The sequence below is a fragment of the Psychrobacter sp. ASPA161_9 genome (assembly GCF_051970275.1).
In the GTDB taxonomy this organism is placed as follows: domain Bacteria; phylum Pseudomonadota; class Gammaproteobacteria; order Pseudomonadales; family Moraxellaceae; genus Psychrobacter.
The window spans coordinates 57672-173014 of the sequence record NZ_JBEFNI010000001.1 but is presented as its reverse complement, the minus strand read 5'-3'; the positions used below and the strand labels follow the sequence as shown (position 1 = coordinate 173014).

General features: G+C 41.3%; 89 protein-coding genes and 1 pseudogene (2 of these 90 cut by a window edge). 56 read left to right on the top strand and 34 right to left on the bottom strand.

Going from position 1 to position 115343, the window contains the following annotated elements; all coding sequences use genetic code 11:
- Positions 1 to 1439: the 5' portion of an NAD(P)/FAD-dependent oxidoreductase gene (locus ACTQ9S_RS00700; protein ID WP_440453668.1), read on the bottom strand. It extends 67 nt beyond the left edge of the window; 1439 of the gene's 1506 nt are visible here — the first part of the coding sequence; its start codon is at positions 1437 to 1439; its stop codon lies beyond the left edge, outside the window.
- 310 nt (positions 1440 to 1749) lie between these two features.
- Positions 1750 to 2058: pseudogene (locus ACTQ9S_RS00695) on the bottom strand (IS3 family transposase); the annotation flags it as partial.
- Positions 2059 to 2214: 156 nt separating this feature from the next.
- Here ACTQ9S_RS00695 and ACTQ9S_RS00690 point away from each other — a divergent pair.
- The 10 genes from ACTQ9S_RS00690 to ACTQ9S_RS00645 all read left to right on the top strand — a co-directional run bounded on the left by ACTQ9S_RS00690 (position 2215) and on the right by ACTQ9S_RS00645 (position 14299).
- On the top strand, positions 2215 to 2520 hold the full coding sequence (locus ACTQ9S_RS00690) for a helix-turn-helix domain-containing protein (RefSeq protein WP_440453265.1): 306 nt from the start codon (positions 2215 to 2217) through the stop codon (positions 2518 to 2520).
- An 18-nt stretch (positions 2521 to 2538) separates the two neighbouring features.
- Positions 2539 to 3804: a type II toxin-antitoxin system HipA family toxin gene (locus tag ACTQ9S_RS00685; protein ID WP_440453263.1), complete on the top strand. Its 1266-nt coding sequence runs from the start codon at positions 2539 to 2541 to the stop codon at positions 3802 to 3804.
- Between the two features lie 1359 nt (positions 3805 to 5163).
- Positions 5164 to 6156 (top strand): phosphotransferase family protein, encoded by a 993-nt coding sequence (locus ACTQ9S_RS00680; protein WP_440453261.1) that lies wholly within the window; start codon positions 5164 to 5166, stop codon positions 6154 to 6156.
- Positions 6153 to 6494: a hypothetical protein gene (locus tag ACTQ9S_RS00675; protein WP_350656371.1), complete on the top strand. Its 342-nt coding sequence runs from the start codon at positions 6153 to 6155 to the stop codon at positions 6492 to 6494. The genes ACTQ9S_RS00680 and ACTQ9S_RS00675 overlap by 4 nt, the downstream gene beginning before the upstream one ends.
- Positions 6487 to 7197 carry a histidine phosphatase family protein gene (locus ACTQ9S_RS00670; protein WP_440453259.1) on the top strand — a complete coding sequence of 237 codons (711 nt, stop codon included), beginning with the start codon at positions 6487 to 6489 and terminating at the stop codon, positions 7195 to 7197. Before ACTQ9S_RS00675 ends, ACTQ9S_RS00670 begins: the two co-directional genes overlap by 8 nt.
- A 4-nt stretch (positions 7198 to 7201) precedes the next feature.
- Positions 7202 to 8362, top strand: coding sequence for an acyl-CoA dehydrogenase family protein (locus tag ACTQ9S_RS00665; RefSeq protein WP_350656368.1), 1161 nt, complete (start codon positions 7202 to 7204; stop codon positions 8360 to 8362).
- 10 nt (positions 8363 to 8372) lie between these two features.
- On the top strand, positions 8373 to 9140 hold the full coding sequence (locus ACTQ9S_RS00660; protein WP_350656367.1) for an SDR family NAD(P)-dependent oxidoreductase: 768 nt from the start codon (positions 8373 to 8375) through the stop codon (positions 9138 to 9140).
- A 24-nt stretch (positions 9141 to 9164) separates the two neighbouring features.
- On the top strand, positions 9165 to 11069 hold the full coding sequence (locus tag ACTQ9S_RS00655) for a sigma 54-interacting transcriptional regulator (protein ID WP_440453257.1): 1905 nt from the start codon (positions 9165 to 9167) through the stop codon (positions 11067 to 11069).
- A gap of 112 nt (positions 11070 to 11181) precedes the next feature.
- The gene (locus ACTQ9S_RS00650; RefSeq protein WP_440453256.1) at positions 11182 to 12816 is read left to right on the top strand and encodes an AMP-binding protein; all 1635 of its coding nucleotides are present in this window, start codon (positions 11182 to 11184) and stop codon (positions 12814 to 12816) included.
- A 142-nt stretch (positions 12817 to 12958) separates the two neighbouring features.
- A complete protein-coding gene (locus ACTQ9S_RS00645; protein WP_350656364.1) occupies positions 12959 to 14299 on the top strand; it encodes a short-chain fatty acid transporter in 1341 nt (446 codons plus the stop codon).
- A 583-nt stretch (positions 14300 to 14882) separates the two neighbouring features.
- Here the strand turns inward: ACTQ9S_RS00645 and ACTQ9S_RS00640 are convergent.
- Positions 14883 to 16019, bottom strand: coding sequence for an SGNH/GDSL hydrolase family protein (locus tag ACTQ9S_RS00640; protein WP_440453254.1), 1137 nt, complete (start codon positions 16017 to 16019; stop codon positions 14883 to 14885).
- Positions 16020 to 16329: 310 nt separating this feature from the next.
- On the opposite strand from ACTQ9S_RS00640, the gene ACTQ9S_RS00635 reads away from it, so the two are divergent.
- The 4 genes from ACTQ9S_RS00635 to ACTQ9S_RS00620 all read left to right on the top strand — a co-directional run bounded on the left by ACTQ9S_RS00635 (position 16330) and on the right by ACTQ9S_RS00620 (position 21005).
- On the top strand, positions 16330 to 16986 hold the full coding sequence (locus ACTQ9S_RS00635) for a GntR family transcriptional regulator (RefSeq protein ID WP_440453253.1): 657 nt from the start codon (positions 16330 to 16332) through the stop codon (positions 16984 to 16986).
- Positions 16987 to 17053: 67 nt separating this feature from the next.
- Positions 17054 to 18202: a mandelate racemase/muconate lactonizing enzyme family protein gene (locus tag ACTQ9S_RS00630; protein ID WP_440453251.1), complete on the top strand. Its 1149-nt coding sequence runs from the start codon at positions 17054 to 17056 to the stop codon at positions 18200 to 18202.
- A 70-nt stretch (positions 18203 to 18272) separates the two neighbouring features.
- A complete protein-coding gene (locus ACTQ9S_RS00625; protein WP_440453249.1) occupies positions 18273 to 19388 on the top strand; it encodes a mandelate racemase/muconate lactonizing enzyme family protein in 1116 nt (371 codons plus the stop codon).
- A gap of 51 nt (positions 19389 to 19439) precedes the next feature.
- Positions 19440 to 21005 carry a BCCT family transporter gene (locus tag ACTQ9S_RS00620; protein WP_440453247.1) on the top strand — a complete coding sequence of 522 codons (1566 nt, stop codon included), beginning with the start codon at positions 19440 to 19442 and terminating at the stop codon, positions 21003 to 21005.
- Between the two features lie 193 nt (positions 21006 to 21198).
- Here ACTQ9S_RS00620 and ACTQ9S_RS00615 read toward each other — a convergent pair whose 3' ends face one another.
- Positions 21199 to 21969 (bottom strand): IclR family transcriptional regulator, encoded by a 771-nt coding sequence (locus ACTQ9S_RS00615; protein ID WP_440453246.1) that lies wholly within the window; start codon positions 21967 to 21969, stop codon positions 21199 to 21201.
- A gap of 240 nt (positions 21970 to 22209) precedes the next feature.
- Between ACTQ9S_RS00615 and ACTQ9S_RS00610 the strand changes: the two genes are divergently transcribed.
- The 5 genes from ACTQ9S_RS00610 to ACTQ9S_RS00590 all read left to right on the top strand — a co-directional run bounded on the left by ACTQ9S_RS00610 (position 22210) and on the right by ACTQ9S_RS00590 (position 29978).
- Positions 22210 to 23400, top strand: coding sequence for an iron-containing alcohol dehydrogenase (locus ACTQ9S_RS00610; RefSeq protein WP_440453244.1), 1191 nt, complete (start codon positions 22210 to 22212; stop codon positions 23398 to 23400).
- Positions 23401 to 23459: 59 nt separating this feature from the next.
- Positions 23460 to 24950 (top strand): CoA-acylating methylmalonate-semialdehyde dehydrogenase, encoded by a 1491-nt coding sequence (locus ACTQ9S_RS00605; protein WP_440453242.1) that lies wholly within the window; start codon positions 23460 to 23462, stop codon positions 24948 to 24950.
- Between the two features lie 341 nt (positions 24951 to 25291).
- Complete coding sequence (locus tag ACTQ9S_RS00600) at positions 25292 to 27421, top strand: acetate--CoA ligase family protein (RefSeq protein WP_440453240.1); 2130 nt, start codon at positions 25292 to 25294, stop codon at positions 27419 to 27421.
- 97 nt (positions 27422 to 27518) lie between these two features.
- Complete coding sequence (locus tag ACTQ9S_RS00595) at positions 27519 to 29129, top strand: BCCT family transporter (RefSeq protein ID WP_068327719.1); 1611 nt, start codon at positions 27519 to 27521, stop codon at positions 29127 to 29129.
- 39 nt (positions 29130 to 29168) lie between these two features.
- Positions 29169 to 29978: an enoyl-CoA hydratase/isomerase family protein gene (locus ACTQ9S_RS00590; protein ID WP_440453238.1), complete on the top strand. Its 810-nt coding sequence runs from the start codon at positions 29169 to 29171 to the stop codon at positions 29976 to 29978.
- 221 nt (positions 29979 to 30199) lie between these two features.
- Here the strand turns inward: ACTQ9S_RS00590 and ACTQ9S_RS00585 are convergent, their stop codons facing one another.
- Positions 30200 to 30796 carry a TetR/AcrR family transcriptional regulator gene (locus ACTQ9S_RS00585; protein WP_068035777.1) on the bottom strand — a complete coding sequence of 199 codons (597 nt, stop codon included), beginning with the start codon at positions 30794 to 30796 and terminating at the stop codon, positions 30200 to 30202.
- Positions 30797 to 31387: 591 nt separating this feature from the next.
- On the opposite strand from ACTQ9S_RS00585, the gene ACTQ9S_RS00580 reads away from it, so the two are divergent.
- From ACTQ9S_RS00580 to ACTQ9S_RS00555, 6 genes are all read left to right on the top strand, one after another.
- The gene (locus ACTQ9S_RS00580; RefSeq protein WP_440453236.1) at positions 31388 to 32179 is read left to right on the top strand and encodes an enoyl-CoA hydratase-related protein; all 792 of its coding nucleotides are present in this window, start codon (positions 31388 to 31390) and stop codon (positions 32177 to 32179) included.
- Between the two features lie 222 nt (positions 32180 to 32401).
- Positions 32402 to 33457, top strand: coding sequence for an enoyl-CoA hydratase/isomerase family protein (locus ACTQ9S_RS00575; protein WP_440453235.1), 1056 nt, complete (start codon positions 32402 to 32404; stop codon positions 33455 to 33457).
- A 645-nt stretch (positions 33458 to 34102) separates the two neighbouring features.
- Complete coding sequence (locus tag ACTQ9S_RS00570) at positions 34103 to 34834, top strand: spore coat protein U domain-containing protein (protein WP_440453233.1); 732 nt, start codon at positions 34103 to 34105, stop codon at positions 34832 to 34834.
- Between the two features lie 5 nt (positions 34835 to 34839).
- A complete protein-coding gene (locus ACTQ9S_RS00565; protein WP_440453231.1) occupies positions 34840 to 35601 on the top strand; it encodes a fimbrial biogenesis chaperone in 762 nt (253 codons plus the stop codon).
- Complete coding sequence (locus ACTQ9S_RS00560) at positions 35552 to 38026, top strand: fimbria/pilus outer membrane usher protein (protein ID WP_440453229.1); 2475 nt, start codon at positions 35552 to 35554, stop codon at positions 38024 to 38026. Before ACTQ9S_RS00565 ends, ACTQ9S_RS00560 begins: the two co-directional genes overlap by 50 nt.
- Positions 38026 to 39057 carry a Csu type fimbrial protein gene (locus tag ACTQ9S_RS00555; protein WP_440453227.1) on the top strand — a complete coding sequence of 344 codons (1032 nt, stop codon included), beginning with the start codon at positions 38026 to 38028 and terminating at the stop codon, positions 39055 to 39057. The genes ACTQ9S_RS00560 and ACTQ9S_RS00555 overlap by 1 nt, the downstream gene beginning before the upstream one ends.
- Positions 39058 to 39295: 238 nt before the next feature.
- On the opposite strand, the gene ACTQ9S_RS00550 is transcribed toward ACTQ9S_RS00555, so the two are convergent.
- Both ACTQ9S_RS00550 and ACTQ9S_RS00545 read right to left on the bottom strand, forming a co-directional pair.
- Positions 39296 to 40435, bottom strand: a complete 1140-nt coding sequence (locus ACTQ9S_RS00550; RefSeq protein WP_440453225.1) for a M14 family metallopeptidase — start codon at positions 40433 to 40435, stop codon at positions 39296 to 39298.
- Between the two features lie 213 nt (positions 40436 to 40648).
- Complete coding sequence (locus ACTQ9S_RS00545) at positions 40649 to 41095, bottom strand: PACE efflux transporter (protein WP_201564027.1); 447 nt, start codon at positions 41093 to 41095, stop codon at positions 40649 to 40651.
- Between the two features lie 100 nt (positions 41096 to 41195).
- Here ACTQ9S_RS00545 and ACTQ9S_RS00540 point away from each other — a divergent pair, with 100 nt between their 5' ends.
- The gene (locus tag ACTQ9S_RS00540; protein ID WP_440453223.1) at positions 41196 to 42080 is read left to right on the top strand and encodes a LysR family transcriptional regulator; all 885 of its coding nucleotides are present in this window, start codon (positions 41196 to 41198) and stop codon (positions 42078 to 42080) included.
- A 174-nt stretch (positions 42081 to 42254) separates the two neighbouring features.
- On the opposite strand, the gene ACTQ9S_RS00535 is transcribed toward ACTQ9S_RS00540, so the two are convergent.
- The 5 genes from ACTQ9S_RS00535 to ACTQ9S_RS00515 all read right to left on the bottom strand — a co-directional run bounded on the left by ACTQ9S_RS00535 (position 42255) and on the right by ACTQ9S_RS00515 (position 48116).
- Complete coding sequence (locus tag ACTQ9S_RS00535) at positions 42255 to 42989, bottom strand: HAD family hydrolase (RefSeq protein WP_440453222.1); 735 nt, start codon at positions 42987 to 42989, stop codon at positions 42255 to 42257.
- The gene (locus tag ACTQ9S_RS00530) at positions 42989 to 44131 is read right to left on the bottom strand and encodes a TIGR03364 family FAD-dependent oxidoreductase (RefSeq protein ID WP_440453220.1); all 1143 of its coding nucleotides are present in this window, start codon (positions 44129 to 44131) and stop codon (positions 42989 to 42991) included. Before ACTQ9S_RS00530 ends, ACTQ9S_RS00535 begins: the two co-directional genes overlap by 1 nt.
- Positions 44132 to 44225: 94 nt before the next feature.
- On the bottom strand, positions 44226 to 45218 hold the full coding sequence (locus tag ACTQ9S_RS00525; RefSeq protein WP_440453218.1) for an ABC transporter substrate-binding protein: 993 nt from the start codon (positions 45216 to 45218) through the stop codon (positions 44226 to 44228).
- A gap of 231 nt (positions 45219 to 45449) precedes the next feature.
- The gene (locus ACTQ9S_RS00520; RefSeq protein WP_440453216.1) at positions 45450 to 47132 is read right to left on the bottom strand and encodes an ABC transporter permease subunit; all 1683 of its coding nucleotides are present in this window, start codon (positions 47130 to 47132) and stop codon (positions 45450 to 45452) included.
- 96 nt (positions 47133 to 47228) lie between these two features.
- Positions 47229 to 48116 (bottom strand): ABC transporter ATP-binding protein, encoded by an 888-nt coding sequence (locus ACTQ9S_RS00515; RefSeq protein ID WP_440453214.1) that lies wholly within the window; start codon positions 48114 to 48116, stop codon positions 47229 to 47231.
- A gap of 322 nt (positions 48117 to 48438) precedes the next feature.
- Between ACTQ9S_RS00515 and ACTQ9S_RS00510 the strand changes: the two genes are divergently transcribed.
- The 3 genes from ACTQ9S_RS00510 to ACTQ9S_RS00500 all read left to right on the top strand — a co-directional run bounded on the left by ACTQ9S_RS00510 (position 48439) and on the right by ACTQ9S_RS00500 (position 52340).
- Complete coding sequence (locus tag ACTQ9S_RS00510) at positions 48439 to 50163, top strand: phosphoethanolamine transferase (protein WP_440453212.1); 1725 nt, start codon at positions 48439 to 48441, stop codon at positions 50161 to 50163.
- Between the two features lie 44 nt (positions 50164 to 50207).
- Positions 50208 to 50894 carry a response regulator transcription factor gene (locus tag ACTQ9S_RS00505; RefSeq protein WP_068035754.1) on the top strand — a complete coding sequence of 229 codons (687 nt, stop codon included), beginning with the start codon at positions 50208 to 50210 and terminating at the stop codon, positions 50892 to 50894.
- Between the two features lie 99 nt (positions 50895 to 50993).
- Positions 50994 to 52340 (top strand): sensor histidine kinase, encoded by a 1347-nt coding sequence (locus ACTQ9S_RS00500; RefSeq protein ID WP_440453210.1) that lies wholly within the window; start codon positions 50994 to 50996, stop codon positions 52338 to 52340.
- 37 nt (positions 52341 to 52377) lie between these two features.
- On the opposite strand, the gene ACTQ9S_RS00495 is transcribed toward ACTQ9S_RS00500, so the two are convergent.
- Both ACTQ9S_RS00495 and ACTQ9S_RS00490 read right to left on the bottom strand, forming a co-directional pair.
- Positions 52378 to 53061 (bottom strand): DUF1345 domain-containing protein, encoded by a 684-nt coding sequence (locus ACTQ9S_RS00495; RefSeq protein WP_440453208.1) that lies wholly within the window; start codon positions 53059 to 53061, stop codon positions 52378 to 52380.
- A gap of 84 nt (positions 53062 to 53145) precedes the next feature.
- Positions 53146 to 54126 carry a CorA family divalent cation transporter gene (locus ACTQ9S_RS00490; RefSeq protein ID WP_440453206.1) on the bottom strand — a complete coding sequence of 327 codons (981 nt, stop codon included), beginning with the start codon at positions 54124 to 54126 and terminating at the stop codon, positions 53146 to 53148.
- 374 nt (positions 54127 to 54500) lie between these two features.
- Between ACTQ9S_RS00490 and ACTQ9S_RS00485 the strand changes: the two genes are divergently transcribed.
- From ACTQ9S_RS00485 to ACTQ9S_RS00460, 6 genes are all read left to right on the top strand, one after another.
- Positions 54501 to 55097, top strand: a complete 597-nt coding sequence (locus ACTQ9S_RS00485) for a PepSY domain-containing protein (protein WP_440453204.1) — start codon at positions 54501 to 54503, stop codon at positions 55095 to 55097.
- 464 nt (positions 55098 to 55561) lie between these two features.
- Entirely contained in the window at positions 55562 to 55954 is a 393-nt protein-coding gene (locus ACTQ9S_RS00480; protein WP_227514149.1) for a diacylglycerol kinase, read from the top strand.
- Between the two features lie 47 nt (positions 55955 to 56001).
- Positions 56002 to 56769, top strand: a complete 768-nt coding sequence (locus ACTQ9S_RS00475) for a PAP2 family lipid A phosphatase (protein WP_440453202.1) — start codon at positions 56002 to 56004, stop codon at positions 56767 to 56769.
- Positions 56770 to 57064: 295 nt separating this feature from the next.
- Positions 57065 to 57724, top strand: a complete 660-nt coding sequence (locus tag ACTQ9S_RS00470; RefSeq protein ID WP_068327648.1) for a response regulator — start codon at positions 57065 to 57067, stop codon at positions 57722 to 57724.
- Positions 57725 to 57777: 53 nt separating this feature from the next.
- Entirely contained in the window at positions 57778 to 59436 is a 1659-nt protein-coding gene (locus ACTQ9S_RS00465; protein ID WP_440453200.1) for a sensor histidine kinase, read from the top strand.
- A gap of 139 nt (positions 59437 to 59575) precedes the next feature.
- On the top strand, positions 59576 to 60376 hold the full coding sequence (locus tag ACTQ9S_RS00460) for a COG4705 family protein (protein ID WP_440453198.1): 801 nt from the start codon (positions 59576 to 59578) through the stop codon (positions 60374 to 60376).
- Positions 60377 to 60565: 189 nt separating this feature from the next.
- Here ACTQ9S_RS00460 and ACTQ9S_RS00455 read toward each other — a convergent pair whose 3' ends face one another.
- From ACTQ9S_RS00455 to ACTQ9S_RS00430, 6 genes are all read right to left on the bottom strand, one after another.
- Complete coding sequence (locus tag ACTQ9S_RS00455) at positions 60566 to 61567, bottom strand: hypothetical protein (protein WP_440453197.1); 1002 nt, start codon at positions 61565 to 61567, stop codon at positions 60566 to 60568.
- A 156-nt stretch (positions 61568 to 61723) separates the two neighbouring features.
- A complete protein-coding gene (locus ACTQ9S_RS00450) occupies positions 61724 to 62194 on the bottom strand; it encodes an acyl-CoA thioesterase (protein WP_068035738.1) in 471 nt (156 codons plus the stop codon).
- Between the two features lie 109 nt (positions 62195 to 62303).
- Positions 62304 to 64028 (bottom strand): fatty acid--CoA ligase, encoded by a 1725-nt coding sequence (locus ACTQ9S_RS00445; protein ID WP_440453195.1) that lies wholly within the window; start codon positions 64026 to 64028, stop codon positions 62304 to 62306.
- A gap of 48 nt (positions 64029 to 64076) precedes the next feature.
- The gene (locus tag ACTQ9S_RS00440; protein WP_440453193.1) at positions 64077 to 65279 is read right to left on the bottom strand and encodes a 3-oxoadipyl-CoA thiolase; all 1203 of its coding nucleotides are present in this window, start codon (positions 65277 to 65279) and stop codon (positions 64077 to 64079) included.
- An 83-nt stretch (positions 65280 to 65362) separates the two neighbouring features.
- Entirely contained in the window at positions 65363 to 66976 is a 1614-nt protein-coding gene (locus tag ACTQ9S_RS00435) for a 3-hydroxyacyl-CoA dehydrogenase (protein ID WP_440453666.1), read from the bottom strand.
- Positions 66977 to 67081: 105 nt separating this feature from the next.
- On the bottom strand, positions 67082 to 67858 hold the full coding sequence (locus ACTQ9S_RS00430) for an enoyl-CoA hydratase (RefSeq protein ID WP_350656327.1): 777 nt from the start codon (positions 67856 to 67858) through the stop codon (positions 67082 to 67084).
- Positions 67859 to 68162: 304 nt separating this feature from the next.
- Here ACTQ9S_RS00430 and ACTQ9S_RS00425 point away from each other — a divergent pair, with 304 nt between their 5' ends.
- The 3 genes from ACTQ9S_RS00425 (at position 68163) to ACTQ9S_RS00415 (ending at position 71785) form a co-directional block, all read left to right on the top strand.
- Positions 68163 to 69317 (top strand): acyl-CoA dehydrogenase family protein, encoded by a 1155-nt coding sequence (locus ACTQ9S_RS00425; RefSeq protein ID WP_068035729.1) that lies wholly within the window; start codon positions 68163 to 68165, stop codon positions 69315 to 69317.
- Between the two features lie 147 nt (positions 69318 to 69464).
- The gene (locus ACTQ9S_RS00420) at positions 69465 to 70730 is read left to right on the top strand and encodes an MFS transporter (protein WP_068035728.1); all 1266 of its coding nucleotides are present in this window, start codon (positions 69465 to 69467) and stop codon (positions 70728 to 70730) included.
- 209 nt (positions 70731 to 70939) lie between these two features.
- The gene (locus ACTQ9S_RS00415) at positions 70940 to 71785 is read left to right on the top strand and encodes an IclR family transcriptional regulator (RefSeq protein ID WP_068035725.1); all 846 of its coding nucleotides are present in this window, start codon (positions 70940 to 70942) and stop codon (positions 71783 to 71785) included.
- 182 nt (positions 71786 to 71967) lie between these two features.
- Here the strand turns inward: ACTQ9S_RS00415 and ppc are convergent, their stop codons facing one another.
- From ppc to ACTQ9S_RS00360, 11 genes are all read right to left on the bottom strand, one after another.
- Entirely contained in the window at positions 71968 to 74748 is a 2781-nt protein-coding gene (ppc, locus tag ACTQ9S_RS00410; protein WP_440453191.1) for a phosphoenolpyruvate carboxylase, read from the bottom strand.
- A gap of 380 nt (positions 74749 to 75128) precedes the next feature.
- Positions 75129 to 76196, bottom strand: a complete 1068-nt coding sequence (locus tag ACTQ9S_RS00405) for a maleylacetate reductase (protein WP_440453189.1) — start codon at positions 76194 to 76196, stop codon at positions 75129 to 75131.
- Positions 76197 to 76357: 161 nt separating this feature from the next.
- Positions 76358 to 77281 (bottom strand): LysR family transcriptional regulator, encoded by a 924-nt coding sequence (locus tag ACTQ9S_RS00400; protein ID WP_440453187.1) that lies wholly within the window; start codon positions 77279 to 77281, stop codon positions 76358 to 76360.
- 181 nt (positions 77282 to 77462) lie between these two features.
- On the bottom strand, positions 77463 to 79115 hold the full coding sequence (locus ACTQ9S_RS00395) for a thiamine pyrophosphate-dependent enzyme (RefSeq protein WP_440453185.1): 1653 nt from the start codon (positions 79113 to 79115) through the stop codon (positions 77463 to 77465).
- Positions 79116 to 79179: 64 nt separating this feature from the next.
- On the bottom strand, positions 79180 to 80454 hold the full coding sequence (locus ACTQ9S_RS00390; RefSeq protein WP_068327615.1) for an NRAMP family divalent metal transporter: 1275 nt from the start codon (positions 80452 to 80454) through the stop codon (positions 79180 to 79182).
- A gap of 175 nt (positions 80455 to 80629) precedes the next feature.
- Positions 80630 to 82057: a sodium:solute symporter family protein gene (locus tag ACTQ9S_RS00385; RefSeq protein ID WP_068035714.1), complete on the bottom strand. Its 1428-nt coding sequence runs from the start codon at positions 82055 to 82057 to the stop codon at positions 80630 to 80632.
- Between the two features lie 87 nt (positions 82058 to 82144).
- A complete protein-coding gene (locus tag ACTQ9S_RS00380; protein ID WP_068327609.1) occupies positions 82145 to 83170 on the bottom strand; it encodes a histone deacetylase family protein in 1026 nt (341 codons plus the stop codon).
- A gap of 457 nt (positions 83171 to 83627) precedes the next feature.
- Positions 83628 to 84707, bottom strand: a complete 1080-nt coding sequence (locus ACTQ9S_RS00375; RefSeq protein WP_440453665.1) for a CaiB/BaiF CoA transferase family protein — start codon at positions 84705 to 84707, stop codon at positions 83628 to 83630.
- Between the two features lie 22 nt (positions 84708 to 84729).
- Positions 84730 to 86916: a 3-hydroxyacyl-CoA dehydrogenase NAD-binding domain-containing protein gene (locus tag ACTQ9S_RS00370; RefSeq protein ID WP_440453183.1), complete on the bottom strand. Its 2187-nt coding sequence runs from the start codon at positions 86914 to 86916 to the stop codon at positions 84730 to 84732.
- Positions 86917 to 86973: 57 nt separating this feature from the next.
- Positions 86974 to 88179: an acetyl-CoA C-acetyltransferase gene (locus tag ACTQ9S_RS00365; protein WP_264753654.1), complete on the bottom strand. Its 1206-nt coding sequence runs from the start codon at positions 88177 to 88179 to the stop codon at positions 86974 to 86976.
- 69 nt (positions 88180 to 88248) lie between these two features.
- Positions 88249 to 89400, bottom strand: coding sequence for an acyl-CoA dehydrogenase family protein (locus ACTQ9S_RS00360; protein WP_351118778.1), 1152 nt, complete (start codon positions 89398 to 89400; stop codon positions 88249 to 88251).
- 343 nt (positions 89401 to 89743) lie between these two features.
- Between ACTQ9S_RS00360 and ACTQ9S_RS00355 the strand changes: the two genes are divergently transcribed.
- Positions 89744 to 90400 carry a hypothetical protein gene (locus ACTQ9S_RS00355; protein ID WP_068327584.1) on the top strand — a complete coding sequence of 219 codons (657 nt, stop codon included), beginning with the start codon at positions 89744 to 89746 and terminating at the stop codon, positions 90398 to 90400.
- A 101-nt stretch (positions 90401 to 90501) separates the two neighbouring features.
- On the opposite strand, the gene ACTQ9S_RS00350 is transcribed toward ACTQ9S_RS00355, so the two are convergent.
- On the bottom strand, positions 90502 to 92175 hold the full coding sequence (locus tag ACTQ9S_RS00350) for a sensor histidine kinase (protein ID WP_440453181.1): 1674 nt from the start codon (positions 92173 to 92175) through the stop codon (positions 90502 to 90504).
- Positions 92176 to 92189: 14 nt separating this feature from the next.
- Positions 92190 to 92876 (bottom strand): response regulator transcription factor, encoded by a 687-nt coding sequence (locus tag ACTQ9S_RS00345; protein WP_068327579.1) that lies wholly within the window; start codon positions 92874 to 92876, stop codon positions 92190 to 92192.
- A gap of 272 nt (positions 92877 to 93148) precedes the next feature.
- Here ACTQ9S_RS00345 and ACTQ9S_RS00340 point away from each other — a divergent pair, with 272 nt between their 5' ends.
- From ACTQ9S_RS00340 to glcF, 5 genes are all read left to right on the top strand, one after another.
- Entirely contained in the window at positions 93149 to 93673 is a 525-nt protein-coding gene (locus ACTQ9S_RS00340) for a Spy/CpxP family protein refolding chaperone (protein WP_068327577.1), read from the top strand.
- A 426-nt stretch (positions 93674 to 94099) separates the two neighbouring features.
- Positions 94100 to 96028 (top strand): gamma-glutamyltransferase, encoded by a 1929-nt coding sequence (gene ggt, locus ACTQ9S_RS00335; RefSeq protein WP_440453663.1) that lies wholly within the window; start codon positions 94100 to 94102, stop codon positions 96026 to 96028.
- A gap of 52 nt (positions 96029 to 96080) precedes the next feature.
- Complete coding sequence (locus ACTQ9S_RS00330; RefSeq protein WP_068035695.1) at positions 96081 to 97562, top strand: FAD-linked oxidase C-terminal domain-containing protein; 1482 nt, start codon at positions 96081 to 96083, stop codon at positions 97560 to 97562.
- On the top strand, positions 97559 to 98617 hold the full coding sequence (glcE, locus tag ACTQ9S_RS00325) for a glycolate oxidase subunit GlcE (protein ID WP_440453179.1): 1059 nt from the start codon (positions 97559 to 97561) through the stop codon (positions 98615 to 98617). Before ACTQ9S_RS00330 ends, glcE begins: the two co-directional genes overlap by 4 nt.
- 12 nt (positions 98618 to 98629) lie before the next feature.
- Positions 98630 to 99841 (top strand): glycolate oxidase subunit GlcF, encoded by a 1212-nt coding sequence (gene glcF, locus ACTQ9S_RS00320; protein WP_440453177.1) that lies wholly within the window; start codon positions 98630 to 98632, stop codon positions 99839 to 99841.
- Between the two features lie 39 nt (positions 99842 to 99880).
- Here glcF and ACTQ9S_RS00315 read toward each other — a convergent pair whose 3' ends face one another.
- Complete coding sequence (locus ACTQ9S_RS00315) at positions 99881 to 100693, bottom strand: helix-turn-helix domain-containing protein (RefSeq protein ID WP_440453175.1); 813 nt, start codon at positions 100691 to 100693, stop codon at positions 99881 to 99883.
- Between the two features lie 447 nt (positions 100694 to 101140).
- On the opposite strand from ACTQ9S_RS00315, the gene ACTQ9S_RS00310 reads away from it, so the two are divergent.
- The 12 genes from ACTQ9S_RS00310 to ACTQ9S_RS00255 form a co-directional block, all read left to right on the top strand.
- Positions 101141 to 102175: a proline racemase family protein gene (locus ACTQ9S_RS00310; RefSeq protein ID WP_440453173.1), complete on the top strand. Its 1035-nt coding sequence runs from the start codon at positions 101141 to 101143 to the stop codon at positions 102173 to 102175.
- 113 nt (positions 102176 to 102288) lie between these two features.
- Entirely contained in the window at positions 102289 to 103536 is a 1248-nt protein-coding gene (locus ACTQ9S_RS00305) for an NAD(P)/FAD-dependent oxidoreductase (protein WP_068327561.1), read from the top strand.
- A 104-nt stretch (positions 103537 to 103640) separates the two neighbouring features.
- On the top strand, positions 103641 to 104507 hold the full coding sequence (gene dapA / locus ACTQ9S_RS00300) for a 4-hydroxy-tetrahydrodipicolinate synthase (protein ID WP_440453172.1): 867 nt from the start codon (positions 103641 to 103643) through the stop codon (positions 104505 to 104507).
- Positions 104508 to 104618: 111 nt separating this feature from the next.
- Positions 104619 to 106115: an aldehyde dehydrogenase gene (locus ACTQ9S_RS00295; RefSeq protein ID WP_440453170.1), complete on the top strand. Its 1497-nt coding sequence runs from the start codon at positions 104619 to 104621 to the stop codon at positions 106113 to 106115.
- Between the two features lie 89 nt (positions 106116 to 106204).
- The gene (locus ACTQ9S_RS00290; RefSeq protein WP_068035682.1) at positions 106205 to 107653 is read left to right on the top strand and encodes an alanine/glycine:cation symporter family protein; all 1449 of its coding nucleotides are present in this window, start codon (positions 106205 to 106207) and stop codon (positions 107651 to 107653) included.
- A gap of 306 nt (positions 107654 to 107959) precedes the next feature.
- Positions 107960 to 111673 carry a DNA polymerase III subunit alpha gene (gene dnaE, locus ACTQ9S_RS00285; protein ID WP_350656308.1) on the top strand — a complete coding sequence of 1238 codons (3714 nt, stop codon included), beginning with the start codon at positions 107960 to 107962 and terminating at the stop codon, positions 111671 to 111673.
- Between the two features lie 55 nt (positions 111674 to 111728).
- Positions 111729 to 112127 carry an Hpt domain-containing protein gene (locus ACTQ9S_RS00280; RefSeq protein ID WP_082787190.1) on the top strand — a complete coding sequence of 133 codons (399 nt, stop codon included), beginning with the start codon at positions 111729 to 111731 and terminating at the stop codon, positions 112125 to 112127.
- Positions 112127 to 112999, top strand: a complete 873-nt coding sequence (locus ACTQ9S_RS00275; RefSeq protein WP_350656307.1) for an RNA methyltransferase — start codon at positions 112127 to 112129, stop codon at positions 112997 to 112999. The genes ACTQ9S_RS00280 and ACTQ9S_RS00275 overlap by 1 nt, the downstream gene beginning before the upstream one ends.
- A gap of 101 nt (positions 113000 to 113100) precedes the next feature.
- Complete coding sequence (locus tag ACTQ9S_RS00270) at positions 113101 to 113544, top strand: YtoQ family protein (protein ID WP_350656306.1); 444 nt, start codon at positions 113101 to 113103, stop codon at positions 113542 to 113544.
- 150 nt (positions 113545 to 113694) lie between these two features.
- Entirely contained in the window at positions 113695 to 114591 is an 897-nt protein-coding gene (gene cysE, locus ACTQ9S_RS00265; protein WP_350656305.1) for a serine O-acetyltransferase, read from the top strand.
- 53 nt (positions 114592 to 114644) lie between these two features.
- On the top strand, positions 114645 to 115091 hold the full coding sequence (locus tag ACTQ9S_RS00260; protein ID WP_068035672.1) for a PACE efflux transporter: 447 nt from the start codon (positions 114645 to 114647) through the stop codon (positions 115089 to 115091).
- 199 nt (positions 115092 to 115290) lie between these two features.
- On the top strand, positions 115291 to 115343 hold the beginning of the coding sequence (locus ACTQ9S_RS00255; protein WP_350656303.1) for a glucose 1-dehydrogenase. The gene runs 682 nt beyond the window's last position; the window shows 53 of its 735 coding nt (coding positions 1-53); it begins with the start codon at positions 115291 to 115293; its stop codon lies off the right edge, out of view.

Sequence of the window (115343 nt, the reverse complement as noted above, 5' to 3'; positions counted from 1 at the left end):
AATATTCCACCTGCGTAGCCAGCACCTTCGCCTGCAGGGAATAAGCCTTTGGTATTAATGCTTTGGAATTCTTTATTGCGTTTAATACTTATTGGTGACGATGTTCTGGTTTCTACGCCAGTTAGTAAACCGTCGTCAGATGAAAATCCTTGGATTTTTTTATTAAACGCTGGAATGGCCTCACGTATGGCATCTACGGCAAAATCGGGTAGTGCTTTGCTTAAGTCGGTTAAGGTAATGCCCGGTGTGTAAGACGGGTTAACATCACCTAATTCTGAATTTGGTTTACCTTTTAAGAAGTCGCCAATGGTTTGCGCTGGTGCATTGTAGTCTTTGCCGCCTAATTCAAACGCTAAGGTTTCTAGTTGTCTTTGTAAGTCGATACCAGCAAGAGGGTGGTTTGGGTAATCTCGCTCTGGGTCGATGCCTACAACAATAGCACTATTGGCGTTACGTTCGTTTCTTGAATATTGGCTCATGCCGTTAGTGACAACACGGCCTTCTTCTGATGTTGCTGCCACTACTGTGCCGCCTGGACACATACAAAAGCTATAAACAGAACGACCATTTTTACAGTGATGAACCAGTTTGTAATCCGCAGCACCTAGTATTTCGTTTCCAGCATTGTCACCAAAGCGTGCTTGGTCTATGGTTGACTGTTTATGTTCAATCCTAAAGCCAATTGAGAAAGGTTTTGCTTCAATATACACGCCTTTTTCATGGATCATTTCAAAAGTGTCTCGGGCGCTATGACCAACAGCAAGAACAACATGGTTAGTTTTTAAGGTTTCGCCACTATTAAGTGTCACACCAGTTACTTTTGAGTCAGTTATATGCAAGTCATCTACGCGAGTAGCAAAACGGACTTCACCACCGAGTTCTATGATCTCGGCACGCATTTTTTCTACCATGCTGACTAACTTATAAGTACCTATGTGCGGTTTACTAACAAATAAAATTTCCTCTGGTGCGCCGGCTTTAACAAATTCTGTCATTACTTTACGGCCATAATGATTTGGATCTTTCACTTGGCTATATAATTTACCGTCGGAAAAGGTACCTGCTCCACCTTCACCGAATTGTACGTTTGATTCTGTGTTTAATTTACGCTGACGCCAAAAGCCAAAGGTGTCTTTGGTGCGTTGTCTTACTTCATTACCGCGTTCAATGATAATAGGTTTAAAACCCATTTGGGCAAGGGTGAGTCCTGCCAATAAACCACAAGGACCAAAACCAATAACAACAGGACGCTCAGTTAAATCCTCTGGCGCTTGGCCAACATAGTTATAACTTGTGTCTGGTGTTGCTTTAACATGGTTGTCTGACTCAAATTGAACCAGTAAATCATTGGTTAAATCCAAGTCGGTAAGTGTGATGTCTAGCGTATAAATTAATTGGATATTTCTTTTATTACGAGCATCATAACCACGTTTAAACATCACAAACGAAGCCATTTGCTCAGCAGAAATTTTAAGTTTTGTCATTATAGCAGTAGTTAGATCTTCAGGTGCATGATTTAATGGCAATTTAATTTCAGTTAAACGTATCATTGGTTACTCATAAACTAGTGTAGAAAACAGTCTCGCATTTTACTGGTACTGATACAAATAAGCGAATAAATATTTTACTTACGCAGGGTAAATTTACAGATTTGTATTGTAGTTTGAAAATGACCCCTGCCGTCAAATCCGTACAGTCAAACTTGGGAGATTTTAGTTACGCAGCCTGACGGTAAAAGTTAGACCACACTTATCTTGGTGACTTATAACCCAAACCCTTTTGAATCCTAGTCCCACTGCGAGCATAGCTCTTGTCTTGCGTCGCTGCAAAGCAGTGCTTTGCTAATCGCCCCTCATTGTACTCAAGCTCGATATATTGTGTAATCTCGTTGATCGCTGTAAACCTTTTTTTATAGTCTTGGTGATACATAAGCTCATTCCTCAACATGCCCCAGAAATTCTCTATTGGCGCATTGTCAAAGCAGTTGTTTTTGCCGCTCATTGAGCCGTTAAAATGATGTTGCTTGATGACGTGATACGCGTAGCTACAATACTGGGCTATGCTGAAGAAACCATATTGTCCTAACGCTATGGCCGCTCTTGAAGAAATCAAGTATTTTTCTCATAATCATTTATTTTAGAAAAACAAGCATTCATATTTGAATCGTTAAATGTTAAAATAGTGATTTAACACTCTTATATGATTGATTAAATTATGAATGTAAGGTTCGATTTTTATACTCCAAGTGAGATTGCCAAGACTTTAGGTGAACGCTTAAAAGCGCAGCGGTTGTCATTAAACTTAACTCAAGCAACTTTAGCTGAGAGGTCTGGAATCGGTGTCAGCACCGTAGCTCGTATTGAATCAGGGCAAGGCGGTACATTAGATAATATAATCAGGCTCGCTTTAGCCCTTGGTATGATCAATAGTTTTGCTGAATTATTCAATATGGCACCTACCAACATAGAAGATGTTATCGCTAAGCAAAATCCACGCTTGCGTGCCTCAAATAAAAGCTGACATAAGGTAGCCATTTTAATGTATCAACCGATATCAATTGTTAACATTTACTATCAAGGATTTGGAGCCAAACGTCTTATCGGCAAATTAACGATGGACGGACGACGCCCTGCCTTTGGCTATGATGCAGCGTGGCTGGCTGATGGACTGGAGCTGTCACCAATTGAGATGCCATTACGAGCAGCACCTTACTATGGTACTCATGCGTCGAGCCATTACCTATGTGGATTATTGTCAGACAGCTTACCTGATGGTTGGGGAATGTTGCTAATGGATAGGTTCTTTCGAAAAACAATGTCTCATGCTACGCCCATTAATGTCTTAGATCGCCTTGCGTATATTGGTAATTCAGCCATGGGAGCGCTGAATTTTGAGCCACAACAAGACCTATCAGGCGCCGATATCGACATTACTGATTTCACTTTAGCCAAACTAGCCGCTGCCAATCAAACCATTTTATCAGGTCAAGACAGTGACATATTAGCCGAGCTTATCGTTATTGGCGGCTCCCCCCAAGGCGCAAGACCAAAAGCACTTATCTTATATGATGAAGCAACTGAGTTTATTACTACTGACTTAACAAGCGAACATCCATCCGCAACGCCGTGGCTTATTAAGTTCCCTGCTCAGTCGGAGCATAAAAGCGTATGTTTACTAGAAGCGCTTTACGCTGATATGGCAAAAAAAGCAGGCCTTAACATGCCAGCGCATCATTATTTTGATATTGATGAAAAATATGCTGCATTCGGGGTTGAGCGTTTTGACCGCATGGGCAATCAGCGCGTCCATATTCATACACTTGCTGGCTTATTAGATATCGACTTTCGGATTCCATCATTGGATTATTTGCAGTATTTACGCTGTGTGCGTATGCTAACCCAGTCACAAGCTGCTGTAGAAGAGGGTTTTAGGCATGCGGTATTTAATGTCATTTTTAACAATAAAGACGATCATAGTAAGAACTTTTCTTTTATGATGGACGAGGCTGGCAGGTGGTCGTTATCGCCCGTTTATGATATCGCCTATAATTCAGGTATGAACGGTTATCATCAAATGGATGTAGCAGGTGAAGCTCGGCATCCTACTGCACTGCACCTACTTAAACTTGCCAAACTTGCTGATATTAAGCAGAATAAAGCAACTGCTATTATTGAGCAGGTAACAGCTGTGGCCAAAGGTTTTCTGAAGATTATTAACAACTACGATATTGAGAAAGAATTATCAAACCAAGTTATGCATGATGTAAAAGCCAATATTGATAGGATGGTAAATGGACAGGTCTAACAAAGTTGTTAAATATGTTGTTAAAATAATTAAGTAAATTTAAAAGACCTATATAAATAAGGAACTACAGGTAAATAGTCGTTGCGTGGTGGGCGCACTATCACATATACCAAAAAACCTTTGTATGCCACGCGCTACAAGGGTTTTTTGCTATATAGCAGCACTACACGGTTGTTGAATGTTCAAGAAAATTGCACTTTGTTGTTAAATTCTCTTAGGTTTTGTTGTTAAAACCTCTCTACGCCTTTAAGGCCAAGCCATAACGAAAAGAAAAGACTACCGACTAATCGATGTCATCATCTGCCACTAGACTAATCACATCGATTACAAGCTGACGCATTTGTATATGATGCGGTGAGTCTACGGTTATAAGCTTATCTAATACTAGCCCATCAGCTCATAGATAAGCTGCTTTGGCGCATTCTAATATATCTCTATAAACAGCATGGGATGAGCAACGCTAATAAATCTCGATAAACAAACCACCTCAAACCACGCTAATCGTTTAATGTCATAACTGCTCTCAGGCGTAATCAAGCATGGCTGACGATAATAATCATCTATTTGAATGTAAGTGCAGTCCACAACCCATAGCTGGTTAGGACAATGGGCGTAAAGTTGCGGTTTACTAGGTCATCAACCCGTAGCTGGTTGTCACAATTGTTAGTAGTAACCTTATTCTTACCTCGCCAACCACCTTGTAGATGGTGTTTATGCATAAGTCGCTCGAGGTCCAGCAAGCCACATGAATACCATCTGCTTGATCTTGCCACCAAACTTTACTGCCCTACTGCATACGCTTAATCTCGCTAATCTATCGTCAGTCCTAAATAAAATAAGTACAAATATTATAACGTGCGACTAGTATAAATTTTTCTTGCTATGCCTACGCAGACAGAGGCTGCGCAAAATCTCTCCCAGTCGCACTGTATTTATTTTATAGTGGATCGAGTATAAAAATCGTCATGCTGACTTCGTAATGAGCGCTTTTCTGGGTTGTCGCTTAAGCTTTAGCAAGCTAGTAAGTTGATAGACGAATCGGTATTAATCGACAGATGGATAGGGTCCCGTAATTATCTTTATAATCATCGATAAACTAAACCATTACTTGGGTGGACGGCTCGGCTCCATCTAGGCGAGGAAACCTGCATCCTTGCGTATTCAAGACTAAGCCATTAGATTTCAACTAATGGCTATTACTATGATAAATCAAGACTAAAAAATTTCATGTATGAATATCTTAATTTCAATTATGAAACATAGACAAAAACTAAGTAATTGATTTATATCAAGAAATACAATGGCATGTAATTTGCTTGATAGTAAATGATTAACAATAAATTTAATACAAGGATAGTTATGGATAATCAGCGAATCCATCAAGTAATAGAATTGCTTGAAAACCAACTCAACTTAACCGTGACAGACCGCTTAAAAGTCATAAAAATGAGCGGCGGCGCTATCCAAGAAAACTGGTTGATTCAAGATGACAACTTTGCACTGGTTTTACGAAAAAACTCAGAAGCCGGTGTTTCGGTCAGCTCTGGCCGTGAGCAAGAATATAAACTACTGTCACGGTTACACCAATTAGGTATTCAGGTTCCTAAACCAATCTACTTTGCACAAGCCCCCAATTTTTTGAATAGTGACTTTTTCATTATGCAGAAAATCAATGGGGTGGCTGAGGGCCATAAATTGGTTCGACTGGCTGATGCCAACACCCGAAAAAATATCACGCAAGATATTGGTAAGTCTTTGGCTTACATTCATCAAGTACCGTCTGATGATGAATTAACAGCATTTTTACCCAAACCCAATAAAGATGAGTATCTTACGGATAAAATTCAGTATTTTCGAGAGCAGCTAGACTTGCTGCAAGCGTCTCGCCCTGTTTTAGAATATGCCATTAATTGGATTGCCGATAATTTGCCTCGCATTGATGAGTTGGTACTGATACATGGAGATTTCCGTACGGGCAACATCATGATTGAAAACGACCATATTTCAGGCATTCTTGATTGGGAGTTCACCCAGTGGGGTGATCGCCGTGAAGACATTGGCTGGTTTACAGCCAAGTGCTGGCGTTTTGGTCAAGATAAAAATGTTGCTGGCGGCATCGGCTCTTATGAAGACTTTGCGCAAGCCTATACCGATGTCTGCGGTGTTGATATACCAGAATCTGACTTAAAGTTTTGGCATCTGTTGTCTCATGTCCGTTGGGCGATCATTGCCATACAACAGTCAAACCGTAATAATAATATGCAAACACCTTCTTTAGAATTGGCATTGACTGAGTTTATGGTGCCTGGCTTAGAGAAAAATATTTTAGATATTTTGGGAGACAATGCATGAAACAGCAAACGTTCATTGATTTAATTGAGACCAGTCAAGCCGTTATCAAAACGGAGCTGTTGCCGACAGCCAACAACAAATATGAATTATTGATGATTATGAAAAGCTTTGAGTTATTAAAAAGCTATATTTTGGAACAGGAAAACTATGCCTCAAACATTAATGAGATATTACAATCAGCATTTGATGCGCCAATAGCAGATAACCAAGAAGCCTTAGTACTATTGAGCCAAAATATTCGAGCAAGCAAGCAAGCCCCAAACATGCTTAATATTTTAGAATCACTCAATAACGAAGCGCTAAAAATCACCAACCCTAAGGTGGCGAAACATGGCTGATTTTTGGCTGCGTATTTTTTTGGTACGGCACGGGCATGTGGCTTATTTTGATAAAGAAAATAAACCGGTGAATCCAAAATATGCCTCATTATCGCCACAAGGTGTTGAACAAATCAGATTGCTGGCAGAAAGTATAAAAGACATCTCATTTGAAAATGTTTACTCATCTACCATGCCACGCTCTATACAAACAGCAGAAATATTAACCCAATATCAACCCTCAAAAGAAGTGATAGCGGTAGATACGATTAGAGAGATTAAATCGGGACGACTCAGAGATGTGCCAGCTGATAAGGCTCAAACAGAGTTAAAAGAAGCGTACCTACTACAAACTAATCAACTGCAGCATTTTTTACAAGGTGAAAATTGGGAGGCCTTCAGTCGTCGGGTGATTGAATGGTTTGAGCAGGTTATCGTGTCTGATTCTAGTCGCCAAAATATTTTGATATCGTCTCACGATGTGGTTAACCGAATCATTATTAACTGGATGTTTGATAACCACTTAGCAGACATTTATACCCAAGAACAAGATTATGGATGTTTAAACATTTTAGACATACACGTCAAAAATAACCGCATTTTTCGTAAACGTATCAAACTCCAAAATTTTACTATTTATAATCCGTTTAAAACAGAGTTGTTTAATAGTGCCATGGACGATGTTTATAACATGTATGTCAATAACAATGGATTTAAGGAATAAAAACATGATTACATTATCAGACGATTTGTTAGCGTTACAACAACAGGTGAAAGATTTCATCGCCCAAGAGATCATTCCTTTTGAGCTAGACCTTCGTCAAGACAGCCACGGCCCAAGTTCCGAGCTACGTGCCGACATGATTAACCGTGCCAGAGCAGCAACATTGCTCACCCCGCACGCCAGCGTCGAGATGGGCGGTTTGGGTTGGTCACATATGCAAAAAGCTATTGCGTTTGAACAAGCGGGTTATTCTGCGTTAGGCCCTATCGCTATGAATATTCACGCCCCAGACGAAGGCAATATTCATCTATTAGACCTAGTGGCCAATGACGCGCAAAAAGAGCGTTGGTTACGCAAAATGGTGAGCGGCGAGATTCGTTCTTGTTTTGCCATGACAGAACCTAGCCCAGGTGCAGGGTCAGACCCTTCGATGTTGCAAACCACGGCTGTATTAGAAGGCGATGAATATGTCATCAATGGTCGTAAATGGCTTATTACAGGTGCTGATGGTGCCGCATTGGCTATTATTATGGCAAAAATGGAGGATGGTAGTGCGTCCATGTTTTTGACAGATACTGACGTACCAGGATTTATTTTAGAAAGAAATATGAATGCCATGGATTCTTGTTTTGCAGGTGGTCACGGTATCTTAGTATTTGACAACCTTCGAATTCCGAAAGAAAACGTATTGGGTGAAATCGGTAAAGGCTTTAAGTATGCTCAAGTTCGATTGGCCCCTGCTCGCCTCACCCATTGCATGCGTTGGTTAGGACAAGCACAGCGCGCGCACGACATTGCCACACAATATGCCAGAGAGCGTCAGTCTTTTGGTAAGAGGTTGGGCGACCATCAAGGCGTTGGTTTTATGCTAGCAGACAATGAAATGGATTTATTGAGCACCAGATTGGCGATTCATTACTGCGCACAAGTGTTAGATGCAGGGCAGCGAGGCAACTACGAATCAAGTTTGGTCAAAGTCATCAGCTCTGAGGGCATTTGGCGAGTCATTGATAGAAGCGTTCAGATTCTAGGGGGCCAAGCCATGACAGATGAATCAATTGTTTGCAAAATCTTTAAAGATGCTCGCGGATTTAGAATCTATGATGGAGCAAACGAAGTCCATAGAATGAGTGTCGCCAGAAAACTATTAGGCAAAGAAGAATAAGGAGAGGACAATGAGTTTATTTAATGTTAACAACAAAACTGTACTTATTACAGGTGCTTCTGGCGGCTTAGGAAAACATATTACTACTTTGTTTGCCCAAAAAGGTGCAGATGTTATTATCTGTGCCAGAAGTGCTGACAAATTGCAGCATCTCAAAGAAAGCCTTGAACAAAGTCATAATATTAAGGTTCATAGCTTTATCTTGGACGTCAATGACCGCCATGCATTCAAACAGATGCTAAGCACATTAGTAGACCAAAACATCAAAATAGATGTGTTGATTAATAACGCCGGAGTCAGTGATACCAAAAGCTTTTTAAAATATAATGATGCCGACTGGGATAAAATTGTAAACACTAATTTAAAAGCCCCGTGGCAGTGCTCGCAAGAAATTGCTCAACATATGATTGATTCAGATAACAAAGGATCTATCATTAATATCACGTCTATTTTATCCGAATCAGTCAATTTAGGCGTTAGCCCATACTGTGCCTCTAAAGCTGGTTTGCGTCATTTGACAGAAGTCATGGCGGTTGAGCTGGCTCGATTTGGTATCAACGTCAATGCCATTGCGCCAGGCTACATGATTACTGATATTAACGAAGAATACCTAACCGGTGACTTAGGGCAACAGCTACTAAAACGTATTCCAAGCCGTAAATTTGTTGATTTTGAAGATTTAGATGGTGCGCTATTACTGCTTGCATCACAAGCAGGTAAAGGAATCACTGGCGTAGAGATTAAGGTAGATGGTGGGCACAGCTGTGCCCCTATATAATATGATTTTTTAAGGATATAAAGAATGCCCCAAAATAAGCCCATTAATATTTTATTTACTTATATTCACACCCCAAATATTAATGGAATTCGTTCTTTGGTCGAACAAGCAATATTAGAGATTGATTCACAAGATATCGGCTTTGTTGAATGTCATATTTCTGATGTTGAAGCCGTAGCGCAACAACTGACCGTCAATGGTTGCCAAATTATTTTATGTACAGGCGCAACGGCTAGTTATCTACAAGAAATACTGAGTATCGAGATTCAGGTCATCAGAACAGGTATGTTTGATGTTATTCAAGCTATCTCTAATTTGAAGCAATACAAACGTATTGCTTTACTTGGAAAATCGACCACTACAATTAGTCTCGAAGATTATTCAGAAATTTTTTTACTAGATATTAAACAGTTCACCTATGATTCTTATTTCGACGCTAAAAGAACTATTCAACTAATCAAGAATGAAAAATTTGATGCTGTTATTGGCTCACCTATCTCTGTAGAGCTGGCAATTAATGAAGGTCTAGTCGGACAATTGACTATGACGGTTGTATCGCTTAAAGATTTACTTACAAATGCCTTAAGAAGCCTAGACAAGATAAGAAGAGAACAGTCTACAATTATTCGCCTTACTGAAATATTTAATCATTTGAACGAAGGTGTTTGTTTCATTACCAAGAATAAAAAAATCTCTTTTATAAATACATCTATGGCTGAGTTACTTAAAAAATCGCCTGCTGACGTATTAAATAAGTCATCTGCAGATATCTTTGGTAATTTAGACTTAGATATGGGCCGCCATAATCCACGTCAACTACTTGATATTGGAAATGACCAATTGGCGGTTCATATTTTGGAGATGAACAATGACTATATTAATGGCTATATTTTAAGCGCCCAAGAACTCAATGCATTAGAATATTCTAGCAGCGAGTTTCGAAAAGTATCTTCTAGAAATTTTAATACCCGCTACCAATTTAACCAACTCTCTACTCGAAATGTTACCTTTAAAACCACTTTAACCTTAGCAAAAGCCTATGCCAAGACTGACAGTACCGTGCTAATCACAGGCGAGAGCGGAACAGGTAAAGAGGTTCTAGCACAAAGTATTCACAATTACAGCAAACGCAGCAAGGCACCATTTGTCGCTATCAACTGTGCCTCTTTCCCAGAAAGTTTATTAGAAAGTGAATTATTTGGTTATGAGGAAGGAGCCTTTACTGGTGCAAAGAAAAGCGGACGGATTGGGCTGATCGAATCTGCGCATAACGGCACGTTGTTTTTAGATGAAATTGGTGACATGCCTCTACATTTACAGACAAGGTTTTTAAGAGTACTACAGGAAAGACAAATCAATCGCTTAGGATCAACTGCTAGTCATCATCTTAATATTCGCATTATCGCCGCCACCCATGCTGATTTAGAATGTTTGGTAGCCAACGGTAATTTTAGAGCGGACTTATACTATCGACTAAATATCCTTCGATTATCAATACCACCTTTAAGAAACCGACCAGAAGACATATTGACGTTAGCAGACATCTTTCTAAAGAAGCATAAAAAATCGATTAAAGACTTGCCAGACACCCTACCACTATTATTGAAAAAATATAACTGGCCAGGGAATATTCGAGAGTTAGAAAACATTATAGAAAGGATACAGGTGCTTTTTTCTTTTGATGAAAGTAAAACCCAGCCGAATTTCTTATCTCTACATTTGCCAGAACTTTTTTCATCTACTCAAAAAGTAGACCATACTTCTGTGTTAAAAGAAGCCAAGATAAATCAAGAGTCGCTACTAATAGAGCAGACGCTCCAAGAGGTTGACGGCAATTTAGAATTGGCTGCCAAAAATTTAGGAATTAGCCGTACAACGCTATGGCGTAAAATGAAAGTAATGGATAGCTCCGTTTCATATTTGAAATAATTTTTCAAAACAGAAACTCATTAAAAAATTTAAGTTGTTGATATTTATAGTTAAAAAATTTGGCATTATATTTGCATCATCGTTATTAACCATCTTAATTAAGGACAAAGAGATGATCAATGGAATGATGATGCATTGTAATCTAAACATTACCTCTATCATGCAACACGCTTTGGCGCTTTATTCTGAGCAAAAAATCATGACTCTCAAATCAGATGGTATAACGACCCACGAGTATACCTATGAAGATGCCTTTGCGCGTGTTGCGCAGTTTGCCAATAGCTTAGATCGTCTCCATGTCAGTAAAGGGGCTACGATAGGTACTATTGCATGGAACAACTATCAGCATTTTGAACTTCATTATGCTATCCCTTGTTCAGAGCGCATTTATCACACTATCAACCCCAAACTACCCCATGAGCAATTACTGCAAATTATCATATCTGCACAAAACGAAGTCATTATTGTTGAGCAAGATTGCTTACATATTATTGAAGATCTTTATGAACATATTCAGCCCTTTCTTAAATACCTAATTGTACTCGGTGATGTAGATACAACATTAGAATCGCCTCTTGAATTTATGTTCTATGAGGAACTTCTTGCAATAGAATCTACAGATTATGATTGGCCAGATATTCCGGAACAAACTGCAAGTGGTCTTTGCTATACATCAGGTACGACAGGTGCTCCAAAGGGTGTGTTGTATTCACACCGTAGTACAGTTTTGCACGCGTTAACTTTAAGTATGGCTAATGTAGTGGGGTTAGACGAAAACAGCTGCATTATGCCACTTGTGCCTTTATATCACATCAGTGCTTGGGGTATGCCTTTCAATGCCGTGCTATGTGGTTCAAAAATCGTATGGCCCCACTCATTTGCTGGAAAGATTGAAAAAGTCTATAACCTGATTCAAACCCAAGCAGTAGATGTTTCTATGGCGGTACCCACTATTTGGACAGCGCTCAAAAACCATCTTCAAGAAAATAACATCACTGAAACTACCTTAAAACGAGCGATCTCGGGTGGTTCTGCGGCCTCTTATTCTTTAATTGAAAGTCTAAGCCGTTATGGCATAGCGCTTGAAAATGCGTGGGGTATGACTGAAACCAGCTCTATGGGTGCTTGTAATCGAATAGACAATCTAAAAAGCCTACCGAAGACGCAAATTCTAAAATGCGGCAGACCTATCTTTGGTATGCAAATGAGGCTGAAAGGCAAAAACAATGAACTTCTTCCTCATAACGGTATATCTGAAGGCTTATTAGAAATTAGAGGACATAACGTTGCCAAAAGCTATCACAACAATAATAGTGGCAACCAAACGACTGATAATACAACTAATAACACAAAGGTTTGGTTTGATACGGGGGATATAGCAACGATTGATGTACGTGGCTACATGAATATTACTGATCGTGCAAAAGACATGATTAAGACTGGTGGCGAATGGGTCAGTAGTGTTGAAATTGAAAATGCCATGCTGGGTCATGAGAAAGTTGCTGAAGCTGCAGTCATTGCTGCTAATCACCCAAAATGGGGAGAAAGACCTCTTTTAATCTTAGTGACGAAGCCTACAACGCATATCGAACATGTAGAAATAGAAACGTATTTAGCCCATAAGTTACATAAGTGGTCAATCCCCTCTGCGACTATTTTAATCAATGAAATGCCTTATACAGGCACAGGAAAAATTAGTAAAAAAACTTTAAGGGAAAAATATTACGATTATTTTATGGAAGACTGACAAAAACAGTATATCAAAAGGAGTTTGATATAAATGTAAGACAACCGATCAAAGAGATGTTGAATAGAACACTCGGCTTATCATTTAAATAAGTTCAGCTCTTTATATCAAGGTCGCTATCAATACTACAAGGATGTTTGCTATGTTAGCTATGCTAACCAATGCCAGTGTAAAACTGGTCAATCGTTATTTACCATCGTCGTTCGTTTTCTCAATTATTCTCACCATTATCGCGTTTGCAGCCGGTCTTATCTTAACGGGTCAAGATATTTTATCTATGGCAGGCCATTGGGGCAATGGCCTATGGTCATTACATGGTTTTGCCATGCAAATGGCATTAATTTTAATAACAGGCTATGCCCTCGCCAATGCTCCCTTCATTCAGCGTTTTTTGGACGCTATGGCTGACAAAGTACATTCGCCAAAAGCAGCCATTATCATAGTAACTCTAGTAGCTATGGCAGGCGCTTTGATTAACTGGGGTTTTGGCTTGGTCATTAGTGCTGTCTTTGCCAGATCGCTTGCCAAAAAAGTAACGAAAGTTGATTATCCATTATTGGTTGCCGCTGCTTATTCTGGATTTTTGGTTTGGCATTCAGGTCTATCTGGATCAATCCCATTAGCATTGAGTAGTGGTGGCGATACGCTAAAACAACTCTCAGGAAACGTACTGACAGAAGCCATTCCTCTAACGCAAACCATATTCGCTCCTTATAATTTAGCTATCTTGGTCACTTTGATTGTCGTTATACCCGTACTTAATAGCTTTATGCATCCCAAAAATCCAACGCTAGTCGATCCAAGTATTCTTAAAAGTAAGGTTTATCAAGCACCCGAACATGATACACCAGCCCAAAAACTGGATGACAGTCGTCTTATTGCTTTTGTCTTACTAGCACTTGCACTCATGTATTATGTGAATGAATTTACTAATAATGGCTTTAGCTTAGGATTTAATATCGTAATTGGCCTATTTTTGTTTATGGGGCTACTAGCACATGGTACCCTTGAGCGCTACTACTTGGCCGTAAACTCAGGCATCAGTAGTATCACTGGAATTGTACTACTTTACCCCTTCTACGGTGGCATTATGGGAATCATGACAGGGGCAAATCTCAATGGCATCTCTATTAGTACCGAGGTTACTGAGTTTTTTATTAATAATGCCTCAGCAGACAGTTTTCCTGTGTTTGCATTCTTAAGCGCTGGTATTGTCAATATTTTCGTGCCTTCAGGTGGTGGACAATTCGCTGTTCAAGGACCTGTCATGATACCGGCTGGCACAGCACTTGGAGTTAGTCCTAGCGTGACGGCTATGGCAATTGCGTGGGGCGATGCTTGGACGAATATGATACAACCATTTTGGGCGTTACCATTATTAGGTATTGCAGGGCTTGACGCACGTGCCATTATGGGATACTGCTTAATTGTATTGGCGGTGTCAGGTTTAATCATTATGGGCGGGCTTTGGTTGCTGGTTTAACAAAAGACCCTAGTTAGCTCACGCTTAAAATGACTACTTAAAATACCACACCATAAAAAGACACCGCATTAAATGTGATGTCTTTTTTATTTGTCATAATTTACTTGCTCAGCTTATGAGTCAGAGACTTATCTCTTAGACCGTCCACATTTATTTAAATGATATACAAATAGAATTTTCATTCCTTAAAACTAGAGGAAACTTTAATTGTTAAAGGCGAACAGAGAATATAGTGCTTATCTACTAACGCCTCTGAAAGAATTAAGATAATTAGTCGTTGCGTGGTGGGCGCACCATCACAGATAGCAAAAAACCCTTGTATGCCACGCGCTACAAGGGTTTTTTGCTATCTAGCAGCAGCACTACACGGTTGTTAAATATGTTATTAAATATTCAACAAGAGCATTCTTTGCTGTGACAACCTCTCTACTCCTTTAAGGCCAAATCTATTACCAAACAACTACCACCTAATCGAATTACACACCATGGCGATGGCAACAACTTATCTTTAATACAACGTCCAAATGGCTTATCGTTATCAGTCTAATAAAGATCTTAAACCTGAACAAAAGGCAATAAACGTTTACTGCGCCTTCATCGCCACAGGTTCTAGCAAGCTCAATGCCAAATCTGACATAATCTGGTGGCCACGCGGTGTTGGGTGGAACGAATCAGACCATAACCAGGTTTGTGCCGCGTCAGATGCCGCCAACGTAGACTGCGTGCAAAAGACACCTGAACTAGTCGGTTTGGTATTAATACACGCGGCTTTATTAACATTTTCCAAGCTATACTGAGTAGGATTAGCAATAGCGTCATTCATAGGTTTCCACATGTCCATATAAATCACGCCAGGTAGCTGGGCCACTCCATTTTTAAGGATCTGATTGAAGCGCTTAGTCCAGTTAGTAATCTGCTGAGCACTCACCGGCGTGGAACAGTCGGTAGCTTGGTACGCTGCGTTGAGATAGGTAGTGGCGAAAGGGGTATTGGTCCAGTCGGCTGCAGCGCCGACCAATACAAGAGGCGCACCGTTGGCCACAATATTCTTAATGTTGTCTACCTGAGCATTAGCGGCGGCGACAATCTGTTCGTTGGCAATAAGCAGTGTGGTGTTACCGCTACCGAGGCCATTGTCATTAGTACCGAAGCACAAAGCACTGAATTGAGCATATGTGTCGTTAGTACCGCCATCAATAATAACAAGCTCATTAGCTGTGAACTTGCCTTTAGCAGCAATGTAGTTTGCTATCTGCTGCTTCACCGGTGCGACGAGCTGATTGTTGCCAACACCGCTTTGACTGGGTAGCATCGCGACACGGGCGCCAGATTCGGCATAGCCATTACCGCCAATCACTGTGGCTGTACCGATCTCTGTCGTAGCACCAGAACTGGCGTCCTTATCCATTGTCAGGGAGCGGTTCGGTTTCAAACTCACATCAAAATACGTTGCAATGTTTTCGACCCAAATTTTTCCAGGATTGACCGTGGCTTTTCCTAGGTTAGCCGGATCGTTGGTAGCGCCTTGAAAAGTACCAACGTCGTTAAAGCTATCACCGAATACAGTAATAGACCGCACAGCCAAGCGATCTTTGTTGTTGTTGGACGCAGTGATAGATTGCATATTTAAATGATCATTGCTACTGATACAGCCACTTAAGCTGCCTGACAAAACAATCACCCCGCACACACTCCATATGCTGCTGTTAAACTTACTCATAGTTTCTTCCCTGTTTATGTGCTCTCAAAATGGAGTCATCACTAGAATAATATATCATCCGTTTCTCTTCCGCTAGTGCATGCTAACTTCTAACTTTGTTAGATTGACACACTACATCGCACCGCGGCGGCAACGTGCGCGCCCAGCTTGATACAAAGATCTATTAAATCAAATAACGCAGTTGCAGTTAAGGCTAAATTCAGTTTTACCCATAAAGAACCCTTTACAACTAAGATTACTTAGTATATTTTACTTAAATAGATTGTCGACAATCATACAATTAGACAATAATAACAAATAGGTGGTTTTTATGTCTAGTAAGTTTTCCAAAAGTTCTCTAAAGCATCAAATTGCAGAAGAAATTAAAAAAATGATTTTTGAAGGCAAGTTGGTACAAGGTGAAAAGATTACTGAAACTCAAGTCTCTGAAAGCTTGGGCGTTAGCCGCACCTCTGTAAGAGAAGCCGTGTTGTTACTTGAGTTAGAAGGCTTACTTGTTTCAGAGCCTTATAAAGACACGAAGGTGACGACTATCTCACAAGAAGAAGTTCTTGAGATTTTGATTCCTATGCGTCTTCAAATTGAGACCTTTTCATTGAAAAAAGGATTTTCAACTTGGGATGAGGATACAAAATCACAATTCAGAAGCATTCTAGAAGACATGAGAAAAGCTATCTTTTATGAAGATTTATCAACTTTCATTGAGCTGGATATTCAACTGCATGGGCTGATAGTACAGTCATCTGGATTAGAGAATGTCATTCGGATTTGGGAGAGTATTGTAAATAGAATCCGCCTTCATTTTTTATATCAAAACAGTCGATCTGGAACGTTGAAAAAATGGCTTACAGAACACGAAGACTTGGTAGATATTTTAGTGAATGGCAGCTCTCTAGATGAAGCAGTCGCTGCATTGAGAGGTCATATCGTAGACACAAATATTCCAGACGTTTATTTATTGGATTAAAGATCCGTTTGGTAATCAGGTGTGATAGAAATTTTATAGCTTAATGATAAAGAAAATAGGGATATTTATGAAACTTGAAATTGACAGTATCGAAGTGTTTGCCGTCACAGGGCCAGATACGAAGTATAAAACCTCCTCTCATTATTCAGATTTAGTCATCACGAATACCATTGTCAAAATACGGACAAAAGATGGTCATGAAGGATTTGGTGGGGCGATTTCTTGGACAGAGGGAGGTGTAGATAAAAGCCTTGCAGAGTCTATTCGTCATTTAATGCCATTTTTAATCGGGAAGTCAGCGCTGCAAAGAGAGGAGCTCCATGCTTTGATGGCAAGTCGCTGCGTACTCATGCAACCACAGGCACTCTCACCGGTTGATATCGCTTTATGGGACTTAGTATCTAAGTACGCAAAAATGCCACTTTATCAATTCCTTGGCGGCGCTAGAAGTAAGATTCTCTCATATGCCAGCACCCCTTTTCTACCAAGTATTCAAGATTATATTGAATACGTTCAAGAGCTAAAAGATGAAGGCTATAAATTCATCAAATTTCATACATGGTGCATATTCGATAAGGATATGGCTTTAGTGTCAGCGATCCATGATGTATTCAAAGACTCAGGTCTTAAGTTTATGCTGGATGTAGAGAGTGGTTATAACAGAGAAGAAGCTCTGAAAGCTGCCAAAATTTTAGAGGTGTACGACTATCTTTGGTTTGAAGCGCCGTTACCTGATACAGATCTAGACGGTTATAGAGAATTAAAATCTCGTGTTGATATCCCAATCATAGCTGCTGGAAATACCTTACTTCACCTTAATCAAATTGAGCAAGGTATTCAGAATAACTGTTGGTCTAGTGCACGTGTAGATGCAACGCTTGCTGGCGGAATAACGCAAACTCGAAAAATAATGGGCATTGCAGAAGCTAACTCAATGACAGTCGAACTACAGTCTTGGGGCTATACCTTGTCGCAAGCGGCTAATTTACATCTGATGCTAGCCTATAATAATAGTACCTATTTTGAGCAAGCAGTTCCCGTAGAGCCATTGGAATTTGGCGCACTAACTACGATTAGAACTGATAAAGAGGGCTATGTTCATGCGCCAGAAGGCGATGGGTTAGGTATCGAGATGGACTGGCCACTGATTGAACAGTCGAGCCATTTTAGATTGGCTCTAGACTCGACAGGGTGGACAGAGTTCACCTTAGAGTAGATGGGCTTTGTTATTAGCAAGGTATGCTATCAAAAGCCTCAGCAAAATACATGAGTAAGGATATTCACAGATGAAAATAGTAGATATAGAAGTCATCATGCTTCGAGTTCCACCCCTAGATCAAGTTTGCACGTGGGGTGAAGATGCATTTATTGTTCGAGTGATTACCGATAAGGGTCTCATTGGGCTTGGCGAAAGTGACACATCTCCGTTAGTAGCAAAGGCAGTCATCGAAGCGCCAAGCTCAAACCTATATTGTTCGGGGTTAAAGGCATTATTACTGGGTGAAAACCCTTTAGAAATACAAAAACTCTGGGACAAGATGTATTGGGCCTCTAACTACTTAGGTAGACGAGGCGCAGGTATTCATGCGATGAGTGCGATTGATATTGCATTGTGGGATATCGCTTCTCAATATTACCAAGTACCTATTCATACGTTATTAGGTGGCAAATATCGCGAAAAAATTCGCGCATACGGAACCTTTATACCTGTTGAAAATATTGACGACAATAAAGCAATCGCTAGAAAACTAAAAGAAAAAGGCTTTACTAGCTTGAAATTTGGCGGTGGGATATTAGGTGACAATCCTATTACTGATTATGAATTGGTTAAAGCGGTACGAGAAGAGTTAGGCGATGACTTTGAGTTGCAAATTGATCTAGCTTCTAAATGGGGAAATTATAGCCATTCAGCAGCTATGTTCAAAAAAATGGAGTCTTTAAACCTAAATTGGATCGAAGAGCCTGTGTTGGCTGATGATATGAAAAGCTACCTTAGGTTAGCAAAACTTGGGGTAACTAAGATTGCTGGTGGAGAATCATTGACCACACGGTACGAGTTCGATGATTTTATAAAACAAGCTCAACCAGACATTATCCAGCCTGATATCTCCCGTTGTGGTGGCATCAGTGAAATGCGCATTATCAATAATATTGCTGAAATGAGTGGCGTCAAAATGATTCCACATGGATTTAGTACAGGGATTCTATTGGCAGCTACAGTGCAATTCTTAGCAGCGACGAAGTATGGCGATATGATTGAGTACTCACAAAGCTCTAGCCCGTTATTCACGTCATTGGTTAAGAATGTAATTCCGTTAGAAGATGGTTATGTAAAGGTTCCAGATACCATCGGACTTGGTGTAGAGATTGATGAAACAATCTTAGAGCTGTATAGAATTTAAAACAATCAACTGGGTTATACCTAGAAAACCTGAAGGGAATTGGGTGTCATCATGAGTAGAAAAGTAGATAAGTTATTAATCTCGGTCAGTATTGCATTAGTCGTTATTGTCGTTGGCGCTTTATACCTTCAACCAGAACAATCACAGGTTGTTGCAAGCCTTATTTTTGGAAAGTTGACGACATGGTTTGGGTCAGTTGTGTTGCTATTTACTTTTTTAGGCGTCTTGCTGCTCACCTTTGTTGCAACCAGCAAGTATGGCAGAATTCGTTTAGGTAATGAGCAACCTGAGTATTCAAATTTCAAATGGGTCTCAATGATGATCGCTTGTGGGCTTGGCTCAGCGACTGTTTATTGGGCATTTATTGAGTGGGCTTATTACATTCAAACGCCAGGTCTTGGAATCGAAGCAAATTCTCAAAAAGCTTTTGAGATGTCATTACCCTATAATATGTTTCACTGGGGAGTTAGTGCATGGACACTTTATGCATTAGTTGGACTTCCCATTTGCTATCATCTATACGTTAGAAAAAATACTGGTCTCAGTTTAAGTGCAATTGTTAGCTCTATCACTGGGATTAAACAAAGTGGCGTTCTTGGCCGCATTATTGATGTCGTATTTATATTTATCTGCTTTGGTGGTTTAAGTATTACCCTAGGTGTTTCCGTGCCACTAGTTAACAATGTGTTAAGCAATGTACTGGGTATAGAACCAACATTTATGATGAATATCATATTAATACTAATAATCTCTGTTGTGTATTCATTAAGCTCTTATGTAGGTTTGCAAAAAGGTATGTCAAATATCGCAAATCTCACCACAAAGTTAGCGCTAGTCTTATGTGTAGGTATTTTAATACTAGGACCAACCACTTTTATCATTGCCAATACTACGAATTCGCTTGGTTTAATGATTCAGAACTTTGTACAAATGAGTTTATTTACAGATCCCATTGGTAAGTCAGGATTCCCCCAATCATGGACTATATTTTATTGGTTGTATTGGATAACTTATGCACCCTTCACCGGAATTTTTATTGCGAAGGTTTCAAAAGGTCGAACGCTTCGATCAGTAATTATTAACACTTTGGTTAGTGGTAGTGCAGGTTGTTTCTTATTCTTCGGTATCATTGGTAGTTTGACTATTGAGCGTCATTTAACAGGACTGGTTGATGTTGTAGGAATGCTAGGCGCAGGTCAGGACAATGCTGCCATTATCTCAGTACTGCAAACGCTACCGTTAAGTAGTGGATTTATGATTTTGTTTTGCGCAATCTCTGTTTTATTCCTTGCTACTACTTTGGATGGTGCAGCATTTACAATGGCTTCTACTGCAACGCCAAAACTACAAGAGAACGAAGAGCCACACCCAGTACATCGTCTTTTTTGGTGTGTGATGTTAGCCTTAGTACCACTCACAATGATTTTCATCGGAGCGAATTTAGATACGATAAAAACAAGTGCGATTATAACGGGCGTTCCTATTGTCTTTATTATGATGATAATGATTATTGGATGGGTGAAATGGATGGTTAAAGACTTTGGTGATGTACCATCTGACCAGATTCCTGAGGTATGTGCTTCTGGAGCTAAAGAGACTAAACGAGAAAAGTTGTAGAAAAACAGCAACTATCCCAAAGAGCAGTCAGCCTTTAAAGCTGCCTGCTCTTTTCTTTTTATTTCACATCATATTATACTTTTTAGCCATCACTACTCTACATAAAGAGCAAATGAAACGTATTTCATCTTAGTTAATAAAGAGTAACTTATAATTCTTCTTAACCTATCACCCTATTTTATCGTCAATAACTTTATCTATAGTCTTGATTGAAAATAACTGATAGCTCATCAGCAGCTTCCCGCATAAGAGGCACGTAGCTTAATAATTCTTCTAAAGTTTTTCTAACTGTCGGACCATGAGTAAACACGGTAGCAAATGCTTGCTGTTCATTGTTTGGAACCATTACAGCGCACGCTACCATACCTGGAATGAATTCTTCATTATCTATTCCAACTTGAGTATCACGTGTTTTTGCAATCGTTTGCATAAGCTGCTTTTTATTCGTTTGAGTATTGGTAGTGAGTGCGTGTATAGACATTTTCTCAATAATACGTTCACATTTTTCGTCCGATAACTGTGTAAGGAGTAATTTGCCACTGGCACTTGCCCAAGCCGGTACATGAGTTCCCACTGGTAAATATATTTGAAGTGGCCAGTCGGACAATACTCGATCCACATAAACCACGTCTAGATCTTGCAAGATTGCAATACCTACGGTCTCCCCTATTTGCGCCGAAAGCTGCTGCAATATTGCCAACCTTTCTGTCTTAAAATGACTATTCTGCCATAAGTCCATGGCCAGCTTATACGTCCGTTTCCCACACATTACTTTCCCTGGTAAATCTAATTGAACAAACCCAAGGCCCTGCAATTGATCTAATAATCGGTACATACTTGGTATAGGCACCTCTAGCGTTTCTGCTAGATCGCTAACACTCATCGGTCTTTGTGAGCTTGCTAAAACTTCTACTATCTGTAAAACGCGCTCAACGCTTGAACCCTTTTTTTTCGTATTACTCATCTCTTACCTTATATCTCTAGCTATGTAGCTGCGAATAAATTTATTCATTATAACGATAATATTTATGTCATTGCGTCTTGTTATTATAAAAACATTCTGATACATTTACATATCGATAAGATTTTTATCGTTATGTAAAATACCAATCAGACATAGTTAATATAGCGTAAGTAGTGCGTACTATAAATTTATTACCTATTTAGCTTCTATTTATAGTTATTAATACAAGGATGAGTAAATATGTCACACAGTATTCTTCTACCAAGAACAATGGAAATTGGCCGTGATGCTTGTCAAAATCTACCAGCAATATTAGATAGCTTAGGTATAAAAAAGCCACTTATCATTACTGACGATATGATGGTCAAACTAGGCTATGTAGATAATGTGCAAGCAATTTTAAAAGATGTGAATATTACTGCTGATGTATTCTCAGATACCGTGCCAGAACCTACTGAAAGCTCTATCGAGGCAGGTGTTTCTCAGGTAAAAGCGAAAGACTATGATGGACTGATTGCCTTAGGCGGCGGTAGCCCTATCGATAGTGCAAAAGCAATTTCGATTCTAGGAAAATTTGGTGGGGTGATTCGCGATTATAAGTTTCCTCGTCAAGTGAATGAAGCAGGCTTACCTATTGTTGCCATACCTACTACGGCAGGCACAGGGTCAGAGGTCACACGCTTTACAATCATTACCGATGAAGCTAATAACGAAAAGCTGTTATGTGTTGGTATGGGGTTTATGCCCGTAGCGGCAATTATTGATTACAGTCTGACTATCAGCGTACCGCCTCGTACGACAGCGGACACAGGTATCGATGCCATGACTCATGCTATTGAAGCGTATATCAGTCCTAAACGTAATGCCTATAGCGATCAGCAAGCATTAGCAGCCCTACGTTTAATCGGGCCAAACATACAAAAAGCTTATCATAATGGCAAAGATGAGACGGCACGTGAGGCAATGATGCTAGGTTCTACCTTAGCAGGTATTGCATTTTGCAACTCCTCAGTAGCCTTGGTGCATGGTATGAGCCGACCGATTGGTGCTTTTTTTCATGTACCTCATGGTTTATCAAATGCGATGTTGCTACCAACTATTACAGAGTTTGGCATATCGAGCGCGCCCGATCGTTATGCAGACTGCGCTCGTGCATTAGGCATTGTTGATTATAGTGAAACGGATGATCAAGCCAATATCAGTTTGGTTGACTACCTAAAAAGCCTAAATAATGAGCTTCAAGTCCCTACATTGGCACAATTTGGTGTTCAAAAAGCTGATTTTGATGAGCTAATAAACACTATGTGTGAACAAGCATTCGCATCAGGTTCGCCTAATAACAATCCTCGAATACCCAGCCTAGAAGAAATGATTCAGCTTTATACCTTGCTATGGAATGACAATAACGCAGCTGACGGTTCACCCAACTGAGACATTCGTCATTTAATTTTAACCTACTTATAATTCAAACGTTTAAAGGAAACAATATCATGCAAACTATCGGACATTTTATTAATGGCAATATGGTTAATGATGAGAACCAAACTCAACCTATTTACAATCCCTCTACTGGTGAGGTTAGCAAGCAGGTAGCTTTAGGTGGCACCAAAACTATCGGTGAGGCAGTGGCTGCTGCTAAAGCTGCTTTTCCAGCGTGGAGCAAAACGCCACCATTAAAACGCGCTCGAGTCATGTTCAAATTCAAAGAGTTGTTAGAGCAAAATGCTGATGAAATATGCAGACTGGTCGGCGAGGAGCATGGAAAAATTATCCATGATGCAGCTGGCGAGTTACAACGTGGCATTGAAAATGTCGAATATGCTTGCGGAGCACCAGAGCTGCTAAAAGGTGAACATAGTCGCAATGTTGGTACCGATATAGATTCTTGGAGTGAGTTTCATCCATTAGGAGTAGTCGCTGGTATCACCCCATTTAACTTTCCTGTAATGGTGCCACTATGGATGTTTCCTATGGCCATCGTTTGTGGTAATACTTTCATCTTAAAACCCTCTGAACGTGACCCCAGTGCCACACTTTTTATTGCAAAGCTTTTGCAAGAAGCAGGATTACCTGATGGTGTCATCAATGTGGTGAACGGTGGTAAAGAGGCAGTCGACGCAATTTTACATCATCCAGATGTCAAAGCTGTTAGCTTCGTAGGCTCCACCCCTATTGCTGAATATATCTATACGACAGCCGCAGCACAAGGTAAGCGTTGCCAAGCTTTAGGTGGTGCAAAAAATCATGCGATTGTAATGCCAGATGCTGACTTAGACAATGTAGTCACTTCATTATTAGGCGCAGCTTTTGGCTCATCGGGTGAACGCTGTATGGCTTTATCTGTTGCAGTTGCAGTCGGTGATGATACTGCTGACAAAATGATTGCTGCATTGCAGCCTGCAATACGAGAGCTAAAACTTGGCGTTCACTCAGATAAGAGTAACGACTTTGGCCCTGTCATTACTCAAGCTCATAAATCTAAGATTTTAGATTATATTAAGAGTGCGGCTGATCAAGGTGCAGACTTAGTCATTGATGGCTCTAATGCTGCACCAGAAGGCCATGAAAAAGGGTTTTTCGTTGGTCCTACTTTGATTGATCGCGTCACTAAAGAGATGCACAGTTATGAAGCAGAAATCTTTGGTCCTGTCTTACAAGTTATGCGTGTGCAAACCATGAGCGAGGCCGTACAGCTTATAAATGATCATGAATATGGTAATGGCACCTGCATTTATACCCGAGATGGTGAAGCTGCTCGTCATTTTATTGATAATATCCAAGTAGGCATGGTTGGCGTAAATATTCCGTTACCAGTACCCGTAGCATCTCAAAGCTTTGGAGGTTGGAAACGTTCATTATTCGGTGACTTAGCTATGTATGGACCAGATGGCGTAAGATTTTTTACTCGACGTAAAACGATTACTCAACGTTGGCCTAGTGCAGTGCTACGAGAAGAAAAGCAGTTTTCTATGCCCACCTAACAATCAAATTTAAATAAGATTAATTGTTAATCCTATGTAAGCAATATCTTCTTTATTATATAGAGCAAGTAATTATTTAAGATATTGCTTATAGTTTTGGCTAACAGTTTTAGATGTGATCACTATTTAAAAGACCTACCACGTAAACTATTGATATAGTTATTATTTTATGACGTTATAGATAGTTTAATGATAATGTAGGAATACAAATACTTGCTAATATTTTTTTATATTGACTGGTCAGATAATTAAGTATACGATGAAAATATAGGCTATTCTGATACTGATAATTTGAGTAAAAAATAAGCTGTTTTTAAGTAATTATTGAGAGAGGTATATGCATGAAAAAGGACAATCTGCAGATATTAACTAATGAAGCTCACACTGTAGCTATAGTTGGCGCTAATCATCGCTTTGCAACACGTGTACTTTTAGAAAACTTAAGCCAGATGGGATTCAAAGGAAGCGTTTATCTGGTAAATCCAAGATATGAAGATATTGATGGGACAAAATGCTACCCAACTCTTTTAGATATTGGAGAGTCGATTGATGTGGTGATCGGACTTGTCAATCCGAAACTAATGATTCAAGTCGCTAGTAACGCTAGCCAAATAAATGCTAAAGCTCTGGTAATTCCTGGAGGTGGCTATGGGGAAAGCGGCTTAGAGGGGCAAAAAATACAGAAAGCTATTCTTGAACATGCTTCAAGTTCAGGCATGCGAATAGTTGGACCCAATTGTATGGGTTATTTTAACATGCATAATCAGTTCACCCCATACATTGGTACTTTACATAGACCACTACGTCCTATAAAAAAAGGACCTGTTTCTATTATCTCTCAAAGCGGTTCAGTCAACGACGCCTTCATTGCCTCTAAACTTGGAATCAGCAAGATTTACTCAACAGGTAATGAAGCAGATGTTCAAATGCATGATTATTTGAGTTTACTAGCGGAAGATACTGACACCTCTGTCATTATTTTATATATAGAAGCGATACGCAATTACAAAGGTTTTTTAGAAGCATTGGACTTATGTGGCGTCAACAAAAAGCCTGTTGTTGCGATTAAAGTTGGCAGAACCGTAAAATCAGCAGCGGCTGCTAATGCACACTCAGGAGCATTAGCTGGAGACTATGTGATTGAGAAACTTGTTCTCGAAGAACATGGTGTGCTTTTTGTGGAAGATATTGATCAAGCAGTAGCAGTAGCGCAATTATTATCATATCCATACCTACCCACTCAAAACACAGTATCTGCAGTAACGGTATCAGGAGGACAAGCAGGAATATTGCTCGATTTAGCTGAAGACTATAGTGTTGATTTTCCTGATTTTTCAGATGCTACCAATCAAAAACTAAAGAGTGAGTTTACTGAATTAGGTGAAATGTCTAATCCTTTAGATATTTGGGATAAGAGTAGTAAAGATTTTTCTGAAGTATCAAATGTTTGTCTATCCACTTTAGTGAAGGATACTAATATTGGGATTGTAACCGTAGCAATAGATGCACCAATTGGCCAAGGTGACCATGAATTTGATTTCACCAGTACGCCTGCCAAAGATCTTGCTGCATTAAGAGAAAATTCTGACAAACCATTTTTATATTTTAGCCATATTCAAACAGAGTTTGATCCGAGAGTGCTCTCTATCTTAGAAGAGGCTGGCATTCCTGTCATACAAGGTAGTCGCAACGCACTGGTTGCTTGTCGAGCAATGTTTCAGTACAAAGAGTTTTTAGAAAAAACGAATCATACACCAATATATCCGGTAGAAGAGTCTGCAGCTCTTCAAGAGCTACATCTTCTTCATGATGATGAAGGGCGAGAATTATTAGAAAAAAATGGATTCTTATCTCCAAGAGAGAAAGTAGTGATGTCTCTTCAAGAAGGGATTGAATATGCAAATGAGATTGGGTATCCAATCGTTCTAAAAGCACAAGGATTGGCTCATAAAACCGATGTGGGAGGCGTTGCATTAAATATTAAAAATGACGCGAAATTAAAGAAAGCTTGGGCAAAAATGGAGCACCTTAACTCTCCGTTTTATCTGATTCAAGAGATGGTCACAGATGGTTTTGAAACCATTCTTGCTTACAGAACAGACGTAAACTATGGTCCAGTAGTTATATTTGGCTTAGGAGGTATTTATACCGAATTGTTCAATGAAGTTGTTTTAGCAGTGCCACCTATCTCCCATAAGAAAGCTGAGCAAATGGTTAGAAGTATACCTATGCTTTGGAAAAGTGTACAAGGTTTTAGAGGTACTACACCACTAGATTTACAAGCACTTACTGGCTCTATTGTACAGATGGGTAAAACTGCGATGGAGAACTATGAGGAAATTGTCGAGTTTGAGATAAACCCTTTATCTGTACGCGTTAAAGGTGTTGTTGCCCTAGATGTACTTGCATCGGCAAAAAATATCAATGTTGAAAATGCATCTGTTAAAAAATATGCTGAGCTAGCGAACTAATTATTTGTACACCGTCTATAGCCTGCTAATTAGTTCGTTTCACTGATAAAAGGTAAAGGACACATAGGATATTTAACTCTAAGGAAGGAGTATTAAATTGAAAGAGAATAAAATTGATTGGTTCATATTCGTATCCACATTTGTTTTGATTGTGGCTATCTGTCTTCCTTTGGTTCTATATCCAGAAAGAGGTAGTGAGATTGTCAGTCAAGCAAATGGATTTGTGACTTCAAACTTTGGAATGATGTTTTTGTGGGCTGGGACCGGAGGATTCGCCTTTTTAATCTATCTATTTTTTAGTAAACATGGAAAAATTAAATTCGGCACCAAAGATGAAAAGCCTGAGTTTTCAAACTTCAGTTGGGGTGCTATGGTTTTTTGTGCGGGTGTGGCTTCAGGATTGGTTTACTGGGGAACAATTGAGTGGGCTTATTATTATATGGCGCCACCTTACGGAATTGAACCAAAATCGATAGCAGCTGCTGAAATAGCGGCCGCATATGGTATTTTTCACTGGGGTCCCTCAGCTTGGGGATTCTTTGTCTTACCCGCTATACCTATTGCTTACTCCTATTATATTTTAAAAGTACCTATTTTGAGATTAAGTGAGATTTGCCGTATTGTGATAGGAAAACATGCAGACGGAGCCCTAGGAAAAGCGATTGATGTTATATTTATGTTTGGGATCTTGGGAGCTGCAGGTACTTCCTTGGGACTTGGTACACCGCTAGTAGCAGCGGGACTAAGCAGCCTAACAGGAATAGAAGCTTCAATGTCAATGACCATATTTGTACTCGTACTATGTACCGCTTTATTTACATGGAGTGCCTACTCGGGCCTAAAACGCGGTCTAAAATTGTTAAGCGATTTAGCAATTATCTGCTCTATTATACTTTTGAGCTACATTTTATTGGTCGGGCCAAGCGAGTTTATTTTAAAAATGGGCACCAATAGTATTGGCATGTTATTCAGTAATTTCGTGCGCTGGAATACATATACAGACCCAGTAAGTGGTTCAGGATTTGTAGAAAGTTGGACTGTCTTCTACTGGGCATGGTGGATTGTTTATACGCCATTCATGGGCTTATTCATTGCTAAAATCTCTAGAGGAAGAACTATTAGGCAAGTGATTTTGGGAGGAGTAGCTTGGGGTACGTTAGGTTGCACCGCTTATTTTTCAATATTAGGAAATTATGCAATGCATTTGGAATTAACTAATGTATTGTCAGTTACTGGATTACTAGAAGAAGTCGGTGCCCCTGCAACCATTATTCAAGTCATTGGCACCCTTCCCTTTGGGACCTTAGTAGTCGCTGTATTTAGTTTCATCGCCTTAATATTCTTAGCCACTACCTTTGACTCAGCAGCTTACATGATGGCTTCAGCAACAACACCAAATATTGGTATTAATGAAGAGCCTGCTAAATGGAATAGACTATTTTGGGCATTAACCTTATTTATCTTGCCTGGCACTTTAATGGTCTTAGGTGGGGATTTGAAGACTTTACAAACCGCTTCAATATTGACAGCGATACCTTTTATATTCGTAATCCTATTACTGGTCATCTCATTAATGAAGATGTTAAAAACAGAAGCACATCTCGATCCTCAATGGCAAGAAGGGCCTATTGACTTAGCTAGTATGAGTTTGCACAAAGAAAAGCAAAAAACAGCTGTTGAGATTAAAGAAGAAGTATATGAGCTATAGCAATTAATACTACACTCAAGATTTGAAAGGATGGAAAATATGCAAGAATATCAGACAGTTCTATATGAAGTTACTAATAATATTGCTACGATTTCTCTCAATCGTCCCAAAAAATTAAATGCAGTAACAGAACAAATGACCGCAGATATATGGGAAGCATTGGATCAAGCTGAAAAGGACTCGAATGTAAGAGTAGTGATACTTACAGGATCTGGGGGGAATTTCTCTGCAGGTGCAGATTTAAAAGAGTCTATGGATCTGCCTTCCCCCATTGGCGATGAGCCATCAGAAGTATACCGTGCACAATTAGAAACCTTTTTACGGGTAGGATTAAAATTATGGGATCTAAAAAAACCCGTAATTGCAGCAGTGGATGGTTACGCTTATGGCGTAGCAGCAGATTGGGTGTTTTCTGCCGATCTTGCTATCGCATCTGATAAAGCAAGTATTGGGGAACCAGAGATCCGCTTTGGTGCTGCTCCAGCCACCTTGATGATGCCGTGGATTGTAGGTTTGAGAAAAGCGAAAGAACTGCTTTATACGGGTGATTCTGTTGATGCAGAAGAAGCTTATCGTCTAGGTATTTTTAATAAAGTGGTGCCACAAGAGCAATTAATGGAAGAAGCGATAAAGATGGCTGAAAAAATGGTCAGTGTGCCTGCTTCAGCACTTAAAATAACAAAGATGACAATCAATAAAACGTACGAGATGATGAACTTGAAACAGTCACTTGACTATAATATTGAAACGGCGATTTCTATGTTTTTCTTAAGTCAAGAACAAGAGTTTGCAGAGGCAGGACGAATCATTCGTGAAGAAGGATTAAGCGCTTTTTTAAAAGGGAAATAAGTATCTAACGACCAAAATATAATAATAGGTAGTTTTATATGTAAAAGATAACAGGTAATAACTGTTATCTTTTACGTCTAGGTCGCATAACAACTGACCCCTATCGAACCATTTGGATAAACTTATAGAATAGTGATTAATTCACAAAATCTTAGTGAATTCTTTACGATTGAAATTTACATTGAGTAGAAAAAATTGTTAAAAAGGAGAAATTATATTTTCTAGGGAGCTTTATGGTTTAGATAAGTAATAATCGTCTCATAACAAGTTTCACGGTAATAAGCGTGCAGCGTTTCGTCATCGCGCATCAACCACTGTAAAAGACAACCATCAATCAAAGCACGAATCATATGGCTTCCAGCTACCGTATCTACATTTTTAAAAATCCCTTCTGATTTTCCTTTTTCAATAATTTCACTACCTAAGAACCAACAATTCTTATAGAAGTTATTGTTCACTTCACGAAAGCTCTCATTTTTTTTCGTTTGAGCCAAAAATTCGAGATAAACACTATAAAATATTTTGTTATCTTTAGGACTCTTAAACACAGTATCAACATACGCGCGCATCATATCGATAGCCGTCGTTTCTTTTTGGATAGCGACATACTCATTTTGGAAAATGCGATCGGTCATCCATTCAAGTAAATGATAGAAGACATCTTCCTTGTTTTTGAAATAATAGCTGATAACACCTTTACTAAAGTCAGTGTAATCTGCAATATCTTGAAGCGTAACTTCGCTAAACCCTTTATCATTGATTGCTCTAAGTGTTGCACGTAACACCTGTTTTCTTCTTTCTTCTGCTCTCTTAGTCACTAAATCCACCTACCAGTTGTTCCACTCCAAAATATTGCTTAATAGCTGCTTACTATTTCTCACTGAAAGCAAGATAGTTAAGTAAAATGCTAAAAAGGTCCTCTTTGAACGGTTATGACGCTATCGAAACCATTCAATCTCCCCTAAAATCATAGCATTAAAACACATTAATTAATAATGAAAGATTGGATGAAAACCGACTATGACCCGAGGGAAAGCATCTATTCCTTTTTTAAAAGTATAAAAATATCAGTAACTTCCATAGGTATTTCAGCTATTTCGTTGAGTTATCAATGTCATCATATCTTACACCATACATCTTAGCTAAATCAGCTACCACGTGATGAAAACCATTATTTCTGCAACTCATATATCATGACAAATGAAAAAATTATTCTATCCGGTCAGATTTTTATTGACGCTGAGAACTAAAGACATTACACTCATACTGTAAACAAATATTTTAATTAGAATATCTAATTTAGCTAAAGCTTTAATTTTATTAAGATAGGATAATTTGAGTTATATTCATAATTGATACTTGTCAATAGACACGCTATTAAAAATAATCTGAACGGAGTAGAAAGAGCAATGGAAACTAAAGAATTTTCTAACATAAATTTAAGTACAGAAAACGGAATTGGCTACATAACTATTGATAGCCCGCCTGCTAATACATTAAGTACTACAACAATCAGCGGATTATCTGAGTGTTTCAACTATGTGGAAGCAGATCAAAGTATCAAGGTAATTGTTATAACCGGTAAAGGGAAAATGTTCGTTGCTGGGGCAGATATAAAAGAGTTTACTGACGCCTTTCATGATGAAGAAAAAGGAAAGAAGTTATCCCAAGATGCACAAGCCGTTATGAATAGAATTGAGTCTTCTAAAAAACTCGTTATTGCATCAATTAATGGCGCTTGTTTAGGTGGAGGGTTAGAGCTTGCCATGAGCTGTCATTTACGGATTGCAGCCAATGAAGCTAAATTGGGTCAACCAGAGTTAAATTTAGGTTTGATACCTGGGTTCGGCGGGACTCAAAGACTTCCGCGTATAACAAATAAAGCAAAAGCATTAGAACTTATATTAACTGGACAGTTTTTAAGTGGAGAAGAGGCAGAAAAAATAGGTCTCGTTAATAAATCAGTGCCACTTACAGAATTAATGAATGAAACGAAAAAACTGGCTGAATCAATTGCTCTCAATAAAAGCTCAGAATCTATCAAAGCAACTATTACAGCTGTTAATGAAGGTATGGCAACAACCTTAGAAAAAGGTTTAGAAATAGAATCAGAACAATGGGCTCAATTATTTAAGACAGAAAACATGATCGAAGGCGTTAATGCTTTTATGGAAAAACGCAAACCTACTTTTAAAGATTAACTTTCATAGCATAATACATGAGAACAGCATGAATATAGTCATATTTTTTATTAAACGACTATATTCATGCTTATACTATCCTCTAATAATTTTATTAAATTTATTTTTTGGAACTTACTATCAAGCTGTTATTCATGATAGTTAACCGCAATCACTCATATTTTTATAAAAAACCCATAAACTTATATAATTTTAAATTACAAAATTTAGGAGTTCGTATCAATGGTTGTTACGTCAGAAGTAAAAAACGGTATTGGCTGGCTAAAAATAAATCGACCTGAAGTCCTAAACGCTATTAATACTGAAGTAGTTGAACTGTTAACGAATGCTTTAGAAAAATGGGAAAAAGACTCTAACGTAGTGTTTGTTTGTTTGTACGGTGAGGGTCAAAAAGGATTTTGTGCAGGAGGAGACATGCGAAAATTCTATGATTTGGAAGCTGAAGATGTCATACCTTATGCAGAGAAGTTCTTTTCAACAGAATACCGCCTAGATGCACTTATACATAACTATTCAAAACCTATTTTAGCCTATATGAATGGCATTGTTATGGGAGGTGGAGTCGGACTTTCCGTCGGAGCATCTCACCGAATCGTAACAGAAAAAACAAAATGGGCGATGCCTGAAATGAACATTGGATTTTTTCCCGATGTTGGAGCAAGCTTTTTTCTCAATCAACTACCGGGATATATAGGTCGTTATCTTGTATTGACCGCAAAGGTTATAAAAGCAAATGATGCTATCTATATTGGTACAGCTGATTACTATATAGAAAGCAGTGAGTGGGAAACTATACAAGAAAAATTACTAACTAAGGATTGGTCATCTGCATCAATTCTTAAAGATCTAGGTGAGTTAATTAGCACAAACGGTATAAGTTCATCAGATTTTTCAGAACTGAGAGTGAACCAAGAATTAATAAACCATCATTTCCAATACGATACAGTAGAAGAAATAGTAGAGTCCTTACGAAGTGATTCAATTAATGGTAATGAGTGGGTCACACAAGAATTAAATAACATTCTTTCAAAGTCGCCTACCTCATTAAAAGTTACATTGCAGCAATTAATAAATGGAAAAGATAAATCGCTTAACGAATGCCTTGATATGGAAAAGGACATGGCCATTCATTTCATGGATACAGCTGATTTTTATGAAGGTATTCGTGCCGTTTTAGTTGATAAAGATGGTTCTCCAAAATGGGCTCCGAGCGAACTAGAAGATCTAACTGAGTCGGATATTGAGCACTATTTTTCAACACCTGTCAAAACACTATAAATCTAAAATAAAAACAGATACTTGAGTATAAACTACCAAAATTTTCTCTAGGTTATTCAATTTTTTTATACGATGAGTGCTTTCAAATCTTTAAAAAAATTAGGAGGTATTAGGGTGTGTTATATACTCATAACTCTGTTTGAACTGCCCCGCTTTATCGGAGGTTGACTTGCTTGAGTCAGCCAGCCAAAACTGATATTTTTAAATTATGACCATTTCGTCTTTCATATTCAAAACATTAAACATAACCAACCGCACTATTTAAACGGATCTTATTAAAATAAAGAACCTTTAACCTCCGACTCTGTCATTCTCTCCGCGTAGTGAATAGATAAGTATTGAACTCCTTTATCATTTATCATTTCGATTACTCTCATTTTTGAACTTATTACATTCAACCGAGGCTTGTTGAATTGCATCTAACACCATTAAGTTTTGGTACATATAAAGGTGAGTCTATTGCGGACTTAGCTACCCATTCAGATGGTGCTAGGTATATTGATTTATGAATATTTATCCGATAGGATTTTGACGTATTAAATTAGATTTTTTACAGTAACTAACTGGTCAATAATATATGCATAAAATTGGATTTAATTGTGAGTGAATTTTTCTCACCAACATTTATATTAACTATGTAATAATATGGCAACAAATATTGACGATAGTCGTAGTCATTGTTACTTAAACAATCAGTTCGCCTCAGATAATTATCTCGTACCAGTGGGTTCTAAATTGCCAAAAAGGCGTGATTTCTGCTATCTAGCTCGGCAAGCACATCGTATTCAACTGATTACGGTGCATTCCATTACTGAAACCCTAAAAGATCTAAACCTTTGGAGATTTACCATGCAATTTAAAAAACACCTAATGACCGCTACGCTACTTACTGTTGGTGGTTTTACCGCTATGTCTAGTGCGAATGCTGCTGAGCCTAATCCTGCTGAGAGCAGTTTTACCACTAAACTTGAAGTTGAGTCTGTATGTACCATAAGCGCAGCTCCTTTAGCTGTCGACCTATTGAACATTCAAGCAGGTTTTGCGACTACAGCTATAACAGGAAGCACTGACCTCACTGTGAACTGCTCTAAAGGTGACGTTGCTACTATTAGCTTGATACCTTCATCAACCGCTAGCCTCGACGGTACTGGTACTCTGCTCGGAGGAGAAGGGACACTCGAAAAAGTTGCTTATAAGTTGACTTCCGTCTCAGCTGAAGGCGCTGCTTGGGGTTCTACTGGCAACACTGTCGCTACAGCAGCAGCAACTGATTACGCTACCGATATTGTCAATACTATATATCTCACAGTGACTGATGACGCCGACGTTACACCTGGTACTTATAACGATACCATTAACGTTTCTGTAGCCTACTAATATTGATGTTAAGTCTCTGGCTGCGCCGTGTTGCGAGACCGGCTATTATCTTTAGCTTGCTACTGTCTGGTAGTGGAGCAATGGCGAGTGGCCTACAGGTCTCTCCCATCTCCTTAAACTTACAAGCTAGAGAAAACGCCAGTGGCCTGACCCTTAGTAACTCGAGTGACGAAGCGATAAACGCGCAAGTGCGTGTTTATCAGTGGTCACAAGATGAAACAGGTGATCAGCTCACGCCCTCACGAGGATTATTGGCCAGTCCGCCAATGATTAAGCTCAATTCCAGTGACAAACAACTGGTCCGAATTATCCGTGCTAAGGCACCTCCGCAAGGAATGGAAGCGAGTTATCGGATTTTGGTTAATGAGCTGCCTAGCAAGTCTCCCGATCAAAAAGCTGGTTTGCAATTTGCAATAAGCTACTCTCTACCGGTATTTGTGCAGCCAGTGGGTACTGTCAAAACTAGCCCACAATTACAATGGCATTATAGTTTGCAACCAGATGGCGAGCAGATCACATTACGCGTCCACAATAGTGGCAATGGTCATGCCAAGTTAATTGGTTTGAGCGTTGTAGATACTGCGGGCACTAGCGTTAATATACACCAAGGTTTACTGGGTTATGTTTTACCAGATGCCACTATGAACTGGACACTGAAAATACCGCCTTCTACTCTCACATCAGGGACGATAGCCGGTAAATTCAAGGTAACGATCAATGGAACTGAGACGATACAAGACGTTACGCTGGACACTGCCGATCGCTAAAATAGCCTTATTGCAAACCTTAATGATACCTCTCAGCCATGCCTTCGAACCAAACGATATCATGGCTACCTCTACCAACCTTCCCAACGACAGTCTCGCACAGCTTGATTTAAACCGTAACAATCGTGACGAAAATGACCATCCAGACAAGCTTGATCTCTATTTAGAGGTTAAGCTTAACGGCGCAGACAAGGGCTTAGCGGCCTTCGAATACTATAATGACCAGTTATGGGCCAGTACCAACGTATTGCAGCAACTCGGCTTTATAGTGCCGCCCGATATCCTCGAACCAATACCGCTAAACACCCTACCCGATATCAAGATTGATTATGATGCACGTCAGCAAACGGTCAATATTATTGCACCGCTAAACATGCTCAACCTTGCCACCACCGTCGTTAATATCCGCAATAGTAAACGCCCGCAACCGACCGCCTCGCCTGGTTTTCTGTTAAATTACAACCTCTATGGCACGCAAACAGAGGACAACGCGACCAGCCTAAGTGCTTATACAGAACTGCGTGCGTTTAATGACCTCGGTGTATTAAGCTCCACTGCCCTCACGACTGGCAAGCGCTTTGCTGATAGAGATACTCATAGTAATGATTGGGACAGCCGCACGGTACGTTTGGATAGCAATTGGAGCAAATCATTCCCTGATAAGCTGCTCACTGTCAGCGCTGGCGATATACTTACAGGAGCACTGTCATGGACAAGGTCCACACGCTTAGGCGGATTGCAATTTGGCAGTAACTTTGACCTGCAGCCCTATATGACCACCACGCCTTTGCCGTCATTTTTTGGCTCCGCCACTCTGCCCTCAGCGGTAGAGCTGTATATTAATGGTCTCAAGCAATACAGCGGTGACGTACCTGCCGGTCCGTTTGAGCTTCATACAGCGCCTAGCTTCAGTGGTGCGGGCAATGCCCAACTCGTATTGACCGATGCATTAGGACAAAATACCACGCTTAATTTTTCACTTTATGATGCCCATCGTTTACTGCAACCAGGGCTGTCTGATTGGTCAGTAGAGCTTGGTGCCGTGCGCGAAAATTATGGTGTTAAATCTTTTGATTACGGCAGCGATATTGCGGGCTTTGGCACTTGGCGTTATGGGGTCAGTGATCGCTTTACTGCCGAAACCCATGCTGAAGTGACTGAAGGTCTTAGTAATGTTGGTATCGGTGGCACTTGGTTATTGGGTAGTAAAGGTGGTGTCTTATTTGCCTCGCTAGCGGGCAGCGACAGCCAAGGTGAAGGTGGATTGCAATACAGTGCAGACTACTCTTGGAATAACAGTCGCTTCCATATCGGTCTCAATGCCACTGGTACTCATGGTGACTACCGTGACGTCGCCACACGTTACGGAGATGCTCCCAACCGCCGAAGTGAACAACTCTCAACAGGTTATAGCACACAATCTCTGGGCAGTTTTAGTGTGAGTTATAACCAGATCGCTTTTGCGCAGCAAGAGACCTCACAGTTTGCCAGCGCCTCTTGGCGAAAGTCCTTTGGGCGACGGCTCAGCCTGAACGCTAACTACAATCATGATATCCATAACTCTGATAATAATAGTGTCTCTTTTGGCGCCTCGCTATCCTTAGATCGTAATATCTCGCTGAATAGTAGTGTGCAGAGCACCAACGATCGTCATGACTTGGTAACAGATATATCGCAATCAACACCAAGTGCGGGCGGCATAGGCTGGCGCGCGCAAGCAAGGCACAGTACAAGTAATAATAGTACGGGTAATAACAGCAGTACCGATGGCTTAGCCGAATTGAATTATCTTGGTCCATACGGACGACTAAAAACTGGTATCAGTAGTAACAACGATAACTATTCTACCTATGCTAGCGGTACAGGCGCGCTAGTTATGATGGGTGGAGGATTGTTTGCCGCACGGCAAATCAACAGTGGTTTTGCCGTGGTCTCCACTGATGGTATCGCCGATGTACCAGTGCTGCTACAAAACAGCCCCATCGGTACAACGAATAAACGGGGTCTATTATTGGTAACACCATTGAACGCTTATCAAGACAATAAGATAGCTATTGACCCTATGGATTTGCCCGCTGACCTGCGGATTGACAAGGTGAATATTGAAGCCACGCCGACTGACCGCGCAGGAGTATTAGTAAGCTTTGGTATCACACCGGTGCGCTCTGCCTCTGTTATCCTCACAGACAGCGATAACCAGCCACTACCGTTAGGCAGTCAAGTACAGTTACTTACGAACAAAAATGCACCTTCAGCAGTTATTGGATTTGATGGCGAAGTTTATTTGGATACCTTAGATGAGCACAATGTACTAAAAGTAATCATGCCCTCTAATGATAGTTGTACGGTCAGTTTTGTTTATTATAAACAGGGCGACGATATTCCACTAATCGGTCCTCTCATCTGTCAAAAGGTAGAAGAATAATGAAATTGTTAAAATGGAAATATAGCCTATTTTTGATAGTAGGTGCATGGTGGTTACCATCAGGGAATGCTTATGCCGTACCCAATGTTACTTGTGAAGCAGGTATGAATACAGCAGTGGGAAGTACCGGTAACGTGAACATTAGCGATGGTGTCACCCCCGCCAACGCCGATGACGCAAGAATTACTGCTACATTGAACTACAGATGCACTAATAGTGGCTCCGCAGGATATGTATCGGTCTGTCTTGCGGTAGATGGTGGCAACAATAACAGCACTTACCCTCCGCGTTACATGAAGAATGGGGCTGTCGATTCAAGCTTGGCTTTTACCATGACATTGCCAGGAAATACTATTTGGGGTACCCGCAATTCTAGTGGTTCTGAATTCAACTCAGGCTCACTCGCCATTGCTGAAAACTCATTTATCTCAGGCAACGTGGCTATTGATATCTCTCTGCTCTCAAACTATGACAACGCTCTCGCAACATCCGGAACCTACACCAACGATTTCAATGGCAGTCATACCGCATTAACGTTTAGGGCTAACGAAATCTCATCTGGCCTTGACTGCTCAACAGGTAATTTAGGAGTAGATCAATTCCCATTTACCGTTCAAGCGACCGTAATTCCAAGCTGTTTAGTTACCTCTACCACTGATGTCAATTTAGGTTCTCATTCTGCAAATAGAAACAATATCATGGGCAATAATTCTAGTGCGATTGGCGTGACCTGCACAAATAGCGCACCCTATACTATCGGCTTGATGCCCTCCAATAACAGTATAGATGGTGCTGGTGTCATGAGCGGTACTGGCGGCAATACCGATAAGATACCTTATCAACTGCGTTCAACTGATGGTGCAAGTGGAAATATATGGGGAAACACCGCCACCTCGAATAACGTAGGAAACGGCGTAGTAGGTACTGGCAATGGAACCTCTCAACTAAAGACTATCTATGTTACTGTCCCCAGTGCCGATTTTAAACCTGATAACTACTCCGACATCGTAAGCATTAACGTCAATTATTGATAGCAGCTCCTCCTTTGAGGATAATAAAACTTTGTTGTTTGAGATATTTAAACCTTATTCCTATGGTTATAGTGCTCATTAGATTAGAACGAAAAAATTGTGCTTGCCGATTACTATCGATAAGAATATTGAAAGAAAGCATATATTTTGCGAATATGGAGAAAAGGAAGTGCTACATATTCACCATAAAACCAACATAAGCTGGTCATTAGCTTTACACGTTGGTCTGAATCATTCACTAACGTAAATCATCAACGACAGCCAACATCGCAATTAACGATGCCTCTCCTAATTTAATAGAACGCTCTGGCGACCAGCCCATGTCTGCATCAGGTAGATTATCGTTATCTTTGAAAGGCATCTCTAAGGTATTGGCAAGGCAATCAAAACGTTCTGCCACCCAGTTAGTTGCGACAGTCATGTTTGCTGTACCTGGCGCATCAACGTCATAACCAAATTGTGACTGAAAATCAGCGCTGGCTAATTTCAACACGTCTGAAAATTTATCACGCAGACGTGCGAGGCGATCGTTATAACTTGGCGTCCCTTGAGAGCCGGCAAGAAACACATAAGGCAGCGCTTCATCGCCGTGCACATCATAAAACAGGTCAACGCCTGTCGCCTCCATTTTGTTAATCACATGGAACACTTCAGGGCTTTTTTCTAAGCTTGGATTTGACCATTCACGGTTCAAGTTAGTACCGACAGCGTTGGTACGCAGATGTCCGCGCACACTACCGTCGGGGTTCATATTCGGCACAATGTAGAAGTTCGCTTTCTCTAACAACAACCTAGCGGTGGCATTATCACTATCTAACAAGCTATGCATCAGACCCTCAACCAACCATTCAGCCATCGTCTCACCAGGATGCTGACGCGCAGTAATCCAAATATTTCGTTTATTCGCATCACTATTGCTATCGCCATTACTGATTTTTACTAAGGTTAAGTCACGCTTATCAAGCGTTTCACCTAGATGTTCTAGAGTCACTAATGGATGCGTTTGTACGGCGGCTAATAAATCTTGATGACGCTCATAACTGTAAGGGGCAAAATAAGCAATTTGAATGGTTTCACATTCTAAATCTGCCACGATGGTTAACTTACCATCTTTATAAGTGGTTGGCAGACGGAACCAATATTCCCGATCGTACGAAGCAACGGCTTGGTAATCCTGCCACCCTTTAACGTAGGACGCCTCCCCTGCATTGACAATATTGAGGACATATTGCTCACCAACCTGACCTGATAAACGAAAGTTAAACCATTGGAAAAACTCGCCACCAACGTCTGGACGAATAGCCAACTGGATATCCTTTTTATCGTCTAAATTAATAACGTCAATATTACCTGCATCGAAATTGGCAGTGATATGCATAACCTTTCCTTAATAAGTTTCTAAGAATCTCAAAATTAATTCTAAATACAGAAGTGTTTCATCGGCTTTAAAATACAGTAAAGCCTTTTAAACTATATATTTTATAGTCTAAAAGGCTTAATCACCGATTTTATCTAGGTGAAAAATTTAAATTTAGAGTCTATTCTAGCACCCATCAACATCAGATATAACTTGAAGTATTGTTAGCTCGACTTATATGGAAACCGCGCTATTTTTTACATATTTAAAATACTGTATTGGGAAAATCTTGTCATAAGCCCAGTTATAAGAGAAGGTATAAGCCAAATAAAATCCAACCAATGACGCATCCATAATAAAGGCTTGCCATAAACTAATGCCAAGATACCATGAGACCATGGGCAGATATAGAAGCAGCAGACCACCCTCAAATAGCAGTACATGAAGCACTCGAATCGCTGGGGTCTTAAATGTGCTGCGTTTAAACTTTACCATGCCTTTATCAAAGACTATATTGAAACCGTAGTTCCATATAGTCGCTATGATAGAACCTACAATGGCAATAACACCGATATCTTTGATATCAAAATCAAAAAAGAAGCTCATAATGGGAATGGATAGTATTAATGCAATTATTTCAAATCCAACAGCGTGACGTATACGATCTCTATGAGTTCGCATGATTAATCCTTATAGAATATACATTCATATTACTTAGTTGACTCTATTCTATCTGTTAAACTAATAGATCAAAGTTACTGTCTATAGGAAAAACCGATACATGAACTTTTCTTTAGAGCAACTACAAGCATTTGTGGCAACGGTAGAGACGGGCTCGTTTTCAGCAGCAGGACGGCGGCTTGGCAAAGCACAGTCATCGGTTAGTGCGGCGGTGGCAAATTTAGAAATCGACTTGGGCAACGTGTTATTTACTCGAAATAGTCGCTATCCTGAATTGACGGCGGAAGGTAAACGGCTGCTAGCTGAAGCGTATTTAATACTGGAGCGCTGCGAGCATTTCTTTGGGGTGGCCCAAAGCTTAAGTGAAGGTGTCGAAAGCCGCTTGGTGCTGGCAGTCGATGACCTTTATCCGTCAGAGTGGCTGGCGCGATTGCTCGATGAGTTTGATAACTTGTTTCCTACTGTGGAGTTAGAATTGCTGCTGCCCATTATGGAAGATGTCAGTCGTTTGATTTTAGAAAAGCGCGCGGATTTGGGCATTATGTGGAGCCAAGAGGATTTGCCATCGGCTATTAGTTTTCATACCTTAGGCTGGATTCCGCTTAAGATGGTTTGTGCGCCTGAGCATGAAATAGCAAACCGAGTGGTCAGCTGGGAGGACTTAAAAAGATATCGTCAGCTCATTGTTGCAACGCGCAGTGAGAGTAAAGAAAAATCACGCCTACGGGTTGCGGCCGATGTATGGTGGGTTGAGAGTCAGTGGGTGATTATTGAGCTGGTGCAACGTAACCTTGGTTGGGCGTTGGTGCCTGAGCATATTATCGTTGATGCGTTAAAGGATGGCTCTTTGGTGTCGCCAAAACTGGATTTTGATAAGCACAGTTGGCCCGTTGCGGTTGAGCTGATTTGGCACAAAGAAAAGCCGTTAGGTAAGGCTGGCACGTGGTTAAAACAGGCGGTTATTACTTTAGACCAGCAAGCATAATAGCCTTTCTTTATAGCTATCAATCAAGGGCTGATACCCTATCAATTATTCATTCGTTAAAATGGTGAAAAGCTCTCTTCGCTATTTTTACATAACGTAGAAGGCTTTTTTAGTTTTCTAGGTGACTCTGCCAGTATTAGGCTTTAAGAATAAGATTACTCTATAGATTGATTTTTAAATCAACTGAGCCAAATCAGTTAACTTATCCAATACTATATCTGGCGAGGACTTTTCAAGCTGCGCTTTGGTTTGCGCGCCGGTCAACACGCCTATACATAAGCCGCAATTGGCATTTTTCCCTTCTTCGATATCGATGCCACTATCCCCTGCTTTTAATACTTGCTGCGAATCCTCAATACCAAACTTATCCATCGCGAGCGTAATCATATCTGGCGCAGGGCGACCATTCACCACATCATCAGCTGTAATTAGTGCATCAATCTCACGACCTACTGACCACCCTAAAATAGTTAATATCTTATTGGCAGTCTTTGCGTCATAGCCCGTATTTAAAACCACTGTTCTACCACTGGCTTTTAGCTTACCAAAGAAAGCCAGCATGCCATCAAAGGTAGCCAAAGTATCTGCTGTATAAGCCTCTGCCAAACTGGTTTTAAAAATTGTAAACGCTACGTCGGTAAGTGGTTCAACCTCATCCTCAGCGATATCCAATTCATTCAGTATGTCATTGATCGCTTGACGTTTTTCCTTGCCAGCGCCAAATTCTAAGCAAATATCTAAATCAACTTCTTTATCCGCTTTATCGCCATCGCTAAGCGCTTGATTGATTGCATCACGTACCGTTTTATAAACGAGATTGTCTTCATTAACAGTCGTGCCCGCCATATCAAAAACGCATAGTTTGATATGATCGAATTGTTCTTTAATACTATTAATATCTGTACTCATTATTTTGACTCCAATACGAAATTAATTAACTCTTCACCAAATGCAAAGCCTGTCGATGCGCCAGTGCCGCTAGTGACAGAACCGACAACCACACCTTTTTCTGGTGAGGCTTTAAAAACCACGTCATCACCGCTGGGATAAACCCCTAACCAATGCTGTACGATATCGATCTCGCCAACATCCATGACTTGATGGAACTCGTTAATGATTAAATCATCAACTCGCACATCTCTAAATGGCAACTCCTTATCGCTATAATCATGGCTATCACCAATGATGAGAGAACCGTCAGCAGATTGCACTACAATCAGATGAACACCTGCTTTGCGCTCAGCTGACTGAATATTATCCAGCAATGAGATTAACCTTTGAGCTTCAGGTAATTGGGCAAATCCATCATAACGAGCAAAGCTTAAATCCGACATCACCGCAGCATTTAGCTTAAATGCTTTTTTTGGCATGACACGCATCATATTGAGCGTGCAAAGTTTGGCCTTAGCCTGCGCTAAAGTCTCTGGATATAAGCTATGCAAGTCTGTACCGGGACAGACCACACAATGCTCTGCTTGCAGCGTACCACGGCTGGTATGCACCATAGGCAACTCGATGAAGTGCACAGTGGTTTTATTATAAAAATCTACGCCATGCGCTCGACTTAGCCAATTCGCCAGTTTGCCAATGGCAGTTTTTGATTCGACTCTGAGCTCATGAGGACTATATAACACCTCCAAACCGTTTTTAAGATAAGCTGCGTTTTCTGTTATCTCAGCTTGCGTCAGCAATCGACAAGACGCGCCCATCTCTGTTTGTAAAAACGCCTCAGCCACGTCCATTGCTTCTGGGCGTTGAATGAGCATATGCAGACCGCTATGCTTCACCTCGATACCTGCTTTGGGAGCAATATCTGCCCAGATATTACGCGTATGCATGGCTCGCTGCCAATGCGCGCCACTTTGCTGCCCACTCACGGTGACAAAACCAAAGTTACGTACTGACGCATCTTTATTTTGTGACTCACGCTCAACCAGTGCCACACTCAGCCCTTTTTTAACCGCGGCATAAGCGCTGGCAAGACCGACAATGCCACCACCAACTATCACTACATCGTATTTTTTTTCAGACAATTTGCTTGTTAACTGCACTTTGATGTTCCTTAATTTTATTTACTTTTAAATGCTATTTTTTTAGGAAGCTTAGAACTTATATTTCAAATTTAGCTCGCACTGGTTGCAACGCTTATAGCTTTTGACCGTGGAAAAATGCCCTGTGCTTATCTAATAACTCAGCGGTAAGCGGCTCAGCATACGTTTTTACATTTTTGATTTTATTCTCAGATGCAACAGTTTCACCGTCATAGATGATATTTGGATATATTTCTAACAGTTGCGGTCGCGCATTTTTGACGATGATTTCAGCCATTTTCATCGCATTTTGATTGGTTTTATCGCCTTTATCGATGACAGCCACCGACTCACTCAGCGTATAGTTACCTTCGCTAGGATCGATGTAATCAATAGGCAATCCTTCTACTTTATTAACAACTGCTTGATGACGCATGCCAAAGCCAATAGGCACTTCACCTGCCATTACTTTCTTCAATGGACCTGACCCTGATAATTCTAAATTTGGTCCGGCGTTTTCGCGAATACGATTCATGATGGTTTGCCCTTCGGCACCCATGCCATAGGCAGCAGTGATGTCTTGAACAAATAACCAACCGGTCGATGAGCCACTTGGATCAACCATGGCAAGTTTATTTTTATAGATGGGTTTTGCCAAATCTTTGGCACTGGTTGGTCTAGGCAAATTTTGCGCGGCCATCTCTTTGGTGTTTAAAATAATCGCCCCAGTAAAACTTAAGATGGGTGCATAGTAACTAGGAACCGCTACTTGGGGATTGACCTCAAAGCTGACATCCTTAAACATCGAATGTTTTGCCTGCGCGCTCTCTAAATAAAACGAGCTCATGGTGACCAAATCTGCCTCTATGTTCTTACCTTCGGCCAATAAACGCCCGCCAAGCTCACCCGTACCAAAAGACTGAAATATATATTGCCCTTCATACCCTGCTTTATCTAATACTTCCTGAATAACCTCTACCGCTTCTTCGTCGGCATTGCTATAGATGATGACCTCCTCTGCGCTATTTCCCTCTGAAGAAGCTGAGCTACAGCCTGTCAAAATAATTCCGCACGTGAGACCTATCATTAACGTTTTAAATGAAAACATTTTTTATCCTATAGATTTTGTTGAGTTTTAATTATTAAAGTTCGTTTATATGTTCGATAGCGATTAGCTATTAATTGCTATAGTCGTTTCAATTTAAAAAGAACACAGTACTGCTGGGATGAATTTTTTGAAGCCTCTGGAGTGTAAAGCGCACAGCAAGCGAGAAAAATTTATACCAGCTGAACGCATTTTTCAACGTATCCCTTTTATTTTAAACCAGCTTAACCATACTTAAGTCGTCGTAGGCGCAATAAGCGTTTCGTCCGTTGCTTTCGGTGTCCCGTAGAGTCGTCTGCTATGTAAGTGACGAATGATGGCAAATAGTATCAAGGCGCAGATATTGGTCAGCAATATCATCAGCGATAAGATAAAAATCTCATCAAAGCGCGCAAAATGCTGTAACTCTACGATTTTGGTGGTGAGCACCATGGTTTTGGCACCAGAGATAAAGATAACCGCGCTAATCGTTACCATGGCACTGATAAAGTAGAACGAAGCGACTTCAATTAAGGTAAAAAATGAATTGGGAATCACAATGCGCCGCAGGGTCGTAAACCATGAATCACCCAATAAACTTGCCGTCGTCTCCCAGCCTAGATTCATTTTAGCCAGTGCGTTTTTACTCATTAGATAAGGGGTGGCGAAGTAGTGAATGATGTTGCTTATCACGATAATAAAAATAGTATTAGCGACAGCAGAGCCTGAAAAAATCATAAGATAGGCAATACCCACGACCATCCCTGGTACGGTGTTGGTGACCAAAGCTGAACTCTGGATACTGAATTTACCAATTCTGAATAAAGCTGAGCGCTCGCACAATAGTGCTGAAAAGTAAGTGATTAAGGTACCGAAGATAGCCGTCAATACCGCTACGATGAGTGAGTTTTTATAGACTCGCATTAGATTGGCAGATTCTAAAACCTTGCTGACGGTTTCCGTACTGAACTGCATTTGATAAGGCCATGTTTTTATCCACGGAATGATAAATATCACCGCAAAAACCATCAGTAAGCAAAACAAGATAACGCTCGATAATACGGCTAATACTCGGTCTTTGATTTTGGAAGAAGGCAAGTCGATATTTTCAACCGAATCGTAGCGGATATTAAAGCGCGCGACATACCAGAGTATGGCAATACTCAATACCGATGGAATGAGCATAAACAGTGCGACCACCGCCCCTTTTTCAAACGAAGGAGACGCACCTAATATTTGTGTATAAAGTTCAATGGCGATGACCTTATATTGCCCACCAATGGAAGCTGGGATACCAAAATCCGTAAAGGCCAAAAAGAAACATTGAATCATTGCCGCCGCAAAAGTACCAATCAACGGACGCATGACCGTCATATCGAACTGGCGCAGAGACGAATCGCCCATTAATTCTGAGACGATCACGAACTTTTTGTCTAAATATTGAAAGGTATTGTTGAGTAATAAAAAGGCGATGGGCAAGGTATAGATGGTATAGCCAAGCCACATTCCTTGAAAGCCGTATATATTTTCAAACAGCTGAAAGCCGAGTATTTGAGTCAATAAACCTTGCTTGCCAAAGGTATAAATAATGGCAAAGCCATAGGTCACTGTTGGCAATAACATGGGCAATAAGGCGGCAACTTTAATGACCTTTTTAAAGCCGTTCGGTAAGTTGGTCCAGTGCACAGTATAAGCTAAGATGAAAGCGAGCATGGTGGCGCTCAGAGCACTTACCGTCGCCACAAAAAAACTATTAAACATCACCTGTTTAAAGCTATCACTATTTGCGATACTTTTATAGTTATCTAAGCCAATGCCATCGCCGACATTGAATGATAACGCCAGCATTTTACCTAAGGGTACAAACAAAAAGGCGATGAATAAAATCGTCACAAATAGCCAAATGGCTTTTGCTTGGGGTGGGTTACTAAGCTTCATAAACGTCCAAAACAATCAAATGGTCAGGTTTTTACTGAATGACAGCTATAGTCAGTATTTCAGTTACCGATTCAGTCACTGTAAGCTTCTACAAGATTAGCCTTGTACAGTGTCTTTTGACTTTTTCTTATCATGGACAGTGATGGCTTTAGAATCAGCATGACGAGGGCTAATATCAGCCTCATACTGTCCATAGTTTTGGGTTTGAGTGTATTTACTTAGCGGATCAACTTCAGAGATACCGTCTGCAAATAAACTTAAGATATTGCGACGTTTGATATTGAGCTGGTTAAGAATGAAGTTGGTGACGAAATCATTGGCAGGGTTGTGTATGATTTCAGCGGGTTCAGCGAATTGCGCCACTTTGCCATCTGATAGCAGTAGGATGCGATCAGATAACGTCATCGCCTCTTCTGGGTCATGGGTGACAATTAAGGTAGTGAGCTGATAGCGCATGGCAATCTCACGAATGCGCTCTTTGACGGTTTCCTTAATTACCCCATCTAATGCAGATAAAGGCTCATCTAACAGTAGTATTTTGGGTTTCATGACTAGCGTACGCGCCAGCGCGACACGCTGTTTTTGACCACCTGATAATTGATGAATGCGCTTACTTAGATGCGCCTTAATATCGAGCAAATCGACCAGTTCATCGACTTCTTGTTGTGTACTCACACTAGGATTATTACGCAGACCGTATTCGATATTTTGTTTGACATTGAGATTAGGGAATAACGCATAATCCTGAAAGACAATATTAAAGCCTCTTTGTCTCATAGAGACACGGGTAATATCTTCCCCGTTATAGGCAATTCGACCACCATTGATATCAGTTAAACCTAGAATCATATGAAGTAAAGTGGTCTTACCGCAGCCGGATGGCCCTAAGATTGAAACTATCTCACCTTTGTTAATTTTAAGTGAAAGATCCTCAAATATAACCTTGTCATCATATCTCTTCGTAACCTGTCTTAGCTCTAACATATCAACTTCCCTAATTGCTTATAATTAACAATCTAATTATCCATCTTGGATAGGTCAGCAGTGTATCTGTCAGTTATGACATTTCGATGAAAAAATATGACAATACGAAGTCAGCTTGACGTAAGGTTAGACCTCCTCATGTGTAATAAACCTTTGTATGCCAAGCGATACAAAGGTTTATTGCTAACTAGCAGCACAGCACGAGATAATTTTAATCTAATACTCGTCATATTGTTAGCTTAGCTACCTTAACGTCTTCTTAACAGGCTAATTGCTATCGTAAAGAATTACGTTCCTTATAATTCTTTTGAGAAGCCTAGTTATGTCGATATCTCAAGCACTTAGCACTGATGATACTAAAGCTAATACTAAAAAAGGCTATATAAGTAAAATCTTTAATTACGAGATTAATCTTAATTATCTGATTATCATTGTTACCCTTTATTTAGTAGCCACCGCGAATATTGGTTTTTTTGCGCAAGTGCTAAGTATTTATCCTTTTAGCACAAATATTGGCTTTATAGTTTCTATCACAGGCTTACTGTTCGGCTTGATGTGGCTACTCTTTCAGTTATTGTGTTATCGAGCAATCGCCAAACCAGTCCTAATTGCTATGGTAATGATAGCTGCCGTGTGTAGTTATTTTACCGATGGGTATGGGACAATATTCGATAGTAGTATGCTGATCAATAGCTTGCAAACCGACCAAGCAGAAGCGATGGGACTAATGGCGCCAAGTTTTTTTATTCGTGTCGTTTTATTAGGCGTTATACCTGCTATTATTATTGCTAAAATTCGTATAAAGCGACTTCCTTTACGTCGAGCATTATGGCAACGAGCAGTTACTTTAATTCTTTCTATTGCCTTAATAGCAGTTTGTCTATTACCCTTTGGTGATCAATACGCCACTTTTTTTCGCCAGCATAAAGTGGTTCGTAGTTATACCAACCCCATTACTCCTATCTACTCTGTCATCAAACTGGGTACCGATTACGTCGATGAATTGCGCCGTCCTGATACCCTAATACTTCATGCGACAGATGCCAAACGTATAACACCCGTCACTAGCACTAGCACTAGCACTAGCACTAGCACTAGTAAAGTAAAACCCAAATTGATGGTATTTGTCGTCGGTGAAACGGTCCGCGCTGATCACATCGGCCTTAACGGCTATAAGCGCGATACTATGCCGCTACTGGCCAGCCAGCCAGATATTTATAGTTTCAAAAATGCAACCTCTTGCGGCACCTCTACCGCTTATTCCGTTCCTTGCATGTTCAGCTATGCTGATAGAAAGGATTATGATGCCAGTAGTGCGGATTATAATGAAAACGTGCTTGATACTCTTCATAAACAAGGCGTCAACATCGTTTGGCGAGACAACAACTCAAGCTCTAAAGGGGTTGCGGATAGAGTCACTTTTGAGGATTATAAAACGTCAGATGTTAATCCTAGTTGTGACGGCGAATGTCGTGACATTGGTATGCTAGACGGTTTTGATGCTTTAGTTAAGTCAGATACAGGGGTAACATCAGATGTACCTGCTAAAGATACTCTTATTTTATTGCATCAAATGGGCAATCATGGCCCTGCTTACTACCAACGTTACCCTAAAGAGTTTGAAGAGTATCAGCCGGTATGTATGACCAATGAGCTATCTAAGTGCGACGATCAGTCCGTCATCAATGGTTATGATAATGCCATTCGTTATACTGATTACTTCTTGAATAACGTTATCAATACGCTAAAAGCTTATGAGCAGGATTATGATGTGGTGATGGTATACATCAGCGATCATGGAGAAAGTTTGGGCGAAAATAATATCTACCTGCATGGTCTACCATATAGTATTGCACCAAATGCCCAAAAACAGGTGCCTGTGATTGTCTGGTCGCCTACTGGCAATGGTATGGATAAAAGCAGTCTCGCCAGCATGATTGATCAGCCGGTATCACACGACTTTATCACCCCTACTTTACTAGGCTTCTTCGGTATTACAACCAACGAGGTGGCAGCAGCACCAACCTTTTTTAAAACTGTTAATTAATCTTTTTAACCCAAGCAATGCTAGCATTCATGCACGAGACCTTTATGTACAAGATACTTATTATTGAAGACAATCCCGATATCGTGGCCAATATTTATGCTTTTTTTGAGCCAAAAGGCTTTGAGCTGGATAACGCTCATAACGGGATTAGTGGCTTAACGCTGGCCTCAAATAATTATTATGACGTTATTCTACTAGATGTGATGCTACCTGGTATGGATGGTACAAAACTGTGTAAAAAGCTGAGAGAAGAACTGCATAATAAAACCCCAGTATTGATGCTGACAGCTCGCGATACGATTTTGGATAAAGTTGCAGGCTTCGATAGTGGTGCCGATGATTATTTGGTTAAGCCCTTCTCACTCGTTGAATTAGAATCACGTATCAAAGCCCTCATACGTCGACATCAAGATGACCACTTTGGGCACAGTATAGAGATTGGCAAACTGTCTTTGAATACTGAGGAGCATACGATTAGCCGAGAAGGCCAATCATTAAAGCTCACACCAACAGGGTTTAAAATATTAAATACATTGATGTGCGCTGCACCTAGAGTCGTCAGCAAGAATGAATTAGAGGAAAAGGTATGGGGTGAGGATATTCCAAGTAGCGATGCATTGCGTACCCATATGCATAGTGTGCGTGCACAAGTCGATAAACCGTTTGCTAAAACCATGCTAATCACCGTACCCGGTGTTGGTTATCAGATTATTGACCCAGACAAGGTATAAAATCCGATAATAGGCTTTAGCTGCTTATTCTTATTATAAGTAGTATTTTTCGTAATTATTATCACTCTTCTTACTGTCTTTCCCTACGAAGTAAATGCCATGTTTAGTCTTGACTCTATCGTTAACAAGTTTCGAATATCATACTTTTTATTCGCAATATTGCTTTGCGCAACTTTCGTCAGTATTTTTATGTATGCTGAAGTCAGAATAGAGCAAGATTTGGTCAAAGCTCGCTTGCTACAACAGTTAGAGCTTAGTCGAGAAAAAGAGGGTGAGCAAACTATCTATGTCGCAGATCCAGGCATAAAAATTTATCGCTATGGCAATGCGCCTGAAAGTTTGAAAGCTATAGCGACCGAAACGGTGCAGGAAACTTCTGTCACGATAAATACGGAATCGGGTTCACATACAAGTAACCTTCATTTCTTTATCCATCAACAAGATAAACAGAAATATATTTTGACCTACTTAGAAGGCACCGAGATGGTGATGGGTAACTACCCTGTTTTGGCGATATTTGAACACTTAGAAGATATATTTGCCAATGCCTTAAGAGTCGCCGTTATTCTAAGTTTATTAATTGCCGCAATATTCTCTCAGTTGTCCTCTAGGCAAATTACTAAACCTTTATTAGACTTAAAAAAAGCAGTAGAAACCGATCATCAAAATTTAACCGAATTGACTCATTTGCCATCGGAGGTTGGCGTATTAGCGCGAGCCATTGATGAGAAAAACCATAAGCTTGAGCAGTATCTAAAGCGCGAGCAGTTGTTTACCGGTGATGTTAGCCATGAGCTGCGCACGCCATTAACGATTATCATGGGTGCGTCAGAAGTGTTGGCCTCACAATTAGCAAGCGACAGCCATTTGAACGAATTTACCAATCGCATTAGCAATACCGCCAAAGAAACCTCTGAGATTATCAGCGCTTTATTATTGCTCTCTCGTGCTCCTGAAAAACTAGACACACCGCAAACGTCTATCAACAATATTGCTTCAAATGAAGTAGAGCGCTTAAAGTACTTGCTGCGCTATAAGACGGTGACTTGCACAGTCGTGGCTGAACAAGAGTATTTCGCCTATGTACGACCTGAACTGCTAAAAATGGCACTGGGGAATCTAATAAAAAATGCCTTTCAATACACGGATGAGGGTGAAGTAGTTATTACGATTGATGATAAAAAAATAACCGTCACTGATACAGGTCTGGGTATTCCTGAAGCTTTGATGCCCCTGCTTTATGAGAGATTTGAACGTCTAGAGCAACCGCATAATGATACGCAGTTGGATACAGAGGTATTGTCAACAGGATATTCTAGTTATAAGGTTGAAGGCACAGGATTGGGTCTTAGCATCGTGCAGCGCATCATGGCGCACATGGGCTGGCAACTTACCCATCAAGCCAATGATTCAGGCGGCAGTACCTTTAGTATTTATTATACATAACGTCTACTAAGAGACTGCCTTTAAAAGTCCTAATGTATTACAAGTAAGTAGCAATGATGTTAATCAGTAAGGCAATAATGACTAAATTAAAGACAAAGGCGATGATACTGTGAAGAGTAGCCAGATTCCGACCTATTTTAGAGGTAAAGGCAATATCAGCGGTCTGACCTGAAGTACCGATAGCAACTGCACAATAAAAAAAATCTTCAAAACTGACGTCAATTGGTGTCCTCCGATCAGCGTTAGTCTCCATCATTGTTTCAGGGAAAGCTAAGGGTAAAATATGACCTTTTTGCGCCTCAGAAAAATATAAATAGGCATACTGCATGGCAAAAATTATTTGAATCATCAGCCAAGTAATGAATATCGTCCCAATAGTCAGACTAATACTTAGAGCAAACATAAGGTCTTGATAGTTCTTACCAATTTGAGTTTGTTTAGCGATGGCATAAACGCAAATGAAACTTGAAACTATAATCAAGCTTAAAATCGAAAACTTGCTTTGCTTAGCACTATTTAAGTGCTCGTGCATCGTATCTTTTCGTAGCATGATTATGATAGTGCTCAGAAAAACAAGAATGGCGCAGTCCCATCCTATAATAAAGCTGGTACTAAAAGACAACGACCAAATACTGGTTGCTGATATCCCAACGATAAGCCCCATCAACAGACTACCTAGCAAACGCCAATGACTAAGAAACGTATCTGATGATAGTGCCATAATTTTAATCATACCTTATCAATGAGGATTCAGATTATACAACTATACTGAGTGGTATTAACTTACATCATCAATAGGAATGTTTCAAAACCATTTTCTATTCTTAAAATACATAATAATGCTCACTGTTATCGTTACCATCAAACTAAGCAGAATAAAATAACCATAGTGCCACTTTAGCTCAGGTATGTACTCAAAATTCATGCCGTAAACGCCTACCAAAAATGTTAATGGTATAAATACCACTGACACCAAAGTCAAGGTACGCATGATTTCATTCAAACGATGTCCCTGAATTGAGAATATTAGGTTGATTTTACTGTCAAGCTCAAACAACTCAAAATCAATTTCATCAATTAAATTGTTTGCTTGCTCTTTGAGCTCTATGAAATATTTGCTTTCCATAGCGATAATGTTAATTGTCTCTAGTTTTACAATCGTATTACGCAAGCTTAGCGTCGCTTTCTTAAAATTTAACATGCGACGTTTTTGCTCCTCAACCTTTTCAGTAAAATAAGGAGTTGGATTAATATTCGTCACCTTTATAGAGTCACTGTCAGCATTCAATAATTTTTCAAACGTCTCCTCATAGTTTGCTATCAGTGATTCAATCAAAAGAAAGATTAAGTAATCGACTCTTTTGCTTCGTACTTGCCCTTTACCTTGAATCAAGCGATCACGAATCCACTGAAAATGGTCGCCAATATTCTCTTGCAAACTCCATAACATATTTGACGATACAACAAAAATCAGTTGTTCATTATCTAAATTTTTATCATCAGTTTTCAATACTTTTAAAGCGATGAACAATACGTTATCCAGCTCGATAACCTTGTTGGCATGGTCATCATCTTGGAGTAATTTAATTAAAAAGTCATCAAACTGATTTTGGATGACAATTTGTCTCATCTCGTCTAATTCGCTCAGCCCATAGGTATTGAGCCAAAAAACCTCGTCACCCTGTGTCTCAAAGTTCAACTTGGTAATGTCATCACAAGGTAGTTTTGATACTCGTGAGGATGAATACGCGATGAGTGTCGTGTTTTGTAAGAATTTTTCTGACATCACTTCCCCCTATAGAAACACCTTTGATCAAAAGCTTAACAAGGTTGCTATTCAAGCCAAAAATGAGAGTGGTTAAATATTTGATATTTGATATTTGATATTTTATATTCAATGACTTCTTTATTCCAAAATACGCTACAACAATGATTAAGTTAACAGATAGATTCCCTTTCGAGTGTAGCTAATACTATTTAGATAGTGATTTAACTCAGATAAGTAAGCAATGTTTATTATATTCACTCGCTAATTAAACCCTTAATTCCCGCTAAGTTTCTCCTATGTCGTTTCTCGTATTATAGATTCATACCCACAAGGTAGCTGACAAAACCGTTAACGGTGTGTCAGAAATTGACTTAATAAAAAGGATGAATCTTATGAAAAACTTATCAACGCTAACTAAATCAATGATTGTCGCCCTTACTATTGCAGGTGTAGGTGCAACCGCTATAGCCGCCCCTGCCGCCAATACTAAAGCGGTAACTGAGTCAAGTGAAGCTATCAGCGCCATGCAAAGTAAAATCAGCCTATCGCAGGCAATTGAGATAGCCAAACAAAATGCCAAAGGTGATCTGGTTAGTGCAGAGTTTGATTATGACGACGATGATGATAATGGCAACGGTGCTGCAACTAGTGAATACGAAGTTGAATTCATCTCTAATGGTACCTCTTACGAGGTCAAGATCGATGCCAATACTGGTAAAGTCATTGAGACTGAGCAAGAAAAACTAGATAAAGAAGATATGGCTGAATACAGTGCTATGAAGCAGGCCAAAGTTACGCTCGCTAGTGCCATGCAAAAAGCAGCACAAAGTGTGAATGGTAAAGTAATTAGTGCTGAGTTCGAGCTAGAAAAAGGTCAATCTGTTTACGACGTTGAAGTCGTCAAAGGCAATCAGATATATGATGTGAGCATAGATGCCAATACTGGTAAGGTGTTAAGTAGTCAAGTTGACGTGGAGGATGATGACTAAAGAACGAGCCAAAAGAATGAGTTTCAAATTTAGCTATTATCCTATCTTAACGTTTTCTTAACAGCGCTAAGCCCATACTAAGATTTAAGTGCTAACCAGTGACCTTCTCCTAGCTGGGATCATTAGAAAAATAATTATATCGATGATTGCACTTACATTATATTTTAACTTCAACGTTAGTAGGCAGCAGTAGCCGATACCATAATAGAACAAGGTGTCAGCTACTGCTTTTTGCTATGTATAAAAACAGATATTAGTTTTACCTTAACGCTTTCTTAACCCCTTCTGTCATATACTCAAAGTCTGCTGATTTTACTAAGTATTTAACATGCTTCTTAAAACCTGCTACATACCCGAATATTAATGACTATTAAGCAATCAATATGAATCATATCGAACCCCTTACTCTCGACAACGACCACACAAACTCCCATTCTGACAACCAAAAAACACCTGATACTTTAATGGTAGCGGATAACTTTGCAAATAATGTTAAGGGTAAAAAAGGTCTGGCTCGTATTTTAAAAGCCACGGGGTATTCTATAGATGGTTTTAAAGCGGCTTATCAGTTCGAGGCGGCATTCAGGCAGGTTTTTTGGCTTAATCTAATATTGTTCATGGTCATTATATTTATGCCTTTTGGCATCAGTATCAAAATGATGCTTGTGATCGCTTCCTTCTTATCCCTTATCGTTGAGCTCATTAATACTGGTATTGAAGCGAGTGTCGATCATACTTCGATGGAGCAACATCCATTAGCTAAAATAGCGAAAGATGTCGGTTCTGCTGCACAGTTTTTGGCGTTATTAATGTTATTTGTTTTATGGATAATGGCGTTATTAAGCCTTTTACATTGAACAACACTTAAGCTTTTACAACCTAATAAATTGAGTAGGGTGTCTTGATGACTTTAGAAAATAACTCAGCTAATTGGATGTGGCTTAAGCTTTTGTGCTTAACTGTCATTGCGAGTCTAACTTTTGAGCATAGTCGGTTTGATGTTGGTATTAGTAAGCTTTTTTATACCAATGGGCAATGGTTTCTAGAAAAAGGCGCTCAGCCTTACGCTTTTATCTTTTATGATGGACCTAAAGCACTTTTGATCCTAGTGGCAATGTATTTGATAACCGTGTTAATGATCAAATACAGACAACCTTCGAATACTGCTTCTACCATTAACCGTAGTAAGCTCGATAGATTTATTATTCCTTTATCAGTTCGTGAAATAGGTTACTTACTTATTATTTTGATTGCAGTGCCAAGCTCTATTGCACTATTAAAAGGTGTCACCCATGTTAGTTGCCCCAATCACTTAACATTATTTAATGGTGATCTTCCTTATCTTAATCTCTGGCAAAATATAGTCGCCCAAACGCCAGCCAAATGCTTCCCAGCGGCACATGCTAGCGCAGGTTTTTCCTTATATGGATTAGCATTTTTACCCACTTTGCATAAGTATCGCTATAAAATACTTGCAATAGTTACTGCCTTAGGATGGACAATGGGAATGTACAAGATGCTGTTTGGGGATCATTTCTTTAGTCATACACTAGTATCGATGTTACTCTCACTAACGATAGCTTGTGCGCTTGCCAGCGTATTTTTTAAAAGCGCAGCTATTATCAAAGAACGTAATCTTATTTTAAACAGTACAGTAGACTCAGTTAAATAGCTATTAGCACTAACCTACCTAATGCTTCTGCCCTATAAATTATAGGGTCTTTTTTTGCCAGTGAATTTGAACTTCTAATCAAATGCTTAATCTGCGCTAAGCTTCTCCTATATCTTATTTTGTATGATGGACTCATATCGAAACGGCTGACAACCGTTTTTGCGAAATTGAAATTGCCAAGGGCACACAGAACTATGGTTTAATTATAGATAGCATGACAGGTCAAGTTATCAGTAGTCAGTTAGACGACGATGACTAAAATAGCGGCATTGAACCACATCTATAAGGATATCCCATGCGAGTATTGGTAGTCGAAGATGACTTGATGATTGGCGAGAGTCTGAGTGAAGCCTTGCAAGATGAGGCTTATACAGTTGATTGGGTCAAAGACGGTCGTCAAGCCATACTGACATTAAGGGTGCAACCTTATGACATCATCTTATTAGATTTAGGCTTACCAGAGGTTGATGGCATGGGCGTGTTGACTGCTATTCGCGATGCCAAGATTGAAACACCAGTGTTGATACTCACCGCGCGTGATCAATTAAAAGACAGAATTGCAGGATTAGACTCAGGGGCTGATGATTATGTCGTCAAGCCTTTTGAGTTAGGAGAAGTCTTTGCACGCATGAGAGTGCTTATTCGCCGAGCTCAAGGCAAGGCTGACAATCAAGTGACGGTTGGTAATCTCAGTCTAGATACCGCGCACAAACGAGTCATGATGGATGGCAATCCTATCGATTTAACCGCAAAAGAGTATATGCTCATCATTACCTTTATGTTGTCACCTGAAAAAGTCATGTCCAAAAGTGAACTTGAGGATTCGTTATATGGTTGGGGCGGTGAAGTTGAGAGTAACGCCATTGAGTTTTTGATTCATAGCTTACGCAAAAAGGTCGGGCAAGATAGAATCAAGAATGTTCGTGGGCTTGGGTGGTACATCAGCAATGCCTAACTTTAAATGAATAACTCAAAAACCCTAGCTATCACCTATAAAAGTTAAATGCTATGCCTAAATTCCGTAAACTCTTTAACTCACTACAGTTCCAACTTATCTTTTGGTCTGTTTTGTCATTATTGCTATTGGCAATAGTCGCTGGTGGTTATGGATTTTGGTACAGCTATAACGAGATAAATGACTTTCAAGATGATAACTTAAAAAATACTGCGGCATTGTTAGAGCAGTCGCTTAATATTAGTGGTTTAAATAATAATGCTGCTTATTCATACAGTGACGAGCATGCCCGCAGCAACATTCACTTTGATACCGATGACGATGATGGTGCTATCACCGTTGATATAGTCATACTCTCTGCCTCACTCGATAACGGTAACGGTAACGGTAACGGGGTAGAAGATTATCAGAACGATCAAAGTGATGACGAGCATGATTACTCAGAACCTATACCGATGGCATTATTAACTAATATTCCAATAGGAATAAGTGATCAAGACATTGATGACCATACTTGGCGAACTTATAGAAGTAATGTCAAGATTGAGTCTTTGAATACTAATGAAAAAGTAGCCCTAATCTTACGCCAACAAACGGATCTACAAGACGATTTAGCCAAAGCCAGTGCCTTACAGTCTTTTTTACCCCTTATTATCGGTATAGCATTATTACTGCTTTTACTCCCTTTTATCATGTGGCGAATGATGAAACCTGTGCGCCAATTACACTATGAGATAAGCGCACGTAATGAGAATGACCTAAGTCCTTTATCGATTGGTAGACTGCCCTCTGAATTGCTGCCACTAGCAGCATCTTTAAATAGACTATTGGCTTTAGTAAAAATTAGTATTGAACGTCAGCAACGCTTTATCGCTGATGCTGCCCATGAACTGCGCTCGCCGCTCACTGCTATCTCATTACAGCTACAACGACTACAGCGTATTAGTAATGACACCGTTATGTCAGAAGGTCTTGATAAACTGGCTATTCGCTTGAAACGCAATCAAAGTTTGGTTGAGCAGTTATTAACGCTCGCTAGAGCTGGCAATATCAATACAGCGCTCGATTCTGAAGAAACACCAACCAGCGTTAACTTCATTATCGAACAAGTCATTGGCTTACTCATTCCCATTGCTGATAATAAAAGCATCGAGCTGACCGTTGACTTGCAACCTAATAGCAAAGTAGATATAGATGAGACTTCGTTATTAATGCTCATCAAAAACCTGATTCAAAACGCCATTATTTATACACCAGATAATGGTCAAGTCATGGTTAAACTCTATCAACTTAAGCAAAACCCAGGCAGTTTGGATAAATCGGCTTTAAATGCTCAGTACAATTTTGGCTCACATGTGATTCACTCTGGAAAATTAAATAATTTATCCAAAACCTTAAGTGGCAGATTGGTGTTGCAGATAATAGATTCAGGCGCAGGTATTCATCCTAGTGATTATGAGAATGTTTTTGAGCCCTTTGTAAGGCTTAATCAAGTACCAAGTACAGCTGATCAATTCAGCGATAATATAAGCGCATCAAGATCAGATAGTGCCAGCAAGAAATCACAAGAAATAGCAGGCACTGGACTAGGCCTCTCTATCGTCAAGTCAATTTGCGAGCAGGCAGGTATAGATGTCTTTATGAACGACTCCACTTCGGCAACTTCAAGTCAGAATAGTAATCGAGGGCTTTGTATGACGCTGGTTTTCTAAATCAATAATTTGAACTTTTCATGGAAGCTTTCCAGATCTAAATAGTTGTATCTTGACACTTTCTTAACACCTCTATTGATAGTTTAGTAATGTCTACAACAGGACACTAAATTTGCTTATCGATAGAGTGAATCCATCCATGAATACAACCTTAAAAGCTCAATACTCATCCAGCGTTTCAGATAACGATCCAGTATTAAATGCTTTATCCAAAGTTCCAGAGGTTACCTTACTTTTTTGGATAATCAAAGTTGCTGCTACGACACTTGGTGAGACAGCAGGCGACGCCTTATCAATGTCGCTCAACCTAGGCTACATCGTCAGTACTGGTATATTCGCTGTCCTATTTGGCATAGCGGTTGCCACCCAAATTAAAGCGAACTCGTTTAATAAATGGTTATATTGGACGACGATTATCGCGACAACGACTTTAGGAACAACGATAGCAGATTATGTGACGAGATCATTAGGAATTGGCTACGCTGGCGGCTCAGCGTTACTAGTCGCTCTACTTATAATGTGTTTAGTTATATGGCAAAAAACGATGGGAAGCATTGCCGTCGACAGTATTAGTAAACCCAAAGCGGAGGTGTTTTACTGGACGACTATTATGTTTTCGCAGACGCTTGGTACCGCATTAGGCGACTGGGTCGCAGATACAAAAGGCATGGGCTACACAACGAGTGCTATCATCTTTGGCTCTTTATTGGTGCTTATTGCTTTGATGCATTTTGGCACTAAAATATCAAAAACGCTTTTATTTTGGAGTGCCTTCGTTTTGACTCGCCCTTTAGGAGCGGTATTAGGTGACTTCTTAGATAAGCCTATTGATCATGGTGGTCTTGCATTGAGTCGCTTTGGCGCTTCCGCAGCACTATTAGGCTTTATCATTGTCTGTTTATTAGTGTTTAAACAGCGGGCTAGTACTAAAGCGCATTGATAAATGTAAGTCTATTTAATTGCAATTTACCAGTACTGAACTATATGAGCCGTAATTCAATAAAAGCCTTTAATTTACTTTCACAACTTACCAACCAAATAGAATCAGTTAAGAGCTATCCTAGATTATTTTACCTATCTAGAATAGCTTCATAAATTATACTGTCAATTCTAAACTTAACTATTCAGCTTAGAATTCGTATTTGGCCATTATTTCAACTTGCTGACCTTTTCTCACTTCTAAAGTGGTCTTATCGCTTCGATCTCTCCACTCAATACCAATATCCAGATCTGGTAAATACTCATAGACAAGGTTGATGCTTTTTACGTTCACAGAGGTATCTACCTCATCATCTACGTTAATCTCACCATAACGCATGTTACTCATCAGTTTCTCTGTAAACTTATGCCTATACCCTACAGTGAAGCCAGTTTGCGACACAAGCTTACCGTCTTCGGCATCACAATCTAAATCGCTAGTCGCACCAAGGACTCTTCCAACACATACTGTGGAATAAACGCCCATCCCTTTACCGTTATATACGCTCGCATGTAGCGAATCATTACCCAGATTTAGTTTACCAGCCAAAGAGACACCGACGCCTATATCCGAATCTTCTCCATTTTTAGCCTCACGAGCAGTAACAGCCAAGTTATAGCTAAGATCAGATATATTATCCTTATAGCTAACAACCATATCCGGCAAATTAGCTTCTTCATCAACAGGTTCTTGAGCCGTAAAACGAAGCCCTTTATGAACGTAATGCACAGTCAAATCTGGACGAATATAAGCGCCACCACCAGAGATGGTGCCCAAACCCGTGCCCCGAAAGTCAAGCTGATCAGTCAAAAGTGGGTAGACCGCTAAGAACTGACCATTCCATGTCTTACCTACGGTCAAATCATCGACTTGAGCATAAGCATGACGAAGCCGCAAGTCTGAACCGCCATTCGCGGCATTGCCATAAAAATCCCCTTCAATAAAACCCGTTAATTTTTTATCATTTACGTTCTTCGTGGTTTTAAGATTAATCCGAGATTGTCGTCCACTTCCTTTGAACTCAGACTCCCCTTCATCTGGAGAATAAAATATACCCTCCGCTTTAACATACCCACCGATACTTAAAGTAGTATCTCCATTGGTGACAAGATCTATTGCTTGTGCCTGTACACATGCCCCCAGAACCGCCAAACCAAAAGACAACTTTTTTATATAAAGCATGATCTATACATTCCTTGTGTTAATTTAAAATCCATTTAAATCCCTTTGAATTTCTATTGCTACCGTATTTTTTAATCTTATAAATACCAGCACCATCTCCTTATATAAAGAAACTTGCCTCCTAATTTAGTTAAAACTTTCAAAAGCAGTAATCGCGGCTTTTTTTGACTCATCGATATTTTTCTTTTGTCCACTGGCTTTATCAAGATATACCAGTACTGATTCACCGCTAGCGACGATAGTATTCATAGCCGTACTATAATAGGTATATTCATGAATCACGCTGGCATTACCAATTTTCTTAACTCGAACCCCAATCCATAAGGTATCGGGATAAGTCACTGGTTTGAAATATTGACAGGATGACGCTGCCATGACTGAAAAAGTCTTTTCATTGAATAGATTTAATTGACTGTTATAGTAAATACGAGCGTTTTGGGCATAAGTGTAATAGACCACATTATTGACATGACCAAAAGAATCCATATCGCCCCATTCTACTTGTTGAGAATAGATAACCGCAAAACCATGCATGGGATGGTGTTTGTCTTTATTCAGCGTCTCTTGCATTTCCGGTAATATAGCTAAAGCCTTCATAGTTTTCTCCTCTAGTAATGCCAATTAACACAGGTATTATTAATAAACGTTAAAATCATCAGTAAGCTCAAATGATTGTTTTTCGCAATCATCAATAGAATTTTTTGGATTAAATTAATTTTTCTGCGTACATCATGCGCATCTTTTTCTTATCGAGTTTACCCACACTGGTTTTTGGCATTTCTACTAAGAATTTTATTTCACTTGGCACGCCATACTTTGGTAAATAGCCTTTTTCAACCGCTTGATGACCTAACGCTAAAATAGCGTCCGCTTTGATATCGACATGCTCAGGTTTCAAGACTACCAATGCTAAAGGACGCTCGCCCCATTTTTCATCCGCTACTCCAATGACGGCCACTTCAGCAACGCTCGGATGAAAGGATAAAATATTTTCGACTTCAAGTGAGGATACCCATTCGCCACCTGATTTGATGACGTCTTTGAGTCTATCGGTAATCTTTAGCGTGCCATCAGGGGCAATACAGGCAATGTCTTGGGTATGCATCCAACCACCGCGCCATAACTCATTGCCAGCATCTAAATTCTTAAAATAGCTTTGGGTCAGCCAAGGCGCTCGCACAACCAGCTCCCCTGTCGACTCACCATCCATTGGTAAAGCTTTGCCGTTTGCATCCCAAATCTCCATCGATACCAGCATAATTGGTGAGCCAGAAAGACAACGATAATTGATCTCTTCTGTCGTTGTCATCGCATTTGTCTGATCACCGAATGCCATTCTGGCGAGTACAGGACATGACTCTGACATCCCAAACCCCGAGATAAACTCTATTCCACTTTCAAGAGCGGCTTCAGCTAGGCCTTCGTTTAATTTGGAACCCCCTACTGATAACTTAAGGCCTTTAAACTTGCGACCTCGGGTGGCCATCTCTTTAATTAACATTTGTAAAATGGTTGGGACACCATGTGACAGCGTGACTTTATGGCGTTCAATTAAATCAACCAATACTTTGGATACATATCGGCCTGGATACACTTGTTTTAGCCCTATCATGGTTGCCCCATACGGCCAACACCATGCATGCACATGGAATAATGGCGTCATCGGCATGTAGACATCATTGTAGCGAGCACCTTGACCTTCGGCACTGAGTGCAGATGCAAGGGTACTCGATAGCGTCTGTAATACGATCTGTCGATGGGTAAAAAAGACGCCTTTTGGGTCTCCCGTCGTGCCACTGGTATAAAATGTGGTGGCGATGGTATTTTCATCGAAATCTGGAAAATCAAACTCATCACTGGCCGCAGCTAGCATGGCTTCATATTCACCTTCGACATAATCTGGCATGCTAACTTGCTTAGCTTTTATATTATCTTCACTATACTCAGCATCATCAAAACCAGTACCTTCGAAACCAGCATCATCAAGCCAGATAATTTTCTCAATAGAAGGGGCTTCATGACGGTAATTTTTCGCCATTGGCTCAAATTCAGCATTTAATAACAAGGCTTTAGGCTTAGCATGATTGATGGTATACAGCACTTTATCTTCAGCCAAGCGTACATTGACCGTTTGCAAAATCATGCCAGACATCGGCACGGCAAAATACGCTTCAAGGTAACGATGACTATCCCAATCCATGACCGCAACTACATCGCCCGCTTGCAACTCCATATTTTTAAGTACGTTTGCCAAGCGATTAACCCGCTTAAAAAATTCAGCATACGTATAAGTGACCTTATCGGCATAACTAATGGTTTGCTGAGTAGAGGCAACTTTTGCACGGTTTAGCAGCTGTTTGATAATCAAAGGAAAACCGTACGCTTCTTCGGCTTGTTGGTAATCTTCATGTTGGTTGAGTATGGTAGTCATTATTGTCGTCCTTGATAATAAAATATTATGGCGAGAGTATTAATAGAGTTAGACTCGTTCAATCACCATGGCAAGCCCTTGCCCGATACCAATGCACAAACTAACTACCGCGTATTTTTCGCCCGTACGCTGTAGCTCGCGCGCCGTACTCAACGCAAGTCTTGCGCCTGATGCGCCAAGCGGATGTCCGACGGCAATCGCCCCGCCATTGGGGTTGACGCGTTTATCATCAAAATCTATATCCAAACCCTTAAGGCAACCCAGAACCTGCGAGGCAAATGCTTCATTAATCTCAATGATGGACATATCATCAAGGGACAAATTGGCACGTTTCAATGCCAGTTTAATCGCCTCAACAGGGCCTACGCCCATAATATTTGGCTCAACACCCATCGCACCAGATGAGAGAATCTTAGCAATAGGCTTAAAGCCTAACTTTTCTTCTGCTTGCTTTGAGCCAATAATTAGCGCAGCCGCTCCATCGTTAATACCCGATGCGTTCCCTGCCGTAACTACGCCATTCTCATTTAACGGTTTCAGTTTTTGCAGTGCTTCCACAGTAGAGCTGGCGCGAGGATGCTCATCTTTTGCTATCGCTTTTTCAGGTAATTTTTTACCTTGCGATACCATAATTGGCGTTATTTCATCATCGAAGAACCCAGCTTGTTTGGCGGCTTGGTATTTAGCTTGCGAGGCTGCTGCGAATTTATCCGCTGCTTCGCGAGTAATTCCATACTTGCGGGCGACGTTATCGCCCGTTTGCGGCATGCTATCGCTACCAAATTCTTTAGTCAAAAGAGGATTGGGAAACCGGCTGCCAATAGTCGTATCAAATACTTTAAATTCACGACTAAAAGGCTGCTCGGTCTTAGCAAAGACAAATGGTGCACGGGTCATTGACTCAACCCCACCTGCTAAAAATATGTCACCCTCGTTACAAGTGATACTACGAGCAGCATCGATGACGGTAGACAGCCCTGAGGCACATAGACGGTTGACGGTTTGTCCGGGCGTTTTGACATCTAGTCCTGCTAGCAATGCAGCATTACGAGCGATGTTGCGTGAGTCCTCACCGGCCTGATTAGTGTTACCGATCAGTACTTCATCAAAGATATCGTTAGGTAATTGGTGCTTTTCGACCAGAGTCTTCATCACTGTGGCGATTAAGTCATCAGGACGCACGGTTGCTAATGCTCCACCATGGCGACCAAAAGGGCTTCTTAACCCGTCATAAATATAGGCATCTAACATAACTGTTCCTTGTTGTGTTTTGAGAATTTGCATTATTGAAATATAAAGTTTATTAAATTGATCTAGCTCTTAGCATCAGCAATCTAGCGTTGACAATTACTCTGTTGAGTAAATAATGAGATACCTAACTTGGCACGGCGCTGTAACCATGGGCTTGGACGGTAACGCGGATCGCCCGTTAACCCATAAATACGCTCTAAGATAAGTAAGATACGCTCGGCACCAAGCTCGTCCCCCCATGAGATAGGACCATACGGATAGCCCAATCCAAGCTTGACGGCATTGTCGATATCCTTTGGTGTGGCAATACCTTGCATCGCAATATCACAACCTAAGTTAATCACCATAGCAACGACTCGCTGCGCCACAAAGCCTGTGCTTTCGGTAATTAGCGTGGCATCGACAGCAACATTTGAGTCCTCATCCGAGCTTGTAACAAACTTATTATTTCTACCAAATAGAGCATAAGCTTGCGTGACAAAGTTATCTTGGGTGACGATACTTGGCATCAACGTACGATGCTTGGATAAGTCAGTCAGCATATCGATGGCAACCGCTTGTTTAGGATTAACCTGATAGCGAATAGCCGCATTGGTTGTATCGTCACCATAGATTGCCAGCAATATTAAGCTGTCAGAGTTTGGCTTATCGTTATCGTCGATAGTAATGTCGTTAGCGTTTAGATACTCAACCAGCTGTTGTTTATCTTCTGCCAAATCTGCCCCAATCCAAACTGTTAGGTTTGAGGTATCAGACCCTGTTTTAGAAAATTTAGCTTTAGAACCTGATGCTTCAGGCGATGATTGTTGCGACGTACCCACTGTTGATTTTTGACCGTCTTTATAGTGATAAAATCCTTCACCCACTTTACGACCAAGCTTTTTACCCGTTAGCATTTGACGGGTTAAAGGATGGGGGCGATAGCGAGGCTCAAAGTAATATTGGTTATAAATCGATTCCATAACTGGATGCGACACATCGATGCCAGTGAGATCAAGCAGCTCAAATGGTCCCATCCGAAAGCCAGCCCCTTCCCGTAAAATACGATCGATATCCTCAAAACTAGCGATCCCCTCGCCTAGTATTTTTAAGGCTTCTGTGCCATAAGCTCTGCCACCATGATTGACAATAAACCCTGGAGTATCTTTTGCAACGACCCCTAAATGCCCCATGCGTTTGGCTAAATCCGTAAGCGTCTCAACCACTGAAGATTTAGTAGAGATACTCGGAATCACTTCAACGATTTTCATTAATGGCACGGGATTAAAAAAATGAAATCCTGCCACGCGCTCTGGGTACTCACAATCGGAGGCAATCGCGGTCACCGCTAGCGATGAAGTGTTAGTTGCTAAAATTGTCTCGGCTGTCACGATGCTTTCTAACTGTTTAAAAAGCTGTTGTTTTATTTCTAAATTCTCAATAATGGCTTCAACAACGACATCTACATTGGCAATTTTGGCTATATCTTCAATCACGGTTAGATTCGATAAAGTAGACTGTAGCTGCTCATCGGTAAATTTGCCTTTAGCCGATAGTTTTTCGAGTGTCGCTTGAAGGGATTGACGACCCTGCTCAGCAGCTCCTGCTTTGGCATCAAATAACAGCACTTGAATGCCCGCTTGAGCAGCGATTTGGGCAATACCCATGCCCATAATACCGGTGCCAATAATGGCCAATGAGTTAACAGTCATAATAATCCTTTATATGGTCTTGTTAATTTATATGCTTTTGTTGAATAGTCTCGTTTTCAAACTATAGTTGCTTTTTCTCTCTATGCTTTGAAAAGTCTATGCTTTGACAAGCTACTGACCTTTATAATTCGCGTCACGTTTTTCCAAAAAGGCTTTCGCGCCTTCTTTTTGATCTTCGGTATCAAACAAAATCTGAAAGGCTTTACGCTCCAAAGCCAATGCGCCTTGCAATGGCATATCTACCCCGAGATTAGCGACTTCTTTTATTTGGGTTAAAGCAATAGGCGAGTAACCTGCTAGTTGTTCAGCGATTTCAATAGCACGCTTAATAGTCGCCTCATCTTCGACCACTTCAGAGACCAGCCCCATTTGATCAGCTGCATCTGCACTTATCATATCGCCCGTTAATATCAGCTTCATGGCTTTATGTTTACCAATCACACGAAATAGCCGCTGCGTGCCCCCTGCTCCAGGCATTAATCCGATTTTGATTTCTGGTTGTCCAAACTTAGCAGACTTGCCAGCGACGATGATGTCGGCATGCATAGCGAGCTCACAGCCGCCGCCAAGCGCATAGCCATTGACCGCTGCAATAATCGGCTTGCGACAATTGGTGATGGCATCCCAATAACGCTCGCTATTACGTAGATAGATATCAACCGTTTTTGCGGTTAAGAAATCATTGATATCAGCACCAGCCGCGAACACCTTATCGCCACCAGTCAACACAATAGCTTTGGTCTTTGGGTCATCGTTTAATTTAATGAAAATCTCTGCCATTTTTTCGCGTAGTTCAGTGTTTAAAGCATTGCGAACTTTGGGACGATTCAGTCTTATTACACTAACGCCATTTTCTAATGTTTCACAAATAATGATTTGATCTTCCATGATGCTGTCCTTTAAATAATGTCGTTAGATAAAATAGCGCAATCTTTAAAATATATTAATAATTAATACCGCATAGCGATATTTAAGACCAATATATACTGTTTATTTTCCTTTGTGAAGGGTGAAATTCAGTTAAATTTAAAAATAAACGAACTTATTGAACTATGATTTCTTAATAAATACCGCATTGCGGTTATTTAAACCAAAAGTGTTGTAATTTAATAAACTATCAATTATGCTATTTGTTCAAGGCAATTATGAAGCCGCTATCAATCTAAGTATTAATCAAACAAGGAAGAATCACATGATCAGAGATAGGGAAACTCTTAACCAAATCACCGAAACTATCCGCCAATTTGTTAGCAACCAATTAATACCAATGGAACATTGGGTAGCAGAAAACGATCGTCTTCCAGACGATATAATTAATCAAATGCGTGAGTTAGGGCTGTTTGGACTTACTATTCCCGAAGCTTACGGCGGGCTTGGCGTTACTATGGAAGAAGAGGTCACACTGGCATTTGAACTAGGGCGCACATCTCCTGCGTTTCGCTCACTAATCGGGACAAATAATGGTATTGGCTCATCTGGTCTAGTCATTGATGGTACCGAAGAGCAAAAACAAAAATACCTACCAAGGCTCGCCAGTGGTGAAATTATCGGCTCATTTTGTTTGACCGAACCAGAATCAGGTTCAGATGCTGCCTCATTAAGAACCACTGCTATTAAAGATGGCGATACTTATGTTATCAACGGTACTAAACGCTATATTACCAATGCCCCTGAAGCCGGCATATTTACTGTGATGGCACGTACTGATCCACAAAATAAAAGATCGGGTGGTATTTCAGCCTTCATCGTTGAGAGCGATACCCCTGGTATTACTTTGGGTAAAATTGATAAAAAAATGGGCCAAAAAGGCGCGCATACCTGTGATGTTATCTTTGATAATTGCGTAGTGCCTGCTGATGCGTTGATTGGTGGTGTAGAAGGTGTAGGTTTTAAAACCGCTATGAAAGTCCTAGATAAAGGACGTCTACATATTGCTGCAGCGAGTACAGGCGCAGCAAGTCGAATGTTAGATGATGCCTTACACTATGCCGTTGAGCGTAAGCAGTTTGGTCAACCGATAGCCAATTTTCAACTTATTCAAGCCATGCTCGCTGATTCAAAAGCAGAGATTTATGCGGCTAAATCTATGGTGCTAGATGCCTCACGTCTGCGCGATGAAGGTAAAAATGTCGTTACTGAATCATCATGTGCCAAGATGTTTGCGACCGAAATGTGCGGCCGAGTTGCTGATAGAGCCGTGCAAATTCATGGCGGTGCGGGCTATATTGCGGATTATGGCATTGAACGTTTTTATCGTGATGTGCGCTTATATCGTTTGTATGAAGGCACTACTCAAATCCAGCAAATTATTATCGCCCGCAATATGATCAAAGAAGTTAGCGAGTAGTTGTCGTTTATTCGCTTACTGGTTATTTGATTACTAAAGAATATTTACATTCTCAAAGCGTATTGAGGTATTTGCTAGGACGCAGATACCTAAGTCACGTCACCATGACTATAGTCTTTCATTCTCACAACAATAAGGATATAAATTGTGAAAAGTGCCGCTATAACTTCAGATTCAAGCTTAAGCTCTGTCCAGAAGCAACCTTGGAAATTGGCCTTCTTCTTTTGTTTTTTAGTTCTATTATGTGATGGAGCTGATATTGGTATTCTCGCCTTTACACTCTCAAGTCTAAAGCTAGAGTTTGGGTTGACCAATGTACAAGCTGGTGCTTTAGGCAGTTGGTCATTGTTTGGCATGGCAATCGGTGGATTTTTCGGCGGTTGGGCCTGTGATCGTTTTGGACGAGTACGTGTTATCGTGATTGCGACAGCGCTCTTCTCCGTGCTATCTGGTTTTAGTGGATTTGTGCAGAGCTATGAGCAGTTTATAGCATTACGGTTTACCGCTTGTTTGGGTCTTGGTAGTTTATATATTGCCACTAATACTTTAATGTCTGAAATGGTACCTACCAAACATAGAACGACTGTGCTTGCGATGTTGATGACAGGTTTTACTTTAGGGTCTTTAGTGATCACTAGCGTTTCTGCTTGGATTATTCCTAGTTATGGTTGGCGCACACTATACCTGTTGACGTTTTTACCTATTATTCTATCGATAGCAATGTACTTTCTTATACCTGAACCAAATTCTTGGAAAGAGGCACGTGCACTGAAACTCAGTGGCGCGAAAAACTCGCTGCAAAAACCTGAAAATCCTTATAAAGCAATATTTGAAAATCCAAAACATCGCATCATGTTCATTTTATGGTCAATGAGTTCAGGACTTTTACTGTTTGGTTATTTCGGGGTAAGCAACTGGCTACCTTCTTATCTAGAAACTGAACTGGGTATTAAGTTTAAAGAGATGGCTCTATATATGGCGGGTACCTATTTGACCATGATGTTTGCTAAAGTAGTGGCAGGTCTAGTGGCTGATAGAATTGGTCGTAAAATAGTATTTGCCTTCGGTACGATGGGCACCGCACTGTTTATTCCAATATTGGTCTATATGCATACTCCAGAAAACATCGGTTGGTTAATGATAACCTTTGGTTTCTTATATGGTATCCCTTATGCAATCAATGCCACCTATTTAACCGAAAGCTTCCCTACCGCTATTCGAGGTACTGCTATTGGCGGCGCATTCAATATCGGACGCCTTGGTTCAGTTATTGCACCTGTCGCTATTGGTTATATGGCCATGCAAAACTCTATCGGGGCGGGTTTATTACTTATGGCAGGCGCGTACTTCTTATGTGGCCTTATTCCAACTTTGTTCATCAAAGAGCAACAGTATGACCCACAAAAGGCGTAATATTATTCAATATATATACCGCACAGCGAAATAGCTTATAATAGCTGTGTTAAGAATTTCACTACACTTTTAACTGTACCTTTAAGATAGTCTTATTAAAGGTGCAGACTACTATTAGCGTACTGCTTTTTTGTTTTTTTATAAAACACCCTAAGTAGTGTATTCTTTATAATGTTCACATTAACTTAATCGAGACTAATAAACCTTGTATGACTACTAATACCCTTGCTGACGAAAACTCTAATGAATCAACACATATTGAGCTATTAGAGCCAATTAGTGACATGAGAGATAAAAACGACAGGCAGTTTGTCACGGCTTTGGCCCGAGGATTAGAGCTGCTACGTTGTTTTACCCCGCAACGTCCTTATCTCGGCAATCAAGACCTAAGTCAATTGACGGGGCTCCCTAAAGGGACGATTACGCGTCTTACTTATACCTTAGTCAAATTAGGATATTTAAAGCAATCGACCAACAGTAGTAAATATCAGCTTTCTGCGGGTGTGTTAGGGTTTGGCTATACGATGATGGCGAATATCTCTATCAACAATTTAGTCACACCGTACATGGAGGAGTTAGCGGATTATGCCAATAGTGCAGTTGCTATGGCAACCCGTGATCGTCTGATGATGGTGTATCTAAATGTAGTGCAAGGGTCTGGCACGACTACCATGCGACGCAATGTAGGCTCATACCTACCCATTCATTTAAGTTCCATGGGACGAGCTTGCTTAGCCAGTATGCCACCTGCTGAGCAAGAATTCATCCTTGATGCCATTCGTAGTAAGTTCAAAGATGATTGGTTAAAGATTAGGCGAGGACTGGATAAAGCCTTTAAAGATTATGAGGATTATGGATATTGTTTTTCGATTAGCGAATGGCAAAAAGATGTCAATGCCGTCGCCACTGCAATGATGCACCCTACTGAGGGCTTACTGACTTTTAATTGTGGCGCGCCAAGTTTTGTTCTTAGCCGTACTAAATTAGAAGAAGACATCGCTCCTCGGTTGCTGCATATGAAGAATAATATCGAGGGCAACATTTATATAAGCTAAAGCGTTTTCTAATTAGCTCAAACAATCTTAAAAATTCAGAAAAACCGCTTACGAATTTATTGAACAAAATTTTAAAACATAAAAAAGCCCTTCAAGCCTTAATATATTATAGCTTGAAGGGCTTTTTGATTATTCCTGTATCGCTTTACTATGTTTAATCAACCAATATGCTGCTCTAGCCATTAACCCGTGTTGCGTAGACCTGCGGCCAAGGCATTGATACTACGGATTAACGGATCTTCAACGTCAAGCTCATCATGATCGACGACGCCTGTAACGTCTTTTTGTCTGGCACGTTTTAACAGCTCGATTTGTATATAGTTAATCGGATCTAAATAAGCGTTTCGCCACTGTAGTGAGGCGGCAAGGTTTTGCTGATTAGATAACAAAGACGTTTGATTAAGCAAAGAATTTAGGCCTGAATAGGTCAAATCGTGCTCATCGATGACCGCTTTCATAATCTGTTCACGCAAAGCCTCATCTTCACATAACTGACTATAGGCATGAGCGATATTCATCTCAGACTTGGTAAAAGCCATCTCGATATTGCTGATAAATACGCTAAAAAATGGCCAATGCTTATTCATCTCCCTCATTAATTCTTCGTCTTCTTTGACGCTGTGTAGAGCACTGCCAACGCCATACCAAGCAGGTAAGGTAAAACGCGCCAATGACCAACCAAATACCCAAGGAATGGCCCGTAAAGTCGTTTTGCTTGGCAAGCCTTTTTTGCGATGCGCTGGACGTGAGCCAATATTTAATAAAGAGATTTCTTGCACAGGGGTCACCTGTGAGTAGAACTGATAGAACCCTTCAGTATTATCAGTCAGTTCACGATAACGCTGCTCACCTGCATCTGCCAAACGTGCAAAGAGCGCTTCATAATCTGGCAGCTCAGCGGGCTGCACAACGAATCTGGTAGAGCAGGCTTTCAGGGTACCCGTAATACCCATGGTCAGCTCGAATACAGCGGTATCGGTATTGGCGTATTTGGCATAGAGTACTTCGCCTTGTTCAGTTACTTTAATCTGACCATGTAGTGTACCTGCTGGTTGCGCTGCGATCGCGTTATGTGTTGATCCGCCACCACGACTCACTGACCCACCACGCCCATGGAACAAGCGCGTTTTGATACCGTATTCCTCAGCGATACGGTTGATGGTTTGCTGCGCACTATAAAGCTGCCATGCAGAGGTAATGATGCCGCCATCTTTTGATGAATCTGAATAGCCTAGCATGATTTCTTGGGTGTTATCTGAGTGTTGGAGCAGTCCTCGATAGAGTGGATTATCCAACACAGCAGGTAATATCTTGTCAATATTTTTAAGGTCTTCGATCGTCTCAAACAACGGCGCAACTGGTAAGTCAGCAGACAGTTGACCTGCATCATCAACCCTGCACAAGCCTGCAAACCGCATTAATAGCAATACTTCTAATAATTGACTGGCGTTGTTGGTCATCGAAATAACATAACTGCCAAAGGTCTCTTGCCCAACCAGCTTACGTAATGTCGCCACAGAGTTCATCAATGCCAATTGTTCACGTGTTTTATCAGTCAAGTTATCGGTATAGATGAGCGGTGTACCAGGCTTTTCAAGCAAACGAGTGAGCCATTCTTGGCGCTCACTTTCACCCAGCATTTGATAATCCGGCAAATTAGAGGCACTGGCAAAAATATCGGCAATCACCTCACTATGATAAGACGACTCTTGACGAATATCGAGCGCAGCTAAATGAAAGCCGCAAGTTTTTACCAGACGAATCATATCGAGTAATAACCCTTCTGCATGGGCAGTGTCATGGCCATTCACACTCTGACGAATGATGCGTAAATCTTCTAACAGCTCTTCTGGGTCGGCGTAGGCATCTTTTTTAGCGTCACTATCACTGCCCTTACTTTGAATAAGGCGATTAGTAGCGTTAACTTTAGTAAGAATTAAGGAGAGTAATCTACGATAAGGCTCATTGCGATAATCATCAAGATTATAATCAAAGACTCGTCTGTCGAGTTCATCGTAACTTTTGATTTTGGCATAGACCTCAGCTGAGACTGTCACAATCGTATCACTATGAATGAGCTGGCGACGCAGTTTTTTGAGCAGTACTTGATAGTGACGCAGCACAGTATCAGCATGCATCAATACAGCAAGCTCTGTGGTCTCAAAAGTCACGAATGGATTGCCATCTCTGTCACCACCGATCCAAGAGCCAAAGCTCATAAACGCCGGCAATGGGTAGTCTGCTAGCTCTGGATAGATATCGATAATGGCCTTTTTAATATTACGATAAACCTTGGGGATTGCATTAAACAAACTGGCATTAAAATAGTGGAGACCATTATTTATCTCGTCATAAACCAAAGGCTTACGTGTACGTACCTCATCAGATGACCATAACAAATCAATCGTTTGCGCCGTTTGTTCTTTCGCTTGCTCGTAGGCAAAACTGTCTTCATTAAGATTATTTAAGGCATCGCTATGAGTAAATAAACTTTGCAAGATATTCATCGTCGTGCGGCGACGAGCTTCAGTAGGGTGTGCGGTAAATACAGGAATAAATTTGAGTTGATCAATCAGCTCTTGCATTTGAGCAGGTTCAATATTGCGTTCACGACACTCAAGCAGCGTACGACGAAACGACCCTTCCCAGCTGTGCTCCGATTGCATACGCAAGGCTTGGCGCTGCTCACGTAAGTAATTTTCTTCACTTAAATTTGCTAAGAAAAAGTAGATAGAAAAGCCACGTATGACGTTTTTTAAGGTTTGATTATCTAAAGAGGCAATGAAGTCAATAAGCTCCTGCTTCTGTGCTTCATTAGGCTCGCGGCGTTGTTGGATAAAACCTTTACGCAGTGTTTCGATGGTATGTACTGTCTGTTCACCAGACTGGCGAGAAATCGCAGCCCCTAAGAATGAACCCAATAAGCTCATGCGTTCACGTAATACGTTGTTATCTATCATCATCCTTAACCTTCTCATAGAATTAATTGGCAAAATAGTCACACTGCTTTGAGGGTAATCTTTCTGCAGTTTTCTGTCATAACAGTTTATCGTCGTTAAAAATCACAATTTTAATTTTTTAACCTATTGTTATTTACTGTCATAAACCAACCACTTTCATTATTTTAGCAGCTCAAGCAATTTACCACATTAATCATAGCAAAACTATCGAACCTTAATGATATACAAAAGGCTCTAGGCTAGCAGGACTAACCTAACGGACTATCTCCATAAAATGCAACAGCCAGTTAAGTCAATATAATTTTGAGAAATCATTCAATGCTTTTGCATGGATATTGACAGCATTAGAACAGCGCTTTTAAATGACAACTCTTACGCAACTCCTAAGCAGGAGACAGTCCTTGATACGCTTTATTTAACAAATCTTTTAATTCCTCATAGTCATAATCACGAGGATTATAGTAAGGACTATCACAAATAATTTGCGCTACTTCAGCTGGCCCCTTTTCGGGTAAGCCAATGTCTTTTAATGCCAACGGAATCCCTAAAGATTGATTTAAACGATAGATTTCTAAACCGACCTCTTCACGGCTACTAACACTTAAAGCCTCTGCCAATCGATCCATGGCTTCAATATCAGCATTACGGTTGTAATGCACCGAATACGCAAGCGTAATAGCATGGGCTTCAGCATGGGGAAGATTGTATGTGCCACCCAAGGTATGGCAAATCTTATGATGAATGGCCATACCAACCGAACCTAGACAAACCCCTGCTAACCAAGCGCCATAGGTTGCCCTCTGACGTGCTGAAATATTCGTCAAGTCCTTTACAATTACAGGCAAAGCAGACTTTAATGCTTTGATAGATTCAATCGCCATGAGACTGACGATTGGGTTTTTATCCTCAGCATATAGCGCTTCTACCGCATGTGCCATGGCATTCATACCTGAACAAGCTGAGATTTGCGCAGGCAAGGTTAGATTTAGCTCTGGATCATAAATCACTACTTTGGGTAGGATGTGAATGTCCTTACCAGTGGTTTTTAGATTGTTTTCAGTGATGCCATAAATAGTCGTCATCTCGCTACCTGCATAGGTAGTTGGTATGGCGACTATCGGCAAATGCGTCTTTAAAGCAATGGCTTTGGCAAGCCCAATCGTAGAGCCACCGCCTAAAGCCAGACAACAATCAATATCGTTTGATTGGACGAATGCTACCGCCTTGTCCGCGACTTCTACCAGAACATGCATCACAGCGTGCGGATACACGCCTACTGAAATCTCTTGTAATTGCTGCGATAACTTCTGACCCGCTTCTTTTTGACCAGGTGTCGTAATTACCAAAACTTTATGATAACCATGCTGTATCAAAATATCTTTGGCTTCAGCTGATTTACCGTTCCCAAAATGAACGTCGAGCGGTAAAGCTTGGTAATGAAAATCTTTCATAATATCATCCTGATTTAGAAAACAACTCTCACTGAAAATACGCTGGAATATCATTAGTATGAAGTATCAATCTTCTTACTTTCAATGTCTTATCAAAACCTCGACCATTTTTTTAAACATGATTGATGTATTTAAGAATAGCAATTAGCTTAAAGCTACGTCTAAAGAGAGATATCAAACGCTACGATTTCTTCAATAAATTTTGCTTCAAGAAGGGATAAAGGACGATGTTCATGCCAGAAAATATATACAGGAACATCGGCAATACCTTCCTTAGGTGGCAAACGTCTAAGTTTAGACTCCAGATGAGTAGCCGCAATAAATTGATCAGGCAAAGCGCCAATACCATATCCTGTATAAATCAGACGCACTGCCTCATCTAGATTATTAGTATAGGCACTAATACGTCCTGTTAGATCATGACTCTCTTTAAACACAGTGATTGGTGAGAGAACATCACCGATATCTTCACTATTAAAAGCAATAAAATCTTCTTTTAATAAACTATCAAAGCTCAATTCTTTTTCTAAAAAAAAAGGATGATGGTAGCCACAGTATAGATAATAGCGTTGATTGAATAGTAGTTCTTTATTGAGGTTCTCAGGAATACGTCTAGCCAAACAAATACCAATAGCAGGAGTTTTTTGGTTTAAGTTATTCAATATATCCATACTAGATTTGACAGTTAAATCTAACGTAATATTGGGATACTTTTTTTTGAAATACACTAAAAACTGATTATATTTTGGATTGTGTATGCGACTGACTACCAATAGTTTGACCACACCTTCTAAAAGATGGGAGTTACTGCCTCTCATTGCCTCAATAGAGGTAATCTCTATAAACATCGTCTGAGCAATTTGGAGGCAGTAACGACCAATAGGTGTCAACTCTAGAGGCTTTGTATTGCGAATAACAAGCTGGCTTTCAAGCTGTTCTTCAAGTTTTTTGAGATTTTGACTAACAGCTGACTGGGTAATGTTTAATCGATCAGCAGCAGCACTAATACTTCCCTCTTCATATATGATAATCAACACGTGAAGTAGCGCCCAATTTAGACTATCTGCTAATTTTTTCTGCATCATGACCTTTTGAAGCCTATATGAGTAATCGAATGATTTAAAAGCTGGCTATCTATATCTAGATAGCCAGCTTTTAATTATGACGTCTAAATCATAATACAATATAAGCTAATAGATAGTGAGAATAATCCCAGTATGTTCTAAAAAACTCCCGTTTTTTTACTAGAAGCACCCTACATTAAACTTAGGGCATAAGCTCCTCAGGGTCAGTAAGCACATGCAGTAACACTGTTTTTTTATCCTTTAGGACTACTCGCATTGCTTCATCTACACTGGACTTAATATTTCTATTATTATCGATTCGTATACCATGTGCACCAAAGGCATTTGCTAATGCAGCAAAGTCAGGGTTTTGTAGCTGCGTACCCGATACTCTATCAGGGTAATGTGCTTCTTGATGCTGGCGAATAGTGCCAAACTGCTGATTGTCCATGAGGATAATTAAAACAGGTGCGTTATAGCGTATGGAGGTTGATAACTCTGCTTCATTCATCATGAATTCACCATCTCCAGTTACTACGACTGACAGACGATCTGGTGACTCTAACGCCGCGACAATACCTGCTGGCAAGCTATAACCCATCGCACCGTTTCTAGTACTAAGCTGACTTGGAAAGGTATGAGTGGGTAAATAACGCTGAGCCCATAAACAATGATTGCCCGCCCCAAAACTATACACAGCATCCTTCGGTAAGAGCTTAGTAAGCTCTCGGATAACTTTTGTCATATTGGCATAAGACTGAGAAGTATCATCTTGCTCAGCTTTTACCTCTGGAAATGCACAATCTTTTCTTTGCTGCTCATGGCAATAATTAAACCAGTCTTTACGAGAATCTGATCCTCCTATCTCCAACTTACTAATAGCTTCAACGAAGCTAATGGGACTAGCGACAATATGTTCAGTAACTGACCCACTATGACCGCGTAAACTGGTATCTAGATTGACAATATAATTAGGCTTATCAAAAGACTGTCGTAGACGATACCCATCACTTGCAACGTCGCCCAACACTGTACCTATCGTGAGCAATATATCAGCATTTTCAATTAATGCTGCACAGTCATCGGAACGTCCATAACCTAGGTAGCCTGCATGTGCTGGAGAGTCAAAAGCAACTCGGTCTGAGGCGCGCCAATCATGAATAACAGGCAGATGATTATCTTCTGCAAACTTGGTTAGTTGCTTGGATGCATCAGAAGACCAATTCTGACCTCCAGCAAAAATCAATGGCTGCGAAGCCTTTGACAAAGCATCTCTAATAATATCAAGCTTGTCAGCAGCGATACAGCCCTCAGCTACCGGTATCACCGGATGCATCTGACCATGGAACTCCTGCTGGATAATATCTTCAGGTAATCCCACGACAACAGGACCAGGCCGTCCTTCTAATGCTGCATGAAAAGCCTTAGCCACAATTTCAGACGCCCTTGATACTTCGTCTAATATAAAGACACGCTTGCATTGACTGGAGAACCACTGATTAGGGTCAAATTCTTGGAAAGACTCCCGACCCCTATCAGCTACAGGGATGAGACCAACGAATAATATAAGAGGAACGCCATCCTGCCATGCAGTATGAATACCGGTATAGGCTTGCGCCGCACCCGGCCCACGTGTCACCATAGCAATACCTGGCTGACCGGTAAACTTGCCATGAGCATCTGCCATATAGGTACAGGCAGCTTCGTGACGACAGACGACCGTCTGGATATCAGCATCATATAATCCATCTAATACTGAAAGGTAACTCTCACCTGGAACAACATACGTTCGACTGACTCCGTGCAATTGCAGGCTATCTACGATTGCTTGACCACCATGAATGATGTTACTCATTTTAATCTCCTTAATATTATTTTCTTTGAGAATCAGGTAAGAACACTATTTATTTGCTCAAATATCAAATAGTAAAAAGTCCTAATAAATTAGCGATAAATAGCAAAGCAATTCCTGTTAAGAATATTAATCCCAAGATTGCCCATACGTTCATTAGCGTGGATAATTTTTTATGATCTTTAATCAATACATAGTTCAACCCGCCGACAATGGGTGCTGCAATAAAGGCAGCTATCATTGCAAATTTAAGCATTGAGCCCAGTTGACCAGTAAAGAAGATGATGATGATCAATCCTCCAACAATAGCGTAGGTTGTCCAAAAAAATATCTGTTTATTGGTAATCTCTTTATTACCTTTAAAAAGTCGTAAACATTCAGAATTTGCGCGCGCTGTTCCATCTGCGCTGGTGAGTGTAGTACCGAACATACACATGAATGCCACGAAAGCGACGAGGAATCTTGACCATTCACCGATAGTAGCTGTGTACATATTGATTAATTGACCAATGTAATCACTACCTGCCGTTTGAATCTCTTGACCAGAGCCGTATTGAACAAATACACCCAATGCCAAAAATACCAGTGCTAGAATAGTAGAGACGCTATAACCTACGTTGAAATCAATAAGCCCTTGGCGATGCGTCGTATTTTCGGCTTTAATTTTTGCCGATATCCACATCGAGTTAATAGCAGAAAACTCCATTGGCGCAGGCATCCAACCCATCAGTGCAACAAGAAATCCTAAAGTCGCTAAATCCCAAGGTGACGTTGCTACAAAATCTGCTGTCATCACGGTAGGTTTTCCAGCAGCGACAATAACGGCTATTAAAGATCCAAACGTTAGCGCAATGATAATCCACTTATTAACGCTATCTAGCAGCTTGTAATGTCCTGCGACCAGAAATACCCAAGAGATGCCCATGACAATGACAGATAGCGTAATAGTCGATAGCCCAAGGCTGTCAGGCAACATAAATCCTAAAATAGCAGCACAAAGCAAGGCAACAGCACCCGTGCCTACTACTGATGCAAACATAGATAAAAATAGATAAACACCCAAGTAAACTTTTGATTTTTTATAGTAACCAGCAATTAAAGACTCACCGGTACCATAGACATAATCGGTACCAAAGCGAAAAAATGGATATTTTAATAGGTTAGTTATGATTATGAGACCTGCAAGCTGCCAACCATAAGTTGCTCCAGCTTGAGTAGAGGATATTAAATGCGAGCCGCCAATAGCTGCCGATGCCAATAAAATACCAGGACCAAGCGTACGCCAGCTAAAATTTTTCTGCACATCGCTATTATTTAGAATAGAAGTTAATTGTTTAGACATAGAAACCTCACATTAATAATAGAAAATTTAATCTGACTATTAGTCGCACTCATTACTTTGGAATAAATGTCGCCATAAGCGAGCACGAGCACTTTTAGAATCGAAATCCTCATACCAAACATCCTTGTTGTTTTTAATTGAACAAAACTTAGCCAACTTCACTCAATTAAAAGATCTAAATCTCACTACTTGAATCGCTTGTTGCTAATGACACAAAAACAACTAGTAGCATCGAAACTGGCAGACCTACAAATACAGGATGTAAACCAAATGGATGACCAAGCACTTGCCAAATGACAGCTACAATTAAACCGACCCACATTGCGGTTGTACCGCCCAATCGAGTGGCTTTTTTCCAGAATAAACCAGCAACAACTGGTGCTAATAAGCTTGACACTAACATAGCAGCACCTGTCACAAATAAACTAACCAATTGAGGGATATAAAGGGCAAGTAGAAGTGAGAGGACAGAAACTGCTATGACAGATACACGACTGTATTTTAATAACCGCTTATCAAGATCAGGTGTCTCTTTTAGCCTTGGTCTAATAATATCGTTTGCAATTGAAGAAGCGCCTGCCATAAAGAACGAATCTGCTGTTGAAATAACCGTTGCGAGCAGGGCAATAATCATTACTACAACCATTGGGAAACTAAATACATCACTAATTACTGCGTAGTAAGTCAAGTTTGAATCAATTTCTCCCAAATTGAGTCCAAAGCGAGCCATAACGCCAATGGCAATAATCATAAAAGCGGTTACAGCACCTAAGATAATAGCAATCCAATACCCAGTTCTAGCTGTTTTAGCGCTTCCAGCAGCCCAGAACCTTTGCCATAAATCCTGTCTAACCATTTGGTAAGCACCAATAGTCAACAGATAAACGAACACCTCAGAAGGTGGAATACCCATGATATTCAAAAAATCAGGTTGATCAGACGCTGCTACATTAAGTTGCACTGCCTCTAAACCACCAGAAGCTATAATAACGACGACAAATAGAATAAAGATGCCGATTGTCTGTATCGTGCCATGAAATGCATCTTGCCAAATGACTGATTTCATACCACCAAAATAGGTCTTCAATGTCAGCATCACCCAACTGATTAAAATACCCGTGGTTATATCAAGACCCATAGTTAAATTGATGATAGTAGCAATAGCTACGAACTGTAATCCTGTTATTGCGCTATAAGCAACCATGGTACTGGCTACCGTAGGAATTCTAGCACCTTCGCCAAATCTTAAGACCGTAAAATCCGCAATAGTGACCATTTCATACTTTTCACCAAGCGCACGAATTCTCTTTAAGAAGAACCCAAGCATTACCACACCGGCAAGGAAAATCGAAAAATTTAACCACTGCTGACCCATTCCAAATAAAAAACCATTTTCCATAAATCCTAAAAGAGTAGCACCACCAACCGCAGTACCTACGAAGGTTAGTATAAGTGGGAATAGGGATACCGACCTTCCTGCAACGTTAAAATCATCGTAGGTTTTAATGCTCTTTTTATTGATATAAAGTGATACACCAAATAAGAAAAAGAAATATATAACAATTAAAAAGCCTAAAATTAAACGTTCCTGCGAATCATACATAGTTAACTCTCCCTGTATTTTCATACATCTTGCTTGTTGAAGTCCTTTCAACAGAGGTTTCTTATTTACTTATTAATCGCTACTTTCTTATTCAGTGAATCCAGATAAAAATGCCTGTAGGTTCTCATTAAGCTTTTCTATACAGTAACCGCCTTCTACTAAGACAATGACTGGTTTGCTTAATGCTTTGAGCTTTTGCGCCAAAGTTTTAAAACCCTGCGTACTGACTTCACATTTAGCTTGAGGGTCATCTTTATAAACATCGAATCCTAAGACATGGACGATCACGTCAGGATTGAACAATTTTAAAGATGCTATTGATTTATCGACTTGATCAAAAAACCCATCTTCATCCGTACCATGAGGCATGGGAAAATTAATGTTATACCCATATCCCTCTCCTTCACCTCTTTCATGCTCATGACCTGCAACTACTGGATAGAAATTAATAGGACTGCCGTGTACTGAGGTATAGAGCACATCTTTACGGTTATAAAATATTTCTTGAATACCCTGACCATGATGCATGTCAGTATCTATGATGGCTATTTTTTGGTATTTTTGACGGAGGTGCTCAGCGATAATTGCCGCATTGTTTAGATAGCAAAAGCCACCAGCGGCACTTTTGCGCGCATGATGACCTGCAGGTCTAGTGATACAGACTTGGATAGCGTTTTGACTTGTCGCATCGTCCAATAATGAATCTGCAGCATTAAGCGCCGTTTGGGCAGACCAGTAGATTGATGTCCATGAATGCTTACCAATAGGTGCGCTGCCATCAGCTTGATATTTAGCTGCTTTAGCTAAGATTCCAAGACCAGGATTATTTGGGATATAAACGGTCGTTTGAACCTCCTCTCCCATCTCCTCATCTACCGCCATCCATTCATCATGTCCATGCTTCAAAAACTCGACGTAATCAAAGGCATGTACAGCCAATATTGGATCAATACCTATATCTTTGGCAGTGATAACTTCTAATCCCATCGCTTCTGGCGCTTTTAGTAACTCCGTTAAACGCTCAGGCTTTTCTTGTGGTTCACGCATTTGTCCACGAGAAAAATATGTTTTTGGATGATGGAGCATTTGGTTTTCATGGCTATATATTTTCATTCTAAACAGTCCCTTGTTATAAATAATTTCTATATAAATAATAGTTATCGGCCCATTAATACCAGCTAATAGGTGTTTTTATATTAAAAATACTAATGATAAATAAATAGACAGTTGAAAAAATATCAACTATCTATTCTTAGACCAGTCATCTCCGGCAGTCATTCAATATATGGCGCTACATAATTGCAGTCAAACGATATAAAATAATACTATGTATAAGTACAGCTAATACCCATAGATATATTGTTATAAATATAAGACTATACGGAAAAAAACAGAGATATTCTGAAAGTTTAAATAACACTATTTATATTTGGACTATCAAGAGCTAATTGTGCTTACTAGAAATTAAAGAGATGACATAAAAGTTTATTAAAGATGCGAAAAAGCCCCTTATCGGGGCCTTTTTATGATTAACTCTTTGCTACAGGATGTAAATGACGTTTAATTGAGTCTATACACTAGCAATAACCTGCCATGCTGCTATTGCTTGATGCTTATCTTGATGCGCAAACAGAGGATGGCTTTGAGCTTCTGCTAGATTAAGTACAGGGGTTACGCAAGCATCAACCTCTGCGAATACTTTTTGCCAATGCGCAATTGATTGACTGGCAAATTTCTCTGTCATTGCCTGCTCAGCTTTTTTACTTTCAACTGTATTAGGCATTGATCCACGCTGCCAATGAGCATCAACGTATTCAGATAAGTCTAAGGTCTCGCATAATAATCGCCAGAACTTAAACTCTAATGAACCGACTGCCATATGGCGACCGTCTTGCGTTTTATACAAGCGATAGCATGGCAACATGCCACCTAAAAAGTCCTGATGTGGCTCTGGGCGTTGTCCATTTATGTTTTCCATCATATCAGCCGTTGCTTTTGGCATGACCAGATGATGATACAAGCTGTGCGTCATACTCACGGCAATGTGTCGACCTCGCCCTGTATTCTTAGCAGCAAATACTGCTGTCAGTAAGGCAATCACTGCGGTATCACTACCGCCAGCCAAATCTGCAAATTGCATATTGGGCATGGCTTGGTCACCTGAGGCTGTTTTGAGTTGATCAAGGGTGCCGCTCATTGCCATAAAGTTGATATCATGACCAGCCTTTGCTGCCCAAGCTTTAGCTGATGCATCAAGCGCCTCTGGAATACCATAGCCTGTGATAGAAACCATCACCAGTTTTGGATTGATAGCATGTAAAGTAGCGGCATCTAAACCCATTCCAACAAGGACCTCAGGGCGAAAGCTATCAAGCATCACGTCCGCATCTTTGATGTGTGCTTTTATTGCTTCGATGCCTGCTTCACTACGAAAATCCACCTTTTCACAATATTTGCCATGGTTTAAAGCCTTAAACAACTCACCAAACGCACGTCCTGGGTCGCCATTCTCTGGTTCAATCTTGATAATTTCTGCACCAAGATCGGCGAGTAAGCGCGTCGCGAATGGACCAGGGAGATTACGCGTGAGATCGACAACCTTGAGCCCGTTTAGACAGTCAGCCATCATGTCTTTCGCAATATTTGATATCGAACTGTTCGGTCTTGAATCATCAGTCATCTGAAAATACCTCGCCTTTTTTTGCCATCTCAATCAGAATCTGTGCAGGCTCAAAACGCGTGCCAAACTTAGCTGCCAGCTCATGACTACGCTTAACAAACTTTTCTACACCTGTCGCATTGATAAACTGGAGCGTACCCCCTTGGTGTGGGGCGAAACCCCAACCAAAGATTGACCCTACATTACCTTCAGCAACAGAGCGCAAGACATTTTCTTTGTAACAACGAGCCGATTCGTTGACTTGGATATAGAGCAGTCGATCTATCAGCTCTTGCATGTCTGGCTGCTCATCAATGGGTGGAAACAGTTCAGTAAGTTTTGGCCATAATCTCTTATCGCCTTTACCTTCATCATTTTGCGAATAATCATAAAAGCCTTTGTCGACCTTTTTACCTAAGCGTTCGTGGTCTTTTGCAATCACATTAAGCACTGCAGCAGATGGATGACTGACCCATTCTTTGCCCTCGCTGAGCGTATCTTTTTTGGATTGCTCCATGATATGCATAGATAAATCAAGCGACACTTCATCTTGCAGCGCGAGCGGCGGCATTGGCATACCAGCTTTGAGACCTGCCACTTCAATTCGACGTGGATGCACGCCCTCACCTAACATCGCAATACCTTCTGACACATACGTACCAAATACGCGCGAGGTATAAAAGCCGCGACTGTCGTTGACGACGATAGGCGTTTTGCCAATTTGTAAAACGAAATCAAAGGCTTTTGCTAAGGTTTCATCATCAGTCTGCTCGCCCATGATAATCTCAACCAAAGGCATCTTATCGACTGGTGAGAAAAAGTGCAGCCCGATGAATTGAGAAGGACGTTTACTTGCAGTGGCTAAGCTCGTAATAGGAATGGTCGACGTATTAGAAGCATAAACGACCGTTTCAGCAATGACGGCTTCTGCTTGTTCGGTACACTTGGCTTTGATATCGCGATTTTCAAATACCGCTTCGATGACCAAATCACAACTTGCAATATCATCATAGGAAGTGGTGGTTTGAATTTTACTTAATAACGCTTCTTTTTTGGTATCGTTTGAGCGTCCGCGATTAATGGCTTTATCAAGTAGCTTTTCTGAATATTGTTTACCTCTATTGGCATTTTCAATACTGGTGTCTAATAGCACCACATTGATGCCCGCTTTGGCGGCAACATATGCAATCCCAGCACCCATCATGCCTGCGCCAAGTACCGCAACCTTATTTACTTTTTGACGATCAAAGCCGTTAGGACGCGATTGTCCTTTTTTAATCTGATTGAGCTGCGTCCACATAGAAGTGATTAAATTGTTGGATTCAGGCGAGAGTACACAAGCAGCAAAGTAGCTCGATTCGACCTCAAGGGCAGCATCGATATCAAGTAAGCTACCTTCAAATACGCAAGACATGATATGGGTGATGGCAGGATAATTGCCGTGTGATTTTTGATACGCCATTGCTGGGGCAACAGATAGCATTTGCGCGTTCTTTGGATTATTCGCATTGCCACCAGGAATGCTAAAGCCTTTTTTGTCCCACGGTTGCTGCGCATCAGGATTGGCCTTAATCCACGCTTTAGCTTGGTTTAATATGTCGTCTGTGTCACTGGCTATCGCATCAATAAACCCACTCTCTTTGCCAGCGTTAGCACTGACAATTTTACCTTGGGTCATCATCTCAAGCGACTTTTGCATACCGAGTAGGCGCATCAGACGCTGAGTACCACCGCCACCGGGTAGCAAGCCTAATTTCACCTCGGGCAGTCCAAGTTTGGTTTTAGCTGAATCAATAGCGAGTCGGTAATGACAGCCCAAAGCAACCTCTAGGCCGCCACCAAGCGCTGAACCTGTCATTGCTGCAACGACCGGCTTGCCAGATTTCTCAAGCTTACGTAGGCTTGCCTTGAGCGACTCAACCAATTCAAACGCTTGCTCGTGGGTTTGAATACTCGCAAGCTGATCAATATCAGCGCCAACGATAAAAGACTCTTTACCTGACGTTAAGATAAGCCCTTTAGCCGTCTCATCGTTTGTAAAAGCATCGACCAATATCGCAAATGATTGATTAAAAGTATCATCAATCACATTCATCTTACGGTCAGTTTGGTTGATAGTGACTGTTACGATATTGTCAACGTCACGCTCAGCAGAAAAATCTGCCAACTCATTAATCGTTTGGGTGCAATCCATGCTCATTACTATTCCTTTTTTATAATTTCAAACTTATTATTTAATCATCGTCTTACAGATAGCTTATACACGCTCAATAATAGTGGCGATGCCCATACCGCCGCCGACACATAAGGTAATCATTGCCGTTTTTAGGTCACGGCGCTCTAATTCCTCAAGCACAGTGGTGAGTAACATGGCTCCGGTAGCTCCTAGCGGATGACCCATGGCAATAGCGCCACCATTGACGTTAACTTTATCCAATGAGACACCCAAATCTTTCGCTGTCTTCATCGGTATCGCGGCGAACGCTTCATTGATTTCCCATAGATCAATATCGGCTGCCGTCATACCGGCTTTTTTGAGCGCTTTTTGGCAAGCAGGTGTCGGTCCGGTCAGCATAATAGAGGGCTCAGAGCCGATAACCGACGCCATAATGACTTTCGCACGCGGACGCAATCCTGCTTTTTTACCCGCAGCCTCGCTTCCTAAAAGGCAAAGCGCAGAGCCATCAACGATACCAGAGGAATTACCAGCATGATGCACATGATTGATACGCTCAATACTGGTATATTTGTCTAGCAAGACGCTATCAAAGCCCATAGCACCAAGCGATGCAAATGAAGGTTTGAGCCCTGCTAAGGTATCGACCGTAGTATCGGGACGGATGGTTTCATCTTTATCTAATAATAACCGACCATTCAAATCATGCACAGGTATCACTGCATTATCATAGTAACCAGCAGCCCATGCGTTAGCAGCACGGTTATGCGACTCAGTAGCAAAGGCATCAACATCTGTACGACTAAAACCTTCAAGTGTTGCAATGGTATCGGCACCAACGCCTTGCGGGGCAAAGCCAGTCACAGAATTTACCCGCGGATCCATAAACCAAGCGCCACCATCTGCGCCCATTTTTACACGGCTCATTGATTCCACACCGCCTGCAACGACCATATCCTCCATACCTGACATGATTTTACTCGCTGCCAAGTTAATTGATTCAAGGCCAGAGGCGCAAAAACGCGACAATGTCACGCCAGCGACAGTTTCATGCCAGCCCGCATCAAGCACCGCAATGCGGGCAATATCTGCGCCCTGTTCACCGATTGGGGTCACACAGCCGAGCACGACATCGTCGACCAAGCTAGTGTCTAAATCATTGCGCTGTTGCATGGCATTAAGTAAGGTGCGTACCAGCCAAATGGGGGTCGCTTGATTTAAGCTGCCACCTGCTTTGCCTTTACCGCGAGGGGTACGAATGGCGTCGTAAATATAAGCCGTCTGAATCATGCTATATCCTTATAGTCTTAATGAAATGGTCTTAATGGAATTTTCAATTATTTATAAACGAGTCGCTTACATAAAGCGTGACGCCAGCTCTTTCATAATCTCATTGGTACCGCCATAGATTTTCTGTACCCGCGCATCAGCGTATAAACGTGCAATCGGATATTCCATCATATAGCCATAACCACCAAATAACTGGACGCACTCATCCATCACGATGCATTGTTTTTCGGTCACCCAATATTTGATTAAAGCAGCATGTTGCACCGTGAGCTCATTTTCGACCAATGCTTCAATAGCAGCATCACATAGTGCGCTTGAGGCAATATAATGCGTGTTGCATTCTGCTAGCTTAAAGCGGGTATTTTGAAAGCTCCAAACAGGTTTGCCAAAAGCGGTGCGCTCTTTGGTATAGTCAATGGTCAAGTCCAGTGCTAATTTCATCGCCCCAATTGCTGCCAGTGCTACAATCAAACGCTCTTGCGGTAATTCTTGCATTAATTGCGCAAAACCTAACCCTTCAACCGTACCCAACAAATTGGCTTGCGGCACGCGCATGTTATTAAAAAATAACTCAGAAGTATCTTGTGATGCCATACCAAGTTTTTTGAGCTTTTTGCCACGCTCAAATCTCGGAGCATTATCGGTTTCGACAATTATAAGCGATACACCTTTAGCGCCAAGAGATCGGTCAGTTTTGCAGGCAACAATGATTAAATTACCCAGTTGACCGTTAGTGATAAAGGTCTTTGAACCATTGATAATATAATCATCGCCTTCTTTGACTGCGTAGGTTTTGATGTTTTGCAAATCTGAGCCTGTGCCCGGCTCAGTCATAGCAATCGCGCCGATTAACTCACCCGTTGCCATTTTGGGTAGCCACTTTTGCTTTTGCTCTTCAGTCCCATGATGCAAAATATAAGGGGCGACTATGCCTGAATGCAAAAAGCCACCGAAGCCCGCTTGATTGGCTTCAGATTGCGCATAAATCAGCGCCGCTTCATGGCGAAAATCACCACCTGCCCCGCCATATTCTTCTGGCATTGAAGCACACAAAAAACCCATCTCGCCCGCTTCTAACCAAGCCTCACGATCGAGCATACCGTTTTCACGCCACTTCTCATCATGGGCCTCCCAATCTTTAAATACTTTGAGCGCACTCTCGTGCAGCATTTCGATCTCTTCATCCATCCATTTTGGCTTAAAGCATGCAATAGTCATTGATCCATCCTTGGTCTTTGGTTACTAGGTAGTTTGATTATTCACTATACTTGTTTATACAATGACTGCCAAACCAAAGCTCATGAACTACTAGGTCATTAACTTTGCTAATTACTAGTCCGTATCGTTAATTGCAAGTGCTGTTATTGTGTTTTTAATCATTGCCTTAATCCGTTCTCTAACGCCATAATTACGCAAAAACCCCGTATTGGGGCTTTTTTATGGTTATAGCATTCAGATAATAAGTTGACTATAATTGCGTTAAGCTTACAGAGTTGGCTTAAAACGCATCATTGATGGTTATACTAAGTCAGCTAATGCTCTCGAAATTTAGGTATAAGTTATGAAGAAAACGTTATTAATATCCAGCTTAATCGCTACTATCTCTATACCTGTCCATGCAGCAGATTATCAAAGCTTTATTGCGCCAAGCTCCTTAGGTAAAAGCATAAACACCCTAAATAAGAAATATAACTTGGGATTAAAAAAGCAAAGTTTAGGCAGTTATAGCAATCAACAATCTGCGGATTGCAGCCTTCATGTAGAAACAAATAAGAAGAATCAGATTAACCGAATTAGAATAATAGATAATGAGGCCTGCAAATATACGACTAAGTCCAATGTGAATTATAATAGTCAAACAACCAAAACACAGGATTTACTCAGTCAAGTCGATATCAAAGATGTGCAGTTTGTTCCAGGATGTTTTAACTGTCCATCACGGCTAGAGATAACTGATAATCTCGTCATCAATCGTGAAAAAGACAGCTACTATACGGAGTTTGAAATACAGGGCTACAATAAAAAGTACTTAAACTATATCGCCAAAAATCTTTTTGGTGATTTCTCAGATGAAAATTATTATTCCATCATGGATCTTCTTGAATCGAGAGCTGCTGAGGATCCTAGCCTTTACGATCGCAACGAATTCAAACTACAAGCGATTGAAGCTTACAATTTGCAAGACAAGCCACAGAGCTATACGATTGCACTTAAATAGCTTTTTTGAAATAGCTTATCTAAAACGACCATTCAATTAAATGGCCATAAGTTCTGCTGATAAGACAATTTCTATTGATGTGCAGGTAACTGCTGTGCAAATCACGCGGAATAGGCAGGCAACACAATCTGCACCACCAACCCTTGAATACCATCTTGGCGATTATAGACACTTATCTGACCCTTGTGCGCTGTCACCACTGCATGGACGATCGCCAATCCTAATCCATAACCACCAGTTTCACGATGGCGGGCAGAATCGAGCCGTACAAATGGCTGAAAAATGCGCTCCAAATCTTCATTCGCAACGCCGCCACCCTCGTCTATTATGCTGACTTGAATAGCAGGTCTTTTACCATCTATCTCCACTTCCTTAATCTCGGCAATAACCATTGAATCAGCTGCAGTATGCATAAACGCATTACGAATGATATTCTCAAGTGCACTGTGTAGCTGTTCTTGGTTACCTAGTACTGTCCAAGGAGTTTCTGGAGAGGTAGCTGATAAAGGCATGACTAATGAAGAATCTGTCAATAATGAATCATCCGGCTGCCATTGCCAGTGTACGTTTTTCTGTTGAAACTCAAAGCAGACATCTTGCCCAATCTCACTGATAATTTCGGAAATATCAACCTCTTCATTTTCTAAATTGTCGATCGTATATTGCTGCATTTGTAGAGATTGAATATGAATGATTTGCTCAATCAGCTCATTCATCCGCGCAGATTCTTTATCAATACGATCAAGATAACGATTGGCATTCGGCGCAAAGTCTCGCGTCAGCTCAGTTGCAACGTCAAGCCGTGCCAATGGCGAGCGCAGCTCATGTGAGATATCACTGAGCATCTGCTTGCGTGCCAGCTCACTCTCAGCCAGTCGTGTTGATAGCTTGGCTACGTCTTTCGCGAGTAAACCAAGCTCATCATCTCCCATTTTGGATAGATTTGGATTAGCCTGATAATCGCCGTCAATCATACGGTGCACTGTGTTTTGTACACGGCGAATACGCTGGGTCAGTGTACGACTCAGCCAAATACAAACTAAGACGCTAAAGAGGATAATCAGTAATAAACGTATCGGAAAATTACCGCGTTGCAGCGCTACAACGTCGGCAAAACGCAGATGCGGACGCAATTGTACAATGACTGCCTGCTCATCTGGTAAGACGATCGTCACGTCAGCCAACTCAGGACGACTATCGGGATTAGCTATATTCGCGCGATTCGGTATCATCGGTGACAGGATATTATCTAAAAGTGATGGCTCATTATCAAATATTCTATCGTCGTTGCTACCAGGCATTTCATTATCAGACATTTTATTATCAGGCTTAGGCATTGACTGCATTGGTGGCATTGACGAAGGCCTCATTGTCTGCCTTTCATTTGGCATCCGTTCCTGCCTATGTTCCTGTCTACGCTCATCTCTATCACGATAACGCGGAAATATAATAGCGCCTTGCTCGTCATAGACTCTAATTTGATTCATAAGCCATCGGTCTTCACGATACATTTGCCTAACGGTAGTTAAATCACCCATTTGTAACGCTTCAACCATCTCTTGACGCTTAATTAATAAACTATCAATTTGTACATCCATGCGAGCATTCAGCGCTTTTTCGACCAGCCAGTGCTCCACCACGATAGATAAAATAGAGGTGATCAGAATCGTTAATAACAGGCTCAGAAACAGACGCCAAAACAGCGTGATTCGCACTTTGAATTTAGACGCTTGATTAAGAGTTTTATTGTTAATAGCTTTCTTGGCAGGTTTCATCGATGAGTCCGTCATTACAGCACCAGCTGATAGCCTTTACCACGGATAGCTTTGATAGGCTCATCGTGGAAAGGTTGGAGTTTTTTGCGTAGGCGCGAGACATGTACATCAAGGCTACGATCGAACGGCTGCAGTTCACGCTGCAACACATGCTCTGATAGCCAAGCCTTACTTACCACTTCGCCTTTTTGTTTGAGTAGCGCGACTAACAAATCAAATTCTGTCCCCGTCACTTGTAGCTCTACACCATCTATCTTACAAATTCGCTGATTTTGATCCAGATGCAAACGACTCTCTGGTAGCGGAGTATGCTCTGATGCCGCCGCATTAGTGCGCTTGATAACGGCATTGATGCGTGCCAGTAACTCACGCGGATTGCAGGGTTTAGTAATGTAATCATCAGCGCCAAGCTCAAGCCCAATAATACGATCGATCTCTTCACCTTTTGCCGTCAACATAATGACTGGAATATCACTAATATTCGGCAATTGACGTAGCACACTAAGCCCATCTATTTTTGGCATCATAATATCGAGCACCAGCAAATCATAAGCAGAAGTATCATTAGATGCGGTTTTAAGTTTCTGGATGACTGCCTCACCATCGTGAACGCAATCGCATTGAATACCATGATTGTGCAAGTATTCTTGTAATAACTGGGTCAACTCTTCGTCATCATCACCTAGCAATATATTTGGCACATCTATCTCCTTGAGCCTTAATAGCGTTATCACCCATATTATCAGGCATGTGCTTATCAATACGCTATAAACGTTACCTTTCTTAATACTTCATAAATGTTCGCAACCTTTAACTGTCGTAAGATAGCGCATATCAACAGCAAGTATTGCTTTTATACAGCGTACTTATAGATTGGCTGACAGTACCTATCTATAACGCTCTAAACATCATGCTTGCAAGATAAAAATTTAATGTTCATTTAACCAAACCGAATTAAATACAGGATATTTTTATGAAAAAATTATTAATGGGCTCAGTACTAGCAATGTCTAGCGTATTTGCAGTTACAGCTTGTACAAGTGTCAACGCAACCACTGATACAGCACCAACGACCAGCAAAATGCAGCATAAAGATGGTATGAAAAAAGGCGGCATGAGAGGCCCAATGTCGCAGCTAGATTTGACCGCCACACAGCAGGCACAAATCAAAGCCATCATGCAAGAAAAGCACGGCGATCGTGAAGCTGAACGTACAAAAAATAAAGCAGAACGTGCGCAAATGCATCAACAAATGCAAGCATTAACCAATGCGAGCACCTTAAATAATGCAGCTGTCAATCGTTTGGCTGATCAACAAGCGGCTAAAGCAAAGCAGCGTTTTATTGAACGCGTTCAAACTCAACATGCCATCTCACAGGTCTTAACTGCTGAACAGCGTGCCAAGATGGAACAACTCAAGTCAGAAAAACAAGAAAAAGGTCGTCAGCATTCACAAAACCGTAAAGGACATGACAAACAGCAAAGCCAAGGCATGTAAAAGATATGTACATGTAAGAGAGATCTGAGTTGTCATTAATAGAGAGATTTGTATTAATATTTAATGTCTCATAAAACTTGGTATAAAAATATAAAAAAGCGCATCGTATGAACGGTGCGCTTTTTAGTTCTCCACATTTACGTTCAAATCAATCTGATATTTTAATTAACTTTAAAAATTCTTTCTGTAAGAATGGTACGGAAATATAGCCATTTTTAGCCCATTAGAGGTTAACTCGTTCAGACTGAGGACACGTCCTAGTAATATCAAAAAATAAAAGTTGATAAACAGCTTTGCGCTCGCTGCTATATTCGTTACTATCTAACTATATAATCGTTCTCTTTAGTACTTCAGTATGATTTCCTACCCACTCGTAAAAAGGACTTTGCGATGCCAAAACTATCTTCTCAATCTTGTAACGATGTTATGCGCGCTCAAAACCCTCAAAATAAAACATTAGTAAAAACAACACTAAAGTCTGCTATGTTGCTGATTAGCAGTACGTTGTTGTTGTCCGTATCTGCTCACGCACTTGAACCCGTTTCCCCAACTGATGCCAATTCGATAAATAACACCTCAATCAATACCAGTGCGATTAATCTAGCAATTATGGCTGATAATCCTACCGTATTGTCTGAAACCAAGCGCATTACACGAGCGAAAACCAATGCGCTTACATTAACGACTACCAATGCCAAAGTCGATGAGGCCATCTATTCTGAAGATGCTATCCATCATCCGGTCTGGGCGAAGAATGGCATGGTCGCCACTCAAGAAGCGCTCGCCTCCAATATTGGCTTAAAGATTCTAAAAGACGGCGGCAATGCCGTTGATGCTGGGGTCGCTGTTGGCTTTGCCTTAGCAGTTACCTTACCTCGCGCTGGGAATATCGGCGGTGGCGGTTTTATGATGATTTATGATGCCAAGCAAGGCAAAACAGTGGCACTTGATTACCGTGAAAAAGCGCCGAGTAGCGCATCTCGTGATATGTATCTCGATGCTGAGGGTAACGCGGTCAGTGACTTATCCCGTTATCACGGCTTAGCCATTGGGGTGCCGGGAACAGTGGCAGGACTGTTAAAAGCATTAGAAGATCATGGCACGATGAGTCGCGGGCAAGTAATGGCGCCCGCAATAGCATTAGCAGAAGATGGTATAGAAGTTACCGCTGGCTTGTCTGAGTCGCTCACCGCATTAACCGATCGCCTGCAAAAATGGCCAAGCACCAAGAAGATATTCTTTAAACCTGACGGTAGCGCTTATCAACCTGGTGAACGCCTAAAACAGCCGGAACTGGCTCGCTCGCTAAAATTAATTGCTGCACAAGGTGCTGATGGCTTTTATAAAGGTGAGACCGCGACTAAATTAGTCAAAGCCGTTAATGACGCTGGCGGTAGCATGAGCTTGCAGGATTTAGCCAATTACGAAGCCATCGCTCGCGAGCCAGTCAAAGGAGACTACCGTGGTTATGAGATTGTCTCTATGCCGCCGCCTTCTTCTGGTGGTATTCATATCGTGCAGATTTTAAACATCTTAGAAGGCTATCCGCTCAAAGACTACGGACAAAACAGTGCGCAAACCATCCATCTGATGGCTGAGGCCATGCAATTGGCCTATGCAGATCGTGCTGAGTATCTGGGAGATTCGGACTTTATTGATGTGCCGACCAGCGGCTTAACCTCTCAAGCGTATGCAAATAAGCTGCGTACATTAATTAATCCAAACCAAGCCACGCCAGCGGCGACGATTAAAGCCAACAACCCACTACCCTATGAGAGCGATCAAACCACGCATTTCTCTATCGTTGATAAAGACGGCAATGCGATAGCCAATACTTATACGCTTAATTTCTCTTACGGCACTGGCCTTGTCGCTGAAGGTACGGGCATTTTACTTAATAACGAGATGGATGATTTTTCTGCCAAGCCCGGTGTGCCTAATGGTTATGGGTTATTAGGCGGTGAGGCAAATGCCGTTGAAGCCAATAAACGTCCATTATCTTCTATGAGTCCTACCTTGGTATTTAAAGACAATAAACCTTTTATCGTGACTGGTAGCCCGGGTGGTAGTCGTATTATTACTACCGTCACCCAAATCATCTCAAATGTCATCGACCATGATATGAATATCGCTGAGGCCACTCATGCTCCGCGTATTCATGACCAATGGTTACCTGATGAGATTCGTATTGAAAAGGCGCTCAATGTCGATACGATTAAAAAACTAGAATCCATGGGCCATACGGTTAGCCCGCAAGCAGCAATGGGCTCAACACAATCAATTATGTTGACTCCTAAGGGTGTTTACGGTTCTTCTGATCCGCGTATCGTCGATGCGGCAGTGGTTGGATATTGATTGAGTATTAGATTAGGTATTAAAATTCATTCATTTCGCTAAGGAGAGCCATATGATTGAGAGCAAAAGACCTGATAAAGCCACATTAGTGGCTATGTTTCGCGCTTTTATTGAGCCTGAATATGTGATCAGTGATGAGGAAACCCAAAAGCCTTTTGAGTGTGATGGGCTGTCTGTCTATTGTGATATGCCGCTGTTAGTCGTCTTGCCCGATACGGTCGAGCAGATACAAGAAGTCATGCGTATTTGCCATCGTTATCAGATTCCAGTAGTAGCTCGCGGAGCAGGCACAGGTCTTTGTGCCGGTGCCATGCCAAATCCTGATGGCGTGCTGTTAGTACTGTCTCGTTTTAAGCATATTCTCGAGATAGACCCTCTAGCCCGCACGGCACGCTTGCAGCCAGGCGTACGTAACTTAGCCATTAGTGAGGCGGCCTCCGTACATGGCTTGTATTATGGTCCGGACCCCTCCTCCCAAATTGCTTGTACGATAGGAGGCAACGTCGCCGAAAACTCCGGCGGCGTGCATTGCCTCAAGTATGGGCTCACGGTACATAACTTATTAAAAGTAGAAATGGTGACGGTCGAAGGTGATTTGATAAGCATTGGTAGTGAAGGACTTGATAGTAACGGCATTGATCTTATGGCCTTGATAACTGGCTCTGAGGGATTGTTAGGAATAGTTACTGAAGTCATGGTCAAATTATTACCCAGCCCCGAAAAGGCGCAGGTCATTATGGCCTGTTTTGATAACGTACAGACGGCAGGCGATGCCGTAGGCGAAATCATTGCTAAAGGGATTATCCCAGCGGGGCTTGAGATGATGGATAGCTATGCCATTATAGCGGCCGAAGCATTTGCGCAAGCGGGTTACCCTACCGATGCTAAGGCGCTGCTTTTATGTGAATTAGATGGTACGGCAATTGAGGTTCAAGAACAAATCATCGAAGTTGAACAGCTCTTCACTCAACTAGGTGCCACCTCAACTCGAGTTTCTCAAAGCGAGGCGGAACGTGCTTTGTTATGGAAAGGTCGTAAGTCTGCCTTTCCAGCGGTAGGCCGATTCTCACCCGACTACTATTGCATGGATGGCACTATTCCTCGCGGCCAACTGGCGCATGTATTGACTGAAATGCAAAAACTCTCCGAGCACTATAATTTGCGCGTGGCCAATGTCTTTCATGCGGGTGATGGTAACTTGCATCCTCTGATATTATTCGATGCCAATATGCCTGGTCAGCTTGAAAAAACTGAGGAATTTGGCGCTCGTATCTTAGAGCTTTGTGTCAAGGTAGGTGGTTGTATCACTGGTGAGCACGGTGTTGGTATAGAAAAAATCCGCCAAATGCGTGTGCAATTTAATGAGCAGGAATTACGCCAATTTCATGCTATTAAATTTGCTTTTGATCCTGATGGTATGCTTAATCCAGGTAAAGGCATTCCTGTCCTAAAAAATTGTCAGGAATATCGGTCGCTTGATAAGATAATGGACGATTCAGTGAGTCAGCCGCCACAACAGGGAGCACCGGCATGAAAGATATAAGTGCTGAACTGATTGAGCGAATTAAACAGGCCAGTAGTGATGGTAGCAAATTGCAAATAGTTGGCGGTGGTAGCAAGGAATTTATGGGTCGCACGCCCGAGGGCGTCCCGCTTAACATTGCTGAGCACAGTGGTATTGTGAATTACGAGCCGATTGAGCTGGTGTTGACTGCACGAGCAGGTACTCCGTTAACTGAGATTAATAACGCTTTGAGTGAACACAATCAGAGATTGGCGTTTGAGCCGCCGCTATTTGATGGGCAGGCGACTTTAGGGGGCACGCTAGCATGTCACCTGTCAGGACCAGGACGTCCTTGGAATGGTTCGGTAAGAGATCACGTCCTCGGTATTCGCCTGATTAATGGTCGAGGCGAAGCGCTGCGCTTTGGTGGTCAAGTGATGAAAAACGTAGCCGGCTACGATGTCTCAAGAATGCAGGCTGGAGCGATGGGAACTTTAGGAGTCATTAGCGAGGTCAGTCTAAAGGTTATGCCCAAACCTGCTGCTACTATGACTCTCAAACGTGAAATGGATGCAACGCAGGCTATCAAAGAGATGAACCGTTTGGCAGGTTTACCAAATCCTTTGACGGGCGCTTGTTGGTTTGAGAATCATCTTTATTTACGTTTAGAGGGCGCGCGTAGTGCAGTCGAGAGCACCGTTAAGCAGTGGCAAGGTAAAATTCTAGAAGAATCAGACACCCTATGGACGCAGCTACGCGAGCAGCAGTTAGACTACTTTTCAGGTCATGCGCCTTTATGGCGGTTTTCGGTCAATAGTAATGCTGAGCATGTATTTCCAGATAAAGAGTGGCTGGTGGATTGGGGTGGCAGCCAACGTTGGCTGCGCGGTGATTTCGATACTGAATCATTGGAAGCACTTGCCAACAGTATGGGCGGTCAAGTGAGTCTTTATAGTGGTGGTGATCGACTACAAGAGGTATTTCATACTCAACCCGAGGCACTGCGCGGACTGCATCAACGGCTCAAACATGCTTTTGATCCGCTAGGTATTTTTAATCCAGGTCGTCTCTATAGTTGGATGTAATAGGAAAATATTATGCGTACCCAAATTAATGTGAAGTATCTAGATCATCCGGAAATCAAAGAAGCGGATGCCATCTTACGCAGCTGCGTACACTGTGGATTTTGTAATGCGACCTGCCCTACTTATCAAGAATTGGGCGACGAAAGAGATGGGCCACGTGGACGTATTTATTTAGTCAAACAGCTACTTGAAACCGGTGACGTTAGCGAAAAAACGCAAACGCATTTAGACCGTTGTCTAACCTGTCGTAGTTGCGAAACCACTTGTCCTTCTGGCGTAAAATATGGGCGCTTAGCTGAAATAGGCCGCGGCATCATGGAGGAGCAATTAGAGAGACCGCTACAGCAGAAGCTACTGCGCTGGTTGATACGCCAAATTCTGCCCTATCCCAGTCGCTTCGGGCCTTTATTACGCTTAGGACAGTTGGTTCGATCCTTTTTGCCTCATGATTTAAAGCAACAAGTACCGATTAAACAAATTAAGCGCGCTTTGCCAACCCAGCAGCATACGCGCCGGATGTTGGTATTAGCAGGATGCGCGCAACCCTCAGCGACTCCAAATACCAATATTGTGGCCGCTCGGGTACTCGATAAATTAGGTATTAGCTTATTTACCGCACCCGAAGCTGGTTGCTGCGGTGCCGTCAGTTATCACATGCCAGCCCATGAAGAGGGACTGGCATTCATGCGCCGCAATATCGATGCGTGGTGGCCCCATATTGAGGCGGGCGTAGAAGCCATTGTTATCAGTGCTTCTGGCTGTGGCTCGATGGTCAAAGACTATGGCGAAAAACTACAGTATGATCCAGATTATGCCGTTAAAGCACAACGGGTTAGCGAGCTTACCCGTGATCTTGGGGAAATATTAGTTAAGGAAGATTTGAGTCAGCTACAATTGCAAGATAAAGAGCGCAAAACAGCCGTACATTGTCCTTGCTCATTGCAACATGCTCAGCAGTTGAGCGGCTTAGTTGAACAGATTTTGCAACAGGCAGGTGTTGAGCTCACGCCTACTAAAGACAAACATTTATGCTGCGGCTCTGCTGGAACCTACTCGATACTCCAGCCTAAGCTGAGTGAGCAATTACTAACTAATAAGCTTGCGGACTTGACGATTGGTCATCCAGAGCAGATAGTGACCGCTAACATAGGTTGCCAACTACATCTAAGTAGCCGATCAAGCATACCAGTGAAGCACTGGATTGAATTGTTGGATCCGCAGTAATTAGATCCAAATTAATAAGTTATTAAGTTAGTTTTTTAATTATAGGTAAGTTTGGCGAAACTGAGTAGGCGACATTCCTGTGAACTGTTTGAACTGACGGCTAAAAGCACTGTGATCACTATAACCGCAGTTCAACGATATCTGAGTAACTGATATATCAGGCATCGCCAAGAGCTTAATCGCATATTCTAAGCGCAGCTTTTGCACAAACTGTAATGGCGACATATTCAGTACAGCCTTAAAGGTACGCTCTAGCTGCGATACACTCAAATTAGCCAAGTCAGCCAATTGGGCGATATTGATTTTCTGATCAAGATGCCCTCGTACAAACTGAGACACTTCAGCCAAGCGAGCGTGTTTACGCAAAACGCGCTCGTTATCTTCATCAATATCGACCGAAATACCAACCATCGCGATTATTTGTTGACTCTTATTATAAATGGGCAGTTTATTGGTAATACACCAACCTAACTGACCAGACGCATAACTGTGCAGCTCTAAGTTATCAACGATAGACTTGCCTTCTCGTAATACCTTCATATCTTGCAAAATATAATCCCTACTCTGTCGATGCGAAAACACCTCCTCTGTGGTAAACCCTACGATATCTTCGTGCTGACTCAACTGACAGCGTTTTAATAAGGTTTTGTTTGCCAGCTGATAACATGCTAGCTCATCTTTTACGAAAAACACCACATTAGTCAAAGTATTCAGCAGCGGCAGTAATAGTGAGACATTACCAATAAAAGCCTCGCTACTGTCGGGATAGTAGGCAGTCATATTCTGCTGCAATGACGTGGTAAGCATAGCAAGCGCTGTATCTTCTATTACATCTGTTATTACCTCTGTCATCGTATGTCATCCTTGTCATATTAATTTTACACTCAGCCAAACATTAATAACTCGCAGACTATTTTACGTATATCTATAGTTGATCCACTTTAAAACCGATACAGTGCTGATGCGGTAAATTTTTCTTGCGTGCTGTTCGCAAGCGTGACAGAGGCTGCAAAAAATTTATCGCAGCAGCACTTGGCTATTAACGTATCGACTTTATTTCGAACTGACTATTTTACTATCAATTTTTAGGCACAGACTTCTCTAGTGTACACTGAGCCACTATGCAGAAATACGCATTTATCCATGAAAAAACAGCAAGACGCTCTCTCTAAAAAAGTCCACTCTATACATAGACCTTAGCAAATAACAACCAACTATTGGCTGTTAAGTTAAAACCATTAGGTCTCATGCATAAAAAACGGAATGTAACTTTTTCACGGATGAATTAGGGCGTCGGTCATGTATTCTACATTATTTAATTTTAAAATTATTGATTCGCATACGGGCGGTGAGCCTACTCGTATGGTCTATGACGGATTTCCTGACCTCGTCGGCGATACTATTCAAGATAAGCTGCAACACTTCAAGCAGAACTTCGATCATCTGCGTCAAAGTATCATCTTAGAGCCACGCGGCAATGATGTCCTCGTCGGTGCGCTACTTCTTCCTGCAACTGACCATAAAGCCACAGCGAGCGTTATCTTTTTTAACAATGCTGGTTATTTGGGCATGTGCGGACACGGTACGATTGGCGTTATCGTTTCATTAGCTTATCAACAAAAGATATCAGCAGGCGTACATTGGCTAGAGACTCCTGTAGGTCTGGTTAAAGCAACCTTACATGATGATGGCAGCTGCAGTGTACAAAACGTACCTTCTTATCGTTATAAAAAACAAGTTGAAGTTCAAGTTCCTGAATTAGGCCTTATCCGTGGCGATATCGCTTGGGGTGGCAACTGGTTCTTTTTAGTCAGTGAGCATGGACAAGACATTCAAGCAAATAATGTCGAAAAACTGACTCAAGTAACCATGCAAATTAAGCAAGCATTAATCGCTGCTAATATCACCGGCGAAAACGGCGGTGATATTGACCATATCGAGTTATTTGCCGATAGCGATGATACGCAAGTCGATAGTAAAAACTTCGTTTTGTGTCCAGGTTCAGCTTACGATCGCTCTCCTTGTGGTACCGGTACTAGCGCCAAACTTGCTTGCCTAGCTGCTGACAACCGTCTAGCACCTGAACAACTTTGGCAGCAACAAGGCGTAGTCGGCAGCGTATTTACTGGCAGTTATCAGTATGCAACTGAACTTAATACTGAACTTAATACTGAGCTCAATACTGATCTTAGTACTAAACTCAATAATGCAGCTGGTACGGCTTATCCTGAACAGACCATTATCCCAACGATTTGTGGTCATGCTTATGTTTGTGCTGAAACCACACTCATTGTGCAAGAAAATGATCCTTTTAAATGGGGAATTCCATCTTAGCTGATTCGTAGCATTATTTATTAAGCGAAATGATTTATTAGTGACATATATATTGATAAACGCGTAAACACTATTAAGAGTGCTTAATCAGAATAACGTAATCGAGAAAAATTATGACTACCTCAAACTTCGACTTACATATCATTGGTGGCGGCATTATCGGTCTAGTGGCTGCGGTGACGTTGCAAGCGCGAGGCGTAAAGGTCGCACTGCTCGACGCCAATGAAGTGGGTCAAGGCGCATCATTAGGTAACGCCGGTCATATCGCTACCGAGCAAGTATTCCCTATTGCTGATGCGAGCATGCTCCGTCATGTACCCGCCATGTTATTGAATCCGACTGGACCGCTGCGCATAGACTGGCGCTATCTGCCTCGTTTGATGCCGTGGGCAATGCAGTTGCTAATGAATATGCGCCCTGAGCCATTTGAGCGGATTCATCAAGCGTTGTTAAGCTTAAATCAAAACAGCCTGCAAGCATGGCAAAGCTTTGCTGAACAGTGGCAACTGGGCGATTGGATACAAGTAAAGGGTTCGTTATTAACGGTTGAAAAGACAAGTAGTCTTGAGCTATTAACAGCACACGGTAAGCGTCTCAATGACATTGATGTGAGCAATGAGCTGCTGAGCAAAGAGGCTTTATTAGAGCGTGAACCTGCTTTACAGGATAACCAGTTAGCAGCGTTATTTTTCCCAAATACAGGACATATCACCAATTTAAAAGCCGTCATTAATCAGCTTCATAATACCTTTAGACAGCTAGGTGGTCATGTCATTGAACATTGCCGCGTCCTTGCTGCGACCAGTGATGCAGAGGGTATTCATTTAACGACCAGTCAAGGTGATATGACAGCGTCCAAAGTGATGCTATCAGCAGGCGCCCACTCTAAAGCCTTGGCCAAGCAACTAACAGGCGTCAACATCCCTTTAGATACCGAACGTGGTTATCACTTGATGCTACCTCATGAAAGCGCGCGCTTACAGATTCCCGTATCGAGTTTGGATCGGCGCTTCGTCATGACCCCGATGCAAGAAGGACTACGTTTGGCGGGTACGGTGGAGTACGCAGGACTTGACGCACCTGCCAATATGCAGCGAGCACAAATACTTCTACAACATGCGCAGCCTATGTTAAAAGCGCCATTAGATGCTAGCGATAGCGTGTCATGGATGGGTTTTCGTCCATCAACCGCAGACTCCTTACCCGTCATCGACAAAATCGAGCGTGTATTTTTAAGCTTTGGTCATCAGCATTTAGGTTTAACGCAAGCCGTCATTAGTGCGCAAATGATTGCCGAATACTATTTTGATGAAGACCATACTATCGATCCAAAACCGTATCAACTGGCTCGCTTTAAATAAGCTATTTATTAAACGGTTATGAACCAAGCAAAAATCAACCGATTCATCATTGAATCATTAACCATTAAATCACCAACAATATCAACACCAATAAGGATAGTCTCATGAATATAAATGGAATTTTAGTCCCAATCGTCACCCCTTTTGATAATAACGGCGACGTTGATGCGCAAAAATTAGCGATACTGGTCGAAGCCTTTATTGAAAAAGGCGTAGCCGGTATCGTTGCTTGTGGTACTACAGGTGAATACTATACATTTTCGGCAGACGAGCGCGAGCTGGTGTTGACCACTATCGCCGAAGCCGCAAAGGATAAAGTCACCTTAATCGCTGGTATCAATAGTTTATCGACTGACCACTCTATTGAGCTTGCCGCACAAGCCAAAGCACTAGGTTATGACGGCCTTATGCTATCTGCCACCCCTTATAGCTTACCTGAGCAAGATGGCATCATTGCTCACTTCGAAAAAGTCGCGGATGCCAGTGAGCTGCCGATTATTATGTACAACTTCCCAGATCGTGTCGGCGTTGCCATTGAATTTGATACTGTTGCTCATCTAGCTAAGCACCCTAACATCGTCGGCGTAAAAGAAAGTAGCGGCGACTTTAGTCATGCGCTACGCATGCTGCAAGCTAATTTTGATGACTTTGATGTGGTTTGTGGCTGTGATGATCAGCCCGTTGATTTCTTCTTTTGGGGTGCAAAAAGCTGGATTGCGGGCGCAGCGAACGTGTTCCCAGCAGAGCAAGTTGCATTATTTAACGCCACCCAGCAAGGCGACTGGGATAAAGCCAAGCAAATTATGAGCGAGATTTATCCTGCTATTCATTCTATGGAATCTGGCAACTACAACCAAAAGGCCAAAGCGGGCTGCTTAAACGGCACCATGGATGTCGGTTCAGTGCGCGTGCCATTAACTGACATGCCAGAAGACGAAAAAGCAGAGTTTTTAGCCCTACTGTCTAAATAGCACTCAGCTCAGCTTAGTAAAAACAAAGTTAAGGATAACCAACGCTAAATTTGATGCCGTATTCAAAATTCGAATCGATGGCATCAAACTTAGCAGACAAGGATTAGAAAAATGAGCACTAAAAAACAAGCTACTAAAGAGCAAGTATTTGAGAAAGCAAAACAGCAACAGCTGTGGGCTGGACATTTAATAGCGGCTGATAATTTATCAGAAGCGACTTTAGACAATTACACGCCTATTGATAATAGTGTTATCGGTCAGATTGCCTCGGGTACTAGCGATGATGTCGATACTGCCGTGCAAATCGCCCGCGATAGTTTTGAAAGTGGTGAATGGCGTCGTCTGGCTCCAGCTGAGCGTAAGGCTGTTATGCAGCGCTGGTGTGCACTAATGCATGAGCATTTCGAAGAGCTGGCAGCATTAGATTGTGTGGATGCGGGCAAGCCGATTACCGAATGCTTAAACACTGACATGCCAGCGACTATTGAGACTTTTGAATGGTATGCCGAAGCAGCTGATAAGGTATTTGGTAAAGTCGCGCCGACAGGTAACGCAGCTTTAGGACTTATTGTGCAAGAGCCAATTGGTGTCGTTGGTGCGGTATTACCTTGGAACTTTCCAGCCCAAATGTACGCTTGGAAAGTCGCCCCTGCTCTTATTATGGGCAACTCCGTCATTGTTAAACCCGCTGAGCTGACCTCTTTATCTGCCTACCGTTTAACCGAGCTTGCCTATGAAGCTGGCGTGCCCAGAGAAGCGCTGCAAATGGTCTGCGGTCTTGGTGAAAATGTCGGTGCAGCACTTGGTCAACATATGGATGTCGATATGGTGTCGTTCACCGGCTCAACAGAGGTCGGACGTCTGTTCTTACAATACTCGGCCCAAAGCAATCTAAAAGAGATCGTCTTAGAATGCGGTGGTAAAAGCCCACAAATAGTCTTTGATGATGCCGTACTTGATGACGCCGCTATTAACGATATCTTATCGGCCGCGTTTTGGAATATGAGTGAAAACTGTAGTTGCGGCTCACGCTTATTAGTCCACAGCAGTCAAAAACAAGCGTTACTTGAGCAACTAAAAAATGGTCTGAAAGGTTGGAAGGTCGGATCACCTTATGACTCTGATACCGCCATTGGTCCTATGATAGAAAAAGCACATTTTGACAAGGTTTCGCATTATTTACGGACCGCAAAAGATGAAGGCGCAACGATCATTGCAGGTGGCAACATTCGTGAAGATTTAGGTAGCGGCTGGTATATTGAACCCACTATTTTTGATGATGTTACAGCCGATATGACTTTGTTCAAGGAAGAAGTCTTTGGTCCTTTGCTGGCGGTGACAAGCTTTGAGACGGAAGAAGAAGCCATCAAATTAGCCAATGAAACCAACTATGGGCTCGCCGCTTCTTTTTATACACAGAACATCAAGCGCGCTTATCGTGTGGCATCGTCCATCAAAGCGGGTACGGTTTCAATCAATGGTTTTTCAGAAGGTGATATCACGACGCCATTTGGTGGCTATAAACAATCAGGGTTTGGCGGTCGTGACAATGGTTTAGAAGCCTTATCACAATATGCACAGACTAAGACTATTTGGCTGGTTAATTAACAAGCGTGTTCAATCAGTACAGTCATAAATTAAAACAATAGCTTAAATGATTTAAGCCTTTAGTCACATACTTACAGGGAAGTAAGGCCATGGAAGCGATTATTAATACCATCGTCGGCTATATATGGAGCGATGCGTTAGTTTATTTAGCACTCGGTGTCGGCATTTATTTTACCGTGATGACTCGCGGTGTCCAGTTTCGCTATCTCAAAGAGATGGTTAGGCTGTTGTTTGACAAGCAAACATCAACCCAAGGTATTAGCTCATTCCAAGCCTTTAGTATGGCCTTATCAGGCCGAATCGGCGTCGGTAACATTGCAGGGGTTGCCACCGCAATCGCAGCTGGTGGACCTGGCGCAGTATTTTGGATGATAGTCATGGGTCTGCTTGGCGGTGCCAGTGCCTTTATCGAGTCAACACTTGCACAGGTATATAAGCATACCGTTGATGACCAGTATCGTGGCGGCTCACCCTTTTATATCGAGCGTGGGCTCAAAATGAAGCCTTTTGCCATTGTCGTTGCGGCTGTTACCTGCCTATCATATGGTGTTTTGGTGCCTGGCGTACAGGCCAACACCATCGCTGATTCTTTTAATACTGCTTTTAATATCCCACCTGTTGCAACTGGTTTCATTATCGTTGCGCTGTTAGCATTTATCATATTTGGTGGCATAAAACGTATTGCAAGCTTCGCTGGCAAGGTCGTGCCTATTATGGCGATCGGCTATGTTTTGATGATGATCATCGTCTTAGTGTTTAACGCCTCAAACCTACCAGCCATGTTCGCGCTTATCTTCAAAAGTGCGTTTGGTATGGATGCCGTCTTTGGCGGTATTGTCGGTCTAGCAATCTCTTGGGGTGTGCGCCGTGCTGTATTCTCAAACGTTGCTGGTGCAGGCGAAGCCACTTTCAGTTCAGCGGCAGCAGAAGTCTCACATCCTGCCAAGCAAGGTTTAGTGCAAAGTTTCTCTATCTACATTGACACTGTGCTCGTCTGTACCGCAACAGCCCTAATGATTTTATCGACAGGCATGTACAACGTCATTCCCGCAGAAGGCTTGGTGCTGGTTGAAAACATGCCAGGCATTGCAGCTGGAACGGCGTTTACCCAAGCAGCAGTCTCAACGGTATTTAGCCAATATGGTAGTGGCTTCGTCGCTATTGCCATCTTCTTATTTGCCTTTACCTGCTTGATTGCTTATTACTATATCGCTGAAACAACGATGGTATATCTAGACAGCAAGATGCGCTATCCTATCTTAAAACCATTACTAAAAATTGTATTTTTAATCGTCTGCTTTAGCGGTAGTATACAGTCAGTAGGTATGATGTGGGCGCTAGGCGATATTGGTTTCGGCAGTATGTGTTACCTTAACTTCATCGCCATCGTCTTACTCAGCAAAACGGCGCTAAAAGTGTTAAAAGACTACGATGAACAAATGAAGCTGGGACTTGATCCTGTCTTTGACCCTAGAAAAGCAGGCGTTGAAAATGCAGACTTCTGGATAGAGTATAGTGATAAACATGATAAGCGTTAAATATTAGCTAAATAATCGTAAATCTTTCGCCTATCAGAGCCTTCTACATCATTATGATATAGAAGGCTTTTTTCTATAATCAAACCCATTACCAAAAATCATCCATTCAATTTCATACCCCTGAATCGGTGGCTGTACGTACCAAATAATGCTATTATTAGCAGCTAAATTTAAAAGGAATAAATATGGCTATCGACGTCTTACTTACTTCCAATTAATTCTAAAATACCAATTAAAACATTGATAATAATAAATTTATTTTCTTAATAATCTATTTCCTTTTGATCGTATCAGTAAGAGTCCTCTATGGCATTTGTACACCTTGGTATTCACAGCGAATATTCGATCACCGATTCTATCGTGCGCATCAAGCCGCTTATCAAAGCGGCGGCGGCGGATAATCAACGCGCGCTGGCGTTAACTGATCTATCCAACCTTTATGCCACGGTGAAGTTCTATCGTGCCTGCCTTGGCGCTGGCATTAAGCCGATTATCGGTAGCGAAGTCATCATGGAGAATGAAGACACGCGGCTAACCCTGCTAGCGATGAATAACGAGGGTTATCAAAACATTACCCGTATCGTATCGCTTGGGTTCACTGAAGGGCGCGCTGACGCTGCAAATCATGGTGTGCCTGTCATTAAACGCAGCCATATTTTAGAGCACGCAGCAGGTGTTATCGTTCTCTTCACCGAAAAGTCAGATGTCGGTCAAGCGCTAGTCGGCTCTATGCCAGAAAAAGCTGATGAGCTGCTGACAGAATGGCAAGCACAGTTTGATGATCGTTTATACTTTGCCATCAAGCGTACCAATCGCTCAGGGGAAGATGCCTTCATTCAGGCTGCTATCCACTCAGGTGCCAAACACAATATTCCTATTATTGCTCATAACGATGTGCGCTTCTTAGAGCAAGACGATTTTGATGCTCATGAAGCGCGCGTTTGTATCGCAGGCTCCTACGTGCTCGCTGACCTCAATCGTCCGCAAACTTATTCAGATGAGCAATATCTTAAGACCCAAGCGCAGATGGAGCATTTATTTGCTGATCTTCCGCAGGTGATTGACAATACTTTGCGTTTGGCAACTCGCTGTAATGTGACCTTGACCCTTGGTATTAACGTCCTGCCCGATTTTCCTGTGCCTGAAGGCGAGACGATTGAATCGTTTTTCCGCGCGGAGTCAATACGGGGTCTTAATAATCGATTGGATAAACTATTTCCGATTGAGGAACGCGGTGACAATTGGCAGGATATTCGCCAAAAATATGATGAACGCTTAGAGTATGAGCTCGAAGTTATCTTATCAATGGGCTTTCCCGGTTACTTTTTAATCGTTATGGACTTTATCCGCTGGGCAAAAGCCAATGGCGTACCGGTAGGACCGGGTCGTGGTTCTGGTGCTGGCTCGTTAGTCGCCTATGCGTTAAACATTACCGACCTCGACCCTATCCATTACGATCTATTATTCGAGCGCTTCTTGAACCCTGAACGTGTCTCAATGCCCGATTTCGATATTGACTTTTGTATTGAAGGTCGTGACCGCGTTATTGATTATGTTGCGCAAACTTATGGTCGTGAAGCGGTCTCGCAGATTATCACCTTTGGTACCATGGCGGCAAAAGCGGTGGTACGAGATGTGGCGCGGGTACAAAGTAAGTCTTACTTTCTTGCCAGCAAACTATCCAAACTTATCCCGAAAACTCCGGGTATCACGCTCAGTCAAGCGCTCGAGCAAGAGCCGCAGCTTAAAGACTTAATCTCCAACCCTGACAATATGGATTATGAAGATGCCATTGAGATTTGGGAGATGGCAATTAAGCTTGAAGGCGTCTGCCGAAACGTCGGTAAACATGCCGGTGGCGTCCTAATTGCCCCGCATAAAATTACCGATTTTAGCGCCATTTATTGTGATGACGATGGTCACCGTGTCAGTCAGTTTGATAAAGATGATGTCGAAGCGGTTGGTCTGGTGAAGTTTGACTTTTTGGGTCTACGTAACTTAACCGTCATTAATGCTGCGGTAGAAAACATCAACTTGCGCCGTGCTAAAGAAGGCAAAGAAGCGTTGGTGTTAGAAGACTTGCCATTAGATGACAAAAAAGCCTACAAGCTCTTGCAAGATGCCAAGACCACTGCCGTCTTTCAGCTTGAAAGTATGGGTATGAAAAAGTATTTGGCGAAATTACAACCGACCAACATTGAAGACGTCATCGCCATGTGTGCGCTGTATCGTCCGGGTCCGCTCGATGCTGGCATGGTAGAGATGTATATCGACCGTAAGCATGGTCGTGAGGAAGTCATTTATGACCATCCTAATCTTGAGCCGATTTTAGAAAACACCAACGGCGTTATTGTCTATCAAGAACAGGTGATGCAAATCTCGCAGGTGATGGCAGGCTATAGCTTGGGCGGTGCGGATATGTTACGCCGTGCGATGGGTAAAAAGAAACCTGAAGAGATGGCTAAACAGCGCGATATTTTTGTCACTGGCGCCACGGCGCAAGGTATCGATGAAGTCACCTCGGGTGGCGTCTTTGATCTGATGGAGAAATTCGCTGGTTACGGTTTTAACCGCTCGCATTCTGCCGCATATGGGGTATTAGCTTATCAGACGGCTTATCTAAAACAGTACTACCCTGCTGAGTTTATGGCAGCAGTACTAACTTCCGATATGAACAACACCGACAACGTCGTGTTCTTTATTAATGATTGCCGTGAAAACTTTGAGTTAACCGTGGTCAATCCATCAGTTAACCGTAGTGAATGGCATTTCGTCGCCGATACCCCGACCAATATTATTTATGGCTTGGGTGCGATTAAAGGCGTTGGTGAAGGTGCAGTTGAGTCTATCGTTGATGCGCGTCGCCGTGAAGGTCCGTTTAAAGATTTATATGACTTCTGCCGCCGCGTCGATATCAAAAAAGTTAATAAACGTACCCTTGAAGCATTAGTCAGTGCCGGCTGTTTTGATGACTTTGCGGCTACCCTACGTCCTGACTTGCCAGCCGATGAAGCTTACGAGATTCGCGGTGCGTTAATGAGTCAATTACCAAGCGCAGTACAAGCCGCTGAACAAGACCGTCAAAACCGCGAGATTGGTATGATGGACTTATTTGGTGAAATGGATGGTGTGGTTGCTGCACCGCCATTGGTCATGACCCCAGAATTAATTTGGGGTGATAAGCACCGTTTAAAAGCGGAGAAAAACACCTTAGGACTGTATTTAACTGGCCATCCAATCAATGAATACTTAGATGAGATCAAACGCTATACCTCAGGCGCACGTCTCGATAAGCTAACGGACACTGGCTATAACGGCAGTTGCTATTTTGCCGGATTAATTATTGATATCGCCAATTTTGGTAATCGTAATGTGATTATCTTAGATGACGGAACCTCAAGACTGGAAGTTAGCTGCTATGCTGAACGTTTTAACCGCGTTAAAGAACAGTTAAAGGTGGATGAAGTGGTCATCATCAAAGGCAGCATTCGTGAGCGCGATGGTCGTCTATTTGCCCGCCTTGATAATGCAATGAGTATGGTTGATGCGCGCTTGCGTTGGCTGAAAAAAATCAGTATCAAAGTCCACGGCAGTGATATTAATCTGCTGACACGCTTGCAACCACTTCTTAAATCGGCGCAAGCGGGTATCATACCTGCGCCACGCTTAGCTTATAACAATGATCAGGACGAACAAGACGGCAATAGTAACAGTGCCGTTTACGACCCTGCAATGGGTGGCAGTTTGTACGATGAAGACGGCAATGACTTATTGGTGCTAGAGAATGATATGAATCAGGATGTGCTTAATAATGGCAGCAGCTATGTCAATAACGCTCTGAGTAATACTGATGCCTCAATCAATGATAACTGTCTACCGCTTGGTCTGAGTATTTACGAAGAGTATGGCATTGCTAATGTGGGGCTATCGGAGCATTGGCGTGTCTATCCTAACGATGATAATTTACAGCAGCTAAAAAGCATGATTAACGAAGAAAATATATATTTTCATTATAGTTAGTACTATAAATATAACAAATTAAAACCCCCACTCTGACCTTACTGGATATGGAATTATGACCGGAGCTGATGTTAAAAACAATATTATGAACAATGACTTAGATAATAGTTTAGACAATGACATTATTAATCATGAGCAATTTGAAGATATGCGTGATCTGTTTGAAGAAGATTTTGCAGAGTTGATACAGACTTATATTACTGACAGTCAGCAGCGTATTGTAACCCTACGTGCGACACAAGCAGCCGATGATAATGCTAACGGTTTTGAAGCCGCTCATGCTCTTAAAGGTGCTAGTGCGAATATAGGTGCGACTCAATTGGTAGCGCTCAGTGATCAGTTGCAAGAATACTGCCGCGAGCGAAAGATTAACCAGCAAGCAGCTCTTATAGAAAATATATCATTGGCATTGCAGCACGCTGAACAAGAGATTAATAAAAGAATGAGTTACTAATGAGCACTTCTTCCTTACCAGCATCGCCTACCCCATCAATATCTACTGTTGCCGATTACCTGTCTTGCTTGCAAGTTGTTATGGTCAATACCACCTTACCTGCTAATATTGGTTCAGCCGCACGCGCGATGCATACCATGGGATTATCTCGTTTGACAGTCGTTGATCCTAAGCTACCGATTGATGAAACCAGCGTCTCTCATGCAGCAGGCGGTAGTGAGCTGCTATCATCAGCTTTGATAGCGCCAACGCTAGAGTCTGCGATAGCAGATTGTCAGCTGGTCTTTGCCGCCAGTAGTCGCAGTCGTCATTTGCCGCGCCCTGTAGTAACGCCCACGCAAGCCGCCAAAATTATGTTCGATTTTATCGATAAGCAGTCCACTTTTTCTACTGATAAACCTAATATCGCCGTTTTGTTTGGTCGTGAAGATCGCGGTCTAACCAACGAAGAATTGGCTTATGCAGATTACCATGTTCAGATTGACGCCAATCCTGCTTATCCAGTGCTTAATGTGGCATCAGCTGTCCAAGTGATTGCCAGCTTTATCTTTGCTTATGCACAAACACATATTAAAACTGATAGCGAAGCCGATTATGATAAATTAGATGTGACTGATAGTCTAGAGACGATAGGACAACCTATGCTCAATACTTATACGCGCCAGCAATGGGATGAGCCAGCGATTACCCAGCAGCAATTGCAGCAGCTTACTGAGCGTACCACCGCACTAATGGTTCAACGCAAATTGGCTGACAGTGAAAACTTAAAATCATTACCCTCGCGCTTGTCTCGACTTGGCTCACGTATCCAGCTCGATCAAAAAGAATATCAACTACTAAGCGCGTTAATTGCCAAACTTGCAAAAGACTAAATCTTCTAAGGCGCAAAGTTTGGGGCATTAAGTTTTTCGGAATTAGCAGCAGTAGTACTTTTTTGCAAGTCATATGGATTAATAATAAAGAGGAATTAATAATGAATTGGAATGTTTATTTGTCCGGAGAAATACACACCGACTGGCGACAGAAAATCATGCAAGGCGTGAAAGACCACGGTCTTGCTATTACCTTTACATCAGCAGTGACTGAGCATGAAGCCAGCGACGCAGCCGGTGATGTGCTTGGTAAAGAGGAAAATGGATTCTGGCGCGATCATAAGTCATCAAAGGTTAATGCGATTCGCACCAAAAACATGATCCAAAAATGCGACATTGCTATCATTCGCTTTGGCGATAAATATAAGCAGTGGAACGCAGCATTCGATGCTGGCTACTGTGCCGCACTGGGTAAGCCTTATATTACATTACACGCTGAGGATATTATTCATCCATTAAAAGAGGTTGATGCAGCGGCCATGGCATGGGCGCAAACGCCTGAGCAAGTTGTCGAGCTGTTAAAATACGTCATCAGTGGCAGCTAAATGATAAAAGATTGCCTGTAAACAAAGTCCCACTGGTTTATATTTTGTTTACGGACAATCTGTTTTTACTTACGACTCATCGCTATGTTTTGTGCTGCGAAAATGCTATAACTAAAGAGATTGTAATCAAAAAATACGATAGGATGATTTATGTCATTGCCAACCGCCTTATTCAAATCGCTCACCAGCATCAAACAAGACCTAAAAGAAGATATTGATGCGGTGTTCAATCGTGACCCTGCTGCTCGCAACAGTCTGGAAGTTATCTTAACCTACCCTGGCATTCATGCGCTTATTTTGCATCGCGGTGCGCATTGTCTATGGCAAAACGAGCAGAAACTGGCTGCACGCGTGATATCTTATGGCTCTCGTATTATCACTGGTATTGAGATTCATCCTGCCGCCAAAATTGGTAAGCGCTTCTTTATTGATCATGGTGTTGGTGTTGTCATCGGTGAGACTGCTGAGATTGGCAATGATGTCACTTTATATCATGGCGTCACCCTTGGCGGCGTATCATGGAATAATGGTAAGCGCCATCCAACTTTAGAAGATGGTGTCATTGTTGGTGCTGGAGCAAAAGTTTTGGGGCCATTCACGGTTGGCAAGAATGCCAAAATTGGCTCTAATGCAGTGGTAGTCAAGGCAGTTCCAGCAGGCGCAACAATGGTTGGTAGCGCAGCTCGCATGATTTCAGAACATCATGATGAAAAAGGCAATCCAATCACCACCAAAGTAGACGATGCAAAACAGCAGGAAAAAGCGGCACAAGCAGCTCAACCTAAAACCACTACGCAAAGTACAGCGCGCGCAACTGCCTTCCAAGCTTATGGTATCGACCCTTCCTCACAAGATCCAGTCGCTGAAGCTTTCGCTAAAATGCTCGATCATATCCAGCAGTCGGAAAGACGTTTAGATCAGCTGCAAGAAGCGATGTGCAAAATTGATCCTGATTTCTGTCAAAAAGAATATGACAAACTATGTCTAGAAGATCTAGATGTCATTGATAGAGAAGACGTGGATGAGGCAGGAGATAAGCAGCAGTAGTTGATAGCCTTCTATCAAACCTCAAAGCTTAAAAAAGCACACTGGAGTTTGAATTGATTACATTAGGTCCTATCAAACGCCGTGTGCTGTATGTCACACTTTTTGAGATATTTGCTGTCATGTTGACAACATTTATCTTAGTCGTATTAAGCGGTAGTGATACAAAGCAGTCATTGATACTCGCTGTTATCATAGCCATTACCGCTGTTGTTTGGAATTTCATTTACAACACTCTATTTGAATATTGGGAACGACGCAATCAAATCAAAGCTCGTACTTTTAAGATACGCAGTGTCCATGCAATATTCTTTGAAGGAGGGCTTACTTTAGTCTGTTTACCGCTTTATATGTTTTGGTATGGTGTTGGCATATGGACCGCTCTTACCATGGAAATCTCTCTTACTATGTCTTTCTTAGTATATACTTTTGTTTTCACTTTACTTTTTGACAAGGTATTCACGCTTCCCTATCAAGCTATAGCTGCAGAAAAATCCGCTTAACGCAGATGTAGTGCTAACGATCTTTACATCTATTATTTATACTGTTACTGCCAACCCTCAATTTCAAACCTTTCAAAAAAATTTAATAATTTTACTTATTTGAGACAACTCTTTAAGGTTTACTAACGAAGATTAAATCACTATGTTTTATACTTGCTGACTACTTCACTGACTTTTATTTAACCAATTAGGAGACATAATGGCTCGTTTACAAGATAAAGTTATCATCATCACTGGTGCTGCTCAAGGTAT

What these genes read in the sequence shown, in the direction of transcription:
- ACTQ9S_RS00525 (WP_440453218.1), bottom strand. Translation starts at nt 45,218, where the DNA reads ATGTTTTCATTTAAAACGTTAATGATAGGTCTCACGTGCGGAATTATT.
- ACTQ9S_RS00560 (WP_440453229.1), top strand. Translation starts at nt 35,552, where the DNA reads ATGGAACTGAGACGATACAAGACGTTACGCTGGACACTGCCGATCGCT.
- ACTQ9S_RS00670 (WP_440453259.1), top strand. Translation starts at nt 6,487, where the DNA reads ATGGCTGATTTTTGGCTGCGTATTTTTTTGGTACGGCACGGGCATGTG.
- ACTQ9S_RS00575 (WP_440453235.1), top strand. Translation starts at nt 32,402, where the DNA reads ATGGTTGTTACGTCAGAAGTAAAAAACGGTATTGGCTGGCTAAAAATA.
- ACTQ9S_RS00555 (WP_440453227.1), top strand. Translation starts at nt 38,026, where the DNA reads ATGAAATTGTTAAAATGGAAATATAGCCTATTTTTGATAGTAGGTGCA.
- ACTQ9S_RS00360 (WP_351118778.1), bottom strand. Translation starts at nt 89,400, where the DNA reads ATGACTATTGCATGCTTTAAGCCAAAATGGATGGATGAAGAGATCGAA.
- ACTQ9S_RS00305 (WP_068327561.1), top strand. Translation starts at nt 102,289, where the DNA reads ATGACTACCTCAAACTTCGACTTACATATCATTGGTGGCGGCATTATC.
- ACTQ9S_RS00405 (WP_440453189.1), bottom strand. Translation starts at nt 76,196, where the DNA reads ATGAAAGATTTTCATTACCAAGCTTTACCGCTCGACGTTCATTTTGGG.
- glcF (WP_440453177.1), top strand. Translation starts at nt 98,630, where the DNA reads ATGCGTACCCAAATTAATGTGAAGTATCTAGATCATCCGGAAATCAAA.
- ACTQ9S_RS00310 (WP_440453173.1), top strand. Translation starts at nt 101,141, where the DNA reads ATGTATTCTACATTATTTAATTTTAAAATTATTGATTCGCATACGGGC.
- ACTQ9S_RS00615 (WP_440453246.1), bottom strand. Translation starts at nt 21,969, where the DNA reads ATGAGTAATACGAAAAAAAAGGGTTCAAGCGTTGAGCGCGTTTTACAG.
- ACTQ9S_RS00505 (WP_068035754.1), top strand. Translation starts at nt 50,208, where the DNA reads ATGTACAAGATACTTATTATTGAAGACAATCCCGATATCGTGGCCAAT.
- ACTQ9S_RS00295 (WP_440453170.1), top strand. Translation starts at nt 104,619, where the DNA reads ATGAGCACTAAAAAACAAGCTACTAAAGAGCAAGTATTTGAGAAAGCA.
- ACTQ9S_RS00510 (WP_440453212.1), top strand. Translation starts at nt 48,439, where the DNA reads ATGTCGATATCTCAAGCACTTAGCACTGATGATACTAAAGCTAATACT.
- ACTQ9S_RS00590 (WP_440453238.1), top strand. Translation starts at nt 29,169, where the DNA reads ATGCAAGAATATCAGACAGTTCTATATGAAGTTACTAATAATATTGCT.
- ACTQ9S_RS00680 (WP_440453261.1), top strand. Translation starts at nt 5,164, where the DNA reads ATGGATAATCAGCGAATCCATCAAGTAATAGAATTGCTTGAAAACCAA.
- ACTQ9S_RS00480 (WP_227514149.1), top strand. Translation starts at nt 55,562, where the DNA reads ATGGTAGCGGATAACTTTGCAAATAATGTTAAGGGTAAAAAAGGTCTG.
- ACTQ9S_RS00500 (WP_440453210.1), top strand. Translation starts at nt 50,994, where the DNA reads ATGTTTAGTCTTGACTCTATCGTTAACAAGTTTCGAATATCATACTTT.
- ggt (WP_440453663.1), top strand. Translation starts at nt 94,100, where the DNA reads ATGCGCGCTCAAAACCCTCAAAATAAAACATTAGTAAAAACAACACTA.
- ACTQ9S_RS00640 (WP_440453254.1), bottom strand. Translation starts at nt 16,019, where the DNA reads ATGAGTAAGTTTAACAGCAGCATATGGAGTGTGTGCGGGGTGATTGTT.
- ACTQ9S_RS00545 (WP_201564027.1), bottom strand. Translation starts at nt 41,095, where the DNA reads ATGCGAACTCATAGAGATCGTATACGTCACGCTGTTGGATTTGAAATA.
- ACTQ9S_RS00465 (WP_440453200.1), top strand. Translation starts at nt 57,778, where the DNA reads ATGCCTAAATTCCGTAAACTCTTTAACTCACTACAGTTCCAACTTATC.
- ACTQ9S_RS00400 (WP_440453187.1), bottom strand. Translation starts at nt 77,281, where the DNA reads ATGATGCAGAAAAAATTAGCAGATAGTCTAAATTGGGCGCTACTTCAC.
- ACTQ9S_RS00600 (WP_440453240.1), top strand. Translation starts at nt 25,292, where the DNA reads ATGAAAAAGGACAATCTGCAGATATTAACTAATGAAGCTCACACTGTA.
- cysE (WP_350656305.1), top strand. Translation starts at nt 113,695, where the DNA reads ATGTCATTGCCAACCGCCTTATTCAAATCGCTCACCAGCATCAAACAA.
- ACTQ9S_RS00390 (WP_068327615.1), bottom strand. Translation starts at nt 80,454, where the DNA reads ATGTCTAAACAATTAACTTCTATTCTAAATAATAGCGATGTGCAGAAA.
- ppc (WP_440453191.1), bottom strand. Translation starts at nt 74,748, where the DNA reads ATGATGATAGATAACAACGTATTACGTGAACGCATGAGCTTATTGGGT.
- ACTQ9S_RS00450 (WP_068035738.1), bottom strand. Translation starts at nt 62,194, where the DNA reads ATGAAGGCTTTAGCTATATTACCGGAAATGCAAGAGACGCTGAATAAA.
- ACTQ9S_RS00425 (WP_068035729.1), top strand. Translation starts at nt 68,163, where the DNA reads ATGATCAGAGATAGGGAAACTCTTAACCAAATCACCGAAACTATCCGC.
- ACTQ9S_RS00610 (WP_440453244.1), top strand. Translation starts at nt 22,210, where the DNA reads ATGTCACACAGTATTCTTCTACCAAGAACAATGGAAATTGGCCGTGAT.
- ACTQ9S_RS00580 (WP_440453236.1), top strand. Translation starts at nt 31,388, where the DNA reads ATGGAAACTAAAGAATTTTCTAACATAAATTTAAGTACAGAAAACGGA.
- ACTQ9S_RS00430 (WP_350656327.1), bottom strand. Translation starts at nt 67,858, where the DNA reads ATGGAAGATCAAATCATTATTTGTGAAACATTAGAAAATGGCGTTAGT.
- ACTQ9S_RS00490 (WP_440453206.1), bottom strand. Translation starts at nt 54,126, where the DNA reads ATGTCAGAAAAATTCTTACAAAACACGACACTCATCGCGTATTCATCC.
- ACTQ9S_RS00330 (WP_068035695.1), top strand. Translation starts at nt 96,081, where the DNA reads ATGATTGAGAGCAAAAGACCTGATAAAGCCACATTAGTGGCTATGTTT.
- ACTQ9S_RS00315 (WP_440453175.1), bottom strand. Translation starts at nt 100,693, where the DNA reads ATGACAGAGGTAATAACAGATGTAATAGAAGATACAGCGCTTGCTATG.
- ACTQ9S_RS00515 (WP_440453214.1), bottom strand. Translation starts at nt 48,116, where the DNA reads ATGTTAGAGCTAAGACAGGTTACGAAGAGATATGATGACAAGGTTATA.
- ACTQ9S_RS00655 (WP_440453257.1), top strand. Translation starts at nt 9,165, where the DNA reads ATGCCCCAAAATAAGCCCATTAATATTTTATTTACTTATATTCACACC.
- ACTQ9S_RS00445 (WP_440453195.1), bottom strand. Translation starts at nt 64,028, where the DNA reads ATGACTACCATACTCAACCAACATGAAGATTACCAACAAGCCGAAGAA.
- ACTQ9S_RS00475 (WP_440453202.1), top strand. Translation starts at nt 56,002, where the DNA reads ATGACTTTAGAAAATAACTCAGCTAATTGGATGTGGCTTAAGCTTTTG.
- ACTQ9S_RS00520 (WP_440453216.1), bottom strand. Translation starts at nt 47,132, where the DNA reads ATGAAGCTTAGTAACCCACCCCAAGCAAAAGCCATTTGGCTATTTGTG.
- ACTQ9S_RS00270 (WP_350656306.1), top strand. Translation starts at nt 113,101, where the DNA reads ATGAATTGGAATGTTTATTTGTCCGGAGAAATACACACCGACTGGCGA.
- dapA (WP_440453172.1), top strand. Translation starts at nt 103,641, where the DNA reads ATGAATATAAATGGAATTTTAGTCCCAATCGTCACCCCTTTTGATAAT.
- ACTQ9S_RS00535 (WP_440453222.1), bottom strand. Translation starts at nt 42,989, where the DNA reads ATGAGTACAGATATTAATAGTATTAAAGAACAATTCGATCATATCAAA.
- ACTQ9S_RS00460 (WP_440453198.1), top strand. Translation starts at nt 59,576, where the DNA reads ATGAATACAACCTTAAAAGCTCAATACTCATCCAGCGTTTCAGATAAC.
- ACTQ9S_RS00370 (WP_440453183.1), bottom strand. Translation starts at nt 86,916, where the DNA reads ATGAGCATGGATTGCACCCAAACGATTAATGAGTTGGCAGATTTTTCT.
- ACTQ9S_RS00550 (WP_440453225.1), bottom strand. Translation starts at nt 40,435, where the DNA reads ATGCATATCACTGCCAATTTCGATGCAGGTAATATTGACGTTATTAAT.
- ACTQ9S_RS00385 (WP_068035714.1), bottom strand. Translation starts at nt 82,057, where the DNA reads ATGTATGATTCGCAGGAACGTTTAATTTTAGGCTTTTTAATTGTTATA.
- ACTQ9S_RS00355 (WP_068327584.1), top strand. Translation starts at nt 89,744, where the DNA reads ATGAAGAAAACGTTATTAATATCCAGCTTAATCGCTACTATCTCTATA.
- ACTQ9S_RS00605 (WP_440453242.1), top strand. Translation starts at nt 23,460, where the DNA reads ATGCAAACTATCGGACATTTTATTAATGGCAATATGGTTAATGATGAG.
- ACTQ9S_RS00565 (WP_440453231.1), top strand. Translation starts at nt 34,840, where the DNA reads ATGTTAAGTCTCTGGCTGCGCCGTGTTGCGAGACCGGCTATTATCTTT.
- ACTQ9S_RS00440 (WP_440453193.1), bottom strand. Translation starts at nt 65,279, where the DNA reads ATGTTAGATGCCTATATTTATGACGGGTTAAGAAGCCCTTTTGGTCGC.
- ACTQ9S_RS00275 (WP_350656307.1), top strand. Translation starts at nt 112,127, where the DNA reads ATGAGCACTTCTTCCTTACCAGCATCGCCTACCCCATCAATATCTACT.
- ACTQ9S_RS00350 (WP_440453181.1), bottom strand. Translation starts at nt 92,175, where the DNA reads ATGAAACCTGCCAAGAAAGCTATTAACAATAAAACTCTTAATCAAGCG.
- ACTQ9S_RS00685 (WP_440453263.1), top strand. Translation starts at nt 2,539, where the DNA reads ATGTATCAACCGATATCAATTGTTAACATTTACTATCAAGGATTTGGA.
- ACTQ9S_RS00485 (WP_440453204.1), top strand. Translation starts at nt 54,501, where the DNA reads ATGAAAAACTTATCAACGCTAACTAAATCAATGATTGTCGCCCTTACT.
- ACTQ9S_RS00570 (WP_440453233.1), top strand. Translation starts at nt 34,103, where the DNA reads ATGGCAACAAATATTGACGATAGTCGTAGTCATTGTTACTTAAACAAT.
- ACTQ9S_RS00675 (WP_350656371.1), top strand. Translation starts at nt 6,153, where the DNA reads ATGAAACAGCAAACGTTCATTGATTTAATTGAGACCAGTCAAGCCGTT.
- ACTQ9S_RS00380 (WP_068327609.1), bottom strand. Translation starts at nt 83,170, where the DNA reads ATGAAAATATATAGCCATGAAAACCAAATGCTCCATCATCCAAAAACA.
- ACTQ9S_RS00290 (WP_068035682.1), top strand. Translation starts at nt 106,205, where the DNA reads ATGGAAGCGATTATTAATACCATCGTCGGCTATATATGGAGCGATGCG.
- dnaE (WP_350656308.1), top strand. Translation starts at nt 107,960, where the DNA reads ATGGCATTTGTACACCTTGGTATTCACAGCGAATATTCGATCACCGAT.
- ACTQ9S_RS00470 (WP_068327648.1), top strand. Translation starts at nt 57,065, where the DNA reads ATGCGAGTATTGGTAGTCGAAGATGACTTGATGATTGGCGAGAGTCTG.
- ACTQ9S_RS00635 (WP_440453253.1), top strand. Translation starts at nt 16,330, where the DNA reads ATGTCTAGTAAGTTTTCCAAAAGTTCTCTAAAGCATCAAATTGCAGAA.
- ACTQ9S_RS00540 (WP_440453223.1), top strand. Translation starts at nt 41,196, where the DNA reads ATGAACTTTTCTTTAGAGCAACTACAAGCATTTGTGGCAACGGTAGAG.
- ACTQ9S_RS00495 (WP_440453208.1), bottom strand. Translation starts at nt 53,061, where the DNA reads ATGGCACTATCATCAGATACGTTTCTTAGTCATTGGCGTTTGCTAGGT.
- ACTQ9S_RS00340 (WP_068327577.1), top strand. Translation starts at nt 93,149, where the DNA reads ATGAAAAAATTATTAATGGGCTCAGTACTAGCAATGTCTAGCGTATTT.
- ACTQ9S_RS00415 (WP_068035725.1), top strand. Translation starts at nt 70,940, where the DNA reads ATGACTACTAATACCCTTGCTGACGAAAACTCTAATGAATCAACACAT.
- ACTQ9S_RS00645 (WP_350656364.1), top strand. Translation starts at nt 12,959, where the DNA reads ATGTTAGCTATGCTAACCAATGCCAGTGTAAAACTGGTCAATCGTTAT.
- ACTQ9S_RS00280 (WP_082787190.1), top strand. Translation starts at nt 111,729, where the DNA reads ATGACCGGAGCTGATGTTAAAAACAATATTATGAACAATGACTTAGAT.
- ACTQ9S_RS00660 (WP_350656367.1), top strand. Translation starts at nt 8,373, where the DNA reads ATGAGTTTATTTAATGTTAACAACAAAACTGTACTTATTACAGGTGCT.
- ACTQ9S_RS00690 (WP_440453265.1), top strand. Translation starts at nt 2,215, where the DNA reads ATGAATGTAAGGTTCGATTTTTATACTCCAAGTGAGATTGCCAAGACT.
- ACTQ9S_RS00395 (WP_440453185.1), bottom strand. Translation starts at nt 79,115, where the DNA reads ATGAGTAACATCATTCATGGTGGTCAAGCAATCGTAGATAGCCTGCAA.
- glcE (WP_440453179.1), top strand. Translation starts at nt 97,559, where the DNA reads ATGAAAGATATAAGTGCTGAACTGATTGAGCGAATTAAACAGGCCAGT.
- ACTQ9S_RS00625 (WP_440453249.1), top strand. Translation starts at nt 18,273, where the DNA reads ATGAAAATAGTAGATATAGAAGTCATCATGCTTCGAGTTCCACCCCTA.
- ACTQ9S_RS00665 (WP_350656368.1), top strand. Translation starts at nt 7,202, where the DNA reads ATGATTACATTATCAGACGATTTGTTAGCGTTACAACAACAGGTGAAA.
- ACTQ9S_RS00650 (WP_440453256.1), top strand. Translation starts at nt 11,182, where the DNA reads ATGATCAATGGAATGATGATGCATTGTAATCTAAACATTACCTCTATC.
- ACTQ9S_RS00630 (WP_440453251.1), top strand. Translation starts at nt 17,054, where the DNA reads ATGAAACTTGAAATTGACAGTATCGAAGTGTTTGCCGTCACAGGGCCA.
- ACTQ9S_RS00620 (WP_440453247.1), top strand. Translation starts at nt 19,440, where the DNA reads ATGAGTAGAAAAGTAGATAAGTTATTAATCTCGGTCAGTATTGCATTA.